Raw genomic sequence first — 113,073 nt, 5'->3', positions numbered from 1 at the left:
CATCGCCACCAGTGACCGCCGGGCCTCGAAACCGCGGGCGGCCGTGCGCATCGCGGATGTCGCCGCGCAGGCTGGGTGGCGGCCGTCGTGGCGGGCGAGGGTCGCCAGGAGGTGGATGCGGTCGGGTGCGTGACGTACCGCCACCTACCAGCACGCCCGCTCGTCGTCGCCGTGCCGGCGATGCCCGCGATGTTGACCATCTCGGCCATGACCTGCGCACACTCCGCGTCCGACAGGGCGCGGTCGCCCTGCGCGTTACGGACCGAGACGTGCCACTCCGGGGTCCCGGCCGCCGACAAGGTGGGGGTCAGTGTTCAGTGTGCTCGTCGTGGCTCCCCGGACCGAAGAGGTATGCCAGCGGACCGGTGGTCGTATCGCCGCCGCGGGTCTCCTTCCGCATCGCGCGCCCGAGCACCTCTCCCGCACCACCGCTTCCAAGGCGTCCTGCAGGACGGCAGCCGCGTCCGCAACAGTGCCCGGGGGTGCGTCCAGGGGGGCGGAATCGGGGTGCACCGCGCCAGGTGTCGTCGCCGATGGAGTAGCAGCCGTGGAAGTAGGTGACGCCGTGGGTGCGGTGGTAGGTCGCCGGGATCCGGTGGGGCCGGTTCCGCGGTGCCCAGCAGGATCCCGCGGTGGGGCGGATGCCGAGCGGTCCGAACTCGTCAAAGGCGAAATCACGGTCGGGTACGTGCTCCAGGACGTGCTCGATGCGGTCCAGTTTGGCGTCTCGTTGCGGGTCGCTGGATTCCTTCCAGGTCTTGGTCCGCTGGAAGGTAACGCCGCGCCGGGCGAGGAGGCAGCGCAGGGCCTCACGGCCGATGCGAATCATCCGACCCTGGACTTTGCGCAGGTAGACGGCGAGTTTGCGGATCGACCAGCGGGTGAAGGGCTGGCCGAGTCTGACCGGGCGGGTGGTGGCCGTCGCGATGACGAAGTCGTCGTCCTCAGCGCTGAGCAGGCGGGGACGGCCTCCCGCCCACTGAGGGTCCCGGCAAGCTAGGCCGATCTCGTTGAAGCAGTGGATGACATCGCGCACGGTGTCCTCGCCGGCCGCCACGAGCTGGGAGATGACGGGCACCCGGTTCCCGCCGGCCGACGCCAGCAGCATCATCGCGCGGCGGTAGCGCACCGGACTGGTGCTACCCCGGCGCACGATGTGCTGCAGTCGTTGACCCTCCTGGTCGGTCAGTCTGCGTACTCGTACCAGTTCCGCCATCGCTTCTCCCCGCAGGACCGATCAGTCACGCTCGAACCCGGCGCGCGACTCGCTTAGCATCTCCTGCCATGAACGATTCGGAGCCCCTTCTCGACTGGCTGCAGAATTGGTACGCGCAGCAGTGCGACGGCGACTGGGAGCACGCGTGGGGCGTGAAGATCGCCACGCTCGACAACCCCGGCTGGACCATCGAGATCGATCTCGAGGACACGGACCTGGAAGAACGCGAATACGCCCTCCAGGACATCGACCGCACCGCGCAGGACTGGGTCCATACGTGGACCGCTGACAAGACCTTCCACGCCGCGTGCGGTCCCGGAAACCTCACCGAGGCCCTCATCCTGTTCCGAACCTGGGCAACAACGACAGCCTCCTGAGCGGATACACGGCCGGAGACACCAAGCCGGTGAACCTATGCGGTCACGGCACTAATGCCTCAAAAATCCTTCCAGACCCCGGACCCGGCACGTGGAAAGCCGTCCCCCGCCCAAGAGAGAGTGGTGCGAGATGAGATTGGTACTGCAGGAATTCCTGTCGCTGGACGGCGTCTGCCAGGGCCCGGGGTCCCCGGAGGAGGACACCACCGACGGGTTCACCCAGGGTGGCTGGTTCGTGCCGCACATGGACGAGGAGTTCGAACGGCGGGTCGGCACTTGGCTCGGAGTGGCGGATGCGTTCCTGTTCGGCCGCCGTACCTACGTCAACTTCGCTCGGGACTGGCCGAAGATGACCGAGCACCCGTTCGCCAACACCATGAACGGCCTGCCGAAGTACGTCGCCTCTCACAGCCTGGTCAGGGCCGAATGGAACCCGACCACGATCCTGTCCGGCGATATCCCTGCCCAGGTCGCCGAACTGAAGCGGCGGCCCGGCCGCGAACTGCAGATCCACGGCAGCGCCCGGCTGGCCCAGTCCCTGCTGGCTGCCGGGCTGATCGACGAACTGCGCCTCGTGATCGCTCCAGTGGTCGTGGGCAAGGGGCGCCGTCTCTTCCCGGACGGCGGCGCCCCGGCCGGCCTGCGACTCCTGAACAACGAGACGACGCCTGGTGGACTGGCGATCCACGTATACGAATCGACAGGACTTCCGGAGTACGGGACGTACGGGGCCGATGCGTAGGCACTCCGGGCCGAACCGATCCCGATGATCCCGTCCCTCGGGGAGCAGGTGACGGGGCGGCAACGGTTCGACCGCTTCGACCGCCGTGTGCCGAGGCGGCCGCGGTGAACCTCGGATTGTCCACCGCCCCGGCGCACAGCGCCTCCCCGGGCTGCGCAGCTCAATCCAGGCGCGGCGTGACAGGTTCCTCGCAAGTCGGCATCGTACGAACACGGGTAGGCCCGCGCCGAGGCGGAGCAGCCTCACCTGCCTCTTCGGCCACGGCTCAGGAGCCTTCGGCGGCGTCGGCCGATGCGTGCGGGGACGAGCACGCACGGGCGGTGTGAGGAGTCGGCGCGGGTGGTCACCTCCCCCAGCCGCACACCCACTCCTGCAAGTATCGAGGTGAGCGGGACAGCTATCCGTCCATGGTGACGACGACGCGGGGCGCGAGTCGCGGCCCGTACGGCCGTCGTTGCAACAACGAGGCGCGAATCCGCGCCCTGGTTGTCCTCCAGGCTCGGTCCGCCACATACCGGGGCGAGGACTGACTCCCCCACTCGGAGCAGCAGCGGACTGCCGTCATGCTGGATGGCCTCGTTCTTGACCATCCCTCGGGACGCGCGGAAGCGGAACCTTCCCGGCACCGTCTTGCCGTCCGCGTCGTGCATGAGGTCGTCCAGTGGAGACCGCGTCCGGCCGACGCACTGCAGGCGCGGTGGGACTCCGGCTCCCACCTCCAGAGCGACAGCACCTGATGAGGGTCCCGAACGTGTCCGTGTCCGCGCCCGGTCAGTACCGGCGGGCACCGCGCTGCCAGAGCCTCTGACAGCTGCGGCATCGGTTTCAGTACGCGATTGTGAAGCGGCTCCGGACGAAGCGGGGGCAGTTCCGCCTCGTCGATGAGCGCAACGGCGGAACCGCGTCCGGTGCGCGAACAGGTGCGGTGCGACCAGATTGAGCAGGGCCCACAGCTCGTCGAGGTGATTCTCGACGGGCGTTCCGGGCAGGGCGATCCGCGCGTCGGCCGCGATGGTGCGCGCGGCCTTCGACACCTGCGTACGGAAAATCTTCAGGACCTGCGCCTCGTCGCAGACCGCAGTGCTCCACTGGATCCCCGCCAGTGCCGGGCTGTTGATGCGCAGCGTGGGGTAGCCGGTGAGCACCACCCGTGGCGCTGTCCACCTCGGGCAGCGGCCCGCCGCGCCAGATCGTGGTCCGCGGTCCGGGTGCGAACCGCGCGATCTCGCCGCGACACCTGTGGCATCGGGGACCGCGTGGGCGGCGGTCGGCAGAGCCGACTCGCCGCCCGCGATCCACGACCGCCAGACCTTCACCGACGGGCCGGGCGGGTCGAGGGTATGGCCACGTGCCGGTCCCGCTCGATGAGCACGCAGCCGACGTCGGACACCTTGAGCCTGCCGAGGTCCGGCGCCGGCACGACCAGGGGAACGGTCTCGGCGTCGCCGACCGGCGGGGCCGCCCCTACGGCGCCGTCGGCCCGGGTCCACAGGGCGAATGTGTGCCGGTCGGGCAGGTAGGTGGCCGGACTGTCCGACAGCGCCTCGGGGAGTTCCTGCCTGGTTCCCAGGGCGTCAGCGGGTGCCCGCGTCGTCGCCCACGCGGGCGGGCCGGGCATCGGCCCCGGCCCGAGGGGCCGCCTCGTCCGTCGTCGGGCCGTCTTCCTGCGCGGGGTCCGGCTCGCCCCCGGCAGCCGCGGGCTTGCGGACCGCGCGCAGGGCCAGCAGTAGTACAGCCGCGCCGAAGAGCGTGATGAGCATGATCCAGATTGCACCGACGTGCATGGCGTGGACGAACGCGTCATCGGCGGCGCGCCCGAGCGCGGGCAGGTGGGACGTGGTGGCGACGTGCCGGGCCTGTTCGGCGGAGACCCGCGCCTGGTCCCGCACCGGTCCGGGGACACCGTCCAGCGAGGGTTCGATCGCGCGCCGGTACACGATCGACATGATCGTGCCGCCGACGGCGATCCCGATCACGCTGCCGGTCTGGCGCACGGTGTTGGTGACGGCCGACCCGGCGCCGGCGCGTTCCAAAGGCAGGGTGCTGATCAGCGCCGCAGTCACCGGGCCGATCACCATGCCGATGGACAGGCCCTGGACCAGCAGCAGGACCTCGATCCAGATGACGGGAGTGCTCAGCCCGAAAAGCCCGTACGCACCCATGGTCAGCGCCGCGACGGTGAGGGCCGGCACGGCGACGAGCCGCAGCGACCAGCGAAGTACCAAGCGCGCGCCCACGGACGCCCCCAGAACCGCGCCGAGCGCGGTCGGGAGGCTGGCCAAACCCGCCTCGATCGGCGAGAAGCCGCGGGCGCCCTGCAGGTAGAACGCGTTGTAGAAGGTGACGGCGGAAATGGCGAACAGAAGCAGTCCGAGGGCTACGTTGCCGCCACCGAACGCGCGCTGGGCGAGAAGGCGGGGGTCGAAGCTCGGCATCTTGCTGCGCAGTTCGACGCGGACGAACACGGCCAGCAGGATCAGTCCGACGACGATCGGCGCCCAGACGTCCGTACGGCCCCAGGCCGCTACCTGCCCCGTGCGGATCAGTCCATAGGCGAGCGCCGCGAGGCCGCTGATCGACAGCAGCATTCCGGCCGGGTCCAGCGGTCGCACGACGGGGCTGCGGAAGTTCGGGACCAACAGGACGATGCCGATCAGCGCGAGGGCCACGACTGGGACGTTGACCAGGAAGACCGAGCCCCACCAGAAGTGGTCGAGCAGCACTCCGGCGAGCACCGGGCCCACGGCCATGCCGACGCCGGCTGAGGTCGAGGAGATGGCGATCGCGGTCGATCGCGCCGGGCCGGTGAATGTCCACATGAGGATGGCCAGGTTGCCGGGCATGATCAGCGCGGCGCCGACGCCCATCGCGGCCCGGGCGGCGATCAGCTGACCCGCGTCGCCCGCGAACGCCGCCCACACCGAGGACGCGGCGAAGACCACCAGGCCTGTTGCGAGCACCGTCCGGTGACCGAAGCGGTCGCCCAGCGCGCCCGCGGTGAACATCAAGGTGGCGAAGGCCAGCGTGTACGAGCCGGTGGCCCACTGCAGCTCGGCCGGGCTGGCGTTCAGCCCACGGACCGGGTCCGCGAGGGTCTCCAGGGTGGTACTCAGGACGGTGTTGTCCAGCCAGATCAGCAGTGAACACACCATGAGAACGGCAAGAATCAACTGCTGCCTGGACTTCGGCAACGAGGATGTAGTCATGAATACCTTCGGATTCGATCTGGAAAACCTGATGAGCGGACCGTAAGCAACCATCAGGCGGGTGTCAATTCCCTGGCGACCGATAACAGTGGGCGATTTTCCGGTGCACCCGAGGGCATACCATTTAGCATTCTGTCAATTCTTGAAGATGTGACCGGGTCGGCGATTTGGTGCGCTCTCGGGGGCATGCCGACAAGTGCTCTGTCAATTTCTGAGCCTGACGTTTGACCTCGCGAGAATTCCGTGCCCCACGTTGCGTTCTGCCCCTGTCCTGCCCCGTGCTCCGTTCCGGGCACAGAGGCGGGACTCAGGAGCGGGCGCCCCGGCGGTGCGCCTGCTCCGGGAGCCTGTCCTGGTGGGAGTCCTGGGGCCTCGGGCGCCGTTGAGCCCCCAGACGGGTACCCCCGTGCGGATGGCCATTTCGCCCTGCCGATTCAGCGGGCCGAACGCCCTTCCCCGCATATCTTCCGTATGGGAGGGTTGAAATTCACCCGGGTCAGCGGAACGGAAGTCGGCGGGGTTTCCATGGAGAGACAGGGGATGACCCTATAGGGCCACTGGCGGAGCGAAAGCGACCATTACGTCTCGGACAATCCCTCGGTGCGCTCATTGGATTCGGACCGTCCGATTCCGCGAGCTGGCGCGGTCAGGTGGTATCAGGTGTCGAACTGAACCGTTCCGCCTTCCTCGAGATATTCCAGACGCTGCATGACAACGGCGTACGGAAGGGGGATGTCGTAGCCGTTCTGGTCACCCACCCGCCGAGCGGTTGGCCACGCTGGCCGATCCGCGGCGCCGACGCGGAAGGCGTCACCCCTTCGTGGCGGTGCTGCTGATCGCCTGCTCGGCCGTGGCGAGTGGAGCGAGTGGGGCGAGGAGCTTCGCAGCGATCAGGGAGCTCCTCGGCAACACCCCCGACGACCAGTAGGAGCGAACCACGCCAGATCTCGTGGCTGGCAACTAACCCTGATCACGTGCGACGACCAAATCGAACAAGCCCACCCCGCGACACCACGGCATCTGGCCTGCAGGCACATAGCGGAGACATGACACACAGCTAAGGCGTCAACCACCCTCCGCATAGCCGAAGCAGGCGTAAACCGGGCGGCAGCGCGAAACCGCCGTGCCGGCACCGTGTGCGGCGTAACCCGGGACGCCTCCCGCGGACAGCACCTCGATGTGGCACAGCCCGGTGCGGGTGGATACCTCCAGCTCACGGGCCAGCGTGCCCGCAGTCAGCCGACCGCGCTGACGCAGCACCACCAGCAAGTCCCACCGGTCGGCGCCCATACGAGAACCTCATCGAAATACACGACTAAGGGTGTCGTGTTTTGTGGCGAGGCTCTTCAACACGACGTCGAAGCTGGCAGCTGCCGAGCCGATGGCCGTGTACGTACTCCCCATGAAATGAACTGAACTGAATGGAGCTGACGTGGCAATGGAACGAACGGCGGTCAACCCGGTGACGTGGTCGGTGGAGATGGGGTTCAACCAGGGGGAGGTCGTCTCCGGCCAGACCCGGACCCTGTACATCTCAGGGCAGACCGCGATGAGCGGCGACGGCAAGCCACAGCATGACGGTGACATGGCGGCGCAGTTGGCGCTGAGCATCGACAACCTGGAGGCCGTGCTTGGCGAGGCCGGCATGTCTCTCGAGAACCTCGTCCGACTCAACGTCTACACGACCGACGTCGATCTGCTTTTCCAGCACTACGGCGAGCTGGCGGGGCGGTTGGGCGCCGCCGGGGTGGCGCCGACCACCACGATGCTCGGGGTGATGCGGCTGGCGATCCCCGGCCAGATGATCGAGCTTGAGGGGACCGCCGTCGCGTGATGCGAAATCACCGCTTGGCTGCTACTCGCGCCGGTCGGCGCGAGTAGCAGCCAAGCGGTGATGTCCGGTGACTATGCGTACCCCTAGCCCAGGTAATACCTGCGAAGCCGCGATCCCACCCCGCCGAAGCGGATAGACAGAACCGACTCCCGTCGCTCGCAAGGTGAGTCCGCTGATCTGCGATTTCCAGCAAGCCGAGACGAGAAATTGTCAAGAGTTGTGGGTCGACTGAGGGCGACTGGCTCTATAGACGACAAGTGACTCCACCCGAAAGGGGGCTTCTGACTCCACTTGGTGTGGGTGGAGTTCGTGTTGGTGAGTTTTGGCTCCAGTAGAGGGCTGGTGGTGGAAGGATCGGGGTGCTAGCGAGCGTGAGGGGACTGCAGTGCCCTGCTCCAAGGTCGCGTTGTATACCGCGATCCGTCGTGATGCGCGGGAGGCGGGTCTGTCGAGTCGCGCTCTGGCGTTGAAGTACTCGGTGGGGCGGCGCACGGTGGCTCTCGCAGTGGAGTCGGCGTTGCCGACGGCTCGTAAGCGGATGCCGCCGCGGGGGTCACGTCTTGATCCGTACAAGCTGGCCATTGACGGGATGCTGCGGGCGGGTCTGGATGCTCCGCGCAAGCAGCGGCACACGCTCACGCGGACTTTCCACCGACTGCTGGACGAGTAGGGGGCGGAAGAAGTTTTCTACGCCTCACCTTCGGCGGCAACATCATCGAGACCGGCACCGACTCCTACCGCGTCGCCCACACCAAGGCCCAGCAGCGGTTCAAGGCCATCTGAACCAGGACCGCCAGCGTCAGCCGTTTGGGGCCTCGAACGTATTCACCGCAGTGCGGAAGGTTCCGTGACCGGGCTGAGCGGGGTTGATCAGCACCACAAAGTCCGGCAGGGCTCCCGGAACAGGCCGTCCCGCCTTGTCCTGGCTGCCAGCCTCAGCCTGCCAGTCGAGCAGGTGGACAACCACGGCACAGTTGCCCTCGGGAACGGGGTACTCAAGCACGCCATCCGAGACGTCAGCACCGACGTTTTCGATGCCACCCACGAGTGCACGACCGCGGGAGACGAAAAGGTAAGGCTGAGAAGCAACCAACTGGTGGGCTGTCTCCCGCCCGGTCAACTTGGCCGGCGCGGCCGCAGTGCCCGCACGGACCAGAACACCGAACGCGCCATCTCCGCCGACGTTGAGCGGAACAAGAGCACCCGCCTGGATATGGCCGGCGATGTCCTCGTCCTCCAGGAGCTCGTCCTCCCAGGTGTCGTAATCGACGACAGCCTGGAACCGCTGCGGATCCCACAAGACGAGCATTCCCGCGTCCGTGGCCACCGTCGCCGAAACCTCATGCAAGGGCTGCTGAGCAGTCACTCGCTCCTCCCGTCATCTCGCTCGCTGCATTCGAATCGGCTGATTCTCCCAGCAAAGAGCCACGACCTACCTGGCGGGGCTGGCTCTGGCGACCCACTCTCGGCCTGTTCCGGAGCCGGAGTCTTCTCCAGCGCCGACTCGGCGAAGGTCGCACGGAGGCATGCGCTGTGGCCGGAGATGCACCGCTCGGCCGCTTCACCGAGGTTGCGCCAGAGGTGGAATCGTCGGCGACCTGGACCGCGGTGGGCGCGCCGATGCTGGCGCCCTCGGCGAAGAACGGGGCGCGGTCGCGGCAGACGACCTCGATGCTCGGGTGCTCGGCCCGCCAGGCCGCGTCAGTGCCTGCCTCGCGATCCGGCAAGCGGTCCACCGGTCTGCGGGTCTCGACGTCGACCAGCACGGTCCCGTAGATACGGCCCTTGCGCATCGCGTATTCGTCGACGCCGACCACACGCGGAACCTGTGGCTTGGGCTCCGGGAGAGCGTCGACCAACCGCAGGACCGTGTTCCGGCTGACCCTCGCCCCGAAGACGTCGGCCAGCCGGGCACCGGCGCCACCGGCCAGGGCGAGGCCGACCTCGGCCAGCGCCGACCGCATTCGTTCGGTCCGCTGGCTGTACCGACGGGTCAGGCCGGAAACCTGCTCGACGAACGTCCGCCGCCCGCAGGTGTGAGGGATTGGCGGACCGATCCGGCGTTCGAGATGTGCCGGGCGCTGGTGGACAGAGCGGAGCTGCTCTACCGCACCGATCCTCGGCGTCACGCCCCCGACGACTACGGCGTCGAGGTGACCGGCTACCCGGCAGGCTGGTCGGTGGCCGCCGCCCGAGCCGCAATCACCGCCGAAGCACCCGTGCTCCTGCCCCTTCTCAACGACTCCGACCCCATCATCCGCATCGACGCCGCCTACGCTCTGGCCACCGCCGCCGACCCCGATCACACCGTCCGAACCGACCTCGCCACCAGGTTCGCCACGGAGCATGACGCCATAGTCCGTGCCGCCCTGCTCCTCGCCGCCTCGGAGACCACCCGGGCCCACGCACACCCGCCGACCGTCTGGTGGCTCCGTGAGCGGTGGCAAGACTGGACAGAGGCCCCCGAAGTCCGCCTAGCTGCGGCGATCGGCTGGCTCTGCCTCACGGACGAACCCGCCCCCAGGACCTCCACCAGACCATCAATACTTTCGCCCCAGACGAACGCGCGCATGCCATGGACGCGCTGCCGTGGATGAACGCCGCCGCCGGATCCGGTGAACCGGGACTGCGGCGCTGTATTCGCTGCATGCTCTACCCCGAAGAGCCCGAACCGTCGGACGACCCCTGGGCCTCCTCGCCTTGAGCGCCCGGCCTCGGCCCCGTTTGTGCATCGAAGTTGTCCACCGGGGCCAGGTACAGTGCTCGGTCACATCGCGCGGGACCTACCAGCAAGGCCCACGGTCACAGGGAGTGGTCACACCACAGAAGTTGGACCAGACCCCGTTCTCATCGACATAGCCATGGCGGGGCCGCGTCACGCCAAAACCAGGACCACTCCAGGTGGCCACCGCCCACCGGATACGGCGCCCACCGGCGCCGCCTCGGACCACCGAGCCCAGGCCGCCTCAAACCGTCACGGCCAACGGAATCCCGGTCTCCCCGCAGTGGCGAGGAGGACAACAAACCCGAGATGCCTTAAATGTCCACTACGGAGTCGCTGACTATCGAGTCATATCTCGCATTCAAAACTTGCTCTGGACGCCCCTGAACGGAGTCAGAACTGACCTACCACTGGAGTCGGTTGTCACTGACGCAGCCAGGCCTCTGGCGGTGGAGCGGAAGCGCTGGTGCCCTACGGGTGCTGCTCCCACTCGGTTCGGGTGAGCTCGTACTCCACCTCGCCGTGCTCGGAGCCCTCGATCGCCTCAGGCCAGTCCCCTGTGAAGGTCCGGATGAACGACAGGCCCGACTTCTCCATCACACGCCGGGATCCCGCGTTGACCGTCATCGTGTTCGCGGTCACCCGCTCCACCCCGAGGTCCGTAAATCCCTTGCGGATCAAGGCCTGTGAGCCCTCCGTTGCATATCCACTCCCCCAGGCGGCCTTGTTCAGCCGGTAACCGAGTTCGACCACGGCGGAGCTGTGTTCGTCCAGGGGGCGGAACTCGAACCAACCCAGGAAGGCCCCGGTGGTTTTCTCCTCCGCCGCCCAGTAGCCGCGGGTCCCGATGCACGGATAGACGTGAAGGAGCCTGGGCAATGTCCGCGCCTGGATCACCTCGCGGCTCGTCGGCCGGCCGCCGTTGATGAAGCGCATAACATCGGGGTCACTGTCCAGCGCGAGCAAGTGGTCGGCGTCGGCCTCGGTGAACGGGCGCAGCACGAGCCGTTCGGTCTCCAGGAAGATATGCATGCCGCGATCTTCACCACCGGCAGCCGGGGCCACCACCGAATATTCGCAGCGGGCGGCTGATAGGGGGGTGGTTCATGCCACTTGGCGCATCAGGCGTTCGACGAAGTGACCTCGTTCGAAGCGGGCTCCGGCCCTCACCAGCGCGGCGCGCTGGGGTGCGTTCACGGGGCGGGGCTCGATCAGGACCATTGGCGCGTCGCGGGACGACCACCCTCGTGATGGCGAACCCCACCCAGCCGACGCGCAAAGGTGCCATGTTCGCGGCCACTCAGTCGAGTCAGAACTCGATACCCTCGACGTCCTGCAATCACGAGGCACGACCCTTGGTCGCCATCGGCAGACAGTAGTCGCAGGCGTACCGCGTCGAGCGCCACGGGCGGGCCCGCCCCTGGCCCGGCGGTGCCGAGTCAGGCCACGTTCGCCCCTTTCGGCGACGGCCCGGAGGCGCCTCACGCCATGGAATCGACCCTGCGGGCAAGGCCCAGGAAGCGCACGTGCACGACGACGAGCCGGTACCAACGTGGCTGAAGGAACCGCGGCGGCATCGCGCTCGGTGATCCACCTCGAAGGTCCGTCGTCTGGCGAAACCGTAACGCCTGATCAAGCAGGTTGCCGCAACCCAGCACTCAGCCCATCACTCAACTGCATCCCGGATCAGGCACCCCTGGACCACGGCACCACGCCTCGACGTGGTCCAGGTCCGGTTGGCCGTCATCGAGGTCTCAGGGGTACACGCACCGCGCTGTCGCATCGTGATCAGTAGTGCTTACGCGGGCGACTCGCTACGAGATCATGGACGCAAGTCTGTCTCGCCCACAGCGCGAAGCGGGCTCTCGTACCTGCAACCACGGGGCGCGTCCGCCCGGCCAAAACAGTTGACTCAATCAGTCATAGACGCGGTCCACATGAGCCTGGAGACTGAGCCGACCCGCAGCCGCAACCGCCTCAACCCTGGAGACGACATGCGCCCCCATCTCGCCACCACTGCCCTCAGCGCCTTCGTGCTGACCACAGGCATGCTGCTGGGCGCTCCTGCGGCCAGCGCCCACACGACCGACTACCCGGTCAGTGAATTCGACGTCACCTTCGGGAACACGTACACGAGGGGCACGCTGACTTGGTTCAACCGGTCGGTCACCGTGGCAGGGGAGCACAAGTCGGTCGACCCGGCGAGTTGCCGTGGGACCTCGGCGTTCACCCTCGATGCGGCCAGCAACCAATTGGGTGTCAACTACAGCGAGGGCGCAGTATGCGGCGCCAGCGGCAAATTCAGTTTCAACGTACCGGCAGATGTTGCCGGCGGAGCTGCGATCGTGCGGGTCTGCCTCGACAACGGTGCCACGACGCTCCCGGTCACGTACCTGCTGTGCAAGCGTTACGGGCGGCCGTAGCCCTCTGTTCCGACGTCGAAGACGTCCACCACCGGGCCCACACCTGCGTGTTCAGCCGTTCTCGGCGGCGCTCTCCCTGGAGCGTAAACTCCTGTCGACTGCGAAGAGTTCGGCCTGCTGCGCGTCCTCGACCGGGATATGGACGGTGTGAGCGACGCGACGCACTCGTCGACGAGATCGCTAACCGCGGCCACGGGAATGTCGCAGTCAGCCATCTCGAGGATCTGGCGGGTCTCCGCTCTGGCCGCCCCGCACAGGCCTCAGACACTCGCAGGAACAGTTCACACGCGGTGTCCACCGAACCTCTGACTCAGGTCACTAGGGAGCGCCTTCCGGCTCTCGCCAGGTGGCGCCGGCCGTGTGGACGTCCAGGGGGATGCTGCCGACACGGTACCCGCGTTCGTCGAGCAGGTGGCCGCTGAGCTTCAACGGCCAGAGGGCCACGGCCCGGTCGGTGATGTCCAGGCCGGGGGCGCGCTGGGCGAGTCGTACCTCGAAGCGCTGGGCGTCGGCGAGGGACTTCACCCAGGCCACGACCAGGACGTTGTTCCGGCCGGTGAGACCGGTGCACAGCCGTACCTCGCGGGCGCCGGTGACGGCGTGGGAGACGCTCTCCAACTCCCGCGCGGGCACCCTCCCCCAAAGGATCACCGTGACCGGCCACTCCGACAGGGGGCGGGCCACTTCGCAACGGGGCTGGAGCATGCCGGCGGCCAAGAGCCGGCCCAGTCGGCGACGGACCGTGTCCGGGCTCGTTCCGCAGGCGTCTGCGAGGGCGCGGTAGGTGGCGCGGCCGTTCATCGAGAGGGCTCCGATGAGGGCGTAGTCCAGATCGGTGAGGGGGAAGACAGGGGTCTCGGAGCGGGGAGCGCCGGCGTCGGCGAGACGGGCGATCTGGGAGCTGTCCAGGGCGCGCAGCCGCCAGCGGCTGCCTTCGGTGTAGACGGTGCTCGCGAGGTGGGTGCGGGTGGCGACGATGCCCTGCATCGCGCCGATGCCGCGAGTCACCCAGTGGGTGAGCGCGGCGAGGTCTGCGGCCATCACCGTGAGCAGGAGGTCGCGGTCTCCACTGACGTGTTCGACGGCGGTGACGTGGGGCAGCTCTGCGAGAGCCCGCGCGACGGCCAGCAGGCTGCCGCTGGCGCAGTCCACCTCGACGACGGCCAGCAGTCCCTGCCCCGCCGAGGCGAGGGCGGGCGACGGGGAGCAGCTGATCCAGGCGGCGCCGGCATCGGTGAGCCGCTGCCAGCGGCGGGCCACGGTGACCGCGTCGAGTCCGAGGACCTCGCCGATCTCGCTCCAGCTGGCACGCGGGGCGATCTGTAGCGCGTGCACCAGCGCCTGGTCGACGTCATCGAGCGCCCGCATCTGCCCGTGGGCGGAATTCCGTACCGACGGGCGCACGGAATGCTGCGTCATTCGCTGCCCCCTGCGCGTTTCCTGCGATCTGGGTCGGCTGGACGGGCCAGGACTTCAGTCTTGCCCCACCGATGGCCGGAACCGTATCAGGAGGTTGACGCAGCATGTCAGTACTGGAACGTGCCAGGGAGCTCCAGCCCGATCTCGTGCGGCTCCGCCGCTCGCTGCACCGCGAGCCGGAGCTCGGACTCCGGTTGCCGCGTACGCAGGAGAAGGTCCTCACCGCCCTCGACGGTCTCCCTCTCGACATCACGCTGGGCCGGGAACTGACCTCGGTCACGGCCGTGCTGCGGGGTGGCCGCCCGGGCGGCGCGGTGCTGTTGCGGGGTGACATGGACGCGCTGCCGGTGGACGAGCTGACGGGGGTGGAATACGCCTCCCGGATGCCGGGCCGTATGCATGGCTGCGGGCACGATCTGCACACCGCCGGGCTCGTCGGCGCGGCGACGCTGCTCGCGGACCGCCGGGAGAGCCTCCAAGGTGATGTGGTGTTCATGTTCCAGCCGGGCGAGGAGGGGCACAACGGGGCGGGCGCGATGATCGACGAGGGCGTCCTGGGCGCGGCGGGCAAGCCGCTCGACGCGGCCTTCGCGCTGCACGTCTCGGCCAATCGGCTGCCAGGTGGATGGGTCGCGTCCCGGCCCGGCACGGTCATGACGGCGTCCGACATCCTGCGGGTGACGGTGCGCGGCGAGGGCGGGCACGGTTCGGCACCGCATACCGCCAAGGACCCGGTGCCGGCCGTCTGCGAGATGGTGACCGCGCTGCAGAACTGGGTAACGCGCACCTTCGACATCTTCGACCCGGTGGTGGTGACCGTCGGGCGGCTGCACGCCGGTACGCAGCACAACGTCATCCCGGACACGGCCGAGTTCGAGGCGACCGTACGCAGTTACTCGGAGGCCAACCACGAGCGGCTGGCCGCAGGGCTGCCGCGCCTGATGCGCGGGATCGCGGCCGCGCACGGCCTGGACGTGGACGTGGCGTACGAGATGCTCTATCCGGTCACCGTCAACGAGCCGGCCGCGACGGCGTTCGCGCTGGACACGGCGCGCGAGCTGTTCGGCGCGGGCGAGGTGTGGGAGGCGCCGCAGCCCGCCAGCGGTTCGGAGGACTTCTCCCTGGTGCTGAACAAGGTGCCCGGCGCGATGCTGCTGGTCGGCGCGGCGCCCGAAGGCGTGGACGTGGAGAAGGCGCCGCAGAACCACTCCCCGCGTGCGGTCTTCGACGACCGGGTGCTCCATCGCCAGGCGGCGCTGCTCAGCGAGCTCGCGGAGCAGCGGCTCGCCGCAGGGGCCTCGGCATGACGGCCCCGCGCGGGCCGGCGGAGGTCGCGGCGCCCCGGGTGACCGCCGTAGTCGGCCTGCTTGTCGTCTTCGAGCTCGTCAGCGGCTTCCTCCAGGGTTCGGCGCCGGCGCTGGTACCTGCCGTTCAGGACTGGCAGTCCATCAGTGCGTCCCAGGCGCAGTGGTACATGGCGGTGCAGTTCCTCGCGGCCGCGGTCGCGGTGCCGGTGTTCGGGCGCCTGGGAGATCTTTACGGGCACCGTCGGCTGACCCGCATCGCGCTGGTCTGCGTCGCGGCAGGCACCATCCTGGTGGCCTTCGCGCCGAATCTGACGGTGCTGCTGGTGGGCCGTGCCCTGATGGGGCCACTGGCGGCGCTGCTGCCGCTGGAGATCGGCCTCGTACGGGACCGGCTCGACCTCGACGGCGGCCGGAGGGCAGTGGGGCTTCTCGTCGGCGCGCTCACCCTCGGCTCGCTCCTGGGCCACGGTCTGGTGGGCCCCCTGCTCGCACTCACCGGTGGCGTCCGGGCCACGCTCTCGGTCCTCGCCGCGCTCGCGTGTGCCTGCGCAGCCCTGTCGTACTGCGCGATCCCGGAGTCACGGACGCGTGCACCGGGCCGGATGGACTGGACCGGGGCGCTGCTGCTCGGCCTCGCGCTGGTGCTGTTCCTCGGCACGACTGCGCGCGGCGCGGCATGGGGCTGGGCCTCTCCGCTCACCCTGGGCGGTCTCGTGCTCTCCCTGACCCTGCTCGCCTGGTGGGTCCGGCTCGAACGGGACCGGCCGCACGCACTGGTCGACGTCCGGGCGGTGGCCCGTCGGCAGTCCGCTACGTACTATGCCTCCGGCTTCCTCTTCGGCGCGGTGATGCTGGGTGGGCAGGCGGTCGGCATCTCGTATCTGGCCGCGTCCACGGCCGACGAGGGCTACGGGTTCGGGCTCACGACCTGGGAGATCAGCGCGTGGGGCGCTGTGCCGCACGTGCTGGCCTTCGGTGGGGCGAGCCTTGTGGCCCGGGTGGCGGCCCGCACCGGCTACCGCCGTGTGCTGCTGCTCTCCTTCGCGCTGATGGCGGCAGGGAACGTGGGGCTGATCGCCACGCACACCTCTCTGCCGCTGTTCGCCCTGGCGTCCGCCGTCGCCGGCTTCGGCATGGGCCTGGCCTTGGGCGGCCTGCCCACTCTGATCGTGGAACGCAGCGCCACGGACCGGACGGCGAGTGCGACCGCCGTCTACAACAACCTGAAGACCCTGGGCGGCAGTGTCGCGGGCGCGGGCTCGGCGGTCGTACTCGGCTCCCTTGTCGTCGCAGGTACGGAGGTCCCGGCGCTCTCCGCGTATCTGACGATCTGGGGGCTGAGCGCGCTGCTGTGCGTGGTCGCTCTGGTTCTCCAGATGCTTACCGGTCGTGAGGTGAATGCTCGGGGTGCGGCGGGGGACCTCGGCTCCGGAGCGGGTACGACGGGCGGCGCGGCCACGCCGGATCCCGCTCGGGCGGCTTGAACGTGACGTTGCGCCGGGTGGCGGCCCGCCGCTGACCCGACGACTACACGCATCGGCTCACCTGTTGTGTGACGAGATGAGGTGGGGATATTCGCGTGGCGAACCGCCCGTACCGCAACTGTCCTTGGCTCACGTGCAGTCCTCAGCCCCACCGCTTCCCCGCCGCCTTCGTCGACGAGCACACATTCCGTGAGGCGTGATGGTGATCGCGAGGCCTGCAAGCGAGGGGCTTGGTCGGGGGCGGCCGAGCTGGTCGGATGCGGCTCCATCCAGATGTGGCTTGTAGGGATCGAGCCGGCTGGGCTGGGGCTGACACCGTGACTTCAGCGCGGGGCGGCACGGCGGGCGGTGTTCGGTGCCATGTGCAGTTCCTCCCCTGGTGGCCTCATGGATGCTGCGCCCTTGGCCTCCTATGGGGCCTGCAGACTACGTTTCGGTCGCGGCTGCTGACTTCGGTCGGCGACAGTTCCTCCGCCGTGCTCGCCGGTGCAGCGGAGGAGGGGCCCGCGGTTCTCGGTGCGTACGACGCCCGCACAGGCTGTTGTTGCAGTATGAGCGCCGTACGATCAACTCCACCAGAACCGCGCTGAAGTGCGGAAACAGCATCGTTACGAGGCCATGGCCGCCCACCTCGATCCCACATGACGCATGCACCATCACCGTGGCCAAACCTCGTAGATCGCCCTCACGGAATGCGTGCCAGAACCCTGTAATCACCTACGAAGCCAATGGTTACGCCGGGTGCACAGAGGTGCCGGACCTCTGGATGAGTGTCGGACAACGACGCGCACCATGGGCCTACGGATCAGAGCAGGAAGTGTGGCGCTCGACTGTGATCTCTCACCTCCACGAGAACAGCTTCGGCTCTTCTCCTCGGCATCGCGACCGCGAGCGCCTCTCCCGCTAGACCCCGGCCGTCGCCTCAACCACCCGGATACGGTACGAAGGCCGGTGTGAACGAACAGATTCAGCCCGCGACCGTTCGCGTGTTCATCGCCCTCGCCCCGCCCGACCACGCGAAAGAAGAACTGGCCCGGGAACTGCGTCCTGCCTATGACACACATCCGCACATGCGGTGGAACCGCATCGAGGACTGGCACATCACCCTGGCATTCCTCGGGGAGCTGCCGGTCGAGACCGTTCCGCTCCTGCGCCGGCCTCTCGCCGGCCTTGCAGCGAAGCACCAACCACCCCGCTTGGCACTGCGCGGCAGCGGAAGCTTCGACGACCGGGTGCTGTGGAGCGGAATCGACGGAGACCTCGATGAGCTGCACATGCTCGCCGCCGATGTGCGTACCGCGGTCAGGAGCTGCGGTGTCGCCTTCGAGGATCGGCCCCTGCGCCCACATCTCACATTGGCCCGTGCCCGCCGAGGGGATCGATCCTCGGCGGCTGAAATCGCCGAAGGCTTTGCCGGATTCACCGGCTGCCGATGGCCTGCCGAACGTCTGCACCTGGTCGGCAGCAACGTCGGCCGTAGCCGTGGACCGATCCACTACCGCGACATCGAGGCCTGGGCCCTCGGCAACGGGAACTGCACTGGATCTTGAACGAACCAAAGCGAACCAACCAGAGCCCTCCGACAGGTAGTACTCGACCCGGCAGGCGAGGTAGTGGCCGAGTGGGGCGACGTCGCCTGCGGGCGGGGTGCGTAGGGCCTCGGTTCAGCTGGGTGACGGCGACGGTCCGGAAGCGACAGCATCGTCGACAACGGCCTGAGGAATCTCAGCGGGCGGCTTCCCCTTCTCAAGCCGGTCGACCACAGGCGCAATAGCCTCGTACATCCGTCGGGACAGCTCCTCGACGGAAGGGTTCGCGTTGAGACCGCCGCTCAGGACTCCTCCAGGGTCTTGAGGTAGTCCACGAGCTGGGCGCCGGTGAGGGTGATCTCGACCAGGCCCCGCTCCTTGGCGGGGCCGCTGAGGCTGCGGGGCTTGGCGCCTTCGTGCGAGTCGGTGGAAAGGTGTCCCGGCTTGGTGCGCCCCCAGAGGTCCTTGGTGCAGGTGATCTTGAAGGAGGCGACGCCGGCGGCCTTCCGGAGACGCTCCGAGTGTCCGGCCGGCGGGTCGTCCGCACAGCCAGTGACGAGAGCGAAAGCGGCCACGGCGGCCAGAACAGCGGAGGTGGCGCGACGGCGGCCGCGGAGCGGGTAGGTGATCACCGGCCGATCAATCGCCTTGGCTCTTCCCGGGGGGCCAGCCCGGCCGGCCCATCACCGCCTGGGCCATGGGCGAACGGCTCCGCAAGCTCGGCATCCGGCTGGCGCAAGCCCGCTCGACCGCCCTGTTCCAGCTCGCCACCCAGCTTCCCGCCGCGGTCCTCGCCCGCACCCTCGGCATCGACATCACCGTCACCGTTAAATGGCAGCGAGCCGCCGCCGGAGACTGGGGCGCCTACGCAGCCGAGATCAGCCGCCGCGCACGAATCCAGGAGCCCACATGACACACCGCGCCGAACAGGCAGCGAATCAGGCCGAGATGTCACGCAAGCGGGCCGACGAGGTGGAGGAGCTCATCGATCGAATCACGCGCTGGGCCGCAAACCGCCAGGACATCGTCGGCCTGCTCCTTGTCGGTTCATACGCCCGCAACACCGCGCGCCCCGACTCCGACATCGACATCGTCCTGCTCTCGACAGACCAGACCCAGTACTTCAACAACACCTGGGCCCACAAGCTCCCACTCGGCAAGTTCCTCCGGACTCAATCGTGGGGCCCCATCACCGAACGACGTTACGCCACGGACTCGGGCTTGGAAGTTGAGATCGGTATCGGGTCTCCGGAGTGGGCACGCACAGCCCCAGTCGACCCCGGAACACTCCGCGTCGTCACCGACGGCGCCCGACTCCTGCACGACCCCGCAGGAGTCCTTGCCTCTCTCATCCAGACATGCTGTCCCTGACGACCCCGCCAGAGGCATTCGTCTCCTGTCTCGTTGCGGAGGCGGCTGGTGCCCGGCCCGCCTATGAGGAGTGCTTGACTTGGTGGATCTGCGGTTTACGGCGCTACGGGAGTACTCGAAGAGCTGGCGGTGATGCGGCACCACGTGCTCAGGAGTTGCGTCAGTTCGGGGTGGATTCGCGGGTGAGTCGTCGGCTCACGAGGTCGATCATTGCGGTGTGGATCATGGCTTCGGAGCGGTGTGAAGGGGCCTCGTAGTCGCGGGCGAGGCGTGTCCCGGCTCCGAGCCGCCGAGCCTGAACGCCAGGGCATCAAGCCCTTGCACCCGAGGGCTCCCGGGCGCCGACCTCCATCCCTACCCTTACGCACATGTCGATCACTTCTCACATACCCGTTCTCCACACCGGCAGGGAAACCGTCGCGCTCGTGGAGAACGATGTGCTGACCGTGCGCCGTCCGTACGAGCAGACGCACATCCCGCTGAAGGCCATCAGCCGTGTACTCGCCGAGGGACAGTCCGTCACAGTCGAGCTGACCGCCGCGGCGAGCACGGATGGGACGCACGTCCACCGGGTCTGGGACGTCGCAGACTCCGCCGCCGTCGCCTTCGCCGACGCCGTGAACGCGGCTCTGCCAGGGCGGAGCGAGAAGACCGAGGCGATCGACGGCGCGGACCTCGTCTGGGGCGAGCGCCTGTACCAGCCGAGCTACCGGAACTGGCTTCGCCGTATGAAGCGCGGCGCACGTCGCGACCCTGGTGGCCATCGCCTCATGCGTGCTCGTGAGCTTCACAGGAAGCCCAGCCGCCATGATCTTCATCATCCCGTTCAGCTTCTTCGGGATACTGATCCTCACGTCCGGCGCGTTCCTCGCCTACGCACCGGTCGAGGAGCGGTACCTGCGGAAGCATGGAATCCGGACGGCCGCCATCCGGCTCCAGGACCAGCCCGGCGAGTACGCGTACACGGATCCGGGCGGCGTGGTCCGCACCGTGCGGCACTCCATCCCGACCTGGAGCATCGAGGCGGCGTACGACCCACGCGACCCCGGCCGCGTGCTGCCGCTGCAGTCGCGGGGCCGGCGGATCCGGGACGCCATCCTGGTTGTTGTCATCCTCGGTATCGGCCTCCTCTTCGTCGGCGGGGCCGTCGCGACGGTGATCGGTGCCTTCCTCGGCAAGTTCGACAGCTGACCCGAGACGCGGCCAGATGAGGCACATCGACCTCAGTCGTGTCCGCAAGGGAACAACGGGCCAGTTAGCCCGTGGCCGCTGTTCTCGGGTCTTTGCCAGGTGGTCAGTCTCACCGAACCTTGACCCCTCGGCTGTTTGTCTCATCGAACTTTGACCGCCGCAGGTCAAGGGCAGATGGCCCCCAGGCCTGGCAGGCGCTGCGTGACCGGACGACGCACTGCCGTCTGCGGTTTCCACCTCGAGAAGGTACGGCTCGCTGCGGCCTTACGCACTTCTCCGCAGGGCCCTACCTTTGCGTCATGGAAACTCGGCGTCCCGCCTCGCTTACGGAAGTTGTATTACCCGTGACAGCCGGATGGCGGCTGATGTTCGTGCGCAGCAGGGGCCACGAGCTGGCTAACGCGCTCGGCGGGAGCATCATGGTCCCGCCGGTGGTCGCAGCCCCGCTTCTGCTGGCCGCTCTGGTGCCCGCCGTCGTCTGGGGGAACGCACTCATCTGGGGCAGTTTCTGGGTCCTACTGACGCTCACGGTCGTCGCGGTGGTCGTGCTCGCCGCAGCCATGCTGTTCGCCACGGTCTCCCTGACCGTGCGGTGGGTCGAGCTCCGCCCCCTGGGGACTCCGGCCCAGTTCGTGATCGCCCGCTTTCTGCGTTCGTCGACCACGGCGATGGCTGATCTGCAGCGAGTCGTCGTCATCGAGCGACTCAGGCTGGGGCAACGACGGTCGATCAAGGTGGTGTTTCACACCCGCAGCGAGAGGGTGGAGTGCGAACCGGGGCCGTCCGCACCGCTCTCCCGGGTCGACGCACAGGAGCTGACCGACTGGTTGAGCGAGCAACTCGGCCAGGTCCAGGTGGCGGTAGAGCGTCAGACGGAGGTGCAGCGAGACTTCCTGCGTCCGGACGAGTGGTGGACCCAGTCCCACACCGCCCAGCTGTGGCGGGTACCCATCGGCGAGGTCGACGGCATAGCCGCCCAACGCGGCGTCGAACTCCATCGGTACACGCCCCGGACGAGCGCGATGTACAGCCCTGGCACTTCGGTCACCGTCTACGACCCCGGCCGGGCCTACGACGTCGCCGAAGAGCTCCGCGCTGAACGAGCCGCCGGCCAGGCCGCCGACAGCACGGCAGCCCCCGGCCCGGCCGAGGACGACGCAACGGATTCCCGCTGACTGGGTCGGGCCGGTCCTGACCTGGCTCGGAGACTGCTCGCCATGAGCGGGCGGATGGCACCGCCTGCGTGGTGACGAAACCCGTCGGAGCCAACCCGAAATCCTCTCCGTGAGGCCGCACCGGCTCGGCGACGGGGTCCGTGCCGCCGTCGACACGGCAACCACGCCGACCGCACGGCTCGCCCTGGCCCTTGCCGCCGTCCACGCCAGCCCGGCCGAAGGCAGTTCGTGAATTCCAGCTCGACGACGTGGACCTGGGCAATCGCCGCCTGACGGTCAAAGTCCGATGAGACAACGCCGGGTGGTCAAGGTTCGGTGAGACTGACCAACCTTCGGGGAGACGGGACACTCTGGTGTTGACCACGGTCAACACGCCTGCCACGACCAGGGCCACGGCGATCGGGCCAGGCAACCTGCTAGACGTGCTCTCGAACCGCCTCGATCAGGGCATTCAGCTCGGTCGTAGAGAGAGCCGAAGCGATCGCCGCCGCTTGGGCTGCTGGCGTCCTCCCGAGCTCCTTCATGAGGACCTGCGCGTACTCCTCAGCCTCGCCGGTGTGCTCTGCCGAGCGACCTTGAGATGGCACGGGTGACTTGGTGGGAGGTTCGGAGACAGCGGTCCCGGAGTTGGCCGATGGCTTGCGCTCGGGTGCCTGCGGGGTACGTGGACAGCCATTCCGGACGTGCCCGCAGGCAGCTCGCCCTCGCCCTGCGCAGCCCGTTCAGGACGCTGAAGCGCGAACGGGTGTCCGCGTACGCTTGAACGTGCTCAACCCCGTACAGGTGAACGTGCTCAGTTGATGATGCGCTGACCAAGGGTCCTCGTCAGCCCGCAAGGACCGTCGACGGCGTCCGGCAACCGGGCACTTCTCATGCCACCTTGATGACGACCTTGCCCGAGGCGTGAGCGTTCTCGACGGCGGCGAGGGCGGCCGGGGCTTCGGAGAGCGGATGGACTGCGGTGATTACGGGTGCGAGCACTCCGTCGAGGGCCAGCCGGGCAGACCGCTCCAGGTTCTCGCGGTCGACGCGACGCTCGACGAAGCGCCCACCGAGATCGGGCACAGACGTATCACCCACAGCAATGACGTTGCGGGGATCCCGGGCCAGCGGAGCGACCGTCCGCAGCGAGGTGCCTCCGACCAGGTCGACGACCCCGTCGAAGCCGCCCGGCACCAGCTCGCGTGCCGCGCCGGCGACGTCCTCGGCGGTGTAGTCGATGAACCGTACCCCCATGCCCTCGGCGTGCTCGCGTTTGGCCGCACTTCCGGTGCCGATCACGCGCAGCTCGCGCCCGATCGCCAGTCGGGCGACGGCGAGGCCGACCCCACCTCCGACCCCGTTGACCAGGACTGTGGCGCCGGCCGGGAGGCCGAGTTGGTCGAGCACGTCCACCGCGGTCGTCCCGGCCACTGGCAGCGTTGCCGCCACGGTCACGGACAGACCCGCCGGGATGCGCGCGGTGTTCGGTGCGGACAGCACCGTCGTCTCGGCGTAGGTGCCACCACCGGTCAGTGCGAAGCCGAAGACGGCGTCGCCCACCTCGAGCCCGTTGACGCCCTCGCCCCGGGCGAGAACGGTTCCGGCTGCCTCCATGCCCAGCACGCGGGGAAACGGACGCCCGCCGTCGAGCCCGTCGACCAGGCCTGAGCGCAGAAGGTGGTCAAGGGGATTCACGCCGGCGACGTCGACCCGGATCAGCACCTCACCGCGACCGGGTACGGGATCGGGACGATCGAAGAACTCCTGCACCTCGGGCCCGCCATACCTGTGAAAACCCCATGCCTGCCCCATCTTCGGCCGCCTCTCGTATGACCAACCCGGTGACTCCGGGCGCTGTCGCCATCCTCACCTCTGACACTGATGTCAGGGGCAACCGGCTGAGATGCAGGTCACAGAATCAGGTCGACTGCGCCACCGATTGCGGGGCCGTGGACAGCTCCGCCCGGTGCCTGCTGTTGGCCCTTATCAGCGTGTCGAGCGCATCCCGGGTCTCGATCAGGTGCGCGATGTCGGCGTCGATCCGGTCGCGTTCGCGCATCATCGCGGTGAACGTCTCCTCGGCGATGCCCAAGTCATCCGGGATGTCCACGCACGGCAGCACAGTCGCGATCACCCGGCTGGACATCCCAGCGTCGAACATTTGTCGAATGAGCGACACGCGCTGGACCGCAGCATCGGAATAGTGACGCTGCCCTGCGTCGGAGCGTGAGCTGGTCAGCAGCCCCTGGTCTTCGTAGTACCGCAGTGAGCGCGGACTCACGCCCGTGCGCTGTGACAACTCGCCTATCCGCATCCTTGAGAGCCTACGTCCGCGGCCTCCAGGTTCAGACCGCCGATGAGTCACGCACGCTTACGGGCACCCCTCCGCAGGGTTGCCGTCCCGGCCCCACGACTGGGCACGTTCGTCTGTACACGCCTGAGTAATTTCCTCAGTACGCCGACAACGGGTGGTCTCCTGCGACTCCGCCCAGCACCTTCGCGTCGGCAGCCCGACAGGGATCCCCAATCCGGTCCCCAGTGACCTGCTGGCCAACGCGTTGCAGCAGACGAAGACCCCGCTCGGGCGTCTGATCCTTGTCCTGGCCGCTGTCCACGCCGTGCCCGTCCACGAACTCCGCACGATCCTGACCTGCGACCTGGACCTCGCACGGGGCACCCTCGTCATCCGTCGCGGTCTTCGGCGGCACACCCTCTACCTGGAGGAACTCACTCATCAGATCGCCGCCGCCTGGCTTGACCACCGACACCGCCGCTGGCCCGCCTCGACCAATCCCCGCCTGCTCGTCAGTCAGAGATCGGCGCTCGACCCCGACCACCCCGCCGTCGGTAAGACCCTGCTCCGTTTCGACGTGCCGCCGGGCCTCACGCTGGTCCGCCTGCGCCAGGACCGCATTCTCAACGAAGCGTCAGAAACAGCGGATCCCCTCCGGCTTATGAGGCTCTTCGGGACCACGGAGAAGACCGCCATGCACTACGTGGGGACCGCCCATCCCGAACGCACGACCAAGCTGCCGAGGTGAGGCTGGCCGTCAGCCTTCCGTGGCATCCGCATGCCACGGGGCGCCTGCTCGGGTAGGGCGCCCGAGTCGCCGGGCGCCGCGGCGGCGAGAACACCAGCGGCCAGCAGAACGACGCCGGAGGCAGCGGCGATCTTCATGTGGCCGTAGCGGTCGACGAGCCAGCCAGTGAGCGGGGAGGGCAGGTACATGGCGCCGATGTGGATGCCGATGACGAGGCCGGAGGCGGCCGTGGAGTGGGCCGTGGTCGTGCATGTGGACCGGCGTCATCGTCATGATCGCGACCATCACGAGCTGAGTGAGGACCATGACCAGCGCACCCAGGACCACGCCTCCGCGGCCCTCGCTGGTGTCGGCGCCATCTGCGGCGGGCGGGTCGGTCGCGGCGTCGGCTTCCTTGGCCTGGGCGACGGCGCGGGCCAGGAGCAGCGGGTCGGGTCGCAGCCAGAGGGCGAGGACGAGCGCGGCCAGCGCGTAGGCAGTACCGGAGATGACGAACAAACCGGCGAGGTGAGGGATGCCGAGGTGTTCGGCGAGGGTGCTGGAGGGGGCGGCGAGGTTCGGTCCGGCGACGCCGCCGAGGGCTATGGCGACCAGGACGGTGGAGACGGCGCGGGCGCGGTGGCCAGATGGGGCGAGGTCGGCTCCGGCATAACGGGCCTGAAGGTTGGTCGCGGAGCCGGCGCCGTAGACGAACAAGGCGATGAACAGCAGGACGGGATTGTCCAGGACAGCGGCGGTAATGACCCCGGCTGATCCGATGGCGCCGGCGAGGTAGCCGGCGGCAAGGCCGGGGCGTCGGCCTCTGGCCTGGGAGATGCGGCCCACGGTGACGGCGGCGAGGGCGGAACCGGCGGTGAACAAGGCGCTGGGCAGCCCGGCCCCACCGGTCACCTCGCCGATCGCATCGGCCGCAAGCCCCTGATCGTCTACGGCATGCTCGTCCAGGCCGTCGGCTTCGTCCTCGCCCTCGTCCTGCAGGAGCGCCCGCTGCTCGCGGGCGTCTTGTCCGCGGTCTTCCTCGGTCTGGGCACGGCCATGGTCTACCCGGCCCTCATCGCGTCCATCTCCGACCACGCCCACCCCGCCTGGCGGGCCAACGCCCTGGGCACCTACCGGTTCTGGCGCGACATCGGCTACGCCGCCGGCACCCTCGTGGCCGGTGTGCTCGCCGCCTGGCTCGGCCTGAACGACACCGTCGTCGCCGCAGCCGTTCTCACCGCCGCCTCCGGCTTGCTTGCCGCCCGCTGGATCACCGAGCACCGGCCCCGACGCCCGCTGAACGGACAGCCTGTCCCGGCCGCCACCGGGGCAGGCTCTCGGCGACCCGGCCTCCGCCCGCAGCCATTGGGTTACGTGCGTGCGCTGTCGACTCGTGGGGCGGGCTGCTTCGGCCCTTCGGGTTCTTTTGCTGCCGATTCAAGCGCGAGAAGAACGAGCCCGGCGCAGATCGGCATGTAGACGAAGGTGTCAGCTGACTGCCACGGCTCGCCCAGAAATGTCAGGGAAATCAGCACCAGCAGCACCGGCTCGACGTAGCTGAGCACCCCGAACAGGGAGAACGGCAGGACGCGGCTGGCGGTCAGGTACAGCGCGAACCCGGCGGCGCTGAGAAGCCCAAGCAGGACAAGGCCGGCGATCAGCTGTGGGCGGTGGGTGACCGTGCCGAGGGACGGCTTGGCCGCCAGGACGAAGACCGAGAAGGGGAGCATCGCGATGAGCTCGAAGAGTTGGGCGGCGGCGGAGTCCAGGGCGAAGGCGCGTCGGCTGATGAAGTAGAGCGGAAGCCCCAGTGCGACGAGCAGGGTCGGCCAGCGCAGCCCGCCGGCGACGACTACGGCCGCCGTGACTCCCGCAGCGGCGCAGAGCACGGCCCCGATCCGCCAGCGGGAGAGCTTCTCGCGGTAGACCGCGACGCTGACCACCACCATGACTAGCGGCAGGATGAGATAGCCCAAAGAGAGATCGAGGCCGTGCCCGCTCTGGGGCGCCCATCCGAAAAGCCACAGTTGCAGCCCCAGAAGAGCGGCGTCCACGACCAGGGCGCCGGCCAGATGCGGTGTTGCGCGCAGACGGCCGACCAGCGCCGCGGCCTGGTCCCACATCCGCGCCGCGCAGAAGAAGGCAGCCAGGAAGGCGACCATCGCGATGATGCGGTATCCCAGGATCTGCTCGGGATCCAGCGGCAGAAGGTGTGGGGGGATCATGAAAATGATCCCGAAGATGACCGACGCTCCGACCGAGGACGAAATCCCGGACACAGGGGCGGAGGGGGTGCGGGCGTTCATGTGAGCGTAAGTGCTTTCCGAGAAGAGACGGGGAGCGTGAGGGGCCGAGCGACGGCGGCGACCTCCAGCGTCCCCCACCTCGCCGGTAAGGTCCAGCGATGAATCATGGAGCTACTTTGATCGGGGCGGGCACGCCACTGCGGGTGACCTCGCCGGTGAAGCCCAACTCCCGAAGCAGAGCGCGGGACGTGTTGCTGTCATAGCCCCGGTCGAGGTTGACGTTCACGACGTCCGGCAGTGGCCCGACCTGGTCCATGGCTGCATGGAGAGTCGGTCCGAGCGGGGGGCGAGTCGTGGCGGTTGGCTCCCGCCGCGACCAGGCCGAGCGGGACGCCGCATGCGTCAGTGGCGACCAAGCGTTTCAGGCCCTGCTTCCCGCGGTCCACCGGGGACCGGCCCCACTCTGGCCGGCACATGGGGCCTTGGTGATGCAACCGTCCACGGATATCTCGGACAGTTCCAGGCCTGCCATCCGGTCGTACGCTTCCAGCGCGAGAACGTGCACCGCTTCGGATATCCCCTGCTCACCCCACTCTTTGACACGTCGACGGATGGTCCGGTCAGAGCATCCGGGGCTGGAGACCCATTCGTAGCCCGAGCCGTTGGCCAAAGCGAGCACCACGTGCTCGAACACCGTCCGGTCGGGGACACGGCGGCGGTGGCAACTAAGCGGTGGCCCGCTGCGAACTCCTCCCGAGCGGGCAGGAGCGCCACGGACTGGTTCCAGAGGGGTTCGAGCAGGCAAGATGGCAGTGCGGGAACAGCTGTCCTTCGTGATCACTGAGCGTAGAGAACTCCATGATCACGTGGGCCCGTGCCCGTTCTGATGCTCATCCATCTCCGGGCATCTGCTGCTGGAACGTCTGAGAAGGAAGCTCAGTCACCCGTTGCCCCGTCGGTCCGCTCTCGCAGGAAATCGGCGTGGCCGTTGTGGCGGGCGTACTCCTGGATCATCAACATGTAGACCCAGCGCAGGCTGAGGGGAACTCCGTAAGAGGACATAAAGGTCTCGTCGAGTTCGTGTCCGGCCGCCGCCGCGTCGCACGCTTTGACCTCGGTCTGGAAGAATCCGAAGTCTCTCTCCGCATTGGCTGCATGTACTCCGTCGATTCCCTCATTGCCATCTGACGGGCCGGTGAAGACGTCTCCGATAGCCTCACCTGCGAAGCTTCGCCGGAACCACCACCGCTCCACTTCCGCCATGTGCCGGACCAAGCCCAGCAGGGTAAGGTCCGACGGCTCTACGGTCGTCCGCGCCAATTGGACCGGCTCGAGCCCAGCGCACTTGGCCTGCAACGTTTCCCGGTGCCAGTTCAGCCAACCCTCCAACATCTGACGCTCAGTTACGGTACCCAGCCCGCCTAGCTGCTGGGTACGCACGACCGATGGCGCTGTCCATGTCATGGATCCACCCTGCACCGCCGCCTGGGAGGGTTCAAGCCGGTGGAGGGACCACCGATCGGTGATCGACGCGATCGCATGGAAGTTCCAGACGGGATCGCAGTGGATCCACCCTCCCCCACAAGTACGGCAACTGGCGAGGCGTCTACAACCGGCTGCACATGTGGGCCATCGACGGCACCTGGGAGCGGGTGTTACCACGCTCGTCGCGCAGGCCGACGCCGACAAAGACCGCAAGTGGGCCGTTTCGGTGGACTCCACAATCGTGCGCGCACACCAGCACGCCTCCGGAGCCCGCATGACGGGCCCCAGCAGGCGAACCGCCAGACCACGCCACCGGCCGGTACCGCGGCGGACTGACCCCAAAGATCCACCTCGCCTCCGCTGCCCACTGCAGGCCATTGGCCTTCGTGCTCGCCGCCGGGCAGGCCGACGACGCACCCGCCTTCGCAGGTCGTGGCTTGCTCAGGTTCTCGCGGATTGCGCGGGAGGAGAACGCTTTGTCGGCCAGTACTACATCCGGTCTGGTCCGGGGCCGTCCTCGGCGTCGCGGAACGTGAAGGCGGAGCGCGGTATCCGGGCGGTCATCCCTGTTCCGGCAGATCAACCTACGGCCACCGCCTGCGGCGCGGAAGCCGAGGCTGCAGGCCACCAGACTTCGACCGCGAGGCATACGTCGAACGGTGCATCAACCGCCTCAAGCGGTGGCGGGACATCGCTACCCGGTGCGAAAAGACCGCGCCCATCTGTCTGGCCGGGCTCCACATCGTGGGCATCTTCCTCTGGCCTGCCCGGTGATCCGAGAGAAGCGGCCTGGCTCACTCGCTCTCTAGTGCCGTGCGCACAGCCTTGGAGTTCGCGCTCTCAGTCTCGACTAGATTGACCGCCTGATCGACAAGCCAGGTGCCGCGTTCGTCACGGACGAGCCGCAGCGCGACATGAACGACCATGTCGCGTCTCACGGAGTCCACAGTCACCCCCAGTCCGATTCCCGCCGGGTGCGGACCGAAGGCCGAGACCTCGACCGCCTCACCGGTGCTCACCCGCGCGTCCCGGTTGTCGCCGGGTTTGGGCGCCGTAGTACCTTCGACGCACTCGGCGATAGTGTCCATCCCCCAACTCCGCCGCAGGCGTTCGGTACGGGCCTCGCAGGCGGCCTCCCAATCATGGTCCAATTGGGCCTGCTGATAGGCCCGAGCGGCCTCGATCGCAGCCGTCGCGCGTTCCTTACTCCCGCCACCGCCCCCGCCCCCGCTCGCCGCGCCATCGGTACCGCCGCAACCGGCCAGTGGCAGGGTCACCGCCATCATGAACATCCCAGCAGCACGTCCCACCCGAGCAGCCACGTTTTGTCCCCCACCTCTCATCGGCCCTTCCCGGAACCGGTAGGGAGGATTACAGCACAGGACCGGAGCAGTACCTGACGGCTCTAATGCAGCAACAACCGCTTCGAATCCGTCGAATGTTGGCCAGACGCGCGATGCACGTCCTGCACGGGGTTCGTGCTCACCGACCGTTCATTCGCCTTCGCCCGCTGGTCACAGGAGTCGATCTTTGCGACCCGGGACAGAGACATCCGGCAGAGCAGCGAGGTGCGGGGTTACTCACGCGCCAACTGGGCTGCATGGTCACGACAGTTGTGAGTGCCTGCCGCAGTTGGCCTGGCTGGCCAGATGCGTATCCAATCGGGTACTACGTCCCGTCTACTGCCCCCGCCGACTACGGCGTAGACGAGTCTGCGTGAGGGGCATCGACATCCAGTGTTGGACCGCCCTGTGGTGGGAGGGAGCCCGTCGCGGTACCTCCGGCGGCTGCCTCAGCGTCCGTGGCGTAGCGCGGTATACCTGAGTGGGTCAGCACGACGTGTGGCACCGCTGAGTGCGCTCGCCGCCCGGGCGGCGAAGATGTTGGTGTGCGGGGCTGACGGAACCGGGTAATGTCTTTGTCATTTACGAGTGAGAGCGTGACGGGCCCCCGCTGACGTCCTTCGACGTCGCCGCCCGTCCCCCACCGATGAATCCGTAGATCACTCCACATCATTACCGGGAGAACCCATGACCGTGAGCAAGAACATCAACAACCCCGTGGGCATGGGCGGCGGCCAGCGCAAGAAGCTGTCCCGCGCCGAACGGCAGAACAACGGCCCGCACCGCAACCTCGACCGCCAGGGTGCGGCCGACCAGAAGGCGGAGCTGGTGCGCAAGATGCGCGAGAAGGCAGGCTCAGCTGAGGGCGCCGGGTCGGCGGGCGACGACACCGCACAGAGCTGACGCACTGCCGCAGCGGCGGCACCGCACGGGGCAGGGCCCGGACCGCGACGCGCGGGCCGGGCCCTGCCGCCGTATCGGCTTTGCTGCCGTGGTGGGCGCGGCCGCCAGCGCGTTCCCCGTGCCCAAGGTCCGTCTCGCCTTTGTCCCGCGCTGACCCCACTCGCCTTCGTTCTGACCGAGGGGCAGGCCGCCGGTAGCCCCCGATCGTCCTGGTCCTGGACCCGATCAAGGTCCGCGGCTCGGTCGACCGTCCGTACACCCGGCCCGACGCGTCGTCGGCGACAAGGCGTATTCCTCCTGCGCCAGCCGTGCCCACCTGCGCAACCGGAACCGCAAGGCAGTCATCCCGGAGAAGGCCGACCAGGCCGCGAACGTACGAAGAGGGACCGCGAGGGGGGGAGAGCCCGTCAGCCACGACGCCGAGCTCTACCGAGATCGCAGCAGCGTTGGACACTGCATCAACAAGATCAAGGCGTAGCGCTGCCTGGCGGCCGGCTACGGCAAGACACCCGAAAGCGACATCGCCGGCCCCCACCTGCGCGGGGCGGTGATCCAGCTTCGCAGCTGACCCTAAAGCGCGAGCTTGAACCCTTCGTGGCTGCGTACGAAGCCCAGCGCGGCATAGAAGCGGTGGGCGTCCTCGCGCTGCTTGCTGCTCGTCAGTTGGACAAGCGCGCAGCCACGCGCACGTGCCCGCGCGACCATGCACTCCATCAAAGTCCGGCCAAGGCCGTCACCACGCCGGTCCGCGCGGATTCGCACCGCCTCGACCAAGGCTCGCTCGGCGCCGCCCTTGCCGAGCCCTGGGATGTACGTCGCCTGCAGACAGCCCACCACCGCGCCGTCGCCCCCCTGGCTGTCGGCGTCTTCGACCAGGACCAGCATTTCGTTGCGCGGGTCCCTGTCAATCGCCGCGAAGGCGCGCTCGTACGCCTCCGTAACCGTAACCGTCGCCGGGTCCACCACCCGCTCCTCGTCGGCAAGCAGGGCGAGCGTCGCGGGCAGGTCGGCTCGGGTCGCGGAGCGCAATGTGAGAGCGGGCACGGGTCCGGAAGCTGCAGACATGGCATAGACCTTAACCGGACGCCCAACGGAAGCTTCAGCCCTGCTCAGCCACATGATCACGACTGGAAACAGGTTCTGGAGCAGGCAGGGTTCGCGATCCGGGTCCACCTGCCCTCCACCCCGAGGCTCAGACAAGCCAACCAGAACGCTTGATGCCTGCGTTCTCTGGTGCAACATCAGTCTGCTCAGCCGCGGGCCTCTACCTCGGCGCTCTGTGGCACCGGGGGTTGAACGCTTGCTCACGAGGCGGCGAGTGCGTTTCGCCAGACGGGGCTGTCGACGTAGTGGTTGTCGTACCGCTCCGAGGACTCCGCGATCTTCTTCGGGTCGGTCTCACCGCGCATCACGCTGCCGAGGAGGCGCAGGTAGTCGAAGCGGCCCATCCCGGGCGTAAAGATGAACAAGACATCTGCCTTGCAGCCCGGGGCCGCCGCGAAGGCGTGCGGAGTGCGCGGAGGCACGGCAAGGAAGTCACCGGCGTTCAGGACGGTGATCTCGTCGCCCACCAAGACCTGGAGGGAGCCGCTGATGACGAAGAAGAGCTCCGTGGCCTTGGTGTGGAAGTGAGCGGGAGCGCCGACGGCCCCTTCGGCGAAGGTGGAGCGGTACGTGGTGAACCCGCCGCCCGGTCCGTCCGTGTCGGCCAGCAGCGTCATCACGCTGCTCGGGTCGGCGCAGGTCTCGGCCTCCGCAGCGCGGGTGAGGAGGGCGGCGAAGTCGGCGTTCTTGCTGTCCATGGTGGTGTCCCCTTCGGTTCCGCAGCGGGCTCGCTGTCGTTGTGATCACCACTGTATGAAGCCGGAAGACCCTGCGTAGAGTGCAATTCAGTGCCGGAAAGAACGGTCAATTTTCGATCCGTCCTGCCCGCCGGAGCGCGTGAGAACGCCCGTGATGCCATCGAAGATCGCTGTCATCATGGAGAAGGTGACAGCGGAGGCGGTCAGCAACGGTTCGTGCTCGGACGGGGGCGAGGCAGGAGCGGAGCCCGATGAGGCGGTGGTCAGGCAGGCTCCTTCTCGCGGTCGATGCGCACGATGCACGTCGGAACTGCCGGAACGCCATACCGTCGCCGGACCTCGGAACGTGCCGTGGCTTTTGCTTCGCGCCGCCCCCGAGGACAACCACCCCCCGCGGCCCGCCGCGCGATCTGCCGGACCGAAGCCGCCGGCTTCCTGACGGCTTCGGCTATCTCGCCGTACGGCATGTGTCGACGGCCTCGCGGAGCGCGAACACCGCCCGCTCCGTCGGCCCGGGCGTTTCCAGTACCGTCAGCATCGCGATCGATACCCTCTCCGTGAGTTCGACGTCCGAGTGGTCGGCTTCGGTCCGCCGCCGCCAGGGCTTCTGCACCACGCCCTCCGCATCGGCTGCCGCCCCGGGCATCTCGTAGGCGACCGTGAACAGCTTGCTGCGATGGGCCACGAACTAGCTCGCGCTCATGCCGGTGCCCCTGCTCCGGGCTCAGGACGCGCGGCCGGCGAAATCTCGCAGGCGGCGGAGAAGCTCTGCGACTCGATCCCGTTCGCCTTGTTGTTCCCGGTCGCTGGCCAGGTCCCGCTTCTGGTTCCGGAAATAGCCGATGCCCCGAGGCACGGCCATGTGCGCGAACGGCTTGAGGCTCGCGTCCGCCACATCCCACTCCCCCACCTTGCCCGAAGACTCCAGGTTGGGCGTGGCGGCCTTGGGGTCGCGTCACACCCACCTCGACAGGCTCGGGGACGGCCCCGCCTTCTGGACGCGTACCGCCGTGATGTCCTCCTTCGATGGCTGTTTGTCGGACATGAAGACACCGCTTGGCCCAACGGGTACGACACCCACCATCGCCGCCGCGAGCGGGGGCTTCCCTCGTCGTCGATCGCGTCCGGGTCCGGGTCCGGGGCCGGGTCCGGTCCGTGGCTGCTGCACCCATCGGGGTTTGACCTGCGCAATCGTGATCAAGCAGCCGTTGACAGCGGCAGTGAGCACTACGCAGGGTGCTTGTTCGGACGACAGGGGTGGGGACGTGGGACAGCAGCAGTACGTGGAGCGGTGCTCAGAGCTCTACGCGGTGGGTGGGTACGCCGCTGTGCGGACGACGGCGGAGGCGGGGCTCGCGGAGTTCGGGCCGGATCCGGTTCTCCTGCGCTGGCTCGGGCAGGCCCATGCCGCGGAGGATGAGGACGACAACGACTCCGAGGCCGAGGCCGCGTATCGCAAGGGCCTCGCGCTCGCACAGGACGATCTCGGGCTCTTGGTGTCGTATCTGGAGTTGTGCCTTCGCGCCGACTCCTTCACCTACCCTGGCCGCGCAGGGCATGCGGTGGGTTTGCGGGAACGGATCGAGGAACTGGCACCGCCCGGGTCACCTGAACGCGAGCGCGTCGATGATGCGATGGGCTGGGCCGGACGCGGTTACTGGGACGACCTGAAGACAGCTGCTCTACAAGGGCAATCTCAGCAGGCTGCAGTCGCGGAGCAAAGTGTGCTGGTCACCGACGCACTGCGACGAGTCGCTCGCGATGGGCCCGGCCAGCCTGCCGACGACGACCTCCAGGCCGCCGAACTCGCGGCAGCGGTCGAGCTCTTGCAGGGGCCCCGAAACGCACCGCTGCGCCTGCTTCTTGCCCATCGGGTCGCAGCGTATGTGCTGACGTTCAGCCTGTCGTTCGGTCTGAACCAGGCGCTGGTGTGGGGCGGAGTGGTGGACTTCAGCCTGTGGGGCTGGTTGTTCTGGATCCCCGTGCTGGCCGCCGAAGCCAAGCTCCGCCAGGCCAAGCGACTGGGACAAGAGCGGGTCGTGGCGCGCATACAGGAGCGCCACCAGGAGATGGATACCGCCTGACTTCCAGCCGCAGGCCAGTGCCTGTGAGTGCTTCAGCCGACGACAGCCGTCGACTGAAGCACCTGCCGACACCCATACGTCGTGAAGGTGGCGTGCCGGCGGCGCATTGGATGCGTTGGCGTGAAGCTGAGTCACGCCCTCCCGTACAGCCGGAATCGCGGCAGGACCTTGTTTCCGTTGCTCGGTTCCACGGTTGTTCCCGATTGCCTCGACTGCGAGTCCGTCACCGGATGGCGCGCTCAGCGCTCGACCCCTGGAAGTGAACGGATGGCTTACGCATCGCTCAGGAGTGCGCACCCCGGCGCGTGCGCCGTGCGTTCGGGTCATTACTCTTTCGACGACTTGCCAGCGGTCAGCGAACTGCAGGACAGGTTCGGACTCACGGCTGCCTCGGACCAGCCGTTCGAACCGGCCGGCTACGACGAGGAGAGCCTCACGGCCACCCGCCGGGCGCTGCTCGAACTTGTCAAAGGCCTCAGTGGAGTGGAGCGCGCCTTCGGTACGCGCGATGCCGTGGACCCGGTACGCCATCTCATCGGCACGGCGGCGGGGTGGGGCGGGCTGCCTGAATCGGAGGTGTTCTACATCACCGTCAACCCGAACTTGCCCGTCGCGGAGTACGAACTGACGGTGCGTGATGTTCCTGTGGATGCCTTCTGGTCGATCTCGCTGTACAACGCGGACGGGTTCTTCGAGGCCAACGACCGTGACGCGTACAGCGTGAACAGCGTCACCGGGGTGCCCAATGACGACGGTTCGATCACCGTACGTTTCGGAGGCTGCACCGGCGGCCGGGCCAACTGCCTGCCCACCATGGAGGGCTGGAACTACTTGGTCCGGCTGTACCGCCCCCACCAGGCGATCCTCGACGGCTCCTGGGCCTTCCCCACCATCGACGCAGGTTCATGACGTTGCCGGCCGGTGCCGGACATCTGCTCGGGTGCCGCGTTCACGGTGAGTGGTCCTGACCCGCTCCTCGTCCGGGCCGGTCACGGTTTCGATCCCCCACCGCAGGGAAACGTCCGGCCAGCTCACTTTCGACCCAGGCCAGGCGGCGGTCCAGTGTCTCCTCGTGAAATGTGCGGCAGTCACGCAAGTGCCGAAGCAGACTTCGCAGACGAAGGAGTACGGATGGTGAGTTCGCCGCGGCGATGATGTCGTCAAGACTGGTGCGCAGGAAAGTCTCCCCGTCTGGCAGCTCCATCAACACTCGCACCACCCCGTCCTGGGCGGTGATCCGCAGCCAAGCCGCAGTCGTCCGTTCCGGCGCAGGCCCCGGCCCGCAGAGCAGGTCCTGGATGCAGTCCAGAGCGTGGACGGCGGTGGCAGGGTCGTGCACCGCCGGCGAAAGCGCCCTCAGCGCGATATCGGTCAGCAGTTGGAAGGCGAGCAGCGGATCCTGGTCGAAGGTCCGCTCCACTCCGGTGACCAGGGTGTCCAGGACGGCCGGCGGTGACAGTCGCCCGCCGTGAACGTCGGCGACCCGCATACCGCGGTGCAATGTGGTGCCAGGCATGGTGTGCAGGACGATGACCGCATTCGCCTCATGTGCGGCTTCCAACAGCCTCTCTCCGTCGACTTGCTGCAGCGAGGCCATGGGCCCGGGCCAGGTGACGGTGGAACGCAGCGGGGGCAGTACGGCCGCCGTTGGGGCTGGGCCTGCCGCGTGGTCCTGGGAGTAGAGCGGTTCAAGAATGGCGCGGCCCCGGGCGGTGACCTGGTGGAGAACCGGCGCGAGCTGGATGGACGCGAAGGCTTGCAGCAGCAGGTTCCGCAGCAGCGTCAGCAAAGCGAGCAGCAGGATTCCGGCGAGCACCGGCACCGACAGGGACACGCTCGGGCGGGTGCCGATGGTGAGTGCGGCGGTGATGCAGAAGGCGGCCAGAGCGATGGCGAAGGCAAAGGTCCGCCAGACGACCGGTTCCTGCCGAAAGAAGGTCAGGCGTGGTGTGAAGGTGGTGTGGGACCACTGCACCACCAGGATGAGCAGCGAGAAGATGAAGCCGCTCACACCCAGGACACCGAAGCCCAGCCCCAGCAGCATGTCCGTGACCTGGCGTGCTGCCAGGTGCGGGCCGATGGAGACCCTCGGCAGTGCCAGGCCCAGCCCCAGTCCGATGAGGGTGAACAGCAGCTGGGTGCGTCCCGCGTGCAGACGGCTCGTGCGCCGCCAGGGGCCTGCGGGCGTCATGAGGCGTGGCGCGATCGAGGATGGGGCGCTGCGAAACCGGGCGCTGGGAAGGGGGCCAGTGCCGCTTCCTGCGCGCCCGACGCAACTGCGGCTGCGGCTGCGGCTGCGATCCGCTCTCTGCCCTCTACGGCCAGCGGAGCCGGGTCCGCGGCGTCGTCAGTCGGCACGATCACGCCGCGGAAGACGAAAGGGGCCTTCTCCCAGACAAGGATGTCGCGCCCCCTGCGGTCATGTCCTTGCCGCCCATTCCCGCCGGTCCCTGGCATGTGGCCGTCGACCACTCTGGTCGCGCCCTTGAAAGCCCCTGGCCGGCCGCCGGCCCAGCGTCGCCGTGCCGGCTCGGCGGCCAGCATGACGACGACCACCATCAGATCCACACCCAGGACGACGAGCAGTGCGAACAACATGCTCTCAAGTGTCCCGCCCTGCCCGTCATACCGCCTGATCAGCAGGTGCAGCCGGTCACCGCGGCATCTCGGTCCGAGATGCGGGCGGGGCCGCCCGCTGGTGCAATTGGAGGCGTGCGCGCAGACGGGAAGACGGGAAGACGGGAAGAACGGCTCGGCTGGTCGACTCGCCCGCGCTCAGCGCTGAGCTACTGGGCCCGACTCGATGAGGAGCCGACGTGAGCAGCGAAACCATGGACACGGGCGAGCCGGGGCCGATCGACTACCTCGTCGTCGAGTTCCCAGAAAGCCGCATGACCGGGGAGGGTCTGCCTCTGCTGGTCGACCTCGTCGACCAGGGCATCATCCGCATCCTGGACTTGCTGTTCGTGCGTAAGGAACAGGACGGATCGGTCGTCGGCGTGGAACTCGCCGACCTGACCGACGACGGCCGGCTCGACCTCACCGTCTTCGACGGCGTCTCCTCAGGGCTGCTCGGTCAGGCTGAGATCGACGATGTGAGCGGCGTCCTGGAGGCAGGAAGTTCCGCGGGCATCCTCGTGTACGAGAACGTGTGGGCCGCGCCCTTCGCCGCCGCACTGCGGCGCGGCGGCGGTCGGCTCATCGCGGGCGGCCGCATCCCCGTACAGGAGATCCTGGCCGCACTCGATGCCACGGAGACCACGGCCTGAGCCTCCGCCCCAGATCCAGTTCAGCCCAGCCCAGCCGAGGAGAACCGTCATGCCAGGCCTGCTCCGCGGAATCGCCCGCACCGCCGTGGTCTCCGGGACCGCCACCGCCGTCTCCAACCGGGTCTCGCGCCGCCAGGCGGGCCGCTGGGCCGCGCAGGAGACACCGACGGCACCACCGCGACAACCGGCCTACCAGGCCCCGCCGCCTCAAGGCGCCCCGGCAGCGACCCCTGCCCACGACATGGGCAGCAAGATCACCCAACTCAAGGACCTCGGCCAGCTCAAAGAGCAGGGGGTCCTGACCGAGGCTGAGTTCGAAGCGCAGAAGGCCCTGATCCTCGGCACCTGATCCTCGGCATTGGATTCCCGGCACCTGAGCAGACTCGCATTGCACCTGAGCAGACTCGCATCACGCCTGGTAGGGCGCCGGCCACCCAGCACCCACCCACCCGCGCCGCCCGCGGCCTTCACGTGGCGTTCTCAGCGCGAGGCGGGTTCCGTCGGTACGGCGCTCACCTGCCCCTTCTTGACCGCTTTCAGCAGTGCCCGGTGGTCTCGCTCGTTCTGGTCCGCGTAGCTCTCGGCAAAGGTGACCAGCGCGTGGTCGAACGATTCGCTGCGGCCCAGATATGCGGCGATGGCGATCCGGTCCCCCGCCCTGGCGTGGGCGCGGGCCAGGGTGTAGCCGCAGAGTTCGCCGAAGACCTTCATCCCCTGCGGCACCATCAGTTCCGGCTCCGCGATGCCTTTCCAGTCGCGCAGCTGACGCACGTAGAAGTCCCGGCGCCGGCCGTCGATGCCGTCCACCTGCTCCCAGCCGAGGAAGATGTCACTCGCGCTCTGCATCAGCCGTTGCCCCGCGACCACCCGCTCGCCCTGGTTGTCGTACTCGCCGGCCCCGAGATAGGGCGCGAGCGCTGAGTGGTCGGCCTCCTTGGCCTGGAGGAACAGGGGATCGTCACCGTCTCTGCCGCGCAGCAGGATGATCCAGCAGCGGGTGCCGACACTGCCGACGCCGACCACCTTGCGGGCCACGTCCACCAGCTGGAAGTCGGCCAGCAGGGCACGCCGGTCCGAGGTGAGCGTGCGGCCGTAGCGCCTGATCAGCAAGCGGAACTGGTCTTCCAGAACACCACGTTCCGTGTCGGGCAGCAGGTCGGTGAGCGGTACGAGCAGGGGCGGGTCGGCTGCGATGCGGACCTGCCCGTCCACGGTCTCGGTGAGTCTTTCGACAGCCTGGAGGCTGTCGCGGGTGCGCGCCTTGGACATGGCCCGGTCCAAGGCGTTGCGGCCACGTTTGGCCAGATGTTCTTCCGCCATATTCTTCAGGCGGTCCGCGTCGGTTCCGGCGTACCAGACGTCGAGGTTGCGCATGCCCGCGAAGCGGATCATTGACTGACGGTAGGAGCGCACGGTCGCGCGCACGATGTCGGCACGTTTCTCGTCATCGAAGTCGTTGGCTCGGCCGGCGATGACGAAGCTGGCGGCAAGGCGTTTGACATCCCACTCCCAGGGGCCGGGCAGCGTTTCGTCGAAGTCGTTGATGTCGAACATCAGGCGCCGCTCGGGTGAGGCGAGCAGCCGGAAGTTCAATAGGTGCGCATCCCCGCACAACTGTGTCCTGATGCCGGAGTTCGGGGTTGTGGCGAGGTCGGCGGCCATGATCGCGGCGGCACCGCGGTAGAAGCGGAACGGGGACTCGCTCATCCGGCCGTAGCGGACGGGGACGAGCTCGGGCAGCCGGGCCGCCGACTGTGCTTCGAGGATGCCCAACGGATCGGGCCGCCTCTCTGATGGTTCGAACTCGCCGTGGCTGGATCGGGGTGTCCGGCGGCGCGCCGCCTTGCCACGCGCCGCCCGCTGCGGGGGCGTCTCACCAGGTAGCGAACGCATCGTCATCGTGGGGTGTTCCGTCATCGCAGACCTCCAGACTCGGCCGCAGCCGCTGAGCCGGTGCAACCTGGCACACGACCCGCCCTTTGTGCGCAACCCGCTTCCCGCGCGGCCCGGACCGTCGCCGGCGGAACCCTCGTCTCTTCCGGCAGGCCATGCGCCTTTGCTTCGGCGTCCGCCGGAGCTCTCCTCTCAAGCATCGCGGGTTCTCGCTCTGACGGCATCACCTCCCTTGCTGGACTGATGACAGACACTGGTGTCCCGGGGGTCAACCAGCGTGTGGCAACGCCGTCGCCGTTCCAGTGTTCCGAGCGGGGCGCCGCTCCCCGCCCGGCACCGCCGCTGTCACGCGGCGGATCGACGTGGCGCCTGGCTGCGCCGGGCTGCGCGGACGTGGGCGCGAACAAGGTGCACATCGTTCCGGCGCCCCGGCCGGGAAGGTGGCGGGACCATCGCTCTAGGATCGGCCGTGTGCGCGCAAACGTCATAGTCGCCGAAGACGACGAGAAGCAGGCCGAACTCGTACGCCGTTACCTCGAACGCGAAGGGCACGCCGTACGGGTGGTGGGCGACGGGCTGGCCGCCCTTGACGAGGTACGCCACCGGGAGCCCGACCTGCTGGTTCTCGACGTGATGATGCCGCGAGCCGACGGCCTGGACGTGGTACGGGTACTGCGGGCCGAGCGCCGCGAGGTGCCCGTACTGATGCTGACGGCCCGGACCACCGAGGACGATCTGCTGCTCGGGCTCGACCTCGGCGCGGACGACTACATGACCAAGCCGTACAGCCCGCGCGAGCTGATGGCACGGGTCCGCACGCTGCTGCGCCGGGCCCGTCAGCCGGGGGCCGCCGGAGCGGCGGTGGACCGGGTGCTGCGGGTGGGGGCACTCGCCGTGGACCCTGAGCGGCACGAGGTGTCTGTCGAGGGTGAGCAGGTGGAGTGCACACCGGGTGAGTTCCGGATTCTGGCTGCGATGGCCGCCCGGCCGGACCAGGTCTTCACCCGGCAGCGGCTGTTGGAGGAGCTGCACGGTTTCGACCGGTACATCAGCAACCGTACGGTCGATGTGCACGTCATGAACCTCCGCAAGAAGATCGAGCGTGCCCCGCGTCGTCCGGTCCGGCTGCTGACGGTCTTCGGTGTCGGATACAAGCTGACCGATCCCGAGCCGGCCGATGCCAAGCGGACTGACACCAAGCGGACCGACACCAAGCTGATCGATGCCAGACAGGGTGATGCCGGGCAGGCCGGTCCCGCGAGGGCGGGCCGGCGTGCCTGAGGAGCGGACAGCCTCGCGGCGGGCCCGGATACCGCTGCGCAAGAGCCTGTTCGGTCGGTTGCTGGCCGTGTCGGCGCTGGTGGCGGCCTGTTCGGTGGCGGCGACCGCCTGGCTCGCCGTCCAGACCACCTCCGGAGCGATCAAGCAGGAGCAGGGGCAGAACCTCACCGCGGATGCCCGGATCTACGACACCCTGCTCGGCTACGCGGCCCGCAACTCCACCTGGAACGGTGCCGGGGCGACCGTACGGGAACTGTCCAGGCAATCCGGGCGCAGGGTCGCCCTGACCACCCAGGACCACCAGCCGCTCGCCGATTCCGCCCTTCCCGGGTCCGCGCCCCCGTTGCCGCCGCAGGCATCCGCCGTCGTCGATCCGATGTCGGTGGACGCGGTCCTGGCCTCGAAGACCGCCGACCGGGCAGGTGCGGCCGGGGACCGGGTCGATCCGCGCGCGGTGGGGCCGTTCCGGTTGCCCGCAGTGGAACGGGCGAGGCTGCGGCAGGCGGCGGAGCGGGCCGTGGAGTGCCTGAGCGGGGTCGGGATCGCCTCGGACGTGGTCGTGGAGCCCAGCGGGCGACCCCGCATACAGGTGGTGGGCAACGACCCCGAGCGGGCGCAGGACACCAGATGCGACACCGGGGCGCTGAACGAGCCGACCCCGACCGAGACGAAGGCGCTGAGCGCGCTCAACCAGTTGACCGACGCATGTCTGGAACGCCAGGGCCGCAGCTCGGTGCGTCTGAACCGGGACCTCTCCTGGGGACAGCGTTCCGTGCCGCAACCGAGGCCGAGCACGGAGGCCGAGCCCGTACCCTCGGCGGAACCGACCGTAATGAGCGGCGAGGGCGACCGTGCCATCGCCTCCTGCATCGGGACGGCACGCCGTGAGCAGCTCAGTTCCTATGTCGCCTCCCCCGCCCTGCTGTTCATCGGTGACCAGGGAGGGAGCACCGTCCCCGGATTCGACCTCTCCCCCGCGAACACCGCGAAGATCACCGGTGTCGCGGCTCTGGTGCTGGCCCTCACCGTGGGCGCTTCGGTGCTCGCGGGCGCCCGGCTGGTCCGGCCTCTGCGGGCGCTGACATGGGCGGCGCAGCGTATGCGGGACGGGGAGATGTCGGCCTCCGTACCGGTCACCACGGACAACGAGATCGGCCGGCTGTCCGCCGCGTTCAACGACATGTCCGAGCACCGGGCTCGTCTGGAGGAGCAGCGCAAGGCGATGGTGAGCGATGTCGCGCACGAGCTGAGGACTCCCCTGAGCAATATCCGGGGCTGGCTGGAGGCCGCGCAGGACGGCCTGGCCGATCCCGGCCCGGCGCTCGTCTCCTCGCTGCTGGAGGAGGCGGTGCAGTTGCAGCACATCATCGACGACCTTCAGGATCTGGCCGCCGCCGATGCGGGCGCGCTGCGCCTGCATCCCGAACAGGTCGACATCCACGGCCTGTTGAACCAGGTCGCCGGTGCGCACCAGGCCCGGGCGGAGGCCGCGGGGGTGACTCTGAGGGTGGACGCCGACGCGGTACGAGGTCCCGCGTTGCGGGCCGACCCGGTCCGGCTTCGGCAGGCGGTGGGAAACCTGGTCTCCAACGCGGTACGTCACACCCCGGCGGGCGGGAGCGTGACCTTGCGTGCGTACGGGGCCGGGGACGGGGGCGGTTCAGGGACGGGGGCCGAGGACGGTTGCCGGGACGGGTGCGGGGACGGTGCCGGGGTGGGGTCCGAGGTAGGGGCCGGAGTGCGTTGTACCGCCCTTTGTGGGGCTCAGGTGGTGGTCGAGGTGGCGGACACCGGCAGTGGTATCCCGGCCGCGGACCTCCCGCACGTCTTCGACCGCTTCTGGCGCGCCGAGAAGTCCCGCAGCCGCCGCACGGGAGGCAGCGGCCTCGGCCTGGCCATCGTCCGCAAGCTCGTCGAGGCCCACGGGGGCACGGTGAGCGCGGCGAGTACCGAAGGGGAGGGTTCGACGTTCGCCCTGAGGCTCCCGGCGAACGCGCCCTGATAGGACGACCACAGCGTTCTGACAGCTTCTTCATAACTTCACGCCAGCCTGGCGGCATGCCCCGTACCCGGTGCACACCGGCATCCGGGCCCGTCACGGGGCCGAGTTGGAATGGAGCCACCTGTATGACCGCTCGTCTCACCCTGCGTACCGCCGTGCTCGCCGCCGTCGCGGCCGGTGCGGTCCTCGTCCCGTCCACCGCGGCTTTCGCCGACGCCTCGCCCCAGCCCTCCACTCCCGGATCCGCCCCCGCCGTCGAGAGCACCCCCTCGCCGGAGCGGGCGGAGGCCGCCCCCGGCACCGAGACGCGGGCGCCCCAGGTCGCACCGCGTGGCGGCGTCGCGGCGGGTGACCGCCCCGCGCCCGCCGTGCCCAGCCAGGCTCCGTCCGTCCAGCCCCGTGGCGGCGTCGCGGCCGGCGAACGCCCGGTCGGCACCAGCGGCGGCGAAAGCACCACCGCTCTCGCCGGGTCCGCCGCCGGAGCGCTCCTGCTCGCGGGCGCGGGCACCTTCGTCGTACGTCGCCGCTCGGCGGCCCACCGCAACGGCTGACCCGCCGTCACCCGGAAATGACCGTGGCGCCGTCCTCCACCGGGCGGCGCCACCATCCGTCGTCCTCGCTCTTTTCTTCCCCTGGAGCCCTCGTGCCCCGTACGACCCCGCGCCCTCGGCGGGCTGCCGGACTGCTGCCCGTCCCAGCGGCCTGCGTCGCCCTGGCGGTCTGCGTCGCTGTGGCCGGCTGCTCGGCCACCACACCCACACCGGCCACGTCCTCACCGGCCGCCACAGGTACCGCCGACACCCGGCCGACGCAGAACGAGTCCGCGCGATCGGGCCGGCCCGCGCAACCACCAGGGACCGCACCGGCCGCCCCCGCCCACCTCTCCATACCCTCCGTCGGCGTGAGCAGTTCCCTGATGCGGCTGGGGCTCAACGCCGACGGCACCGTGGAGGTCCCACCGGCCGAGCAGGGCATGACAGCGGGCTGGTACACCGGCGGCGCCGTCCCGGGCGAGCCCGGAGCGGCGGTGCTGATCGGCCACAACGACACCCGCTTCGGCAGGGCCGTCTTCCACGATCTGCAGGACATCCGCAAGGGTGCGGACATCGTCGTCCGCGACAAGCGCGGAAAGACGGTGCGCTTCACGGTCACCGGCAGCGAAACGGTCAGCAAGAAGGCGTTCCCCACCGACAGGGTCTACAAAGCCACCGGCAGGCCGACGCTGCGGCTCATCACGTGCGACGGCGCGTTCGACGCCGAGGGGCACCCGGTGGACAACCTCATCGTGTACGCCGCCGCACGGCACTGACTCCGCATGCCGGTGGGCTGACGGGAGACCCTCCTCCGTTCGCCTCTCTGCGGTGGTGAGGTCGTAGGAGCAGAGAGAGCATGAGCGCATTGGAGACCCGTCTACCGGATGAGCCTGAGGCGGACGCGGGGTGCCTTCCACGTCCCGGAGTCCGGCCCTCCGTTTGAAGCGCCGGGGTGCCTCATACCGGGGGCAGCGAGAAGGAGCGGTGTGCTGTGACAGACGTAGCAAGCTCAGGGCCGGACCCGGACGACGACCGGCCGGAGCTCACGAACCGGCAGGGTCATGCCGTCTACGACAACCAGAATCAGCGCACGGTGGGGGCCCGGGGGCCGGCCACCCTGGAGAACTACCAGTTCCTGGAGAAGATCAGCCACTTCGACCGGGAGCGCATCCCTGAGCGTGTGGTGCATGCCCGGGGAGTGACGACCTACGGCTACTTCGAGGCATACGGAAAGTGGGGCGACGAGCCCATCTCCCGCTACACCCGCGCCAAACTGTTCCAGGAGGCGGGCAAGCGCACCGACGTCGCGGTCCGCTTCTCCACAGTGATCGGTGGCCGTGACTCGTCGGAGTCGGCGCGCGACCCCCGCGGCTTCGCCGTCAAGTTCTACACCGAGGACGGCAACTGGGATCTCGTGGGAAACAATCTCGGCGTCTTCTTCATCCGGGACGCGATCAAGTTCCCCGACGTCATCCACGCGCTCAAGCCGGACCCGGTCTCCCATGAGCAGAAGCCGGGGCGCATCTTCGACTTCATGTCGCAGACGCCGGAAAGCATGCACATGCTCATGAACCTGTTCAGTCCACGGGGCATCCCGTCCGACTACCGTCATATGCAGGGCTTCGGCGTCAACACGTACAAGTGGGTGAATGCCGAAGGGGACTCCGTGCTGGTCAAGTACCACTGGCTGCCGAAGCAGGGCGTACGCAGCATGACCGCCGAGGACGCGGCCAACGTACAGGCGCGGGAGCTGGGCCACGCGACGAAGGATCTGTACGACGCCATCCAGCGGGGCGACCACCCCGAGTGGGAACTGGTCGTGCAGATGATGTCCGACGACGACCATCCCGAGCTGGACTTCGACCCGCTGGACGACACCAAGACCTGGCCGGAGCAGGACTTCCCGCCGAAGCCGGTGGGCCGGATGGTGTTGAACCGGGTGCCGGACAACTACTTCGCGGAGAACGAGCAGGCGTCCTTCGGCACCGGCGTACTGGTCGACGGGCTGGACTTCTCCGACGACAAGATGCTGGTCGGACGGACCTTCTCCTACAGCGACACACAGCGCTACCGCGTGGGTCCGAACTACCTGCAGCTCCCCGTCAACCGGGCGAAGAACGCACACGTGGCCACCAATCAGCGCGACGGGCTGATGGCGTACGACAACGGCCACCACGGTGAGAACCCCGAGGTGAACTACGAGCCGTCGATCACGGGCGGTCTGCGCGAGGCGCAGTACCCGACGCATGACGAGCAGGGGCCGGAAATCCGTGGCCGCCTCACCCGCAAGCGCATTCCCAGGGCAAACGACTACATGCAGGCGGGACAGCGTTATCTCCTCATGGAGGAGTGGGAGCGGGACGACCTGGTGGCCAACCTCATCGGTCAGCTCTCCGAGTGCGAGCGGGCGGTGCAGGAGCGGATGATCTGGCACTTCCTCCTCGTCGAGAACGATCTCGGCCGCCGGGTCGGCTCCGGGCTGGGCATCACCCCGCAGGACGTGGCGGGACTGAGGCCACTGGCCGGCCAGGATCTGTCGGACGACGACCGCAAGCGTCTCGCCCGGCTCGGTGACAATCCGCCGCGTGACGTCGAGGGCCTGACGATGACGCACTGCGTTCCCGATGAGCGGCACGTCGTCACCCGCTGAAGCGCGGGAGCGGGAGCGAGAATGGGTGAGGTGCGGACCGGGGACTTCGGGTGAGTTGTCTGGTCCGCCCTCGTTGTGCGAGCCCCGGAGTGTGTGACCTGTGCGTCTGCTGCTTACATCCGACACTCATGTGCCCAAGCGGGCCAGGCAACTTCCTCCGCTCCTGCTCGGGGAGATCGAGAGAGCCGATGTCGTCTTTCACGCGGGCGACTGGGTGGACGCGGCGACGCTGGATCTGTTCGAAGCCCGCGCCCAGCGCCTCGTCGCCGTCTTCGGCAACAACGACGGGCCGGAGCTGAGGGCCCGGCTGGCGGAGGTTGCCCGGGTGGAGTGCGGAGGGGTCCGCTTCGGAGTCGTGCACGAGACCGGGGCCGCTCACGGCCGTGAGCGGCGCTGCGCGGAACGCTTCCCCGATGTCGATGTCCTTGTGTTCGGCCACAGCCACATCCCCTGGGACACCACCGCTCCTGGTGGCTTGCGGCTGCTCAACCCGGGGTCACCGACCGACCGGCGGAGACAACCGCACTGCACGTACATGACCGCCGAGGTGTCGGACGCCCGGCTGCTCGACGTACGCCTGCACCGACTGCCTCCACGCTTCTGACGCGGCGGGCGTGTGACTCCGTCCGCGCGGCCGGTGTGGTGGAGCCGGGCCTCGGCCACGGTGAGTTCGGTCGCGGCCGGCGGTCGTAGCAGGCTCCCTCGATGGAGCGGGATCTCACTGATGTGCCCCAGCGGGCGACAGGAGCGCGGGCCAGTCCTGACCGGCGGCCCAGTCGGCGAAGCTGTGCCAGCCGACTTCGGGGTAGTCGCGTCGCAGACCGGCGACATCGACATCGAGACCGACGGTGGTGAAGTACGCGAACATGGCCGCCAAGTCCGTCGACTGGGTGCGGACATGTGCCAGCGAGACCTCTTGGTGGGCGATCGGCCGCTCAGTGACTGCCGCGAGGACCGCGGCGATCTCGCCGGGAGTGCATTCGTCGGAGGCGATCTCGATGCGCCGGCCGGCGAACTCGTCGCGGCGCCGCAGTACCAGCGCAGCGAAAGCGCCGATGTCGACTGCGGGGATGAGCGTGAACGGCCGGTCGGCGGGCATGGGCCAGGCGAACGTGTTCTCACGCAGGCCGTCGAGCGTCCAGCCACCCGCGTAGTTGTCCATGAACGCCGCCGGGGCAATCACGGTCCAGGGCACATCGACTGTGTGGAGGTGCTGCTCGACGAGGTACTTGCTCTCGTAGTGCGGAATCCTCGTACCGCGGTCGGCATGGGAAGCGGACGTGAGGACGATGTGCCCGACACCGGCGACTGCCGCGGCGTCGACCAGGCCCCTGCCCTGCCGGGTTTCGGTGGCGACGTCGGTGCCGAACGGGGTGGTGACCGCGAAGAGGGAGTCCGCCCCGGCGAGGGCGGCACCGAGGGAGACGCGGTCGTCGAAGTCGGCGTGGCGCACCTCGGCTCCCAGACCGCGCAGGACGTCTGCGGCAGGCGAGGCGGGGTGCCGGGTGAGCGCGCGCACGTGGTGGCCCGCGGCCAGCAGGGCGCGGGCGGTGGCTCCGCCCTGGGTTCCGCTGGCTCCGGTGACGGCAACGGTGAGCATGGTTCTCCTGGCAGCTAGTATCGATGCGTCACGCATTAACTGCGTGACGCAGCAGATGCTACGACATGATTGCTGCGCCGCGCAGCGATTTGGAGCGTGATCAAGGTGACGGATGCACGTCGGGCCCAGTTGTACGAGGAGCTGTCGAAGGAATCACGCCGCCACCTGGCGGCGTACGTGCTGTTCAACCAGGCCGTGGCCGACCACCTCGGGCTGCACCCGACCGACGTGCAGTTCCTGAGCCTTCTGACGGCCGAACCCGGACCACGCACCGTGAAGCAGATCGCCGACATGACAGGCCTGACCACGGGCTCGGCCACACGGCTGGTGGACCGGCTGGAACGAGAGGGCTACGTTCGCCGCGCGCCCGACCAGCAGGACCGCCGCCGCGTACTGGTCACCCCCGTGGCCGACCGCGTCGCCCGCGTCACTGGCGTGTGGGACGACCTCGGCCAGGCATGGCAATCGCTCCTCGACACCCATACCGACGACGAACTCGAAGTGATCACACGGCACATGCGGGGCGCCTCCGACCTCAGCCACACCCAGATGCAACACCTGCGGTCCCTGCCGAAGCCGGACTGAGCCGCCCGGACACCAGCCGACTGAGCCGTCGCGGACCCGGGGCCACACCCCACTCGGCGTCAAGCAGCGCAGGACTTCCGCCAGTTGAGCCGCCGACCTCGGGCAGGGCGCACCGAAGGGCCAGGTGTGTCCACCGATCGCGAGATGGCCGGAGCGTTTGACGCAGGCCGTATGCCAGTAGTCAAAAGGACCTTGTACGTTCTATGACATAGAGCATAAGTTACTTCCTGGTAGTTCTCAGGTCCGGTCCTTCGGCCCCCATGCCAGGAAGGCACACCGCCATGTCCGACGGCCCTCGCGGTGCTGATGCTTCCACGTGCCCGGTCAACGGGGTGGCGAGTACGTGAGCCCGCGGAAGAGCGACAGCCGCGAGCGCATGGTGCTCAGCATCGCCGCCCTCCTGCGGGAGTACGGGGCCGGCGCGACCAGCATCGACCGCGTGCTGGCGCACAGCGGCGAGCAGAGCGTCGAACCGCTGGAAGCGACCGCCGCCGAAATCCATGAACTGCTGGTGCACGCCTTGCGTGACCGGCCCAATACGGGTCACCGGCCGTTGCCGTTACCTTGCCCGCTTGACCTGTCCATCTTGAGGGAGCCGCCATGCCTACGCTCGACCGCCAGGACAACATCTTCGTCCTCGACCTCGGAGACGGCGAGAACCGCTTCCACCCCGACTGGCTCGCCTCCGTCGGCGCCGCGCTGGACGAGGTGGAGAAAGCCGAAGGGCCACGGGCGCTGGTGACGGCCGCGACGGGGAAGTTCTTCTCCAACGGCCTCGATCTGGACTGGCTGTTCGCCCACGCCGACCAGCACCAGGACTTCATCGGATCGGTGCAGGAGCTCTTGGCCCGGATGCTGTCCCTGCCCATGGTCACGGTGGCCGCGCTGCAGGGGCACACCTTCGCCGCGGGCGCGATGTTCTCCCTGGCCCACGACTTCCGCGTGATGCGCGCGGACCGGGGCTTCTGGTGCCTGCCCGAGGCCGACATCAACATCCCCTTCACACCGGGCATGTCGGCCCTGATCCAAGGGCGGCTCGCGCCGCAGACCGCACACGAAGCCATGACCACCGCCCGCCGCTACGGCGGCCACGAAGCCGCGGCGGCCGCCATCGTCGACCACGCGGTGGCCGAGGACGCCGTCCGCTCCACCGCGATCGAGATCGCGAGCGCGCAGGTGGGCAAGGCCGGCGACACCCTCGCCACCATCAAATCCCGCATGTACGCACCCGCTCTCGCGGCGCTGCGCGACAAGGGCAGCTCCCTGGGCTGACGCACGCCGACTCGGCACGGCCTGGTGCGGAGACCGTCGATGGTTGTCATGTCGGATCACCTGAGCCGTCCAGGGAGCAAGGAGAAGTCAGTGCAGTTGCGAAACGTCCAGCTCGATGACGTCGATGTATACGTCAGAATGCGGTGCGATCCCGCCATGATGGCCGGCCTCGGCGGACCACTGCCACGCGAAGGTATAGAGGACAAAGTCCGACGCGACGTCCACAGGACAGCGGCAGATCACGACTGGACCAGGATGATCATCCCTGACCCCGCCGCACCTGAAGTCGTGGCGGGAACGGTGACCATGTGGTCTCACGACGCCGAGGACGGGCCCATATCGGAGATCGGATGGATGGTCCTGCCGGAATTCCAGGGACGCGGACTGGCCAAACTGGCGGTCCGCACCCTGCTCGAACAGGCACGGGACGAGGGCCGCTGGGGGCTCGTGCACGCATTTCCGGCAACGAGCAACGGCCCTTCGAACGGCATCTGCCGATCTCTCGGCTTCCAGTTCATCGACGAACGCACTGTGACATTCGCGGACCGGGTTCTCCAAGCCAACCACTGGGCCATCAACACCAGCACTTCCCTCACACGAAGGTGATGTCCAGTCACCTGGCTGCCAGGTGAGGCGCATAGCCCCTACGAACCGCCCCGTTGGGACCACTCCCAGCGGGGCATTTCGTCCTCGTTCGTCGGCATCCTCAGTGCCGCACCCGTCGGCATTCTTCGGAGGCGGACGTGAACGAGAGGGCCTTCAAGAGGAGTCGGTTCAGCGAGACAGGTGCGCGAGCAGGCGGTCCAGCGGCCGTGGTACTTGGGTGAGGTCCAGGTCATCGATGAGCGATCGCGCGTACTGGCTCTTCCGGCCGCTGATGGTGCCCATGAAGCGCCGCAACTGCTGCTCGACGCTCCGTTCCCGCTGGGCGGGCTGTTTCTGGAAGATACGGAATGCCCGCAGGTCGCCCTGGGCGTCCACGACCTGCTGCACGGAGGCGGCACCGCGAGAGCGGATCAGCTCCTCTTCCAGGTCGGCTACGCACACGTAGAAACCGAGCGGCTCCATGTCGGCGCGAGCGAGGTCACAGCCGAGACCCTCTCGTTCCAGGGCGCGGGAGAAGTGGCCCTCCTCACCGGCGTCACACAGGCCCGCCAGCCCGATGTCGAGCCCCTGCGGGCCGAGCAGATTCAGGAATCTGCCGATACTGGTCGCGCCTCCGAGCGGGATGACGGCGATGCCCTCCGCCTCAAGGTCGCGGCCGTGTCGCGCAGCCAGCGCTTCGAGCGCGACCTGGTCGCTGACCCCTTCCACGAGTACGGCCGTGTGCAAGGCGGTGCCGGCGGCCAGTTCGCGTGCGGCCGCGGCGGCTGCCGGAGCCCCCGGGCCGCCGGCCGCCCACTCGATGACCGCCAGACGGAACCGCCTTGTCGCATCCATGGGCCCCAGTCTCTCAGCCGCGGGCGGGCAGGCTGTAACGAGTATTTCGCGCGGCACGTCGCAGAGCTCGTGCCGTCGCAACGGGCTGATCCCGCATCAAGTCCCAACGTTTCCGGTGGAGTTCCCGCTGCGCTCGACCACCCCCCTACGACAAGCGCGGATACGTCTTCCTCGGTACCGTCAGCGCTGCCGCACTCCTCATCCGGCTGCGCTCCTGATGCGGTCCCGTACCTCGGGGCGTCGCTGGAAGCCGGCTGACTCGTAGGTGGCGACGGCGCCTGCGTTGGAGCTCGGGGTGCAGACGATCGCGCTCGATGAACCCAGTTCCTGGAGTGCGGCGGCCGCGGCGACGTTGATCGCCTCGCCGTAGCCGCGACGGCGATGTTGCCGGTGTACGCCCATCGGTTCGAGCAACCCGGGCCTTCCCGCACCGGCCGACCACACCGTCACCGCCGCCACCGCGTCGCCCTGGTCGTCGTACGCGACCAGACCCCGGGCTTCGGCGTACGGCAATCCGGCCGCCATCGCGTGCCAGTGCCTGTCCGTGAACCTCGACCCGTCGAACGCCGCCCGATGTACGGCGGCAAACACGTGCGCCTGCTCCGGCCCGACCACCTGGATCCTCAGGCCCGGGTCGTTCACCGGCTCCGTGAGGTCGCGGCGCAGCGGCGTCCACGGCTCGTCGGTGTTCCAGCCGTCCTCGGACAGCAGGTCCTGGACCAGTGCGTTCATCGGCGCCTCGATGTTCGCCTTCCCTTCGGGCAGCACACCGCGCTCCGGCCGGGTCACGTCCACGGTCAACTGCTGCGCCAGCTCCTCGTCCCGCTGAGCGTCTGGTGCGATCGTCAGCCGCAACAGCCCGGGACCGTCCAGCAGCCCGACGGCGAGAATCCGTCCGTCCCGGCTCCACGTCCTGACCGCCGCGGCGGTCGCTTGCGCACCTGACCGCCAGAACCAGCCCAGGTCCCCCGGATGCAGTTGCATCGGCGCCCCCTCGTACTGCCACTCCCGCAGCACGCCCACAGCCTCGCTCAGCCCGTCGATCCCCGGCCTGCCCAACACAATCGCCATGTCCCCGATCACACACCATCGCCCCGGCAGCCCGCACCCGGTTTCCTACGGCCGGCGTGCTGCCGGTCGCCTGCGGTGAGTACGCCCCGGCCCGGAGGCTCACCGCGGCGGCGAGGCGGTGGCGTCCGCTGGTCGCGCGCGAAGTCGTGCCCGGGTCATCGCAGCAAGGCGTCCAGGCCCGCGGCCAGTTCCTCGGGGCCGCCCCGCTCGGCGATGCCGACGGCCGTCGCTCGCAGGCGGGGCAGTTCCTGCGCGGGCATCCTGTGCAGGCCCAGCCGGAAGGCGGGGTCGGGCTCGTCCGGCTGGTCGTCCATCGCCCGCAGGTCCACCAGCAGGAAGCCCAGCAGCCAGGCGGTGAAGGTCCGGTGGACGCGCACCGCGTCGGCGTCGTCGAAACCGGCGTCGTGGAGCAGCGCCAGGACGCGTTCGTCGCTTCGCAGCACGGACAGGGGCCGGCGGGCCATCGGTGTGGACAGCAGGCGCGTCGCCAGGAGCGGTACCACCTGGGGGTGGCGGTGGGCCACGCCGAGGGTGGTCTGCGCGATGTGGTGAAGGTGCCCGCGCCAGTCCGGGGCGGGTGACTTCGCGGGCTGTCGCGCCGGCGCGGGAGCCCGTTCCAGATCCCGTTCCAGTTCGAGGCAGAACTCCTCGACGAGCCCGTCGAGCAGCGCGTCCTTGCTGGGTGCGTAGCGGTAGAGGGCCATCGCCTCCACGCCCAGTTCCGCGCCGAGCTTTCGCATGCTGAGGCCGGACAGGCCGTCGCGGTCGACCACGTCCAGGGCGGAAGCCAGTACGCGTTCTCGGCTGAGCCTGCCGTAGCGCCCTTTGTCGCCGGCCCGTCGCCCTGGACCCTGTTCGGCGTTCCTCACCATGTCCAGTTCCTCACCATGTCCGCCTCCGATTGACATAGGGGAAGAATAGTCCCAAAATCGTACATATACGACGTAAACATACAGCGTCAGCGTACGACGTCAGCGACTCAGGAGCGTTCGATCATGACGCACAGTGAGCTGGAATCCGGAGATCTCCTCCAGATGGAGCAGCACCTGGCGCGGATATCGGACGGGAACGTCATACGGATCAGCGATGAGGGCCCCACCTTCGAGCACCCCTACCAGGCCCGCGCGGTCCGGCGGACGACTTTCGTCCCGGTGCTTCCGAGGCGGGACCGGGCGGCGCTGTGGGCGATCGCCGTGGGCTGGGTGGTGTCCTTCCTGTGGTTCTGGTCGTGGTGGTTGCAGCCGGAGCACCGGGCAGGCTGGGCCGGGCTCATCGTCAACAGCCTTCTCCTGCTGTACCTCACCGGAATCCCCTGCTACTTCTTCGTCACCGCCCTGCGGTTGCGCCGGGTCGATCCCACGCTGCCCATCCGGTCGATGGCGGTCGCCTTCGTGGTGACCCGTGCGCCCTCCGAGCCGTGGCCCACCGTCCGCCGCACCCTGGAGGCGATGCTGGCCCAGGACTATCCGCACGCCTACGACGTCTGGCTGTGCGACGAGGACCCCACCGAAGCGGTCGAGCAGTGGTGCCGCGAGCACCGCGTCCATATGTCGTGCCGACGCGGCGTCGTTCCGTACCACCGGGCGGGCTGGCCCCGGCGCACTCGGTGCAAGGAAGGCAACCTCGCCTACTTCTACGATCACTGGGGTTACCGGCGCTATGCCGTGGTCGCCCAGCTGGACTGCGACCACGTGCCCGCCCCGACGTATCTCGCCGAGATGGTCCGCCCGTTCGACGACCCCGCGATCGGTTACGTCGCGGCGCCCAGCATGTGCGATGCCACCGACGCCGCGTCCTGGTCGGCGCGTGGACGGCTGCACCGCGAGGCGATCTGGCACGGTGCCGTGCAACTGGGCCACAGCGACGGGCTCGCTCCGATGTGCATCGGCTCCCACTACGCGGTGCGCACCCGGGCGCTGCGGGACATCGGCGGTCTGGGTCCCGAACTCGCCGAGGACTTCTCCACCACGTTCCTGCTCAACTCGGCAGGCTGGCACGGTGCCTTCGCCATCGATGCCGAGGCGCACGGAGACGGACCGCTGACCTTCGCCGACATGGCCACGCAGGAGTACCAGTGGTCGCGGAGCCTCACCACGATGCTGCTGGGCCTGCTGCCGCGTCACCTGCGGCGGCTGCCGGTGATGCTGCGTCTGCGCTTCGGATACGCGCTCGCGTACTACCCGCTCCTGGGGCTGATGATCGTGTCGGGGCTGATCCTTCCGCCGGTGGCGGTGATCACAGGGCTGCCGTGGATGAACGTCAACTACTTCGACTTCCTGGTGCACTTCTGGTCGATGCCCGTGTGGCTTCTCCTGACGCTCGGTCTGCTACGGCGCCGGCAGCTGATGCGCCCGCGCACCGCTCCCCTGATGAGCTGGGAGACCTGGCTGTTCGCGGTCACCCGATGGCCCTTCGTCGTCTGGGGCCTGCTGGGCGCGGTGCACCAGAAGCTGTGGCACACACCGGTGACCTTCAAGGTCACCCCCAAGGACACGGGCGGGCCCCGGCCTCTGCTCGCCCGGCTGACCGCACCATTCGCGGGACTCGCCGTGATGCTGTCCTCGGTCGCCCTGTACGGGGAGCTGACCGGTCCGGCGGCCGGATACGTCTTCCTCTGTCTCATCGGGGCGACGGCCTACGCGACGGTGGCGCTCGCCGTGCCCGTACTTCACGTGCGGGAGGCGGCCAGGGCGTCGGGGACGCGCTTCGTCTCCGCGCTGCGGACCGCGCGGCTGTCCCTGGCCCTCGGCCTTCTGTCGTCGCTGCCCGTCGCCGCGGCGATCCTCTTCTATCCGGCCTACGCGGCCGCTGTTCTGGGCTGGTGAATGTGGTGACCACGAACGCACACGCGCACGCGCGCAAAGGAACCGGGCACATGAGCTCGCCCTCGACGATCCTCGTCACCGGCGGGGCCGGCTTCATCGGCTCGCACGCCTGCGTCGAGCTTCTCGACCACGGCTACGAACTGATCGTGATCGACAACTACTCCAACAGCAATCCGCAGGTCTTCGCCCGCGTGGAGCGGATCGCCGGCCGATTCGTCGGCTCCGTGTACGAGCTGGACATCCGTGATCGACACTCCCTTTCGGCAGTCTTCGACCGCCACTCCGTGGACGCCGTCGTACACTTCGCCGCTCTGAAGGCCGTCGGTGAGTCGACACGGATGCCCATCGACTACTACGACGTCAACGTCGGTGGGACGACCTCTCTGCTGCGGGCGATGCACGAACACGGAGTGCACCGGCTGGTGTTCTCCTCGTCCTGTTCGGTGTACGGCGACGCCGGGCGCGGACCGCTCTCCGAGACGGCCCCCGCCCGGCCGACCAACCCGTACGCCGCCTCGAAGTGGGCGTGCGAACAGGTCCTCGCCGACGTGTGCCGGCGTGTCCCTGAGTTCACCGTCCTGTCCCTGCGGTACTTCAACCCGGTCGGCGCCCATCCCAGCGGGCTGGTCGGGGAGGACCCCTCCGGGACTCCGGACAATCTCATGCCCTACCTGGCACAGGTGGCCGTCGGCCGACGCGAGCGCCTCCCCGTGTTCGGAGACGACTACCCGACCCCCGACGGAACCGCCGTCCGCGACTACCTGCACGTCATGGACACGGTGGAAGCGCACCGCATCGCCCTGGACCATCTCGAGGAGGGCGCCGGGATGCGGGTGTACAACCTCGGGGTCGGCCGGGGCCGCTCGGTCCTCGAAGTCGTCGCCGCCTTCCGTGAGGCGAGCGGCAGGCCCATCCCGTACGACGTAGTGCCGCGCCGCCCCGGAGACGTGACCGAACTCGTCGCCGACGCGGCCTCCGTGGCGCGTGCCTGGGGGTGGCGGCCCACCCGGGACCTGGCCGCCATGTGCCGGGACGCGTGGCGGTTCCAGCAGCTCAATCCCTGTGGCTATGCCGGCTCCACCCGGCTGGGAATCCGTGAAGGAGTGACGTCATGCGAATGACAGTGATCGGAACAGGATACGTGGGGACGGTGCACGCCGCATGCATGGCCGACATCGGCCACGAGGTCCTCGGCATCGACATCGACGCCGAACGGATCGCGTCCCTGGCAGCGGGCCGCGCCCCCATCCACGAGCCCGGCCTGGACGAACTCCTCGCCCGTACCGTCGCGTCGGGCAGGCTGCGCTTCTCCACGTCCCTCGCCGAGGGCGCGGCCTTCGCGCGGACGCACTTCGTGTGCGTCGGCACTCCGCAGCGCCCCGACAGCGAGGCTGCCGACCTGCGTCATGTGGACGCCGTGGTGGACGAGCTGGCGCGGCATCTGCGGCCGGGAAGTCTGGTCGTGGGCAAGTCCACCGTGCCGGTCGGCACGGCCGCGGCACTCGGCAGGCGGATCGCGGCGCGCACCCGGGACTGCGAAGTGGCCTGGAACCCCGAGTTCCTGCGTGAGGGCTCCGCGGTGCAGGACACCATGCGACCCGAACGGATCGTGGTGGGCGTGTCCTCACCGCACGCGGAATCGGCCCTGCGGGCGCTGTACGCGCCGCTGGTACGGGCGGGCGCGGAGTTCTTCAGCACGGACACGGCCACGGCCGAGCTGGTCAAGGTGGCGGCGAACTCCTTCCTCGCGACGAAGATCTCCTTCATCAACGCGATGGCCGAGGTGTGTGACGCGGCCGGCGCCGACGTGACGGTGCTGGCCCGCGCGGTCGGCGCCGACTCCCGGATCGGCCACCGCTTCCTGGAGCCGGGGCTCGGCTTCGGCGGGAGTTGCTTCCCCAAGGACATTCGCGCGTTCGCGGCCCGTGCCGAGGAGATCGGCGCCGGTGAGGCGGTGGCGTTCCTGCACGAGGTCGACCGCACGAACCTCCGCCAGCGGCGGCGCACGGTCACTCGGGCGCGGCAGCTTGTCGGCGGGTCCTTCGCCGGCCGCCGGGTCGCCGTCCTGGGCGCCTCGTTCAAGCCGGGCAGTGACGACGTGCGCGACTCGCCCGCGCTGGCCGTCGCCACCGCCGTGCGTCAGCAGGGGGCCGCCGTGCGCGTACACGACCCACAGGCCCTGGACAACGCGCGCACGGCCGTCCCCGACCTGACGTACGCCCTGGACATCCCCAAGGCGTGCGAGGACGCGGATGTGGTCCTGCACCTCACGCCGTGGGCGGAGTACCGGCAGATCGACCCCGTGGCCCTGGCCCCGGTGGTTCGCACCCCGGTGCTCCTGGACGCACGCAACAGTCTCGACGCACAACCCTGGCGCGCGGCCGGCTGGTCGATGCACGCGCTGGGACGCCCGATGGGAGGCACGTCATGAAGGTCCTCGTCACAGGCGGTGGCGGTTTTCTGGGATCCCATCTGTGCGAGGCGCTGCTGCGCAGAGGCGACACGGTGTGGTGCCTGGACAACTTCTGCACGGGCGAACCGCGGAACGTCGCCCATCTGCGCGCGAACCCGCGCTTCCGGCTCCTGCGCGGTGACGTCACGGCGGCGTTCGAGATCCCGGTTCCTGTGCACGCCGTCGCCCACCTCGCCAGTCCCGCTTCTCCCCCGGACTACCACCGGCTGCCGCTGGAAACCCTCTCGGCCGGCGGCCGGGGCACGGAGAACGCCCTGCGCGTGGCCCTGCGGAGCGGCGCCCGGTTCGTCCTGGCCTCGACCAGCGAGGTGTACGGCGACCCCGAGACCCACCCGCAGCCCGAGGACTACTGGGGCAACGTCAACCCGGTCGGCCCGCGCAGCGTCTACGACGAGGCCAAGCGGTACGCGGAGGCCATGTCCATGGCGTACCGGCGCAGCCTGGGCGTCGACGTGGGCATCATACGGATCTTCAACACCTACGGGCCCCGGATGCGTCCGCACGACGGCCGCGTGGTGTCGACGTTCCTGCGCCAGGCGCTGGCAGGCGGGCCGCTGAGCGTCTACGGCGACGGAAGCCAGACCCGGAGCTTCTGTTACGTCGACGATCTCGTACGCGGCATCGTGGCCATGATCGACCGGCGCGGTCTGAGCGGCCCGGTCAATCTGGGCAATCCGGCCGAGCACACCGTGCGGGAGCTCGCGGACCTCGTCCTCGGCATCACCGGATCGCGGTCACGGATCGAGTACGCCCCGCTGCCCATCGACGACCCGGGCCGCCGCCGACCCGTCATCGCCCGGGCCCGCCGGGAGCTCGGCTGGGTTCCCCGGGTGCCGGTGGACGACGGCCTGCGGCGTACCGCCGCGTGGTTCACCGACCGCTCGCGTCCGTCACCGGAGAATGGGCCGATGCAGCCCGTCCGGGGGCCCGACCCCGGACATCCTGAGCCCGTGGAGGCTTGATCCCCATGCGTCGGACAGCCGCGATGACCACTCTGACCGCCGCGATCCTCCTGGTCGCCGGCAGCGGTTGCGCCGGCACACCCCACTACGCGCCGTCGTCCGCCACGTACTACGTCAGCCCCGGCGGGAGCGACCGGAACTCCGGTACGTCGCCGGGCGAGGCGTGGCGGTCCCTCGCCCGCGCCGAACGCACGGCCCTCGAAGCCGGCGACAAGCTGCTGCTGGAGGGCGGCGCCCGGTTCGCCGGAACGCTCACCGTGGGTGAGGGAGAGGCGGGCGACGCGGACCGGCCCGTGGCCATCGGGTCGTACGGCACGGGGCGGGCGACGGTCGCCGCGACGGACAGCCCCGGCATCTCCGTCCACAACACCGCGGGCGTCGAGATCCGGGAACTGAAGGTGACCGGGAAGAAGGGCTCGTATCTCCACGAGGGCGGCATCAACGTGTACAGCGACCTGCCTGGTGGCAAGAGGCTGGACCATGTCGCGATCTCGGGTGTCGAGGTCTCCGGGTTCCGCGCGGGCATCGCGATCGGGGGCGCGGACGGCGGGGGCGGATTCGAGAACGTGACCGTCAGCCGGTCCCGCCTGCACGGCAACAAGGACGTGGGTCTGCTCACCTACGGCCCCGACTTCGACGCCGGTCACCCGTCCTACGCCCACCGCGGCGTCCGCATCGAGGAGGTCGAGGCACACCACAACACCGGAGACCCCGAATCGACCAGGACCCACTCCGGCAACGGCATCGTCCTGGGTGGCGTACGCGACGCGACGGTCCGCGACTCCAGCGCCCACGACAACGGGACCCGCGCCTCCACCGAGGCGCCGGCCGGACCGGTGGGCATCTGGGCGTACGACGCGACGGAAGTCCTGCTGGAGCACAACACCTCGTACCGCAACCACACCGGTTCCCACGTCGACGGCGCCGGCTTCGGCCTCGACTCGAACGTCTCGGGCTCCACGGTCCAGTACAACCTGGCGTTCCACAACGACGGTCCGGGCTACTACGCCTACGCGAACAAGAAGAACGGCGCGCACCGGGACAACACCATCCGCTACAACATCGCCACCGACAACGGGCGCAAGCTGCCCGTCAACGGCGCTCTGGCCGTCCACGGCGAGGACATCCGTGGCCTGGACATCTATCAGAACACCTTGGTCATGCCGGACGCGCCCACCGGTCAGGGACCCGCGATGCGGCTGCGGGAAGGGCTGTTGGACGTCACCGTGCGCAACAACATCCTCGTGACGGACGGAGCCCCACTGATCACCGCCGAGAAGGGCCTCGCGCCGCGCAACGTCGTGCTGCAGGGCAACGCGTACGCAACGGCCTCCGGCTCCTGGAGCATCGACTGGGCGGGCCGCTCCTACCCGGACCTGGGCTCCTGGCGCACGGCGACCGGGCAGGAGCGCGCGGGCGGAAAGCCTTCCGGCCTGAACACCGGCCCCTGCTTCGCCGGCGGCGAGCTGCCGCGTATCCGCTCCGCCGCCGACGCGCCCCTGGTCATCCCCGACTGCCCCGCCCTGGCGGGCATGGGCCTCGATCTGCGCGCGCTCTTCGGCACCGACCCGGGCGCCGTCGACTACTTCGGCAAGGCCGTCGGCACGCCGCCTCCGGTCGGAGCGGCGGTCCCCTCGGTGAAGAACTGAGCTCGCGGGCACGCCCCCGCGCCGAGAAGGTGCACGCCGCCCTGGCAGTACCTACGATCAGAGGGGAGGCGCATGCCAGTGACGCGGACACGGAGACTGATGACCGTCTACCTCGTCCTCGTCGTGGGCCTCACGAGCGCCTACTTGACCCTGCCCCGAGCGCTCACCCCGCTGTGGGCGATGATCGGTCTTCTCAGCGTGACCGCCGTGCTCGTGGGTGTCGGTGTCAACCGGCCCGCGCACCGCTGGCCTTGGTGGGTGCTCGCCGCGGCGCTGCTCGCGTTCGCCGCGGGCGACACGTATTACAACGTCCTCGAGGGGTACTTCTCGGCGGCCAATCCGTTCCCCTCACCCGCGGACGCGTGTTACCTGGCGACGTATCCGCTCTTCACGATCGGGCTTCTGGGCCTGGTGCGGAACCGCGTGACGGGCCGTGACCTGCCGGGGCTCCTGGACGCCCTGATCTTCACCGCCGGACTCGCTCTGCCCGTCTGGGTGTTCCTGGTACAGCCGCTCACTCAGGTCGCCGACCTGACGTGGGTGCAGCGTGCCATCAGCATCGCCTACCCGCTCGGTGACGTCCTGGTGCTGGCGCTGCTGGTCCGACTGCTCACGCTCGGGTCCGCAGCGAGCCGCAACCGGGCCGTGCAGCTCCTCGTCCTCGGCACTCTGACGCTGCTCTGCTTCGACGTCGCGTACGGGATACTGCAGCTCAACGGAACGTGGCAGGCGGGCTCCGGGCTGGACAGCGGCTGGATCGTCTTCTACACGGCCTGGGGGCTGGCCGCCCTGCATCCTTCGATGACCGAGCTGACCGCTCGTGACGTCCAGCCCCAGTCGATGCTCCCGCAGCCCCGCCGGCTCGTGCTGCTGTCCGGCGCCGTCCTGATCCCGCCCGCCATCCTGTTCTACGAGGGGCTGAGCGGCAACGCCCAGGACGCGCCCGTCATCGCCGTCTTCTCCGGGGTCCTGATCCTGCTGGTGATCCTGCGTCTGACCGGCATGGTCGTGGCGCACCGCAAGGCGGTGGCCCGTGAAGTGGCTCTGCGTACGGCCGCCGCCTCACTGGTGGCGGCCATGAGACCGCAGGACATCGCCCGGGCCTGCGACTGCGCGGTGGCGACACTCTTCGGACCTGCCGTGCCGCACGCGAGCATGCTCCTCTCGGCCCCGGGCGCCGAGGACCCGGGGACGGAGGCCGAGCCGCCGTCCCCGGGAGCCGGGCCCTGGCGCAATGCCCGTACGGGCGAAGCCCTTCCCGGACCGCAGGCCCCTCTCTTCAACCACCGGGCCCATCTGACTCCGGCCGACCGGCTGGGGCCGGTCATCGCCGCCCGGCTGGGGCATCTCGACAGCGTTCTGGTCTGTCCGGTGACGGAGCCCGACCGGCCGGCGGGGGCCGAACCGCCGGGCGTCCTGCTGGCCGCGGGGCCCGAGAGGCAGTTGAGCGAGATGCGCAGCTCCCTGGAGATCCTGGCCTCGCACGCGGGACTGGCGATGCAACGGCTCATACTCCGCCAGGAGATCATCCGGCGCGAGAGCGAGGCGTACTTCCGCACGCTGGTGCACAATGCCGCGGACGTCATTCTCATCGTCGGCTCCGACGACATCGTCCGCTACGCGAGCCCTTCGGCGCGCCATGTGTTCGGCGGCGTACGGCTCGTCGGCGCATCGCTGCCGGCACTGGTGGACGAACGGGACCGGCGCAGAGCGGGCCGGGCACTGACCGCGATGCGGAACGGGGACCGGGGCGAGGCCCAAGACCTGTGGTGCATACAGAACGGCACCCGCGAGATCGAGGTCCAGGTGCGCTTCCGCGACCTGCGGCACGACCGCACCGTCCGCGGGCTCGTCGTCACGCTGAGAGATGTCACCGAACAGCGGCAGCTGGAACACGAGCTCACCCAGCGGGCGTTCCACGATTCGCTGACGGGCCTGCCCAACCGGACGCTGCTGCTGGAGCGGATCGAGCGGGCGCTCCTGCGCGGCCACCGCCAGTCGACCGTCACCGGCGTTCTGTTCATCGACCTCGACGACTTCAAGATCGTCAACGACAGCATGGGGCACATCGTCGGCGACCAGCTCCTGGCCGCCGTGGGCGGCCGGCTCTCGCAGACCCTGCGCCGTACCGACACGGCGGCGCGTCTGGGCGGCGACGAGTTCGCCGTACTGATGGAGGACGCGAAGGGACCCGTCGATGCCGAGCTCCTGGCAGCGCAGGTCGTGCAGACTCTGAGCCGCCCCTTCCGACTGCCCGACGGTTCGGTCAGCGTCTCCGCCAGTGTGGGTGTGGCGACGACCATGGACAGCGCCGACAGCGGGGAACTGCTCAGCCATGCCGACCTGGCCCTGTACGCCGCCAAGGTCGCCGGCAAACGCCAGTGGCGCCGATTCCAGGCCCGCCTCCGGGACCGCATGATGGAGCGCCACGACCTGCGGGCGAGCCTGGACGCGGCGCTCAGCCGGGAGGAGTTCGCGCTGTGCTACCAGCCCGTGGTGGACATCGCCGAGGGTGAGGTCGTGGGGTTCGAGGCGCTGGCCCGCTGGCCGCATGCCGGGCGCGGCCCCGTGCCGCCGCAGCAGTTCATCGCCATCGCCGAGGAGACCGGACACATCATGCCGCTGGGAGCATGGGTCCTGGGGAACGCCACCACGGACATCGTGTCCCTGCAACGGGCCACGCCGGCCAAGCCGCCGTACGTCAGCGTCAACGTGTCGGCCCGGCAGTTCCGGGACACGGACTTCCTGGACGAGGTGTGCAAGGTCCTCGCCACTCCCGGCCTCGCTCCGGGGTCGCTGCAGCTGGAGCTCACCGAGACGGTCCTCATGCGCCGGGACAGCCAGATCGAGGGGGTGATGCGGGCGCTCAAGGATCTGGACGTACGCATCGCCGTCGACGACTTCGGCACCGGGTTCTCCTCGCTGCGCTACCTCCGGGAGTTCCCCATCGACGTGTTGAAAATCGACAAGTCGTTCATCGACGACATCACCACGGACGCTCAGCAGGTCGCCCTTGTCGAGGGAATCGTCAATATCGCCGACACGCTCGGCCTTCAGGTCATCGCCGAAGGCATCGAGGGCGCGGGACAGCGCGATCTCCTCGCCCGCATGGGCTGCCGGTTCGGTCAGGGCTTCTTCTACGCCCGTCCGATGACGGTCGAACAGGGCGATTCCCTCCTGCGCCATCCCGAAGACCACTGGCGTCCGCGGCCCAACGGGCACCGGCGCAAGAGCGCGGGGTCCGCGCGAAACGGGCGGACCGTCGCCGAGAGGGAGAACTGATGCCGGAAACAACCGTCGGGGGCGTGGAGGTACGGCGCGCTGCGCGCTGGGGTGATCTCGAACATCTGAGGCGGACGAGCCCGATGACGGACGCGGTGCTCGACGAGGTGCGGGGCAGACACATCCGCTGCGGAGACCACTGGCTGATCGATTTCGCCTCCTGCAACTATCTGGGCTTCGACTGCGACCCCGACATCGTCGCCGCGATCGAGCCGGCCGTACGGCGCTGGGGGACTCACCCGAGCTGGTCGCGGCTGCTCGGCAGCCCGCGGATCTACCCCGAGATCGAGGAGCGGCTCACCACGCTGCTGGAAGCCCCGGACACGCTGCTGCTCCCCACGGCCACCCTGATCCACGCCTCCGTGATCCCGGTCCTGGCGGACGCGGGGCATGTGTTCGTCGAGGCCACGGCGCACCGGACGGTGTACGACGGATGTGTGGGCGCGCGGGGGCAGGGCGCCACTCTGCAGCGGTTCCGCGGCGACCGCCCCGAGCAGCTCGACCTTCTGCTGCGGGCCGTGCCGCCACGATCAGCGCGTCTGGTCTGCCTGGACGGCGTGAACAGCATGAGCGGCAACATCCCCTGCCTGCGTGAACTGGCCGCGGTCTGCCGGCGCCACGGCGCCACCCTCTACATCGACGACACCCATGGTTTCGGCGTCATCGGCGAACGGCGGCCGGGCGAGCTGTGCCCGTACGGATCACGGGGCAACAGCGTGGTCCGGCACACGGGCGAGTCGTACGACGACATCGTGCTGGTCGGTGGCTTCTCCAAGGCCTACTCGTCGCTGCTGGCCTTTCTCGCCCTGCCCACCTCGCTCAAGAACCTGCTCAAGGTCGCGGCCGCCCCGTACCTGTACTCCGGGCCCTCGCCGACCGCGTCCCTGGCCACCACCCTTGCCGGTCTTGAGGTCAACGACCTCCGCGGCGACGCCATCCGCGCCGACGTCCACCGCAAGACGGCCACGGTGCTCGGTCATGTCCGCGGCCTGGGCCTGGACACGCCCAACACGGACGGGCTGCCGATCGTGGAGATCCCGATCGCCGACCCCGCGGACCTGGACGCCGTCGCCGGTTTCCTCTGGGAGAGCGGCATCTACGTGACGCTGGCCGCCTATCCCCTCGTACCACGCGACCGTGTCGGCTTCCGCGTCCAGATCACGGCGCTGAACTCCGACGACGACATCGCACGGCTGTGCGGCGCGCTGACGCAGCTCAGTGAGCGCTTCGCCCTGCAGCGGCGGGAAGGCTGAGGCCGGCATGAGCAGGCCACCTACGCGCAACGACGACGTGGACTGGGACAGCTGGCCCGTCCAGGACTACCTCGCGGAGAACTACCGCGAACTCCACCCCTCCGATGCCGCCGTCATCGCACACCACAGCGCTTTCTACCGGCGTGCCGCGTCGGACGGTGCCGCCCGCTCGGTCGAGTTCGGTGCAGGGCCCAACCTCTATCCGCTCATGCTGGCCGCCGCCGCGAGCCGGCGTGTCGACGCGGTCGAGGCGAGTGCCGCGGGCGTCGCCTACCTGGCCCGGCAGCTCGAGCGGGGCGCCGATGCCAGCTGGGAGCCCTTCTACTCGCTGTGCCGGGAGCTGAACCCGCGGTTGCCGCCGACGCTGGCCGAAGCGCTCTCGGTGGTGCGCGTGGTCCATGCCGACGTACGGAACCTGACACCCGGTACCTATGACATCGCGTCGATGAACTTCGTCGCGGAGGGAGTCACCGAGGACTTCACGGAACTCAGGGAGTTCTGCGGGCGCTTCGTACGCTCCGTGCGGCCCGGCGGACGTCTTGTGGCCGCCTTCATGGAGAACATGCCCACGTACCGTATCGGCCCGGCATCGCGGTGGCCGGGCTGTCCGGTGAACCCCGCGATCGTCACCGAGGTCTTCGCGCCCCTGACGGATCAGCTCACCGTCACCCGCATCGACGCGGACCCCAGCCTGCCGGACTACGGCGACTCCGGGATGGTCCTCCTGACCGCGCTCAGGCCCCCGCGGCCGGTGTGACCCCGGCCCGCTGGAGGGCGAACGCCGTCTCCACCAGAGCGATGTGGCTGAAGGCCTGCGGGGCGTTTCCCAGTTGGCGACGCTCCCGCGGGTCCCACTGCTCCGCGAGCAGACCGACGTCGTTGCGGACGCCCAGGACCCGTTCGAACGTCTCGCGTGCCTGTTCCAGGTGGCCGGTTGCGGCCAGGGCCTCGGCGTACCAGAGCGAGCACGCCACGAACGTGCCTTCCGAACCGGTCATCCCGTCCACGCTGTGCACGCCGCTCCCATTCGGTGCGTAGCGCCTCACGAAGCCCTGGTCGTCGAGGCCGCGCATCGCCTCGACGGTGCCCCGTACCCGTTCGTCGCCCGGCGGAAGGAAACCGAGTCTGGGGATCAGCAGCGCTGACGCGTCGAGGGACGAGGACCCGTAGGACTGCACGAACGAGCCCTGCTCCTGGTCCCATCCCTCGCGGCACACCTCCTCGTGCACGGCGTCGCGCATGGCCCGCCAGCGTCCCGAGGATCCGTTTCTGCCGAGGAGAGCCCCCATGCGCAGGGCACGGTCGGCGGCGACCCACGACATGACCTTGGAATGGACGAAGTGCCGCCGCGGGCCCCGGACCTCCCACAGCCCCCGGTCGGGGTCACGCCAGTGCTCCTGGAGATGGCGCATCAGCGCGTTCACCAGGCTCCACATGTGACGCTGCATGGGTATGCCCGCGCGGAGCGACCGGTAGAGCGTGTCGAGCACTTCCCCGTACACATCGAGCTGGAGCTGCCCGACGGCGGCGTTCCCGAACCGCACAGGCCGCGCGCCCTCGTATCCGGGCAGCCAGGGCGCTTCCGTCTCCGGCAGCCTGCGTTGTCCTTCGAGGCCGTACACCGTCTGCAGGTCCGCGGGTTCGCCCGCGATGGTGCGCAGCAGCCAGGCCAGCCAGGCGGTCGCCTCTTCGCGGTAGCCGCTGCGCAGGAGGCAGGACAGGGTGAGGGTCGAGTCGCGCAGCCAGCAGAACCGGTAGTCCCAGTTGCGTTCCCCTCCGATGCACTCGGGGAGGGAGGTGGTCGGCGCGGCGACGATGCCGCCCGTGGGCGCGTACGTGAGTGCTTTCAGCGTGATCAGTGAACGCACCACCGCCTCGCGCCAGGGCCCCTGATAGCGGCACTTGGCCGTCCAGGCGCGCCAGAAGTCGCCGGTCTCCTTCAAGGCGGTCTCCGCCGGCACGAACAGTTCGGCGGGCGGGTCGCCGAGGTGCGAGGGGGCCCAGGCCAGCATCAGGGTCAGGCGCCGCCCAGCCGGGACGGCGAACTCGACGACCGTGGAGCCGTCCCTGTCCTCGAACCGCACCGGGCCGTCGGCGCTGTGCCACAGGGCATCAGGCCCGGCGACGGCGACCGTACAAGCGCCTGAGGCCCGCACCCAGGGCACCACCCGCCCCTGATGGAAGCGTGGTCTCAGTTCACTGCGCATGGTGACGCGGCCGGCCATGCCTTCCACCGTGCGCACGATGCAGGGCGATGTGCCGCGTGGGGGCATGAAATCGGTGACGCGTACCACTCCGGTGCCGGTCTCCCACCAGGAGTCCTGGATCAGCGTGTCCTCGCGGTACTCCCTGTGGGAGCACTGCTGTCCTCCCACAGGCGCGATCCGCCAGAAGCCGTTGTTCCCCGTACCGAGCAACGCCGCGAAGCAGGCCGGCGAGTCGAAGCGCGGGAAGCACAGCCAGTCGATCGACCCGTCGTCGCCGAGCATGCCTGCGGTCTCAAGGTCGCTGATGAGGGCGTAATTCTCGATTGGATTGCTCATGATCGGAATACGCCGTCGTACACAAAGCCGCTACCTCCAGGCTACGCCGCATCCCCCGGCTGTGCGGTGCCCCGCGTCTCCCTGTGGGCCGACGCCGCTCAGGGGTGCATGCGCGCGCCCTTGAGGACCTTGTCCACCGCGTTGCGCGGCCCGTACACGGCCATGCCGACCAGATCGAGATGGTCCGTGGAGACGGCCCGGACAGCCGCCCGGTTGTCCCGGTCGTTGCCCGTGCTGAACAGGTCCGACGTGAACAGGGCCCTCGGCAGCGAGCGGGACAGCGCACGGGCGTGGGCGGCGGTCAGGGTCTCCTTCCTCCCCTCGAAGATCAGCACCGGCTGGCGGAACATCGGCAGGTACGCGGTGCCGTCGGCGTCCGCGTAGGGCTCGCCGATCACCTCCGGGGCCACTGTGCCGAATCCGCTGACCAGGAACGCGGTCACGTTCAGTCGCTGCCAGGGCTGAAGGTCGTCGCGCAGCAGGACAGCGATCTTCGTGTCGAATCGGACGGGCACGTTCACGTTCTCTTCCTCGGTTCTCATGCTCTGAGACTCCGGGATGACCGCCCCCTCCGTCTTGTACGTTCTTTGCATGGTGCCCCGGCCTGAGATCTCCGCCTGGCGCCCGCCGGTCGCGGGTGTCGTGGAGGTCTTCCACGCCCACTTCACCGAGCACGCGTATCCCATGCACGTCCACGACGCGTGGACCCTGCTGATCGTCGACGACGGCGAGGTCCGCTACGACCTGGAACGCCACGAGCGCGCCACCCCGGACGACACGGTGAGCCTGCTCCCGCCGCAGGTCCCGCACAACGGCTCACCCGCCTCCCCTCACGGCTTCCGCAAGCGCGTGCTCTACCTCGACATGACGCACCTGGACGAGAGCTTCATCGCGCCGGCCGTGGACGGCCCGGACCTCACCGATCCCCTCATCCGCAGACGCGTCGGACAGTTGCACACGGCCCTCGCGGAACGGGGCGACGAGTTCGAGGCGGAGAGCCGTCTGGCCCTCATCGGCGAACGGCTGCGCGAGCACCTGCGCCCCAGGCTCCGCGGCAGGGCGTGGCCCGACCACGGAGTCGCCCGGACCCTGCGTGAGCTCCTCGACGAGCGACTGCTCGAAGGCATCACGCTGAGCGAGGCCGCGCGCCTGGTCCACGCACACCCCACGCATCTCGTACGCGCCTTCAGCGGCGCTTTCGGGATCGCTCCGCACCAGTACGTGATGTCCCGCCGCGTCGACCTGGCCCGCCGTCTGCTCCTCGACGGGCAGCCACCGGGCGAGGTGGCGACGGCCGCCGGGTTCTACGACCAGTCGCACCTCACCCGGCACTTCAAGCGGGTGATCGGCACCACGCCGGGCCGGTACGCCCGTACCGGCCCGGCATAGCGCCGGCCACCCGGAGAAACGCTCACGCACCGGTCTTCTCGGCCGCCGGAACCGCCGAGGCGCCGGAGGCGATGCCGAAGGCGGGATCGGGCACGGCTTCGGGGCTGATGAGGACGGAGGAGCGGCCGTCGACACCGACCGGGATGTCGCCGTCGATGGTGACGCGGCGGAGCTTGCGCTCGTGCGCGTCGGAGTCGTCCACGCCGTAGTGCTGGGTGGCGCGGTTGTCCCAGATGGCGACGTCGCCGGTCTGCCACTGCCAGCGCACGGTGTTCTCGGGGCGCTCGATGTGCGCCTGGAACAGGTCGAGCAGGGCACGGGAGTCGCGGCCGGTCAGTTTGCTGATGCGCTGGACGAAGTTGCCGAGGAGCAGGGTGCGTTCGCCGGTCTCGGGGTGGACGCGCACCACCGGGTGCTCAGTGAGGAACTTCGTCGAGGTGAACACCTTCTGGTACTGGGCGAGTGCCTCCGGCCGCGCCTCGGGACGCAGCGCCACGTAGTCGTAGTCGTTGGAGTGGACCGCGCGCAGGCTGTCGGCGAGTACACGCAGCGGCTCCGGGAGTCCGGCATACGCCGCCGCGGTGTTCGCCCACAGGGTGTCGCCGCCGTACGGCGGGATGACGACGGCGCGCAGGATCGAGAAGGCCGGGTAGGCGGGCACGAAGGTGACGTCGGTGTGCCACTGGTTGGCCCGGCCGCCGTGGTCGGAGTCGATGCCGAGCGAGTAGCGGCCGTCGGCGGACGGGACGGTGGGGTGGGCGACCGGTGCGCCGAGCAGACGGCCGAAGGCCTCGTGGCTGTCCTCGTCCAGGTGGTCCTGGCCGCGGAAGAAGACGACCTTGTTCGCCAGTAGGGCGGCCCGGACGGCTGCGACGGTCCCCGGGTCGAGGTCGCCGCCGAGGCGCACGCCGGAGATGACGGCGCCGATGCGGCCGCCGACCTTATGGACGGTGACGGTGGAGGCGGGTGCGGTGGCTGTCGATGTCGACACGACGGGTCCTTTCGGAGGTCAGACTCGTTGGCGTTGATTAATCTTGGAGAGGAAGTAATGAGGCCGAGCGGGTGCCAGGCGCAAAAGCGTGAGGTGCGGGGCGCCGCGGACACGTAGGAGAAGGGGCTGCCGGTGGGTACGGGGCCGTGGGCCGGACGGAACGTCAGGCGGCGGTACAGCGGACCGGACACGCCGGTGGCGTTGCGGGGCGGCCGGCGCGGGCGGGCCGCGCATCGGTGAGGGCCGTCGCGAACATGTCCCGGAGACTCGCAGCGCTCCGTGGCGTACGTCAAGCACGCGACCACTCCCCCGGCGCTGCCCAGCAGTGCTTCAATCGGCGCCTGCGCAACGTCCGCACCCCGGGCGCAGATGCCTCCTCAAACTGCCTCTGACCAGTGGTTTTACCGCCGCTCCTGGGCAGGGTGAGCACCCTGCCCTGGAGTCGTGCCTGAGCCTCTGCTTGATTTCATGCCGCCGTAATGTTGCGACCGCCGCGTGTCGCAGGACCGAAGGAACACTTCATGCCAGGTGCCCCGCAGATCTCCCGGACGACCGGTGACGGCCGGCGCGAGGCCAACGCCGCGACGGTGCTGCGCGCCGTGCTCGATCACGGGCCCGTCGCCCGCAGGTCGATCGCGCAACTGTCCGGTCTGAGCCCGGCCGCCGTGTCACGTCAGTGCACCGACCTCGTGCGCCTGGGCCTGGTGCGGGAGTTGCCCGAGCTGGTGGAGAGCACCGGCGTGGGCAGACCCCAGATCCCGGTCGACCTGCACACCGGGGACAGCGGGGACACCGGAGGTCCGGTGGCAGGCGGCGTCCACATCGGCGTGCCCGGATCGACGTTCGGCCTGCTCGACCTGCGTGGCCGGCTGCTGGCCCGCCGTGCGCTCCCGCACGAGGGCATCGCCCCCGACGAGTTGTCGCGGCATATCGTCCAGGGACTGCGCACTTTTCTGGCCGACGCCGGTCGGGGCCGCCGTCTGCTGGGGGTGGGCGCGGCACTCGGCGGCTGGGTGGACCCCGGTACGGGCGTGGCTGTGCGCCACGACGCACTGGGCTGGCACCATCGGCCGCTCGCCTCCGAACTCGCCCGTGGACTGGGCGGACTTGAGGTGCGGATCGACAACCACGCCCGGGCCATCGCGCAGTCCGAGATCCTCTTCGGCAGACCCGCCGCGCGCCGCAGCCTGGTCCATCTCTTCGTCGGCAACGTGGTCGACGCCGCGCTGGGCATCGCCGGGGTGGTCCACCAGGGGCCGGGGTCCGGTGCGGGGGACGTGGCACATCTGCCCGTTCCCGACTCCACGGTCCCCTGCCCCTGCGGGCGGTCCGGCTGCCTGGAGGCGACCGCCTCCAACACGGCCGTCGGGCTGACCGCCCTCCGGCGCGGGATCGTGCCGGAGCCCGATGTGTTCCTGGTGGTGGACGCGGCGGCGGCCGGGGACCGTCGTGCAGACCGGCTCCTGCGGGAGCGGGCCCGCGCGGTGGGCCGGGCGGCAGCCCTGCTGCTCGACGTCCTCAATCCCGATCTGGTCGTGGTCACCGAGTACTCCAGCCTGGTCAACCCGGAGTACCTGGACGAGATCCGGGGCGCCGCGGTCGATCTGTCACACGTCTGCGGAGACCCCGACCGGATCGTCAGTCCACATGCCGGAACGGCTGCGTTGCCCGTTGCCGCCGGCACGATTGCACTGAACCCGCTGTTCAGGAGCCCTTTGGCGACCTTCGACCGGTAGTCGCGGGGCACGGGCGAGCCGATGCTTCGTACCAGCATCCGGGCAGTCCGGGTTGACCGCCCGACGAAGCCGCTGTCATATTGCTTCCGTGAACCCGGACTTGCGCCTCATCTCCCGCAGGCATGTCGACCTCTGTCGACAGGCCAGCGCGGTCTGTGCCGTCCACAACTGATCCGGACCGCCTCCGCCACGGCCCCGGCCGGGTGCCCTCAGCGCCTCGCTGACACCGCATCCGTGGAGCGATGTGTCCTTCCGGGCCGTTGCCCGGGTTTCCCGCACCGCGTTCGGGCCTGATCCGCGGACCCGGTTCCTTTTCCGTTCCCTGGTGGTTCCCGTAGCGGGCCGCTGCGCTGATTCCGTACGTCCAGAGCCGCGCGTCCTGCTCCTTCAATTCGTTCCGCAGCGACATCAATGCGCGAAGGCGCCTCTTCGCACCCTTCGCCTCACTCGTCCCTCACCGTCACAGGCAGGCTTCCGATGACCGAGCTGCACCCTTCCACGTCCACCGGACCCACCCGGCGCTCGACGTTGCGCGCCGCGGGCGGCGGCGCCCTGCTTCTCGGACTGGGGCTGGCGGGCTGCCGTTCGGCGGTCTCGGAGACCTCGTCCGAGCCGAGGGCCGGCGACGCCCCCAAGCGCGGCGGCGTTCTCAGCGTCGCCGTCAACAGCGACTTCACCCCCGGCCTGCTGTTCGCACAGAGCGGGCAGTCCTACCAGCACCGGCTGATCTTCAACACCCTGACCCGCTACGACGACCGGCTCAGCCCGAAGCCCGAGCTGGCCACCTCCTGGACGTACGCGAAGGACGGGCGCAGCATCACGCTCCGCCTGCGCGACGACGTCACCTTCCACAACGGCCGCCCGTTCACCGCTGACGACGTCATCTTCGCGGTGAAGAACCTCCAGAACCCGGTGCGCTCGGCCCAGTTGCGCAGCACGGCCGCCACGATCACCGGATTCGAGAAGCGCGGTGACCACGAGCTGGTCCTCGCACTGGCACATCCGGTGAACAACCTCTTCGACCTCTTCGAATTCATGATCATCACTGATCCGGAGTCGGTTGAGGACGCCGTCACCGGAAGGAGGCTCATCGGCACCGGTCCGTTCAGGCTCAAGAAGTGGAGTCCCGGCTCCGGTCTGAGCCTGAGGAGGCACGACGGCTACTGGCAGCCCGGCCGCCCCTACCTCGACGGGGTGGAACTGCGGGTCATACCCCAGGCCGACGCGCTGATCTCGTCCCTGCGCTCCGGCCAGTCCCAGCTGTCCTTCAACGTGCCGGGCAAGAGCCTGGGCACGGTCAAGAGTGACCCCCGGCTCACCATCACCGACTACGACACCGGCTCCGGTGCCGTCTACATCGGCGTCAACACCACCGTCGCGCCGCTCGACGACCGGACCGTCCGTCAGGCCATCGCCTGGGCCGTCGACCGTGAGCGCATCCTCGCGCAGGCCCTCGGGGGCTACGGTCTGGCCTCCGCCGCCCCCTGGCCCAAGTCCTCCCCCGCCTTCGCCGAGGCCCACCGCACCCACTACACCCACGACGCGGGCAAGGCCCGGGAACTACTGAAGTCCGCCGGACACAACAAGCTCGAACTTCCGCTCCTTCACATCGCGTTGCCCGGTGACACCGCCATCGCCGAAGCCCTCCAGTACGACCTGAAGCAGGTGGGAATCCACGTCACGCTCCAGCCCACCGACCCGGCCACCGCTCAGAAGAAGCTGATTTCCCAGGACATGCCTGCCCTGTGGACCATGGGACACGGCTTCTCCCAGGTGCAGCCCTCCACGCTCGCCGTGAGCGCCTATCCGTTCAACGAGGCGAAGAACACCTCCAAGTACCGCTCCGCCGGCTACACCGAGGTCGTGCAGGAGGCCTGGACGACGCCCGAGTCGAGCGCCGCGCAGGCCAACGCCCTGCACGAGAAGATCTCCGGCATCCTGCTCGACGAGGCGTTCATCATCGACCTCGTCGTCCGGGGGCAGGTCCAGGTCGCCGCGGACCGGCTGCACGGCGTCGTGCTGAACAAGTTCTCGTATCTGAACCTCGACAACGCATACCTGGTGTGACATGCGCGGCTACCTGCTCCGACGGCTGCCGTCCGCCGTCCTCGTCCTGCTCGGGGCCTCGTTCCTGATCTTCGCCATCCTGCGGCTCGTGCCCGGCGACCCCGCCACCTCGCTCGCCGGCCCCGACGCGGACGCGGTGACCGTCGCCGCGATCCGCGACCGGCTCGGCCTCGACGCGCCCCTGCTCTCCCAGTACGCGCACTGGCTCGGCTCCCTGCTGACGGGCGACCTCGGGCCCTCGTACGCGATCGGCGGCCAGGCCGCCGACCTGATCGGGGACGGACTCGGCGCCACCACGGAACTGACCCTGGCCGCCCTGCTGTTCGTGATCGTGCTCGGTACGGTCTTCGGCATACTCGGGGCCACCTCCCGCAAGCGCTGGGTCCGGACCTCGATCCGGGTGATCACGACCGCCGCGCTGGCCGTGCCGCCCTTCGTCAGCGGCGTGCTCCTGGTCCTGCTGTTCGCCGTCGTCCTGGGTGTGCTGCCACCGGGCGGCCGGGTCGCCTTCCTGGCCGCCCCCGACCTCGCGGCGCAGTACCTGCTGCTGCCCGCGCTCTGCCTGGCGCTGCCCAGCGCCGCCGTACTCGGCCGCTATCTCAAGGACGGGATCGAGCGCGCGCTGGCCGAGGACTACATCCGCACCGCCACCGCCGCCGGAGTGACACCGCGCCGGCTGCTGTGGCGGCACGCCCTGCCGAACGCCCTCCCGCCCGTCGTCACCCTGCTCGGCATGCAGACCGGGCATCTGCTCGGCGGCGCCGTACTCGTCGAGGCGATCTTCGCCTGGCCGGGACTGGGCCAGCTCGCCGAACAGGGCCTCACCCGCAGGGACTACCCGGTCGTCCAGGACCTCCTGCTGCTCCTGGTCGCCGTCTTCGTCCTCGTCCAGCTGCTCACGGACCTCGTGTACGCCTGGCTCGACCCCCGGATCAGGTGGGAGTAACCGCCATGACCTCGACCACCGGCCTCATCACCGGCCCGCCCCCGCCCACCACCGCCCGCACACCACGCCCGGCCCGCAACCGCCACCCCTACCGCGGTGCGCTGTCCACCGCACGCGGCCGCACCGGTCTCGTCCTGGTCGGCGCGGTGGTCCTCGCCGGCCTGCTCGCACCCCTCCTGGCCGGGCACGGGCCGACCGGGCAGAGCGGTCAGAGCCTCGCGGCCCCCGGCACGCCCGGGCATCCGCTCGGTACCGACGATCTCGGGCGGGACCTGCTCAGCCGGTTCCTGTACGGCATACGCGCCGACCTCGGCATCATCGCGCTCGCCGTCCCCGTCGGCGCGGCTCTCGGCTGCCTGTTCGCCCTCGTCGCCGCCACGCACCCGGTCGCCGACACCGTCGTCCAACGGATCTTCGATCTCCTTCTCGCCTTTCCTGGCCTGATTCTGGCGCTCGCCGTCACCGCGATCCTCGGCCCCGGCCGCCTCCCCGTCGTCCTCGTCATCGCGCTCGCCGAAATCCCGGTCTTCGGGCGGCTGCTGCGCGGCGGAATCCTCGTCCAGCGGGAACGCGAGTACGTCACCGCCGCGCGGGTCGGAGGCAGTTCGGGACCCCGGGTGCTGGTCCGGCACATCCTGCCCAACGCCGCCGATCCGCTGATCGTCCAGATCGCCGTATCGCTGACCGTCGCCGTGTTCATCGAGGGTGCCATGAGCTTCCTCGGCGTGGGCGTACGGCCGCCGGAGCCCACGCTCGGAGCCGTGCTGAGCCAGTCCATGCCCTATCTCTCCCAGGCCCCCCACTTCGCGGCGGGGCCCCTGATCACCGTGACAGCGCTCGTCCTCGGCCTGTCGCTCATCGCCGATGCGCTCAACAGGGAGATACGCCGATGACCGACCAGGAGCTGCTGCAGGTCCGTGACCTCGGCGTCGAGTTCACCGCCCCGGACGGCTCGGCCCTGCGCGCCGTGCGCGGGGTCTCGTTCGGCCTGCGCCGGGGCGAGACGCTGGCCGTCGTCGGGGAGTCCGGCTCCGGCAAGTCCACCACCGCCCTCGCCCTGACCCGGATGCTGCCGGGGACCGGCCGTATCACCTCCGGCTCGGTCCGCCTGGACGGGCAGGACCTGGCCGCCGCCACCGAGGAGGAGCTGCGCGCGGTGCGCGGCGCCCGCATCGGGATGATCTTCCAGGACCCTATGACGGCTCTGAACCCCGTCCTGACGGCCGGCCGGCACCTCGACGAGGTGCTCCGCGCCCACGGGAACCACGACCGGGCAGCGCGCCGGACACGTGTCGTCCAACTCCTCGACCGGGTCGGCATCCCCGACCCGCACCGTCGCGCGGACGACTATCCGCACCAGTTCTCCGGCGGCCAGCGCCAGCGCGTCCTCATCGCCATGGCCCTGGCGGGCGAGCCCGACATCCTGCTCGCCGACGAACCGACGACCGCGCTCGACGCCACGGTCCAGGACCAGATCCTCACCCTGCTCGCCGACCTCAACCGGGAGACCGGCACCGCCCTGGTCCTCATCACGCACAACATGGGCGTCGTCGCCCGTGCCTGCGAACGCGTCCTGGTCATGTACGGCGGTACGGTCGTCGAGGACGGGCCCACCGCCGAGGTGCTCGCCCGCCCACGCCACCCGTACACCGCCGGTCTGCTCGCGGCGGTGCCGCGGCTGTCCAGCCCGTCCGGCACGCGGCTCACCGGCATTCCCGGCAGCCCGCCCGACCTCACCCTGCTCGGGGACGGCTGCGCCTTCGCCGACCGCTGCGCACTCGTCGAGGACCGCTGCCGTACGGGAACACCACCGCTCACGCAGGTGGCGGAGGGCGTGCGGGCGGCCTGCCTGCCCGCCGCCGGGCGTACCGAACCGCTGCCGGCGCCCGCTCCGCCCGGCCGCGTCGAACGCCCCGCGCCCGGGGCCGTGGTCCTGGAGGCCGACGAGCTCCGCAAGACGTACAGGGGGCGCGGTGCCCGTGGCCGCGGCTTCACGGCCCTCGACGGGGTGTCCCTGACCCTCGCCGCCGGTGAGACCCTCGGGATCGTCGGGGAGTCCGGCTCGGGGAAGTCCACGCTGGCCCGGGTCCTGGCCCACGCCCATCCCGCGGACGGCGGCACGATGCGGCTGCGTGGCGAGGACGTCACCCGGCCCTCGCGCCGCGAACTGCACGCGGTGCGGCGTCAGGTGCAGATGGTGTTCCAGGACCCGTACGCCTCGCTCAACCCGCGGATGACGGTGGGCGAGATCGTCGCCGAACCGCTGATCGCGTTCGGTCTGGGCGACCGGGCCGAGCGGGAGGAGCGGGTGGCGGAGCTGCTGCGCCTGGCGGGTCTCGATCCGGCCGTCGCCGGCCGGCACCCGCGCTCCTTCTCCGGCGGACAGCGTCAGCGCATCGGCATCGCGCGGGCACTCGCCCCCCGCCCGTCCGTCCTCATCTGCGACGAGCCCGTCTCCGCGCTCGACGTGTCCGTCCAGGCACAGATCGTCGGGCTCCTCACGGACCTCCAGCGCGACCTCGGCCTCGCCCTGGTCTTCATCGCGCACGACCTCGCGGTGGTCCGGCAGGTCAGCCACCGTATCGCCGTGATGCACCGGGGGCGGATCGTGGAGAGCGGCAGCGCCGACGAGGTGTGCGAGCACCCCCGGGACCCTTACACCCGCGCCCTGCTGGCCGCCGCGCCCGAACCCGTGCCCCGGGCCGCCCGTCCGCCGCGCGCCGTGAAGACGGGGGTGCTCGCGTGAACGCGTGCTGCGCTCCCGGGCGCGCCTGTACGGGCGGGACGGGTACGGCACTGCTGCCCCTTCCGGCCGTGCGCCGCACCGCCGGACCGCCGGCCGTGACGCACCGGGCGATGGCCGAACTGCCGGGCGGCGTCTTCCGGATGGGCGACGCCTTCGGCGAGGGGTACCTCGCCGACCGGGAGGGGCCCGTGCGCGAGGTGACCGTGGCGCCGTTCGCCATCGACACGACCGCCGTCAGCAACTCCGACTGGGCGGCCTTCGCCGAAGCCACCGGCTACCGCACCGACGCCGAGCGCTACGGCAGTTCCTACGTGTTCCACCAGCTCGTCCACCCGGCGGCCGCACCCCACATCCTCGGGCGGGTCCCTGCTGCCCCCTGGTGGCTGGGGGTCGCGGGAGCGTCCTGGGAGGCACCCGAGGGTCCGGGCTCGGGGGTCGCGGACCGGGCCGGCCACCCGGTCGTCCATGTGTCGCACGACGACGCGCTGGCCTACTGCGACTGGGCAGGGGTCCGGCTGCCGACCGAAGCCGAATGGGAGTACGCGGCCCGTGGCGGGATGGACGGCGCCCGCTATCCGTGGGGCGACGACCTGGCCCCCGGCGGCCGCGAGATGTGCAACACCTGGCGGGGCCGGTTCCCGCACCGCTCGGACCGGCCGGGCGGCCGCACGGGCACGGTACCCGTCACCGCGTACGAACCCAACGGCTACGGCCTGTTCAACACGTCCGGGAACGTCTGGGAGTGGTGCTCCGATGCCTTCGGCCCCGGTGAGCGCGTCATCCGGGGCGGTTCATACCTGTGCCACGCCTCGTACTGCAACCGCTACCGGGTCGCCGCCCGCTCGCACAACACCCCGGACTCCTCGACCGGCCACGGCGGTTTCCGCTGCGCCCGCGATCTGACACCACTGCCCGCTCCGGAAGGACGTACCACCTCGTGAAGGCCGTCATGGTGATGTTCGACAGCCTCAACAGGCATCTGCTGCCGCCGTACGGGGCCGTCTGGACCCATGCCCCGAACTTCCGGCGGCTGGCCGACCGTACGGTCACCTACGACACCTGCTACGCGGGCTCGATGCCGTGCATGCCGGCCCGTCGCGAACTGCACACCGGGCGCCACAACTTCCTCCACCGGGGCTGGGGGCCGCTGGAGCCGTTCGACGACTCGATGCCCGAGATCCTGAAGCAGCACGGCTTCTACACCCACCTCGTCAGCGACCACCAGCACTACTGGGAGGACGGCGGCGCCACCTTTCACGGCCGCTACAACTCCTGGGAGTTCTTCCGGGGGCAGGAGGGCGACGCGTGGAAGGGCCAGGTCGCCGATCCGGAGGTCCCCGACGACCTGCGCGCCACCCGCAACGACCTGTGGCGGCAGGACTGGGTGAACCGGCAGTACCTGGACACCGAGGCGAAGCAGCCGCAGACCCTCACGTTCGACGCCGGGCTCGAGTTCCTGCGGACCAATCACGCCGAGGACAACTGGTTCGTCCAGATCGAGACGTTCGATCCGCACGAACCGTTCTTCACCCAGGACCACTACAAGGACCTCTACCCGCACGACTACGAAGGACCGCACTTCGACTGGCCCGACTACAACCGGGTCACCGAGACGAGGGACCAGGAGACGCACGTCCGGTACGAGTACGCGGCGCTGCTCTCGATGTGCGACCACTCACTGGGCCGGGTCCTCGACGCGATGGACGCGCACGGCCTGTGGGACGACACGATGCTCATCGTCTGCACGGACCACGGCTATCTGCTGGGCGAGAAGGGCTGGTGGGCGAAGGTCGTCCAGCCCTGGTACAACGAGCTGGTCCACACCCCGCTGTTCGTCCACGACCCGCGCCGCCCGGACAGGGCCGGCAGCCGGGACGACACGCTCGTCCAGACCATCGATCTCGCGCCGACCCTCCTCGACTTCTTCGGAGCCGAGCGCACCGCGGACATGCAGGGACGCCCGCTCGGGGAGGCCGAACCGGCCCGGGAGTCCGCCCTGTTCGGGATGTTCGGCGGCCATGTGAACGTCACCGATGGACGGTACGTCTACATGCGGTCCTGTCACGACGACCGCAACCAGCCGCTGTACGAGCACACCCTGATGCCGACCCGTATCCGGGGCCGGTTCACCCCCGCGGAACTCTCCGGCCTGACCTTGGCGGAACCGTTCGGCTTCACCAAGGGCGTACGCACCCTCAAGATCGCCGCCCATCCCTCCCCGCTGCTGGGACCGCAGCGGTTCGGCACTCTCCTCTTCGACCTGGAGACCGACCCGCGGCAGGAGAAGCCGCTCGTCGACGACGCCGTCGAACTGCGGATGATCAGACTCCTGGTGGAGCGGCTGCGGGCGAGTGAGGCACCCGTGGACCAGTACGAGCGGCTCGGTCTGCCCTCCGATCCGGACGAGGTGGGCGAGGCCCATCTGCTGGCCGCGGCCCAGCGCGAAGCCGGCGAGGCGGCCCGTGAACCGGCTCCGCGTTCGGACGAGTTCGCCGAGGGCGCACTGAACCTCCGTACCCCGTTGGCGCTCCTGCTGGCCGAACCCGCCGCCACCGAGGCGATCCGCCGGATCGTGCCGGGGCTCCTCGACACGGAGCTTCTGACCGTCCGCGGCGGCGGCACTCTCCTCCAGATCGCGGGCTTCGCCGGGCACCCGGGGCGGGCGCAGCTCACCGCCCTCGCCGACGAACTCGCCCGCCTCTTCCCTCTTCCCCGGACCGACGACGGAGACCCACGCCGATGACCACCAACGCCCGACGCGATCCGTACGACGGCTTCCCGGGCCGGATCGGCCGCACCTTCGCCGAGTCCGAGCCGGCCTGGGCTGGGCGCACCGCCCCGCCGCACAAGGCCCCGAACATCGTCGTCGTCCTCGTCGACGACATGGGCTACAGCGACATCGGCCCGTTCGGCTCCGAGATCCCCACCCCCACCCTCGCGTCACTGGCCGAGGAGGGAGTGCGGCTCAGCAACTACCACACCATGCCGCTGTGTTCACCAGCCCGTGCGGCGCTGCTCACCGGCCTCAACCCGCACCGCGTGGGCTACGCCATGGTCGCCAACTCCGACCCGGGCTTCCCCGGTTACGGCATGGAGATCGCCGACGACATCCCCACCCTCGCCGAACTGCTCCACGACTCGGGCTATGCCACGTACGCGGTCGGCAAGTGGCACCTGGTCCGCGACTCCGCCTCCAACGCGGCCGACGACCGGGACAACTGGCCGCTGCGCAAGGGCTTCGACCAGTACTACGGCGTGCTGGAGGGACTGACCAGCCTCTTCCACCCGCACCAGCTGGTGCGTGACAACAGCCCGCTGGACATCGATGAGTTCCCCGACGACTACTACTACACCGACGACCTCACCGACCAGGCGATCTCCATGGTGAAGTCGCTGCGCGCCCACGACCCGGACAAGCCGTTCTTCCTCTACCTCGCACACAACGCCGTGCACGGCCCCCTCCAGGCCAAGGAGGCGGACATCGCCCGCCACCGGGGCCGCTACGACGAGGGCTGGGACGTGCTGCGCGAGCGGCGCTTCGCCGCCCAGCTCGCCGACGGGCTGTTCCCGCCCGGTACCGAACTCCCCCCGCGCAACAGCGAGGCCGGACTCGATGTCCCGGCCTGGGCGGACCTCACCGAGGAGCAGCGGAAGCTCTACGCCCGGTACATGGAGGTATACGCGGCGCTCGTCGACAACATCGACCAGAACCTGGGCAGGCTCACCGAGACGCTCGAAGCCCTCGGGGAGCTCGACAACACCATCATCGTCTTCACCTCCGACAACGGCGGCACGGGCGAGGGCGGCGCGGAGGGCACCCGCTCGTACTTCAGCCGCTTCGTCCACCACCCCGCGCTCCCCGGCGACTGGACCCCGGACGTCGACCGCGACCCCGGTCTCATCGGCGGCCCGCGCAGCCTGGTCCACTACCCGCGCGGCTGGGGCATGGCCTCCAACACGCCGTTCCGCCTCTACAAGGGGCACACCTACGCCGGCGGCGTCCGCGTTCCCTTCCTCCTCTCCTGGCCGAAGGGGACCCGCGAGGGGCGGCTCACGCCCGGACTGCGGACGCAGTACCAGTACGTCACCGACATCACCCCCACCCTGTTGCGGCTGGCCGGTATCGAACGGCCGGCCGAGCGGCGCGGCACCGTGCTCCAGGAGCTGGACGGGGCCGATTTCACGCCCGTGCTCGCCGACGCGGAACACCACTCCACCCACACCGAGCAGTACTGCGAGATGACCGGCAACCGCAGCTACTACCGGGACGGGCACAAGCTCGTCACCCTCCACCGGCCCGGCGCGCCCTACGACGACTCCGAGTGGGCGCTGTACGACGTCCGGGCCGACCCGACCGAGATCCGCGACCTCGCCACCGAACAGCCGCGCCTGGTCGCGGAGTTGTCGGCGGCCTGGGAGGAGGCTGCCTGGCGCAACGGGGTCTTCCCGCTGCCCGACGGCAGCGGCGCGCTCGCCCGCCGCAATCCGGCCGAGCGGCGGCTGGCACGCCCGCTGACCCTGCTGCCCGGCACCCCGGAACTGGAGCGCTACCGCTCCTCCCGGTTGATCTCACTGCGCTCCTTCGAGATCTCCGTCGTCCTCGACGAGGCGGGAGAGGGGGTCCTGGTCTCCCACGGCGACCAGGGCGGCGGCTACAGCCTGTACGTGGAGGACGGCCGGCTCCACTTCGCCTACAACGAGTACGGCGTGCTCCACGAGACGGACGCCGGGCCACTGGCGCGGGGAGAACACGTCGTCGTACTCACCGCCACGGCCGAGCAGGGGCTGCGGTGGGCGTTCACGGTGAGCGTCGACGGTGAGGCCCGGGCCTCCCCTCCGAGCGTGCACCAGCTCATCGGGATGGCCCCGTTCCAGGGCATCAGCGTCGGGGTCGACCGCAAGTCACCGGTCTCCTGGCCGCTGTACGAGCGGCACCGCTCGTTCCGGCACCGCGGCCGGCTGAGGTCGGTGACCTATCTCCCGGGGGAGCCGGGACCGGACTCCCCGGAGGCGGTGGCTGCCGCGCTCAGGGAGGCGGCGGCCGCGTTCGAGTGAGGGAGGTGGGGTGGGGTTGTCGGGTTGGAAGTGCTGGGGCCCCGCCCGGCAGTTCTGTGGCATCGGGCCGTCCTCCCGGACTCCTCGGAGTCACGGGAGGATGGAGTCCACGTACCCGCCGTCCACCCGGACCGCGCCCCCTGTGGTGGCGGACGCGAAGGTGGAACTGAGGTAGACGACCATGTTGGCGATCTCCTCGGGCTCGATCAGCCGCTGGATCAGCGACTGAGGACGGTGCTCGCGCATGAACGCGCGTTGAGCCTCTTCCCAGGGCAGCTCCCGGTCCACCAGCTCGTAGACGAAATCTTCGACGCCTCCGGTGTGCGTGGGACCCGCGATCACCGAGTTGACCGTGACTCCCGTTCCCGCCGATTGCTTCGCGAATCCGCGGGAGACCGCGAGCAGCGCCGTTTTCGACATCCCGTAGTGGATCATCTCGGCGGGGATGACGACGGCGGAGTCACTGGCGATGTTCTGGATACGCCCCCAGCCGCGTTCCGTCATGCCCGGCAGGTAGCTGCGGATCATGCGGACCGCGGACAGTACGTTGACGTCGAAGTACCGTCGCCACTCGTCATCGCTGATGTCGAGCGCATCCTTGGCACCGAAGATGCCGAGGTTGTTGATGAGGATGTCCGCTTGCGGCAGGGCGTCGACCACCCGCCCGGCGCCTTCGTCCGTGGAGATGTCGCCCGGCGCCGCCAGGAACTCCGCGCCGGGGAGCTGCTCGCTCAGCCGCGCCACGGCCTCGCCGACGGACCCCTCCGTACGGCCGTTGACGGCGACGCGCGCCCCGGCCCGGGCGAGCCCCGTCGCGATGGCTGCTCCGATGCCCTGGGTCGATCCGGTGACCAGGGCGGTTTTCCCGGTGAGGTCGATCAGCACCGTGACGGTCCTTCCTGCGAAGCGCGGGGGTGAGGAGGTGCGGCTGTCCGGCACGTCGCGCCGGATACGGCGAACACGGGCCGGGGGCAGCATCTTCGCAATTTCCGCGCCGACACTGTTGGACGCCGGATGCCGAGGGTGTCGGTGCCCCGGGAGGAGGGAGACGGCGGCGGGTACTCGGCGTGGCACCACGCCGCCGTCAGACCGGCCCCCTCGGGGGCCGGGCCGCCGTCGGCGCCCTCCGCGCCGGCGACGGGGTCCGGAGAGCCCTCAGGCAGGCAGGCTCCACTTCTGGTTGGCGCCGGTGTGGCAGGTCCACAGGTGCAGTTTGGTGCCGTCGGCCGAGGAGACACCCGACGCGTCGAGACACTTGCCCGACTGCGGGTTCTTCAGCGTCCCGTCGGCCTGCGGCACCCACCTCTGAGCACCGCTGCCGTTGCACGTCCACAACTGCACCTTGGTGCCATCAGCCGTACCACCCCCGCTGATGTCCATGCACTTCCCCAGGGCACGCAACGTGTCGTCACCGGGAACCGACCACTTCTGCGCGGCCACACCCGCACACCCCCACAACTGGATCTGCGTACCGTCGGCGGACGCGCCCCCGGCCACATCCACACACTTGCCGCCGATCCCCCTGATCTCACCGACGGGTGTGCCCGTACCGCCGCCCAGTTCCTTGATGCGGACGTTGCGGAAGGAGACATCGTCGCCGGTGCCGTGGTTCTGGAGGCCGATGTGCCCCTGCTGGAGGCTGCGGGCGGGGTCGGTGTTGGTGAAGTCGTTGATCCTGCGCCCGTTGAGGAACAGTTGCAGGCGCTCCCCTTCGACCCGCAGTTCGTAGGTGTTCCACTCCCCCGGCGGGTTCAGGGCCGCGTCGCGCACGGCCAGGTCGGCGGACGCGAAGCCGTAGACCGCACCGGTCGTACGGTCGGCGGCGTCGGTCGCGTCGATCTGGATCTCGTACCCGTTGTTCACGGCCGACCAGGGGTCGTCGGAGGCGGGGAAGCCGATGAAGACCCCGGAGTTGTCGTCGCCGGCCATCCGCCAGTCCAGTTTGAGGGAGTACGCCTTGTACTCCCGCGCCTGGTACCAGTACAGGCCGAGACCGCCCTGGCTGGTGAGCGTGGCGTCGGTGTTGGTGAAGGAGCCCGGCCCGGCCTGCTTCCAGCCGGCGGTGCTGCCCGTGTTCCCGAAGAGGGTGGTGTATCCGGTCTCGGGGCGGCAGTCCGCCTCGGTCGTTCCGGCCGCCCACCGGATGCCGCCGAGCAGATGACGGCGGAATCCGGTCTCGGTGTACGAGCCCTCGGTGTGACCGCCGCCGGTGTAGAAGGCGCGGCCGCCCCGGTAGTCCTTGCACCAGGCGATGGGGTGGTCACCCGCCATGGTGCCGCCGCTGTAGCTGCTCTCGTCGAGCGAGGCGAGCACATGGGCGTCGGCGCGGGGGTTGGTGCGGTAGTTGTACCACTCGTCGGTGCGCTGCCAGGCGGTCGGCAGATGAGCGGTGGCGTCGTGGGCCCGGTCCTCGACCTTGACCGTGGCCTGCTGGATCTGGGGGTGCGAGTGGAACAGCGCGCCGGCGAGTCCCCCGTACCAGGCCCAGTCGTACTCGGTGTCCGCCGCCGCGTGGATGCCGACGTACCCGCCGCCGTTCTGGATGTAGCCCTCGAAGGCGGTCTGCTGGGTGGCGTCGAGGACGTCGCCCGTGGTGGAGAGGAAGACGACGGCCTCGTAGGGCGCGAGGCCCGCGGGGGTGAAGGCGGCCGCGTCCTCGGTGGCGGTCACGGTGAAGTTGTGGGCGGCGCCCAGCTCGCGCAGGGCGGTCACCCCCTCGTCGATGGAGGAGTGCCGGAAGCCTGCCGTCTTCGAGAAGACGAGGATGTCGTAGGCGGGGTCCGCGGCCTCCGCGACCGCGCGCGACGCGGACTCCGGCTCGGCGGCGGACGACGCGGTGGCGGGGAGCGCGGCGGCGCAGAGGAGGCCGCCGACGGTCCAGGTCAGGGCTCTGCTGAGCCTGGTGGCGCGAGCAGTGGTCATGGCAGGGTCCACTTCTGGTTGGCGCCGGTGTGGCAGGTCCACAGATGGAGTTTGGTGCCGTCGGCCGAGGAGACACCCGACGCGTCGAGACACTTGCCCGACTGCGGGTTCTTCAGCGTCCCGTCGGCCTGCGGCACCCACCTCTGAGCACCGCTGCCGTTGCACGTCCACAACTGCACCTTGGTGCCATCAGCCGTACCACCCCCGCTGATGTCCATGCACTTCCCCAGGGCACGCAACGTGTCGTCACCGGGAACCGTCCACCTCTGCGCGGCCACACCCGCACACCCCCACAACTGGATCTGCGTACCGTCGGCGGACGCGCCCCCGGCCACATCCACACACTTCCCGTCGATCCCCCTGATCTCACCGGTCCGTGTGGCGGCACCGGATGTCGTGAAGGAGAACTCGTCGACGTCGAACAGTGACCCGGTCCCGCCCTTGAACACCAGGTGCAGGGTGGTGGTGGCCGAGGGACGGCTGGTCAGATCGGCGCTCACGTCCTGGAACGTCTCCCAGCCGCCGGTGACGGGGACGGGCGTCGAGCCGAGCAGGGTGCCGGTCGGGGAGCCTGCCCGTACTTCCAGGGTGCCGCCCACGCCGGCGGAGGAGATCCGGGCGGTCAGCTTGGTGGCGTTGTCGAGCAGGTACGGCTTGAAGGAGATCCAGTCGCCGTTCTCGATGTGCCCGACGGTCTTGCCGCCGTGGGCCGCCGTATGGTCGACGACCTGTACACCGCTCGACCCGCCGTAGTGCTCGGCCTGGCGGTGGCTCGGCTGGCTGATGTGCTGGTCGTGGGTGGTCAGCGCGGGCTGGCCGTTCGCGCCGTTGTCGGTGTACTCCGCGTCCCAGACCCCGAAGATGTTGGCGTTGGGGTCGTGCTCGCCGTCCGCGATGGTCTGTACGGTGCCGGAGCAGCCGGTCGCGGAGGTCTGCGGGTGACCGTGGCTGTCGTGGCCGACGACGAAGGTGACCTTGACCTTCGCACAGTCGATCGCACCGTCCTCGGGGTCGGTCACCGTGACCTTGAAGGGCACCGCGGCCCCGGGGTCGATGATCCGGCCGTCGGCGGGCAGATCCAGTCTGACGGTCGGCGCGGTGTTGCCGACGGTGATGGTCACCGACGCCGTGCCCGACTTGCCCGTGCCGTCGGAGACGGTGACTTCGGCGGTGTAGCGGCCGTTGGCCGTGTAGGTGTGCGACGGGTTGGCGGCGGTCGAGGTGGAGCCGTCGCCGAACTTCCAGGCGTAGCCGAGCGGATCGCCGTCGGGGTCGGAGCTGCCGGCCGAGGAGAACTGCACGGCGAGAGGGGCTTTGCCGGACGTGCGGTCGGCGGCGGCCTGGGCGAGGGGGGCACGGCCCCCGGTGACGGCCTCGATGCGGTAGAGCGCGCTGTTGGCGTCACCGCTGAAGTAGCCGGTGCCGTAGTCCAGGACGTAGAGGGCGCCGTCGGGGCCGAACGCCATGTCCATCACCTGGGTGCCCTGCCAGGGAAAGGCGTTGATGGACTGCACCGCACCGTCGGTGCCCTGCGCGATCCGTTTGATCCACTTGCGGCCGAACTCGCCCGCGAAGAAGTTCCCGTCGTAGCTCTGGGGGAACTTCACGGTCGAGGTGGACGAGGCGCTGTAGCGGTAGACGGGGCCGCCCATGGGCGATTCGGAACCACTGCCGAACTCGGGCACGGACCCGCCGTCGTAGGGTATCCAGGCCGGCTGGGCCGGCGGCAGATCGGTGAGGCCGGTGTTGCGGGGCGAGGTGTTCTTCGGTGCGGCGCAGTTGAAGGCGGCACCGGATGCCTTGGTGGCGAAGTCGTAGTCGATGTAGGCGTCGTTCTTGCCGGTGCAGTAGGGCCAGCCGTAGTTCCCGGCTTTGGTGATCCGGTTGAACTCCACCTGCCCCGCGGGGCCGCGCGTGGCGCTCGCGGTGCCCGCGTCGGGGCCGTAGTCGCCGAGGTAGACGATGCCGGTGGGCTTGTCGACGCTCATCCGGTAGGGGTTACGGAAGCCCATGGCGTAGATCTCGGGGCGGGTCTTCGCGGTGCCGGGGGCGAACAGGTTTCCCGAGGGTATGGAGTAGCCGCCGTCCGCGTCGACCTTGATCCGCAGTACCTTGCCGCGCAGGTCGTTGGTGTTGGCGGAGGACCGCTGGGCGTCGTACGCGGGGTTGCGGTTCGGACGCTCGTCGATGGGCGTGTAGTTGTCGGAGGCGAACGGGTTGGTGTCGTCGCCGGTGGAGAGGTACAGGTTTCCCGCCGCGTCGAAGTCGATGTCGCCGCCGACGTGGCAGCACAGGCCGCGACTCGCGGGGACGTCGAGGACCTTCTTCTCGGTGGCGGTGTCCAGGGTGCCGTCGGTCCTGAGGACGAACCGGGACAGCCGGTTCACTCCGTCGTACGGGGTGAAGTCGGCCGCCGTTCCCTCGGCGGGGGCGTCGCCGCCGGGGGTGGTGAGCTTGGGCGCGTAGTAGAGGTAGACGAAGCGGTTGGAGCTGAAGCCGGGATCGACCGCGATGCCCTGCAACCCCTCCTCGTCATGGCTGTAGACGTCCAGCTTGCCGGAGACCTTGGTCGTGCCCGCCGCGTCGGTGAGGCGCAGGGTGCCGTCGCGCGAGGTGTGCAGGACGGACCGGTCGGGCAGGACCGCGAGCGTCATCGGTTCGCCGGTCTCGGCCACTCCCTTGGCGAGGGTGACCTGCTGGAACTCCTCGGCGGCCGCGGCCGCGGCCGGTCTCTGCTGTGCGGTGAGGGCGCCCGCGGCGGCGAGCAGGGTGCAGGTGAGCGCCGCGAGGGGCCGGGTGATTCTCCTGTGCACGCGCATCCTCCGTATGAGTACGGGGTGGGGGGTCTGGCACAGGCGCGCGCCGTCGCGCCGGTGGACGTCACGCCCCGGGGAGGAGGGACGGGGCGGTCGGTCCGTGTTGTCCGGTACAGGTCAGGAAGGTAATGGCTTTTCCATCCGACAGAAAGCCCTTTGACACGAGAGACGTCAACTTTCTCCAGTGATCGGACAAAGCCGCCCCGCCGGACCCCCAGGCCCCGCCGGACACCAGGGACTCTTCTCCGTCCGACCGCAGCACGGCTCGTGACGTCGAGTCAGGTGTGCCGCTCACGCGACGGGGTTCGCGGTGCGGCGGGCCGAGAGCCCGCAGGACGGCCAGGCACCTTCAGGACGACTCGCGGACCACCAGCTCGGTGGGCAACAGGACGCACCGCCGGGGCATCCCGGGAGTGGCGATCTCTTCGAGCAGTATCTGAGCGATCGTGCTGCCGATCTGCTCGACCGGCTGGCGGACGCTGGTGAGAGGGGGGTTGGTGTGCCGCGCGATCAGCGAATCGTCGAAGCCGACCACCGCGATGTCGTCCGGCACCCGCTTCCCCCGGGCGCGGAGCTCCAGCAGCACGCCTGCCGCCATCACGTCCGATGCCACGAACACCGCGTCCAGGTCCGGGACCCGGGCCAGCAGTTCGCCCATGGCCCGCCGGCCGCCCTCCTCGGTGAAGTCGGCCACCGCCACGAGTTCTTCGCCCGATGGGCGCCCCGCCCCGGTCAGCGCCTCGCGCCATCCCTGGAGGCGGACGCGGCCGACCTCCATGTCGAGCGGCCCGGTGATCGTCGCGATCCGTTCCCGGCCTCGATCGATCAAGTGCCGGACTGCCGCCCCCGCCCCTCCGAGATTGTCGGAGTGCGCGTGGCTGAGCGGTTCGGCGTCGGATCGCCGGCCCGCCAGCACGGTGGGCAGGCCGAGGGCCTCCAGCAGATCCGGCAGCGGATCGTCCCGGTGGACCGAGACCAGGAGCACTCCGTCGACCCGGCGGGCGGTCACGGTCTCGGTCAGATGGTCGAGCTCACTCTTGTCCCTGACCAGCACGAGTTGCAACTGCGTCTGGGTCGCGGCCAGTCCGGTGCTCACCCCCCGGATCACGGCGGAGAAGTACGGCTCCGCGCCGAGCCGGCTCTCCGACTCCGGGATCACCAGGGCGATCGAGTTGGTCCGGCGGGTGACCAGCCCACGCGCCACCGAACTGGGCACGAAGTTGAGATCGGCGATGGCCGCTTCGACGGCTGCCCTCGCCTTGTCGCTCACCAGGGGCGAGCCGTTGAGGACCCGGGACACCGTCGTACGCCCCACCCCCGCCCGTGCGGCGACGGTCTTGATGGTCGGCGGCCGACCGGTGCTCATGTGCCCCTCCCGCTGCCCCGCGCCACCGGCGCGTTCGTTCCGCACCTTCCGGCACGTGCAGGGCGCCCGGACCGGCGCTCGCCAGCGCATTCTGCCAGACCGCGCCGCAGTCCCGTAGACGCATCAGTTGAACACACAGGTGCTCATGACGACAGATTCGATTCAACTTCTTGACACAGCGCAGGGAGTTGGCCAGTCTTCACGGCACGTCGGTGGGATCGATCCCACCACGATTGGAATCGTTCCCACTTCACGTTTCGAGCCGCAGCGTGGACCGGACGAACGGGTATCGCCGTGCGCCGGAGCCGCCGCTGGGAGGAATCCTCATGCGCACATCCCGAACGCTGTCACGGTCGAAAGCCACCGTCGCGGTCTCGGTCCTCGCCGTCCTCGGCCTGGTGACAAGCTGCTCGGAGGGCAGTACGTCGTCCACCGGAGGCGGGAAGAAGGACGGCAAGGTCACCATCACGATGGGTCTCTTCGGCGTCATGGGCTTCAAGGAGACCGGGCTCCTCGAACAGTACGAGCGCGAGAACCCCGGGGTGACGATCAAGGCGGAGGTCGCCGGCGACGAGCAGACGTACTACACCGCGCTCCAGACCCACCTCGCGGGCGGCAGCGGCCTCAAGGACATCCAGGGCATAGAGGTGGGCCGCGCCAAGGAGATCGTGGACACCCAGGCCGACAAGTTCGCGGACTTCGCCGGCGTCGACGGCACCGGCCACTTCCAGCCGTGGAAGCTCAACCAGGTCACCACCCCCGACGGCAAGGTCCTCGGACTCGGCACGGACATCGGGCCGATGGCGGTCTGCTACCGCAGGGACATGTTCGAGCAGGCCGGGCTCCCGACGGACCGGGAGAAGGTCGCCGAGCTGTGGGCGGGCGACTGGAGCAAGTACGTCGAGACGGGGAAGCGGTTCGAGGCCGGCTCGAAGAACAGCGAGCTCGCCTTCATGGACAGCTCCACCGGACTGTTCAACGCCATGATCTACGGCTCCTCCGAGCAGTTCTACGACAAGGACGGGGAACTCATCTACGCCAAGAACCCCGTGGTGAAGGAGGCGTGGGACCTGGCCGCGGAGGCGGGAAGCTCCGGCATGACGGCCAAACTGCGCCAGTTCCAGCCCGGCTGGGACCCCGGCCTGGCCAACTCCACCTTCGCCACCACGGTGTGCCCGGCCTGGATGCTCGCTCACATCAGCGAGAAGGCCGGCCCTGCCAACAAGGGCAAGTGGGATGTCGCGAAGGCGCCGAAGGGCGCCAACTGGGGCGGCTCGTTCCTCGGCGTCATGGAGAAGAGTCCCGTCAAGGCCGAGGCGCAGAAGCTCGTCGCGTGGCTGACCGCGCCCGCCCAGCAGGCCGCCCTGTTCAAGGAGATCGGCAACTTCCCCTCCTCGAAGGAGGCGCTGGCGCAGACCGAGGTCTCGGGAGCGAAGTCCCCGTACTTCAACGAGGCCCCGATCGGTGAGATCTTCGGCGCAGCCGCCAACGAGATCCCCGCGGAGCAGGTACTCGGCCGCAAGGACGGCACGATCAAGGACACCTTCTCGCAGGGTCTGCACCTGATCGAGTCCAAGGGCAGGAAGCCGGCCGAGGCCTGGGACACGACGGACGAGCGCATTCGCAAGGCCGTCGGCTGACGGTCGTCTCCGCCCGGCCCGGGCATCCCGACCCTCCCGGGCCGGGCCGGGCACCCGATCCCGCGCCATCCGGCCGCCCCGCAGGGGGCCGGAGTACGGGCCGGGCAGAACGGTCCGCCCCCGCGCGCCGCGGCGTTCGCACCACTCGCCGGTCCAGTGCCTCCCCTCCCCCGGAGCACGGCGCGCCCCCTGTCCCCTCTCAGCTCTCCCTCAGGAAGGAGGCCACGGTGGCCACCTCCATCTCCACCCCGGCCCCCGGCCCCGGCGGGCCGGACGTCGGCGCCCCGCCCGGCCCCGGCCTCACGTCCGGTGGCAAGGACCGCCCCCGGCAGCGCCGACGCAACCTGCTGCACCGGCTCGATCTCCGGGGCGCGCCCTACGGTTTCGTCGCCCCGTTCTTCCTCGTCTTCGGCGCGTTCAGTTTCTACCCGCTGATCTACACGTCGTGGATCTCACTGCACAAGGTCGAACTGGCCACCATGGACGTCATGGAGTGGCGCGGGTTCGGCAACTACACCGCCCTGTGGGCGGATGACCGCTTCTGGAACGCACTCGCCAACACCATCACCATCGGTGTCATCTCCACGGTGCCCCAGTTGCTCATGGCGCTCGGGATCGCGCACCTGCTCAACTACTCGCTGCGCGGCTCGACTTTCTTCCGCGTCGCGGCCCTGACGCCGTACGCCACGTCCGTCGGCGCGGCCGCGCTGGTGTTCACCATGCTGTTCGAGCGCGATTTCGGGATGATCAACTGGTTCCTCGGGATGTTCGGTGTGGAGAACGTCGACTGGGAGGGCGACAAGTGGCCCGCCCAGATCGCGATCTCCACGATCGTCATCTGGCGTTGGACCGGTTACAACGCCCTCCTCTACCTGGCGGCGATGCAGGCCATCCCGCGCGACCGCTACGAGGCGGCGGCGATCGACGGGGCCTCCCGCTGGCAGCAGTTCCTCACGGTGACCGTGCCCGGGATACGGGCCACGATCGTGTTCACCATCGTGCTGTCGACGATCGGCGCCACCCAGCTCTTCGGTGAGCCCTTGATCTTCGGACAGGGGCCCAACGGTATCTCGGGCGGAGCCGACAACCAGTACCAGACCCTCGGGCTGCTGATGTACGAGGAGGGCTGGAAGAACTACCAGATGGGGCGGGCCTCGACCATCGCCTGGGCCATGTTCCTGCTGCTCGTCCTGGCCTTCGTCCTCCAGCGCCTCATCCAGCGCGCGACCAGCCGGTCCCGTGTCTCACAGGGAACCAGGAGCGGAAAGCGATGACCACCGACAGCCTGCGGAGCGCCCCTCCGCACACCCCGAAGGGCAAGCCGTCCGTCGCGCCGTTCCGCAGCGGCTCCCGGCTCCCGTCCCTGAGGATGAGGGCGGGCAGGCAGCACCACGCGGGCCCGGTGGCGTACGTCCTGCTCGGCCTGGTCGCGCTGATGTCCCTCTTCCCGCTGTACTGGACGATGGTCGCGGCCTCGACCGACAACACCCGGGTGACGCAGACACCACCGCCGTTCCTGCCGGGCCCGAACCTGTTCACCAACCTGAGCCGTGCGTGGACGGAGGCGGCTCTCGGCAAGGCGATGGTCAACAGCCTGATCGTGGCCGGAAGCATCGCCGTGGCCACGGTGCTCTTCGCGACCCTGGCCGGGTTCGCCTTCGCCAAACTCCGCTTCACGGGCCGCAACGCGCTGCTGACCCTGGTCATCGGCACGATGATGATCCCGCCGCAGCTCGGTGTGGTCCCGCTCTTCATGATGATGAGCGACCTGGGCTGGGGGCAGCGGCTGCCCGCCGTCATCTTCCCCACCCTGGTCAGCGCCGTCGGCGTGTTCTTCATGCGGCAGTACCTCATGGAGGCGATGCCCGACGAGCTGATCGAGGCCGCGCGGGTGGACGGCGCGCACTCCCTGCGGATCTTCTGGAGCATCGTGCTCCCGGTGGCCCGGCCTGCCATGGCCGTCCTCTTCATGATCACTTTCGTCCACGCGTGGAACGACTTCTTCTGGCCGTTCATCGCGTTGAACATGGACAACCCGACCGTGCCGGTCGCCCTCACCCAGCTCAGCGCCGGTTACGTGCGCGACCAGTCGCTCATCATGGCGGGCGCGCTGCTGGGCACCCTGCCGCTGCTCGTGATGTTCGTCGTGTTCGGCCGCCAGATCGTGGGCGGCATCATGCAGGGCGCCGTCAAGGGCTGAGTCGCCCCGCTTCCCCTCTCCCCCTCCCCTTTTCCGCACCGTAAGGACTCACGTGGCCACCGCAACCTCGCACACCACCCACGCCGCTTCCCGGCCCGTCGCCCCTTCCCTCCTCTTCCCGCCGGACTTCCTGTGGGGCACGGCGACCGCCGCGTACCAGATCGAGGGGGCCGCCGACGTCGACGGCCGGACGCCGTCCATCTGGGACACCTACTCCCGTACACCCGGCAAGGTCCGCAACGGAGACACCGGGGACATCGCGACGGACCACTACCACCGCTGGCCCGAGGACGTGCAGATCATGTCCGATCTGGGCGTGGGCGCCTACCGGTTCTCCGTCTCGTGGCCCCGCGTACAGCCCACCGGGCGCGGGCCCGCGGTCCAGAAGGGGCTCGACTTCTACCGCCGCCTGACGGACGGTCTGCTGGAGAAGAACATCGAGCCCGTCGCGACCCTCTACCACTGGGACCTGCCGCAGGAGCTGGAGGACGCCGGCGGCTGGCCCGAGCGCGCCACGGCGGAGCGGTTCGCGGAGTACGCGGGCATCGTCGCCGAGGCGCTCGGCGACCGCGTGAAGACCTGGACGACGCTCAACGAGCCATGGTGCAGCGCGTTCCTCGGTTACGGCTCCGGGGTGCACGCCCCGGGGCGAACCGATCCGGTCGCGGCTCTGCGCGCGGCCCATCACCTCAATCTCGGTCACGGCCGCGCTGTGCGGGCGATGCGGGCCGTCCTGCCCGCCGCTGCACGGATGTCCGTCACCCTCAACATCCATCAGGTGCGGTCCCTGACCGACAGCCCCGAGGACGTCGACGCGGCCCGCCGCATCGACGGGGTCGCCAACCGGGTCTTCACCGGTCCGATGCTCCACGGCGCCTATCCGGCCGACGTACTGGCCGACACCGCGCACCTCACGGACTGGTCGTTCGTCCGGGACGGCGACACGGAGGAGATCCGGCAGCGGCTGGACTTCCTCGGCGTCAACTACTACACACCGACCCTGGTCTCCGCCGCGACGGGGGACGGCGCCCACCACTCCGACGGTCACGGCGTCAGCGAGCACAGCCCGTGGCCCGGTGCCGACCAGGTGGCTTTCCATCGCCCGCCGGGCAGCACCACGGCGATGGGATGGGCGGTCGACGCGAGCGGCCTGTACGACCTGCTCCGCGACCTGAAGCGCGAGTTCCCCGCCCTGCCGCTGATCATCACCGAGAACGGTGCCGCGTTCGACGACTACGTCGACCCGTCGGGCGCGGTCCACGACCCGGACCGCATCGCCTATCTGCGCGGCCACCTCGCCGCGGTCCACCGGGCGATCGCCGACGGAGTGGACGTCCGAGGCTACTTCCTGTGGTCGCTGCTCGACAATTTCGAGTGGGGCTACGGCTACAGCAAGCGCTTCGGCGCGGTGTACGTGGACTACCCGACCGGCCGCCGTACACCCAAGTCCAGCGCCCACTGGTACGCCGAGGTCGCCCGCACCGGCGCGGTCCCCTTGACCGGCTGAGCCCCCGGACATCACCGGCCACCTGCGGGACACATGTGTGAAACGGGCTGGGCGAGGAAGGCGCCCAGAACAGGCCCCATGAGGGCGCACCACGTCACACACCCAAGGAGCCATGTGAGTCAGACGACCACGCAGCGTAAGAACATATTCGTGCTCGGCCTGGACGAGGCGAATCTGCCAACCCTGCGCGCCGTGCCCGACGCCCATGCGTACGTGTTCCACCCGCTGCTCACGATCGAGGAGCTCCAGGTCGGCGAGGTGTCGGTGGCGGAGCTGTTCGAGAAGGCCAAGGGCGTGCTCGACGGCTTCGACGGCAGCATCGACGCGATCGTCGGTTACTGGGATTTCCCCGTGAGCACGCTGGTGCCGATGCTGAGCGAGCTCTACGGAACACGCAGCACCGGGCTGGAGTCCGTCGTCAAGTGCGAGCACAAGTACTGGAGCCGGCTGGAGCAGCAGAAGGTCGTCGATGAGCACCCCCGGTTCGGGCGGGTCGACATGGAGGCGGACGAGCCCCGGCCGCCCGAGGGGGTGCGCTTCCCGATGTGGCTGAAGCCGGCCCTGTCGTACTCGTCCGAGCTCGCCTTCGGCGTCAAGGACCAGCAGGAGTTCCGTGAAGCGGTCGAGGAGATCCGCAAGGGAGTGGCCCGGGTGGGCCGGCCCTTCGAGTACATCCTCGACCGGCTCGATCTGCCCGAGGAGATGGCCGGTGTCGGGGGGCAGGTCTGTCTCGCCGAAGAGGCCCTCTCGGGTATCCAGGTCGCGGTGGAGGGGTACGTCCACGACGGTGAGGTCACCGTCTACGGCGTCCTGGACTCGATCAACTATCCCGACTCCTCCAGCTTTCTGCGGCACCAGTACCCCTCGGCCCTGCCCGAGCCGGTGCAGCGCAGGCTGCACGACGTCTCCGCCCGGGTGATGCGGCAGATCGGCATGGACTCGGCGACCTTCAGCATCGAGTACTTCTACGACCCGGGGACCGACGCGATCAATCTGCTGGAGATCAACCCCCGGCATTCGCAGTCGCACGCGGAGCTGTTCGAGTACGTCGACGGCGTCCCGAACCACCACTGCATGATCAGCCTCGCCCTCGGCAAGGACCCCTCGCTGCCGCACCGGGCGGGCCCGTACGCGGTGGCCGCCAAGTGGTACCACCGGTGGTTCGCCGACGGTGTGGCGCACCGCGTTCCCTCGCGCGAGGACATCGAGCGGATCGAACGCGAGATTCCCGGTGTGCGTGTCGACGTCGTGCCCGAGGAAGGGCAGCGCCTCTCGGACACGCCGCAGCAGGACAGCTACAGCTACGAGGTCGCGCACATCTTCACCGGCGGGGACAGTGAGAAGGACCTGCGGGCGAAGTACGACCGCTGTGTGGCGGCCCTGGGGCTGGCCTTCGACGAGACCACGCCGGGCGGGCGCGACCAGAAGAACATCTGAGGATCTCAGGGAGAGGAGCGGTTCCGCCGTATGCGTTTTGTGAGCAATCTGCCGCACGCGACGAAGGAAGAAGAGCACGTCGTCGTCCCCATGTCCGACGGCACACACCTGTCCGCGCGCGTCTGGCGTCCGGTGTCCTCGGACGAGGAGCCGGTGCCCGCGGTGCTGGAGTACATCCCGTACCGCAAGCGCGATCTGACCGCCGAGCGCGACTCGATCCACCATCCGTACATCGCGGGTCACGGCTACGCCTGCGTGCGCGTCGACGTGCGCGGCACCGGTGACTCCGAGGGTGTGCTGGCCGACGAGTACCTGGAGCTCGAACAGGCCGATGCCGAGGAGGTGCTCGCGTGGCTGGCCGAGCAGCCCTGGTGCGACGGCTCCACGGGAATGATGGGCATCTCCTGGGGCGCCTTCGCCGCGCTCCAGACGGCTGCCCGGCAGCCGCCGAGTCTGCGCGCCGTGGTCGTCGCGTCGTTCACCGACGACCGGTACGCCGACGACATGCACTACATGGGCGGCACGATGCTGTCGGACAACCTGGCGGAGGCGGGGACGATGTTCGCCTACGCGACGTGTCCCCCGGACCCTGCCGTCGTCGGTGACCGGTGGCGCGAGATGTGGCACGAACGGATGGAGCACACCAAGCCCTGGGTCCTGGAGTGGCTGCGCCACCAGCGCCGCGACGACTACTGGCGGCACGCCTCGGTCTGCGAGGACTACACGGCCGTACGCTGCCCGGTGCTCGCGTCCAGCGGCTGGGCGGACGGCTACTCCAATGCCGTGACGCGCCTGCTGGGACACCTGGACGTGCCGCGCAAGGGGCTGGTGGGGCCCTGGTCCCACAAGTTCCCGCACCTCGGTGAGCCCGGCCCGGCGATCGGCTATCTCCAGGAGGTCGTGCGGTGGTGGGACCACTGGCTCAAGGGCGCGGACAACGGAGTGATGGACGGCCCCATGCTCCAGACCTGGATGCAGGAGAGCGTGCCGCCCTCGACGTCGTACGAGGAGCGCCCCGGCCGCTGGGTCGGTGAGCCGAGCTGGCCGTCGCCACACATCGAGGCGGTCGCGCACCCGCTGCTGCGGCACCGCATCGTCATGCCGGACGAGGTGAGGTCCGCTGACGACGGCGATCGTGCGGGCGGCCCGATGACGGTGCAGTCGCCTTTGTCCGTGGGCCAGTTCGCGGGCAAGTGGGCGTCGTACAACGCCCCGCCGGACCTGCCGTACGACCAGCGCGAGGAGGACGGCGGCTCGCTCGTCTTCGACACCGGACCGCTGGAGGAGCCGGTGGAGATCCTGGGTTCGCCGACGGTCGAGCTCGACCTGTCCGTGAGTGAACCGGTGGCCACGGTCGCCGCCCGCCTCTCCGACGTCGCGCCCGACGGCCGGGCCACGCGTGTGACGTACGGCCTGCTCAACCTGACCCACCGTGACGCGACGGGCGAGCCCGAAGCGCTGGAGCCGGGACGCCGCTACCGGGCCACCGTCCAGCTGAACGGTGTGGCGCAGGTCTTTCCGCCCGGCCATCGCATCCGGCTGTCCCTCTCGACGTCGTACTGGCCCCTCGCCTGGCCGCCGCCGCGGCCCGTCCTGCTGAGCGTGCACGAGGGGTCCAGCACCCTGACGCTGCCGGTGCGCCCGGTGGACGAGCCCGACGAGCTGCCGCAGCGGCCCTTCGGTGAGCCCGAGGGGGCGCCGCCGATCTCCACCACCCGGCTGTCCGCGCCCGAGCAGCGCTGGGAGGTCAGGCGGGATCTGATCGGGTACGAGTCGGCGCTGGAGATCGTCAAGGACCGGGGCACCGTGCGCATCGACGACATCGGGATGGACGTGGGCTGTCGTGCGTACGAGCGCTACACCGCGACCGCCGACGACTTCACGTCCGTCGGGGGCGAATCGGCGTGGACGATGCGGTTCCGGCGGGACGACTGGGACGTTCGGGTGGAGACGCGCACCGAACTCCGGTGCAGTGAGACGGAGTTCTTCGTGGATGCCACCCTCGACGGTTACGAGGGCGAGCGGCGCGTCTTCTCCCGTACCTGGAACGAGACACTGCCCCGGGACCTGCTGTGAGAGCTCAGGCGGGGAAGGCCAGGCCCCTGGCGATGCCGTTGCGCTGGATCTCGGAGGTTCCGGTGAGGATGCGGAACATGCGGATCTTCCGGAACAGGAACTCGATCTCGTTGCCCTGGGTGAGGCCTTCCTTGCCGTGGATCTGCACGGCCTCGTCGAGGATGCGGAAGGCGGATTCCGCGACGAAGAGCTTGCACATGAACGCCTCGGTGCGGACGTCGGCTCCCTGGTCGAGTGCGGCGAGCGCCGCGTAGGTCATGGAGCGGGCGGCGTAGAGCTCGGTGGCCATGTCGGCGACCTTGTGCTGGATGGCCTGGAGCATCAACAGGGGCTGTCCTCCCGCGACCTTGCGGTGCCGGGTGCGCTCCAGGGTGAGGTCGAGGGCCCTGCGGGTCACGCCGATGACCGTGGGGCAGTGCAGGAGCCGGTTGGTGGTGACCCGGCCCAGCGCGATGCGCATGCCCTTGCCCTCCTCGCCCAGGAGGTTGGCTGCCGGGACGAAGCAGTCCTCCAGGACGATGTCGCTCTCGATGTGCTCGCCCGACATCGGTGTGGCGCCGGCCTCGACCCGGCAGCCGGGGCTGTCCAGGTCGACGAGGAACGCGGAGAAGGAGGGCTTGTCCCCCTCCGCCTCGCCGCTGCCTGCCATGCGCGCGACGACGATGGCGAAGTCGGCGAAGGGGCCGGCGGAGCTGAAGACCTTGTGTCCGGTGAGCCGGTATCCCTCGCCGTCACGCACGGCGGTGGTGCGCATGGAGCGGACGTCGGAGCCCGCGTCGGTCTCGGTCAGGGAGAAGCAGCAGGCACGCTCCCCCCGGATGAGCGGCAGCAGGTACTTCCGCAGTTGCTCGTCGGTGGCGTACTGGAGGATGTCGCCGGCGCGCAGGGGGCCGCCCATGTCACCGAGGACGCTGTGGCCCAGCACGCGTCCGCTCGCGCCGATCTCCTCCTTGAGTGCGGCGAGTGCGGTGAAGGAAAGGTTCTGGCCGCCGTGTTCCTCGGGCAGGTGAATGCCGTAGAAGCCCAGTTCGCGGCTGCGGTGCCAGACGGGTTCGAGGTCGGCACGGGTGAGGCGGCTTTCGTGGGTGAGGCCGCGCTCGCTCTCGTAGTCGGCGAGTTCGCCTTCGAGGTAGTCGCGCAGCCTGCCGACGAGGTCGGCCAGGTGGGGGTCGGCGTAGGCGGGGCGGAGGGAGAAGCTCATGGCGGGTGGTTCCTCGTTCCGGTTCGGTTGTTCAGTTCACGCGGCGGGCGGCGTTGGCCCAGAACGGCTCGCGTACGGCCTTGCGGTCGAGCTTTCCGTTGCGGTTGTGGGGCAGTTCGGCGACGAAGTCCACCGAGCGCGGCTTCTTGAAGCTGTCGAGTCGCCCGGCACAGAACCCGGCGATCTCCTCGGCGGTGACGTCGCTGCCGGGGCGGGGCACGATCACGGCCTTGACCGCCTCACCCCATGTGTCGTCGGGGATGCCGACGACACAGACCTCCTGGACCGCGGGGTGCTCGTAGAGGGCGGACTCGACCTCGGTGCAGTAGATGTTGAATCCACCCGAGATGATCATGTCCTTCTTGCGGTCGACGAGGAACAGATAGCCGTCCTCACGCATCCACGCCAGGTCGCCGGTGTGCACCCAGCCGTCGCGGAAGGTCTCCGCCGACAGTTCGGGCTCCTGCCAGTACGCGCGCACGCAGTCGGGTCCCCGCACGATGACCTCACCGACCCCCCGCGGCGGCAGGACGCGGCCCTCCTCGTCGACCACGCGGATCTCGGTGTCGTACATCGCCCGGCCGCAGGACTGCAGCAGCTCCCCGTCCGAAGCGGCGGCCCGGGCGACTTCCGCGCTGCTGAGACCCGCGACGACACTCGTCGTCTCGCCGAGTCCGTACCCCTGCGCCACGACGGGGCCGAAGAACTCCACGGCGTCCTTGAGGCGTTGGGGTGAGATGGGGGCGCCGCCGACCCGCACGCTGGTCAGGCTGGACAGGTCCCGATCGGCCGCTCCGGGATGCGCGAGCACCATGTTGACCATGGCCGGCACGAGGAATGTCGCGGTGATGCGTTCCTTCTCGACCGTCTCCAGGAACGCCTCCACGTCCCAGGTGGGCAGCACATACGTGGTCGAGCCGCCGAAGACGCCGGCGAGCAGCCCCATGCCGGTGGCGTGCGTGATCGGGCCGCACGCCAGGTAGCGGGTCCCGGGACGCGGGCGGGACTCGTCGCTCATCAGCAGCTTGCGCATGTTCGCGAGCCGGTTGCCGACGCTCTGCACCGCCGCCTTCAGGGCTCCCGTCGAACCCGAGGTGAAGTTCAGGACGCACGGCGCGTCCTCGTCGACGTCCACCTCCACCGGGGCCTCGTCTCCTTCGCCGAGCAGGGCCTCGTAGGTGAGGAGTTCGCCGTCCTCCGTGTCGTGATCGCCGAGCAGGACGGGCAAGCAGTCCGTTCCCGTGGCGGCGATGGCGGCGAGCGCGTCCTCACGGTGCGCCGCGTCGAAGACGAGGACGCGCACGCGGGCGTACCTCAGAATGTGCTCGATCTCGCCACGTCCGAGGCGGGCGTTGACCGGCGCGCGCACGAGACCGGCCTTGTACAGGGCGAACTCCACTTCCACGAGTTCGCCCCGGTTCCACGCCAGGGACGCGACCGCGTCGCCCGGGCGCACTCCCCGGGCCAGGAGCGCCGATGCCAGGCGACTGGTTCCGGCGTCGAGCTGGGAGTAGGTCCAGGAGCGGTCGCCGCAGACGAGCGCGGTTTCGTCGGGCCAGTACCGGGCGCTTCGGGTGAGGTAGGTGCCGAGGTTCATCAACACTCCAGAGGTAGGGCCGGTCAGCATGCACGTAGAACTACATGTCGATCAATTCCGAACAGGTTGTTCGTTATCTTCTGGGCTGTCAAGAGCCCTAGACTGTCGCCGACAACCAGACGCCGACGTGAGGAGGGGCCGTGATGGCCGAGGACAGACGCATCAGACGCACACGGCGGGCCCTGGGGGCGGCTCTCGTCCAGCTGGTACTGGAACGGGGTTTCACCGCCCTCACCGTGGAGGACATCACCGAGCGCGCCGATGTCGCCCGGGCCACCTTCTACGCCCACTTCCGGGACAAGGAGGACCTGTTCGCCCGCGTGACCGCGGACCTCCTGGAGGAGCTCGGCGAGAGGCTGCGTCCGACGATCGCGGACAGCACGGTGGGATTCACCGGTAAGCCGCTGCTGGAGATGCTGCGGCACGCGCGGGACGAGCGGGATCTGTACCGGATCGTGCTGCGCGGCGAGGGGGACGGCAAGCCGCTGCAGATGTTCGTGGACACCTGCGCCGAGGCCACGGAGGGCGAGTTCACGGCGCGCGCCGAGCGCAACGACGTGACGCCGCGCATCGACTCGGAGCTCCTCGCCCGCGTCTGGGTCGGCGAGCAGGTCGCCGTCCTGCGGTGGTGGGCGGAGCAGGAGACGCCGCCGATGCCGGCCGAGGAAGTGGTGCGCATGCTCCTCGACCTGGCCCTGCACGGCCGCTACTGGGCCAGCGGATTCAGCGCGGCGGTCCCTACCCCGTAAACCCGCCACGGCGACCGGAGCCGAGGGCAGGAGCGCACTCCCCCGGCCCTCGCTCCCGGCACCTAAGCGGGCACCTTCGCGTCGGCCGGGGACCGGCCTCCGAGGCCGATACCGAGCCGCCGCGCGTCCCGTTCCGGATGAATGCACAGCAGGGCCACCAGTCCGGCCGCCAGCATGACCGCCGCGGCGATGAGGAAGGAGCTGGTGTAACCGGCGCTCCTCGAAGCGGCGTTGTCGAGGAGATGTCCGGTGAGGTACGGCGCCACCAGGCCCGGCAAGGTCCCCGTCGCGGCCACGATGCCGAAGAGCGCTCCCCGCTGAGCAGTCGGGACGACCACCGCGGCCGTCATGTAGTGCAGGGGGAACGCGATGGCGTGGGCACCGAAGGCCACGCCGATGAGCACGAAGCGAGGCGCTGTCGCGTCCACGAAGGGGATTGCGGCCATGGCCACAGCGGCGACGGCGACGGCCATGCCCTGCGGTGCCCCGCTCGACCAGCGCAGGGACACGCCCCGCCTCGTCAGTGCGTCGACCAGCGGCGATATGGCCAGCAACAGGACAAGGCTGAAGGCCGAGACCCCGCTGATGAGCGTCGCCGCGGACGCCGGGCTCATATCGAGTTCCGTCCTGAGATAGGGCGGCAGCCAGGCATGGCTCAGGCCCACCGCCCATGAGGCGCCGAACGCGCTGGCCATGCTCCCCAGCACCGTGCCGTTCAGCAGCAGCTTGCGATAGGGCAGCCTGCCACCGGGGCGCTCCACCGCCTCTCCCCCGGCGCCGGGCGTCCGGCCGTACGGGCCGTCATGCCCGACCTTCCACCAGACGGCGCTCCACACCAGACTGGCCCCCGCCAGAGCGACGAACGCCGAGCGCCACCCGAAATCCGTGATCAGCCAGGTGACCACCGGCGCCGCGATCAGGGTGCCGAGCGCGGCGCCGCTGATCTGCAGGGCCGAGGGAAGGCCACGCCGGTCGGCCGGGAACCACTTGTAGAGGGCGTGCATCGACATCGACGTCGCCGGGCCCTCGGCGGCCCCGAGCAGCACCCGCCCCGCGATCAGCGCCGGAACCGCCGCGAAGACCAGCACCGGCAGCTGGGCCACCGCCCAGACGAGACACATCGTGAACAGGAGGACCCGGCTGGAGATACGGGACGAGAAGAAGCCGACGACCAGTCCCGACACGCTGAACAGGACGGAGAACGAACTCGAGATCAAGCCGTACGTGCTGTTGCTGATGCCGAGCTCTTCCATGATCGGGACCGCCGCAAGCCCGAGAACGGACTTGTCCGCGAAGTTGATGATCATGAACACGACGATCATGGCCGTGATCAGCCAGGCGCGGCGGCGGTCGAAGACCGGCTCCGGAGGATCACCGCCGAGATCGGCAGCGAGGGACGAGGAAGGCTGCGAGGCCATGGAGAACTCCTGCGGTTCGGAGAGGAGCAGGGGGCCGGGCGTCCTGCGGGCCGCGGGAGCAGGGCCCCGACGGCGCGGCGCGGCCACACCCCCTGACGGGCGGGCCGGGCGCTCACACCTCAGCGGCCACAGAACAATTGAACAATGCGTCCATTAACGCGCTGTTCGTTCGGCAACGTATCCGGGCGCAACCTTGCGGTCAATGGTTCCGACCATGCGATCCGCGCCCAGCACGCACGGCCAGGCAACCGCCACGGGCGGCACAGGCGCGGCGGGCCGCACTCTGGCTGAATACTCAGACAACATGTACGTTAACGATCTACCCGGCCATCACACATTCGGGAGTCACGCATGGCTGAGACAGCCCCTCTGAGCGATCTGAACTGGACCCGCGGCTTCACTGATCCCGCGTGGGTGCGCCGCTACACCACCTCGGGCCGGGAGCTGTCGCCCAGCCGGCGCGTGTGGCGGGGCACCTCCGCTTCCCGTGAACTGCCCACCAGGACAAGTGATCTGGACAGCATCCGGATCTCCGCACGCGACGGGCGCACACTGACGCTGCCGGACCTGTTCGCGGCCGCCGAGACCGACGCGTTCCTCGTGATGCACCGCGGTGCCCTCGTGTACGAGAAGTACCTGCACGGGACGCGGCCCCACACGGCGCACTTCCACGCCTCCGCGGCCAAGTCCTACCTCGGCCTCGTGGCAGCGGTGCTGGACCATCAGGGACTGCTCGACCGCAGCGCCACAACGTCCACCTACGTTCCCGAACTGTCAGGAACCGCGTTCGGCGACGCCCAGGTCAACCATCTGCTTCACATGGGCACCCAGGTCAGCTACGCCGGTCGCCCCTTCGACAAGCCCATCGAAGCCCAGCGCTACCACGCCGTCATCGCGCCCCCACTGCGTCCCTACGGCTACTCCGGCCCGACCAGCATCCGCGAGCACCTGTCGACGGCACGCGCGACCGGTGCTCCCGGCACCGAATTCCGCTACGAGAACGGCAACGCCGAGGCACTCGCCGAAGTCCTTCGCCGCGTCACCGGAACCAGCACGTCCGCGTTGCTCAGCGAGCTCGTGTGGTCCCACCTGGGGGCCGAGGAAGACGCGTACTACATACTCGACGGCGAAGGCACCGAGGCCGCGTGCGGCGGATTCAGCTCCACGGCGCGGGACCTGGCGCGGCTGGGCGAGATGCTGCGCTGCGGCGGCGCCGTCGGCGACCGGCAGATCGTGCCGCAGGCCGTAGCGGCGGGCATCGTCAGCGGCGTTCCCGACGGCTGGCCCCGACGTGTGCGCTTTCCCTCGGCGCCGGCCGGCGCGCCCGCCAACCTCTCGTACCACGACTTCTGGTGGGTCCTCAACGACCCGTACGACTCCTTCATGGCCAGCGGGCTCCATGGCCAGCGGCTGTTCGTCTCGCCCCGGCTCGACCTCGTGATCGTGCACTTCGGCTCACAGGTCATGTCACCCGCGGTTCCTCCGGCCCCGCTCGTCCCGGCGTTCCTCCAGATCGGGGCACACCTGAACACCGCTGCCTGAACCGGTCCACGGGGTGCCCGGGGAGCCGGGGCCCACCACACGCCGATCGCCCCGCCCCGCCCCATCGAGGGGGGCGGGGCGGGGCGGAAGGCGATCGGCGTACGGAGGCGGGCGGCGGGCCCTCCCCCCTCTTCTCAGATCCGTCCGCGCGCGAACCGGGTGAGCGGTCCGACCGGCGGCTTCGCCGTCGAGCGGCCGATGGCGAAGGCGGCCCCGGCCACACCGGCGACGCCCGCGGCCGCTCCGGTCACGATCGCCTTCCTCTGCTTGACGACCGTCCAGGCGGTGGTGGCCACGGTGGCGGCCTTCGCCGCGTTCGCCGTCACGGCGTGCTGCCCGCTCTGAAGGCCGTTCGCCGCCGCACGGCCGACCCGCTTGGTGGCCTCACCGGCGGAGCGCACACCCTCCGACGCTGACTTCTCCGCGTCCCGTGCCGCGTGTTCCGCCCCGTTCGCCGCCGCCTTGGCCTTCGTGTCGGCCCCCTTGGCCGTGGTCGACGCGCGCTTGGCCGCCGTCCTGGCCGTCGTCTTCTTGGCGTTCGTGGCGCTGGAATTCCTGGCGTTTCCGCTTTCAGCAGTCATGGTTTCCTCCTTGCCCATCCCTCTCGGGTGAAACAGCGTGTGTCGTACCAAATCCCGTCCGGTGACGGTTCCGTCAGTCGCGGGGAAGCAGGGACCCCAACGGCCCCAGATCCAGATTCAGGTCGTCCATCGAAAGGCCGTACCTCCGGCACAGCTCTTCCATGCGTTCGTGAAGGATCATCAGCGTCATGCCGATGCGTTCTTCCTCGTCCTCACTCAGGTCGCCCTGGTCGACCCGGTGAACGGCGGTGCGTTCCATCAGCTGACGCAACAACTCGACGATGGTGAGGACGAGTTTCATCAGGTCGCGTTCCACCGTCTCGGGGTCCGTGGCCAGCCTTCGGGCAACAGAGCCGCTCGCCGTGATCCGCTCGTCGAGAGCGCCTGTACCTGCGGGGGCCGACTCCTTCATCGTGGGAACCTCTCTGCGGTGGGCTCTGCGGGCGTCTTCGCCCAGGGCGCGGGCTCGTCCCCGGTGATCGACCGGATGACCGCGCGCAGATTGATGTGGACGAGGTCGACGTCCGCGATGGACAGGACCACGTCCCCGGTCAGGACCGCTCCCCCGGTCAGGAGGCGGTCCAGCAGGTCGATGAGAGCGACCGGCGGCCCGGGCACACGGTCCGGCTCGTGGAAGCCGTCGTCCGTGAAGGGTGTGCTCATGCCGGCGTGCCCTCGTCCCCGCCCGTCTCCGGGGCCGCGAAGGAGTAGGGAGCCCACGGGCCGGTCACCGCGATGTGCACCCCCGGGACGCCCCGCGCCACAGCGCCGACGTGTTCGCGGAACCGGTCCACATCCCCTGCGGGCACCAGGTAGGCCTGGTTGGTGAGGTTCACCCCGGGCCGATCGGCCAGCTCGCCCTGCTGGGGGCGGTGCGTGACCTCGGCGCGCGCGAATCCGCGGGCCACCTTCGTCGCATCGACGGCGATGTCACCGGCGGCCCTGTACAGGTCCTCGGTGCTCCGCCTCCGCTGCCTGCGCTGCTGCAGGTAGGCCCGGCCCGGGCTCGACGCGGAGGCCGGGGCCGCCGACTCCCGCGGGGCCGCGGCCGGTGCCGCCGCCCTCGCGTCCGGGTCGGCGTAGACCTTCACTCCCAGCTCCACGTGCCCGTCGAGCCACGCCAGCGACTCCGCGAAGCGCGAGTGGTGTTCGGCCAGCATGGCCGCCACCCGGCTCTCGTCGAGGTAGACCGTCGCCAGCCGCAGAGGAAGCACGACCGCCTCGGCGAACGCGGCGTCGACCACGGCGTGGTGGGCGCGGGCGATCGTTTCGAGCCTGGTCAGGTCCTCCAGTTGGGCGCGCAGCGCGGTCTCGTCGAAGACGTCGGACGGTACGGGCGACACCAGTGCGACGAGACCGTCGGCACCGACCAGCCGCACGCGGTGGCCGTCCACCCCGCTCAAGGTGTTCACGAAACGGCGCAGGGCCGCGTCGTCCCGGCCGACGGCGTACACGTACGCCCTGCGCGCCGCGGCAGGAGCCTCCGCCGGGGCGGCCGTCTCCGGTCGCGGATCACCGGTGTCCACCGCATCGCGTGCGCGGTCTCGCGTACTCACCTGTCGTCCTCCTTCCGCTCACCGCCGGCAGGGGCCGGGTCCGGCGTGTCCCCGTCCGCTCCGGCTGCCGACCGCAGGCGGGTGAGCTCGCCGCGCAGACGCTCGTTCTCCTCGGCCAGGAGTTCCTCCCGGCCGGCAGCGGGCGCGTGGCCCTCGACCTGCTGGGACGGGCGCGCCCTGGAGGAGAGCGACGGATCGTGCTCCCACCAGTCGATGCCCATCTCCTTCGCCTTGTCGACCGAGGCGACCAGCAGGCGGAGCTTGATGGTCAGCAGCTCGATGTCGAGGAGATTGATCTTGATGTCGCCGGCGATCACGATGCCGTTGTCGAGCACCCGTTCCAGGATGTCCGCGAGGTTCGCGGACGATCCCTGCTGGGCGTGCGGCAGCGTGGTTCGTGGTGATGCCGGCAAGCGACCTGCGAGTGAATCGGACACGGTGGCGCCCCTGTTCTGTGTGCTTGCTCGTGCGCTCGGTCAGCCGCCGGACGTGCTTCGGCGCCGGGAGCGGCGGGCGGGCTCGCGCGGCTCCTCCTCCATCTCATCGGAGTCCCGTGCGTCGTCGACGGGCTCGTCGTCCGCCTCGTCAACGGGTTCGCCGTCCGGTTCTTCCCCCGACGGGTCGTCCACTTCCTCGTCGTCCACCTCTTCGATGAGGTCCTCGGGCGGCTCTTCCTCGTCCTCGGCGTACTCGCCGTCGAACTCGCCCTCGTACTCGTCCTCGGGAAGGTCCTCCTCGGCGTACTCGCCCGGAAGGGCGCGACCTCGCGTACGGCGGACCAGGGAGTCGGCGAGGGCGGCCGCGCGCTCGGTGAGTGCGTGCGTCGCGGCCGCCTTCGCGGCTTCCACCAGTTCCCTGAGCAGCTGGTCGCTCAGGGAACCGGACTCCGGCGCGGCGGACGTCAACTGCCCGATCCGCCGCGGGTCGAGGTCAAGCCTGCGGCCGACGAAGAACACGCCCACGCAGATGGCCACCTTGGCGTTCCTGGTCCGTCCCAGCAGATAGCCCCCGGCCAGCGCGGCGGCCGTCGCGGCGTTCCTCGACATCACCGGTGCACCTCGTTCTCCCTCGATCGGTCGTGGTGTGTGGTCATGAACCGTTGTCCAGTCGCTGCCGGTACGCCTCGATCTCGTCGAGACGGTCCAGCAGCGCGTCCTCCCGCCGGTCGAACTCCTCCGCGTCCACGCGGCCGTTCGCCAGATCGTCCACGAGCGCCGCCAGCTCCCTGTGTACGGGCTCGGGGTCGTAGTGCTCCCGTTCCGCGGCGAGCAGCACCTGGTCGAGAACCCAGGCCGTGCCGTGGAGCGGGGCCATCGGGAGGGTCAGAATGCCGGTGATGAGCCCCATGGCCGTACCTCCCTCGCCGCCGGGTCACACGAAGCTGTACGGCGGCAGAGGCCCCGTCAGGGTGAAGGTGTAGGCATCGCCCTGCCGGTCCGCCTCTTCCTGCACGGCGCGCACGAAGGCATCCGCGGACCGCGCGGGGACGAGGAACGACACGTTGAGGAAGTGGCTCGCGCCTGGTTCGCTGCGGGAGACGCGCGCGGCGGCGGGAAGCAGCCGGCCCATGGTCTCCTCGGCCTGCTCGCCACTGCGTTCGGCCACGCTGCGGGAGACCAGTTCACCCAGCGCGATCAGCTCGTCATGGGCCTGCGGGCTCGTCCGCGTGCGCTCGTTCAGCTTCCTGACTTCCTCGGACCGCGCCATGATCTCGCGCAACAGGTCCTGTTCGTCGCGGGCTGCCTTGAGGTTGTACTCGACGTGTCCGTCGAGTTCGGCCAGGCGCGTACGGTACGCGTCGCTCTCGCGCTCCAGCGCCTCTGCCACCCCGGCGTCGTCCGGGCCGAGCAGGCCGAAACGCATCGGCAGCGTCGCCCCGTCCGCCATCAACGCTTCGAGGACGCCTTCGTGGGCCGTCACGTCGCGGCGCTTGGCCCGCAGGCCGTCGGGTGCGTCGCTGACGACCGCGGCGACGCCGTCGCTCGTGACCGTCCGCAGGGGCGCCGGGGGTTCCCCCACTCCGTGGAGGCCGTCAAGGCGCAGGGGGTGTTCGGCGGCGGTGATCGCGTATATGTAGGTCGACACCTGTTACTCCTCGCGTCGCTGGGCGGACGAGCGGCTGGTCGTGGACTTGCGCGCGGGTCGCTTCCGGGGCTCTTCCCCGGATTCCTCCCGCTTGCTCTGCAGGGAATCCGTGAAAGCCTCCACGGCCCCCGTCAGTGCGCCTTTCGACTTTCCTTTGGCGCCGCTTTCGGTCATGTCGCCGACGATGTCGGTGAGCTGGGTCGGCGCCTTACGGCCCGATTCCAGATCGAGTCGGTTGCACGCCTCGGCGAAGCGCAGATAGGTGTCCACACTGGCGACCACCACACGGACATCGATCTTGAGTATTTCGATCCCGACGAGGGAGACGCGCACGAACGCGTCGATCACGAGACCCCGGTCGAGAATGAGTTCCAGTACGTCGTAGAGATTGCCTGAACCGCTTCCGCCGTTCGTCGCACTGCTCTGCTGGACGAGTGCCATGGTGAAACTCCTTCCGGTGATGCATCCGTTGATGCATGCGCGTGGCTTTCCCGGCGCGGGAAGGCCGACGCCGGCACAGACTTCAGCGACGGTCGATCTGACCTCGGGCGTAGCGCCGCGTCCGTTCGTAGGCGAGGAGCCGGCCCTCACTGTCGAGAGCGACGTGGTACGAGGCCATCACGCTCATCGTGTCCGGAATCTTCTCCATCTCGACGACTTCCACGTCGGCCGACCAGCCGTCGTCGGAAGCCTTCACCGCCGAAACGGATCCCGGTTCGCACCGCAGAAGCTCCGAGAGCTGAGCGGAAGCCCGGCGCATTGCCGTGGCTATGTCGATCCGCTTGCCGGATTCCTTACCCTGTTCGTCGTCAGTCGCGTTCATGTTCCCGCCTGTAGGCCTGGAGATCGGTCCGGAGTTGTACTCCGGCCGCCGTCTGTGGCTGACGTTCGCGTGCCCGGCAGTTCCGAACGTATGCGTGACTGTCGCCGAATCGACGTCTCTCCTGGCCGCTTTCGCGGGCGCGGCCCCTATCAGGGGCGCCCGTCCAGGCGCATCGGGCCGCTTATCCCCGGTTGCACGACGGGCACAGCCCGCGATAGGTGACGTCGGCCTTGGAGACCGTGAAACCGAACCGTTCCTCGGCCGGGAGGCCGGCCAGCGGATCGCCGGTCGGGTGGACGTCTCGGATGAGACCGCAGCCGGAACACACCAAGTGCTGGTGCGACTGGTGCGCGTTGGGGTCGTAGCGCCTGGCGCGGCCGTCGGTGGTGAACTCGACGACCTCGCCGAGGGCGACCAGCTCGCCCAGTGCGTTGTAGACGGTCGCCCGGGAGATCTCCGGCAGCAGCCGCACGGCACGGGCGTGCACCTCGTCGGCCGTGAGATGCACGTGGTCGCCGTCGAGGACCTCCGCAACGACACGCCGCTGAGAGGTCATCCGCCAGCCACGTCCCCGCAGTCGCTCCAGCAGGCCGCTCATATCGGTTCACCTATTCGGGTTCGACGGGATACGCCCGCGTCAACAGGCGTACATCCGCACAGCCGGCTTCCGAGGGGAAAGGCTTGGTTCGCTTCTTGACTTGGACTCTGTCCATCGTAGGATCGGTTACGGCGATAGCCAAGGGACAGGAAGACTCCAGCTCGACAGCGTGGCCCCTCTCCTTCCTTCCTGAGCAATGTGATCCGCCCCGTCCGGAAGGATTCCCATGTCTGAGAACCACGATGCAATCGTCACCGACGCGAAAACGGAGGGCGAGGGCGGCTGCCCGGTCGCGCACGGGCGTGCCCCGCACCCGACGCAGGGCGGCGGAAACCGTCAGTGGTGGCCGGAGCGGCTCAACCTGAAGATCCTTGCCAAGAACCCCGCCGTGGCCAACCCCCTGGGTGAGGACTTCGACTACGCCGAGGCGTTCACGTCCCTCGACCTCCCGGCCGTGAAGCGGGACATCGCGGAGGTGCTGACGACCTCGCAGGACTGGTGGCCCGCCGACTTCGGTCACTACGGTCCGCTCATGATCCGGATGGCGTGGCACAGCGCGGGCACGTACCGCATCAGCGACGGCCGCGGTGGGGCCGGGGCCGGACAGCAGCGCTTCGCGCCGCTCAACAGCTGGCCGGACAACGGGAATCTGGACAAGGCCCGCCGTCTGCTGTGGCCGGTCAAGAAGAAGTACGGCAAGAACATCTCGTGGGCCGACCTCATGATCCTCACCGGCAACGTGGCCCTGGAGTCGATGGGCTTCGAGACGTTCGGCTTCGCCGGTGGCCGCGCCGACGTGTGGGAGCCCGACGAGGACGTGTACTGGGGCCCCGAGACCACCTGGCTCGGCGACGAGCGCTACTCGGGCGACCGTGAGCTGGAGAACCCCCTCGGCGCGGTCCAGATGGGCCTCATCTACGTCAACCCGGAAGGCCCGAACGGTAACCCGGACCCGCTGGCCGCGGCCCGCGACATCCGTGAGACGTTCCGCCGGATGGCGATGAACGACGAGGAGACGGTCGCCCTCATCGCGGGCGGTCACACCTTCGGCAAGACGCACGGCGCCGGCCCGGCGGAGAGCGTCGGCGACGACCCCGAGGCCGCCCCGCTCGAGGAGCAGGGCCTGGGCTGGAAGAACTCCTTCGGCACCGGCAAGGGCGGTGACGCGATCACCAGCGGTCTCGAGGGTATCTGGACGAACACCCCGACCGCCTGGGACAACAGCTTCTTCGAGATCCTGTTCGGCTACGACTGGGAGCTCTACAAGAGCCCTGCCGGCGCGCACCAGTGGCGGCCGAAGGACGGCGGCGGAGCGGGTACCGTTCCCGACGCCCACGACGCCTCCAAGAGCCACGTCCCGACGATGCTGACGACCGACCTCTCGCTCCGGTTCGACCCGGCGTACGCGGAGATCTCGCGCCGCTTCCTGGAGAACCCGGAGGCGTTCGCGGACGCGTTCGCGCGGGCGTGGTTCAAGCTGACCCACCGCGACATGGGACCGGTCGTGCGCTACCTCGGCCCGGAGGTCCCGAGCGAGACGCTGCTGTGGCAGGACCCCCTCCCCGCGGTGACGCACGAGCTCGTCGGCGCCGAGGACATCGCCTCCCTCAAGGGCCAGATCCTCGCCTCGGACCTGTCGGTGTCGCAGCTGGTGTCGACCGCCTGGGCGTCGGCCTCGTCCTTCCGGGGCAGCGACAAGCGCGGCGGCGCCAACGGTGCGCGCATCCGCCTCCAGCCGCAGAGCGGGTGGGAGGTCAACAACCCCGACCAGCTGGCGACGGTGCTGCGCACCCTGGAGGGAATCCAGGAAGCCTTCAACGGTGCCCGGACCGACGGCAAGCAGATCTCGCTCGCCGACCTGATCGTGCTCGGCGGTGTCGCGGCTGTCGAGAAGGCCGCCAAGGACGCCGGCTTCGACGTCGAGGTCCCGTTCACGCCGGGCCGCGTGGACGCGTCCCAGGAGCAGACCGACGTGGAGTCGTTCGCCGCGCTCGAACCGACCGCCGACGGGTTCCGCAACTACCTCGGCAAGGGCAACCGCCTCCCGGCCGAGTACCTCCTCGTCGACAAGGCGAACCTGCTCGACCTGAGCGCCCCCGAACTGACGGTCCTCGTCGGTGGCCTCCGTGTCCTGGGCGCGAACTACGGTGACTCGCCGCTCGGTGTCCTCACCACGACCCCCGGGTCCCTGACCAACGACTTCTTCGTCAACCTGCTCGACCTGGGTACGACGTGGAAGGCGACGTCCGAGGACGCGAACACGTTCGAGGCGCGCGACGCCGCCACGGGCGAGGTCAAGTGGACCGGCAGCCGCGCCGACCTCGTCTTCGGATCGAACTCGGAGCTGCGGGCCGTCGCGGAGGTCTACGCGAGCGACGACGCCAAGGAGAAGTTCGTGAAGGACTTCGTGGCCGCGTGGGACAAGGTGATGAACCTCGACCGGTTCGACCTCCGCTGACCGTGGGGCCCGGGGGGGGGGGGAAGGGGGGGGGGGGGGGGCCCCGACACGGCCGGCACTGGGGGTGAAGTCCACACGAATGGGTGACGGGGTTGGTGTAGCGCCACCCCATTTCTCGTCGACCAAG

General features: G+C 69.4%; 101 protein-coding genes and 8 pseudogenes. 58 read left to right on the top strand and 51 right to left on the bottom strand.

Features of this window, described 5'->3' with window-relative positions:
• Nucleotides 1-496: 496 nt before the first annotated feature.
• A pseudogene (locus AC07FA_RS17530) lies at nt 497-1,216 on the bottom strand (helix-turn-helix domain-containing protein); the annotation flags it as partial.
• 68 nt (nt 1,217-1,284) lie between these two features.
• Here AC07FA_RS17530 and AC07FA_RS17525 point away from each other — a divergent pair.
• Both AC07FA_RS17525 and AC07FA_RS17520 read left to right on the top strand, forming a co-directional pair.
• Nucleotides 1,285-1,593, top strand: a complete 309-nt coding sequence (locus AC07FA_RS17525) for an immunity 53 family protein (protein WP_479076403.1) — start codon at nt 1,285-1,287, stop codon at nt 1,591-1,593.
• Nucleotides 1,594-1,723: 130 nt separating this feature from the next.
• Complete coding sequence (locus AC07FA_RS17520) at nt 1,724-2,335, top strand: dihydrofolate reductase family protein (protein ID WP_479076401.1); 612 nt, start codon at nt 1,724-1,726, stop codon at nt 2,333-2,335.
• Nucleotides 2,336-2,577: 242 nt separating this feature from the next.
• Here the strand turns inward: AC07FA_RS17520 and AC07FA_RS17515 are convergent, their stop codons facing one another.
• The 3 genes from AC07FA_RS17515 to AC07FA_RS17505 all read right to left on the bottom strand — a co-directional run bounded on the left by AC07FA_RS17515 (nt 2,578) and on the right by AC07FA_RS17505 (nt 5,541).
• Nucleotides 2,578-3,480: an SNF2-related protein gene (locus AC07FA_RS17515; RefSeq protein WP_479076607.1), complete on the bottom strand. Its 903-nt coding sequence runs from the start codon at nt 3,478-3,480 to the stop codon at nt 2,578-2,580.
• A gap of 167 nt (nt 3,481-3,647) precedes the next feature.
• Complete coding sequence (locus AC07FA_RS17510) at nt 3,648-3,953, bottom strand: hypothetical protein (protein WP_479076400.1); 306 nt, start codon at nt 3,951-3,953, stop codon at nt 3,648-3,650.
• On the bottom strand, nt 3,910-5,541 hold the full coding sequence (locus tag AC07FA_RS17505) for an MFS transporter (protein WP_479076398.1): 1,632 nt from the start codon (nt 5,539-5,541) through the stop codon (nt 3,910-3,912). The genes AC07FA_RS17510 and AC07FA_RS17505 overlap by 44 nt, the downstream gene beginning before the upstream one ends.
• A gap of 769 nt (nt 5,542-6,310) precedes the next feature.
• Between AC07FA_RS17505 and AC07FA_RS17500 the strand changes: the two genes are divergently transcribed.
• Nucleotides 6,311-6,469, top strand: coding sequence for a transposase family protein (locus AC07FA_RS17500; RefSeq protein ID WP_479076397.1), 159 nt, complete (start codon nt 6,311-6,313; stop codon nt 6,467-6,469).
• 165 nt (nt 6,470-6,634) lie between these two features.
• Here AC07FA_RS17500 and AC07FA_RS17495 read toward each other — a convergent pair.
• A pseudogene (locus AC07FA_RS17495) lies at nt 6,635-6,831 on the bottom strand (HTH domain-containing protein); the annotation flags it as partial.
• Nucleotides 6,832-6,979: 148 nt separating this feature from the next.
• Here AC07FA_RS17495 and AC07FA_RS17490 point away from each other — a divergent pair.
• Nucleotides 6,980-7,375: a RidA family protein gene (locus tag AC07FA_RS17490; protein ID WP_479076396.1), complete on the top strand. Its 396-nt coding sequence runs from the start codon at nt 6,980-6,982 to the stop codon at nt 7,373-7,375.
• A gap of 690 nt (nt 7,376-8,065) precedes the next feature.
• Nucleotides 8,066-8,158 (top strand): annotated as a pseudogene (locus AC07FA_RS17485) (IS21-like element helper ATPase IstB); the annotation flags it as partial.
• 16 nt (nt 8,159-8,174) lie between these two features.
• Here AC07FA_RS17485 and AC07FA_RS17480 read toward each other — a convergent pair.
• Both AC07FA_RS17480 and AC07FA_RS17475 read right to left on the bottom strand, forming a co-directional pair.
• Nucleotides 8,175-8,741, bottom strand: coding sequence for a hypothetical protein (locus tag AC07FA_RS17480; RefSeq protein WP_479076395.1), 567 nt, complete (start codon nt 8,739-8,741; stop codon nt 8,175-8,177).
• A complete protein-coding gene (locus AC07FA_RS17475) occupies nt 8,716-9,168 on the bottom strand; it encodes a hypothetical protein (protein ID WP_479076606.1) in 453 nt (150 codons plus the stop codon). The genes AC07FA_RS17480 and AC07FA_RS17475 overlap by 26 nt, the downstream gene beginning before the upstream one ends.
• Nucleotides 9,169-9,459: 291 nt before the next feature.
• Between AC07FA_RS17475 and AC07FA_RS17470 the strand changes: the two genes are divergently transcribed.
• Nucleotides 9,460-9,972, top strand: coding sequence for a hypothetical protein (locus AC07FA_RS17470; RefSeq protein WP_479076394.1), 513 nt, complete (start codon nt 9,460-9,462; stop codon nt 9,970-9,972).
• 596 nt (nt 9,973-10,568) lie between these two features.
• Here AC07FA_RS17470 and AC07FA_RS17465 read toward each other — a convergent pair.
• The gene (locus AC07FA_RS17465) at nt 10,569-11,129 is read right to left on the bottom strand and encodes a GNAT family N-acetyltransferase (protein ID WP_479076392.1); all 561 of its coding nucleotides are present in this window, start codon (nt 11,127-11,129) and stop codon (nt 10,569-10,571) included.
• Between the two features lie 905 nt (nt 11,130-12,034).
• Between AC07FA_RS17465 and AC07FA_RS17460 the strand changes: the two genes are divergently transcribed.
• Entirely contained in the window at nt 12,035-12,520 is a 486-nt protein-coding gene (locus AC07FA_RS17460) for a hypothetical protein (RefSeq protein WP_479076390.1), read from the top strand.
• 318 nt (nt 12,521-12,838) lie between these two features.
• Here AC07FA_RS17460 and AC07FA_RS17455 read toward each other — a convergent pair whose 3' ends face one another.
• Nucleotides 12,839-13,939 carry an Lrp/AsnC family transcriptional regulator gene (locus tag AC07FA_RS17455; protein ID WP_479076389.1) on the bottom strand — a complete coding sequence of 367 codons (1,101 nt, stop codon included), beginning with the start codon at nt 13,937-13,939 and terminating at the stop codon, nt 12,839-12,841.
• 104 nt (nt 13,940-14,043) lie between these two features.
• On the opposite strand from AC07FA_RS17455, the gene AC07FA_RS17450 reads away from it, so the two are divergent.
• The 3 genes from AC07FA_RS17450 to thpR all read left to right on the top strand — a co-directional run bounded on the left by AC07FA_RS17450 (nt 14,044) and on the right by thpR (nt 18,280).
• Entirely contained in the window at nt 14,044-15,246 is a 1,203-nt protein-coding gene (locus AC07FA_RS17450) for a M20 metallopeptidase family protein (RefSeq protein WP_479076388.1), read from the top strand.
• Nucleotides 15,243-16,730: an MFS transporter gene (locus AC07FA_RS17445; RefSeq protein WP_479076386.1), complete on the top strand. Its 1,488-nt coding sequence runs from the start codon at nt 15,243-15,245 to the stop codon at nt 16,728-16,730. The genes AC07FA_RS17450 and AC07FA_RS17445 overlap by 4 nt, the downstream gene beginning before the upstream one ends.
• Nucleotides 16,731-17,683: 953 nt before the next feature.
• On the top strand, nt 17,684-18,280 hold the full coding sequence (thpR, locus tag AC07FA_RS17440) for an RNA 2',3'-cyclic phosphodiesterase (RefSeq protein ID WP_479076384.1): 597 nt from the start codon (nt 17,684-17,686) through the stop codon (nt 18,278-18,280).
• A gap of 281 nt (nt 18,281-18,561) precedes the next feature.
• Here thpR and AC07FA_RS17435 read toward each other — a convergent pair whose 3' ends face one another.
• Nucleotides 18,562-18,891: a hypothetical protein gene (locus AC07FA_RS17435; RefSeq protein WP_479076383.1), complete on the bottom strand. Its 330-nt coding sequence runs from the start codon at nt 18,889-18,891 to the stop codon at nt 18,562-18,564.
• Between the two features lie 65 nt (nt 18,892-18,956).
• Here AC07FA_RS17435 and AC07FA_RS17430 point away from each other — a divergent pair, with 65 nt between their 5' ends.
• Both AC07FA_RS17430 and AC07FA_RS17425 read left to right on the top strand, forming a co-directional pair.
• On the top strand, nt 18,957-19,172 hold the full coding sequence (locus AC07FA_RS17430) for a hypothetical protein (protein WP_479076382.1): 216 nt from the start codon (nt 18,957-18,959) through the stop codon (nt 19,170-19,172).
• Nucleotides 19,169-19,630, top strand: a complete 462-nt coding sequence (locus tag AC07FA_RS17425; RefSeq protein WP_479076381.1) for a nucleotidyltransferase domain-containing protein — start codon at nt 19,169-19,171, stop codon at nt 19,628-19,630. Before AC07FA_RS17430 ends, AC07FA_RS17425 begins: the two co-directional genes overlap by 4 nt.
• Before the next feature lie 160 nt (nt 19,631-19,790).
• Here the strand turns inward: AC07FA_RS17425 and AC07FA_RS17420 are convergent.
• Nucleotides 19,791-19,901 (bottom strand): annotated as a pseudogene (locus AC07FA_RS17420) (IS5 family transposase); the annotation flags it as partial.
• Between the two features lie 536 nt (nt 19,902-20,437).
• Between AC07FA_RS17420 and AC07FA_RS17415 the strand changes: the two are divergent.
• The 3 genes from AC07FA_RS17415 to AC07FA_RS17405 all read left to right on the top strand — a co-directional run bounded on the left by AC07FA_RS17415 (nt 20,438) and on the right by AC07FA_RS17405 (nt 22,228).
• Nucleotides 20,438-20,821 carry a hypothetical protein gene (locus AC07FA_RS17415; RefSeq protein WP_479076380.1) on the top strand — a complete coding sequence of 128 codons (384 nt, stop codon included), beginning with the start codon at nt 20,438-20,440 and terminating at the stop codon, nt 20,819-20,821.
• 344 nt (nt 20,822-21,165) lie between these two features.
• Nucleotides 21,166-21,996, top strand: a complete 831-nt coding sequence (locus AC07FA_RS17410; protein WP_479076379.1) for a hypothetical protein — start codon at nt 21,166-21,168, stop codon at nt 21,994-21,996.
• A gap of 109 nt (nt 21,997-22,105) precedes the next feature.
• On the top strand, nt 22,106-22,228 hold the full coding sequence (locus AC07FA_RS17405) for a hypothetical protein (RefSeq protein WP_479076377.1): 123 nt from the start codon (nt 22,106-22,108) through the stop codon (nt 22,226-22,228).
• A 638-nt stretch (nt 22,229-22,866) separates the two neighbouring features.
• On the opposite strand, the gene AC07FA_RS17400 is transcribed toward AC07FA_RS17405, so the two are convergent.
• Together AC07FA_RS17400 and AC07FA_RS17395 are read right to left on the bottom strand one after the other, a co-directional pair.
• Complete coding sequence (locus AC07FA_RS17400) at nt 22,867-23,748, bottom strand: NADP-dependent oxidoreductase (protein WP_479076375.1); 882 nt, start codon at nt 23,746-23,748, stop codon at nt 22,867-22,869.
• A gap of 148 nt (nt 23,749-23,896) precedes the next feature.
• The gene (locus AC07FA_RS17395) at nt 23,897-24,292 is read right to left on the bottom strand and encodes a MerR family transcriptional regulator (RefSeq protein WP_479076374.1); all 396 of its coding nucleotides are present in this window, start codon (nt 24,290-24,292) and stop codon (nt 23,897-23,899) included.
• A 154-nt stretch (nt 24,293-24,446) separates the two neighbouring features.
• Between AC07FA_RS17395 and AC07FA_RS17390 the strand changes: the two genes are divergently transcribed.
• Nucleotides 24,447-25,019 (top strand): hypothetical protein, encoded by a 573-nt coding sequence (locus AC07FA_RS17390; protein WP_479076372.1) that lies wholly within the window; start codon nt 24,447-24,449, stop codon nt 25,017-25,019.
• A 53-nt stretch (nt 25,020-25,072) separates the two neighbouring features.
• On the opposite strand, the pseudogene AC07FA_RS17385 reads toward AC07FA_RS17390, so the two are convergent.
• Nucleotides 25,073-25,934 (bottom strand): annotated as a pseudogene (locus AC07FA_RS17385) (MFS transporter); the annotation flags it as partial.
• A gap of 18 nt (nt 25,935-25,952) precedes the next feature.
• Here AC07FA_RS17385 and AC07FA_RS17380 point away from each other — a divergent pair.
• Nucleotides 25,953-26,477: an MFS transporter gene (locus AC07FA_RS17380; RefSeq protein WP_479076371.1), complete on the top strand. Its 525-nt coding sequence runs from the start codon at nt 25,953-25,955 to the stop codon at nt 26,475-26,477.
• On the opposite strand, the gene rarD is transcribed toward AC07FA_RS17380, so the two are convergent.
• From rarD to AC07FA_RS17355, 5 genes and pseudogenes are all read right to left on the bottom strand, one after another.
• Nucleotides 26,369-27,304 carry an EamA family transporter RarD gene (gene rarD, locus AC07FA_RS17375; RefSeq protein ID WP_479076370.1) on the bottom strand — a complete coding sequence of 312 codons (936 nt, stop codon included), beginning with the start codon at nt 27,302-27,304 and terminating at the stop codon, nt 26,369-26,371. The genes AC07FA_RS17380 and rarD overlap by 109 nt on opposite strands.
• Nucleotides 27,305-27,419: 115 nt before the next feature.
• Nucleotides 27,420-28,057 (bottom strand): annotated as a pseudogene (locus tag AC07FA_RS17370) (transposase); the annotation flags it as partial.
• A 123-nt stretch (nt 28,058-28,180) separates the two neighbouring features.
• Nucleotides 28,181-28,708 carry a DinB family protein gene (locus AC07FA_RS17365; RefSeq protein WP_479076368.1) on the bottom strand — a complete coding sequence of 176 codons (528 nt, stop codon included), beginning with the start codon at nt 28,706-28,708 and terminating at the stop codon, nt 28,181-28,183.
• Between the two features lie 463 nt (nt 28,709-29,171).
• A pseudogene (locus AC07FA_RS17360) lies at nt 29,172-29,267 on the bottom strand (IS5/IS1182 family transposase); the annotation flags it as partial.
• Nucleotides 29,268-29,523: 256 nt separating this feature from the next.
• A complete protein-coding gene (locus AC07FA_RS17355) occupies nt 29,524-30,021 on the bottom strand; it encodes a hypothetical protein (protein ID WP_479076367.1) in 498 nt (165 codons plus the stop codon).
• Nucleotides 30,022-30,759: 738 nt separating this feature from the next.
• Here AC07FA_RS17355 and AC07FA_RS17350 point away from each other — a divergent pair.
• Nucleotides 30,760-30,975 carry a DUF6243 family protein gene (locus AC07FA_RS17350; protein WP_479076365.1) on the top strand — a complete coding sequence of 72 codons (216 nt, stop codon included), beginning with the start codon at nt 30,760-30,762 and terminating at the stop codon, nt 30,973-30,975.
• Between the two features lie 570 nt (nt 30,976-31,545).
• Here the strand turns inward: AC07FA_RS17350 and AC07FA_RS17345 are convergent.
• The 4 genes and pseudogenes from AC07FA_RS17345 to AC07FA_RS17330 all read right to left on the bottom strand — a co-directional run bounded on the left by AC07FA_RS17345 (nt 31,546) and on the right by AC07FA_RS17330 (nt 33,672).
• Nucleotides 31,546-32,040 (bottom strand): N-acetyltransferase family protein, encoded by a 495-nt coding sequence (locus AC07FA_RS17345; RefSeq protein WP_479076604.1) that lies wholly within the window; start codon nt 32,038-32,040, stop codon nt 31,546-31,548.
• Nucleotides 32,041-32,279: 239 nt separating this feature from the next.
• Complete coding sequence (locus AC07FA_RS17340) at nt 32,280-32,777, bottom strand: cupin domain-containing protein (RefSeq protein WP_479076364.1); 498 nt, start codon at nt 32,775-32,777, stop codon at nt 32,280-32,282.
• Between the two features lie 338 nt (nt 32,778-33,115).
• Nucleotides 33,116-33,423 (bottom strand): annotated as a pseudogene (locus AC07FA_RS17335) (hypothetical protein); the annotation flags it as partial.
• Nucleotides 33,424-33,501: 78 nt separating this feature from the next.
• The gene (locus AC07FA_RS17330; RefSeq protein ID WP_479076362.1) at nt 33,502-33,672 is read right to left on the bottom strand and encodes a hypothetical protein; all 171 of its coding nucleotides are present in this window, start codon (nt 33,670-33,672) and stop codon (nt 33,502-33,504) included.
• Between the two features lie 370 nt (nt 33,673-34,042).
• Here AC07FA_RS17330 and AC07FA_RS17325 point away from each other — a divergent pair, with 370 nt between their 5' ends.
• Nucleotides 34,043-34,861: a hypothetical protein gene (locus AC07FA_RS17325; RefSeq protein ID WP_479076361.1), complete on the top strand. Its 819-nt coding sequence runs from the start codon at nt 34,043-34,045 to the stop codon at nt 34,859-34,861.
• Between the two features lie 342 nt (nt 34,862-35,203).
• Complete coding sequence (locus tag AC07FA_RS17320) at nt 35,204-35,770, top strand: DUF1214 domain-containing protein (protein ID WP_479076359.1); 567 nt, start codon at nt 35,204-35,206, stop codon at nt 35,768-35,770.
• A gap of 40 nt (nt 35,771-35,810) precedes the next feature.
• On the opposite strand, the gene AC07FA_RS17315 is transcribed toward AC07FA_RS17320, so the two are convergent.
• Nucleotides 35,811-37,052 carry a DUF2254 family protein gene (locus tag AC07FA_RS17315; RefSeq protein WP_479076358.1) on the bottom strand — a complete coding sequence of 414 codons (1,242 nt, stop codon included), beginning with the start codon at nt 37,050-37,052 and terminating at the stop codon, nt 35,811-35,813.
• Nucleotides 37,049-37,459: a hypothetical protein gene (locus tag AC07FA_RS17310; RefSeq protein WP_479076357.1), complete on the bottom strand. Its 411-nt coding sequence runs from the start codon at nt 37,457-37,459 to the stop codon at nt 37,049-37,051. Before AC07FA_RS17310 ends, AC07FA_RS17315 begins: the two co-directional genes overlap by 4 nt.
• Nucleotides 37,460-37,692: 233 nt before the next feature.
• Between AC07FA_RS17310 and AC07FA_RS17305 the strand changes: the two genes are divergently transcribed.
• Both AC07FA_RS17305 and AC07FA_RS17300 read left to right on the top strand, forming a co-directional pair.
• Entirely contained in the window at nt 37,693-38,130 is a 438-nt protein-coding gene (locus AC07FA_RS17305) for a DUF6325 family protein (protein ID WP_479076603.1), read from the top strand.
• 49 nt (nt 38,131-38,179) lie between these two features.
• Nucleotides 38,180-38,479, top strand: coding sequence for an SHOCT domain-containing protein (locus AC07FA_RS17300; RefSeq protein ID WP_479076356.1), 300 nt, complete (start codon nt 38,180-38,182; stop codon nt 38,477-38,479).
• 131 nt (nt 38,480-38,610) lie between these two features.
• Here the strand turns inward: AC07FA_RS17300 and AC07FA_RS17295 are convergent, their stop codons facing one another.
• On the bottom strand, nt 38,611-40,047 hold the full coding sequence (locus AC07FA_RS17295; RefSeq protein WP_479076355.1) for a DUF2252 domain-containing protein: 1,437 nt from the start codon (nt 40,045-40,047) through the stop codon (nt 38,611-38,613).
• Nucleotides 40,048-40,509: 462 nt separating this feature from the next.
• On the opposite strand from AC07FA_RS17295, the gene AC07FA_RS17290 reads away from it, so the two are divergent.
• The 6 genes from AC07FA_RS17290 to AC07FA_RS17265 all read left to right on the top strand — a co-directional run bounded on the left by AC07FA_RS17290 (nt 40,510) and on the right by AC07FA_RS17265 (nt 47,093).
• Nucleotides 40,510-41,304, top strand: a complete 795-nt coding sequence (locus AC07FA_RS17290) for a response regulator transcription factor (protein ID WP_479076602.1) — start codon at nt 40,510-40,512, stop codon at nt 41,302-41,304.
• On the top strand, nt 41,261-43,306 hold the full coding sequence (locus tag AC07FA_RS17285) for an ATP-binding protein (RefSeq protein ID WP_479076600.1): 2,046 nt from the start codon (nt 41,261-41,263) through the stop codon (nt 43,304-43,306). The genes AC07FA_RS17290 and AC07FA_RS17285 overlap by 44 nt, the downstream gene beginning before the upstream one ends.
• Nucleotides 43,307-43,431: 125 nt before the next feature.
• Nucleotides 43,432-43,857 carry a hypothetical protein gene (locus tag AC07FA_RS17280; protein WP_479076353.1) on the top strand — a complete coding sequence of 142 codons (426 nt, stop codon included), beginning with the start codon at nt 43,432-43,434 and terminating at the stop codon, nt 43,855-43,857.
• 92 nt (nt 43,858-43,949) lie between these two features.
• Nucleotides 43,950-44,615, top strand: coding sequence for a class F sortase (locus AC07FA_RS17275; RefSeq protein WP_479076352.1), 666 nt, complete (start codon nt 43,950-43,952; stop codon nt 44,613-44,615).
• 215 nt (nt 44,616-44,830) lie between these two features.
• A complete protein-coding gene (locus AC07FA_RS17270; protein ID WP_479076351.1) occupies nt 44,831-46,489 on the top strand; it encodes a catalase in 1,659 nt (552 codons plus the stop codon).
• A 100-nt stretch (nt 46,490-46,589) separates the two neighbouring features.
• Nucleotides 46,590-47,093: a metallophosphoesterase family protein gene (locus tag AC07FA_RS17265; protein WP_479076350.1), complete on the top strand. Its 504-nt coding sequence runs from the start codon at nt 46,590-46,592 to the stop codon at nt 47,091-47,093.
• 114 nt (nt 47,094-47,207) lie between these two features.
• Here the strand turns inward: AC07FA_RS17265 and AC07FA_RS17260 are convergent, their stop codons facing one another.
• Nucleotides 47,208-48,089 carry an NmrA/HSCARG family protein gene (locus AC07FA_RS17260; protein WP_479076349.1) on the bottom strand — a complete coding sequence of 294 codons (882 nt, stop codon included), beginning with the start codon at nt 48,087-48,089 and terminating at the stop codon, nt 47,208-47,210.
• A 96-nt stretch (nt 48,090-48,185) separates the two neighbouring features.
• On the opposite strand from AC07FA_RS17260, the gene AC07FA_RS17255 reads away from it, so the two are divergent.
• The 3 genes from AC07FA_RS17255 to AC07FA_RS17245 all read left to right on the top strand — a co-directional run bounded on the left by AC07FA_RS17255 (nt 48,186) and on the right by AC07FA_RS17245 (nt 50,552).
• Nucleotides 48,186-48,674, top strand: coding sequence for a MarR family winged helix-turn-helix transcriptional regulator (locus tag AC07FA_RS17255; protein ID WP_479076599.1), 489 nt, complete (start codon nt 48,186-48,188; stop codon nt 48,672-48,674).
• A gap of 600 nt (nt 48,675-49,274) precedes the next feature.
• Nucleotides 49,275-49,946 carry an enoyl-CoA hydratase-related protein gene (locus AC07FA_RS17250; protein WP_479076348.1) on the top strand — a complete coding sequence of 224 codons (672 nt, stop codon included), beginning with the start codon at nt 49,275-49,277 and terminating at the stop codon, nt 49,944-49,946.
• Nucleotides 49,947-50,036: 90 nt separating this feature from the next.
• The gene (locus AC07FA_RS17245; protein ID WP_479076347.1) at nt 50,037-50,552 is read left to right on the top strand and encodes a GNAT family N-acetyltransferase; all 516 of its coding nucleotides are present in this window, start codon (nt 50,037-50,039) and stop codon (nt 50,550-50,552) included.
• 168 nt (nt 50,553-50,720) lie between these two features.
• On the opposite strand, the gene AC07FA_RS17240 is transcribed toward AC07FA_RS17245, so the two are convergent.
• The 3 genes from AC07FA_RS17240 to AC07FA_RS17230 all read right to left on the bottom strand — a co-directional run bounded on the left by AC07FA_RS17240 (nt 50,721) and on the right by AC07FA_RS17230 (nt 53,329).
• A complete protein-coding gene (locus AC07FA_RS17240) occupies nt 50,721-51,386 on the bottom strand; it encodes a TOPRIM nucleotidyl transferase/hydrolase domain-containing protein (RefSeq protein ID WP_479076346.1) in 666 nt (221 codons plus the stop codon).
• A gap of 198 nt (nt 51,387-51,584) precedes the next feature.
• On the bottom strand, nt 51,585-52,457 hold the full coding sequence (locus AC07FA_RS17235) for a GNAT family N-acetyltransferase (protein WP_479076345.1): 873 nt from the start codon (nt 52,455-52,457) through the stop codon (nt 51,585-51,587).
• 155 nt (nt 52,458-52,612) lie between these two features.
• On the bottom strand, nt 52,613-53,329 hold the full coding sequence (locus AC07FA_RS17230) for a TetR/AcrR family transcriptional regulator (RefSeq protein ID WP_479076343.1): 717 nt from the start codon (nt 53,327-53,329) through the stop codon (nt 52,613-52,615).
• 123 nt (nt 53,330-53,452) lie between these two features.
• Between AC07FA_RS17230 and AC07FA_RS17225 the strand changes: the two genes are divergently transcribed.
• From AC07FA_RS17225 to AC07FA_RS17190, 8 genes are all read left to right on the top strand, one after another.
• Nucleotides 53,453-55,282, top strand: a complete 1,830-nt coding sequence (locus tag AC07FA_RS17225; protein WP_479076342.1) for a glycosyltransferase — start codon at nt 53,453-53,455, stop codon at nt 55,280-55,282.
• A 50-nt stretch (nt 55,283-55,332) separates the two neighbouring features.
• On the top strand, nt 55,333-56,403 hold the full coding sequence (gene galE / locus AC07FA_RS17220; RefSeq protein WP_479076340.1) for a UDP-glucose 4-epimerase GalE: 1,071 nt from the start codon (nt 55,333-55,335) through the stop codon (nt 56,401-56,403).
• Nucleotides 56,394-57,713 carry a UDP-glucose dehydrogenase family protein gene (locus AC07FA_RS17215; protein ID WP_479076339.1) on the top strand — a complete coding sequence of 440 codons (1,320 nt, stop codon included), beginning with the start codon at nt 56,394-56,396 and terminating at the stop codon, nt 57,711-57,713. Before galE ends, AC07FA_RS17215 begins: the two co-directional genes overlap by 10 nt.
• Nucleotides 57,710-58,717, top strand: coding sequence for a UDP-glucuronic acid decarboxylase family protein (locus AC07FA_RS17210; protein ID WP_479076338.1), 1,008 nt, complete (start codon nt 57,710-57,712; stop codon nt 58,715-58,717). Before AC07FA_RS17215 ends, AC07FA_RS17210 begins: the two co-directional genes overlap by 4 nt.
• A gap of 23 nt (nt 58,718-58,740) precedes the next feature.
• The gene (locus AC07FA_RS17205) at nt 58,741-60,366 is read left to right on the top strand and encodes a right-handed parallel beta-helix repeat-containing protein (protein WP_479076337.1); all 1,626 of its coding nucleotides are present in this window, start codon (nt 58,741-58,743) and stop codon (nt 60,364-60,366) included.
• A 99-nt stretch (nt 60,367-60,465) separates the two neighbouring features.
• Nucleotides 60,466-63,648, top strand: coding sequence for a putative bifunctional diguanylate cyclase/phosphodiesterase (locus AC07FA_RS17200; protein WP_479076336.1), 3,183 nt, complete (start codon nt 60,466-60,468; stop codon nt 63,646-63,648).
• A complete protein-coding gene (locus AC07FA_RS17195) occupies nt 63,648-64,901 on the top strand; it encodes an aminotransferase class I/II-fold pyridoxal phosphate-dependent enzyme (protein ID WP_479076335.1) in 1,254 nt (417 codons plus the stop codon). The genes AC07FA_RS17200 and AC07FA_RS17195 overlap by 1 nt, the downstream gene beginning before the upstream one ends.
• A gap of 7 nt (nt 64,902-64,908) precedes the next feature.
• Nucleotides 64,909-65,658: a class I SAM-dependent methyltransferase gene (locus AC07FA_RS17190; RefSeq protein WP_479076334.1), complete on the top strand. Its 750-nt coding sequence runs from the start codon at nt 64,909-64,911 to the stop codon at nt 65,656-65,658.
• On the opposite strand, the gene AC07FA_RS17185 is transcribed toward AC07FA_RS17190, so the two are convergent.
• Nucleotides 65,636-67,444, bottom strand: a complete 1,809-nt coding sequence (locus AC07FA_RS17185; protein ID WP_479076332.1) for a glycoside hydrolase family 15 protein — start codon at nt 67,442-67,444, stop codon at nt 65,636-65,638. The genes AC07FA_RS17190 and AC07FA_RS17185 overlap by 23 nt on opposite strands.
• Nucleotides 67,445-67,542: 98 nt before the next feature.
• On the bottom strand, nt 67,543-67,986 hold the full coding sequence (locus AC07FA_RS17180; protein WP_479076330.1) for a DUF2000 family protein: 444 nt from the start codon (nt 67,984-67,986) through the stop codon (nt 67,543-67,545).
• A gap of 49 nt (nt 67,987-68,035) precedes the next feature.
• Between AC07FA_RS17180 and AC07FA_RS17175 the strand changes: the two genes are divergently transcribed.
• Entirely contained in the window at nt 68,036-68,833 is a 798-nt protein-coding gene (locus tag AC07FA_RS17175; protein ID WP_479076329.1) for a helix-turn-helix transcriptional regulator, read from the top strand.
• Nucleotides 68,834-68,855: 22 nt separating this feature from the next.
• Here the strand turns inward: AC07FA_RS17175 and AC07FA_RS17170 are convergent, their stop codons facing one another.
• A complete protein-coding gene (locus AC07FA_RS17170; RefSeq protein ID WP_479076327.1) occupies nt 68,856-69,824 on the bottom strand; it encodes a TauD/TfdA dioxygenase family protein in 969 nt (322 codons plus the stop codon).
• Between the two features lie 521 nt (nt 69,825-70,345).
• Here AC07FA_RS17170 and AC07FA_RS17165 point away from each other — a divergent pair.
• The 9 genes from AC07FA_RS17165 to AC07FA_RS17125 all read left to right on the top strand — a co-directional run bounded on the left by AC07FA_RS17165 (nt 70,346) and on the right by AC07FA_RS17125 (nt 82,374).
• Entirely contained in the window at nt 70,346-71,560 is a 1,215-nt protein-coding gene (locus AC07FA_RS17165) for an ROK family protein (protein WP_479076325.1), read from the top strand.
• 88 nt (nt 71,561-71,648) lie between these two features.
• Nucleotides 71,649-71,732, top strand: coding sequence for a putative leader peptide (locus AC07FA_RS17160; protein ID WP_479076597.1), 84 nt, complete (start codon nt 71,649-71,651; stop codon nt 71,730-71,732).
• A 305-nt stretch (nt 71,733-72,037) separates the two neighbouring features.
• Nucleotides 72,038-73,627, top strand: a complete 1,590-nt coding sequence (locus AC07FA_RS17155; protein WP_479076323.1) for an ABC transporter substrate-binding protein — start codon at nt 72,038-72,040, stop codon at nt 73,625-73,627.
• 1 nt (nt 73,628) lies between these two features.
• Nucleotides 73,629-74,573: an ABC transporter permease gene (locus tag AC07FA_RS17150; protein ID WP_479076321.1), complete on the top strand. Its 945-nt coding sequence runs from the start codon at nt 73,629-73,631 to the stop codon at nt 74,571-74,573.
• A gap of 5 nt (nt 74,574-74,578) precedes the next feature.
• Entirely contained in the window at nt 74,579-75,466 is an 888-nt protein-coding gene (locus AC07FA_RS17145) for an ABC transporter permease (RefSeq protein WP_479076319.1), read from the top strand.
• Nucleotides 75,463-77,319, top strand: a complete 1,857-nt coding sequence (locus tag AC07FA_RS17140; RefSeq protein WP_479076318.1) for an ABC transporter ATP-binding protein — start codon at nt 75,463-75,465, stop codon at nt 77,317-77,319. The genes AC07FA_RS17145 and AC07FA_RS17140 overlap by 4 nt, the downstream gene beginning before the upstream one ends.
• Nucleotides 77,320-77,429: 110 nt before the next feature.
• Entirely contained in the window at nt 77,430-78,260 is an 831-nt protein-coding gene (locus AC07FA_RS17135) for a formylglycine-generating enzyme family protein (RefSeq protein WP_479076595.1), read from the top strand.
• Nucleotides 78,257-80,062, top strand: coding sequence for a sulfatase family protein (locus AC07FA_RS17130; RefSeq protein WP_479076316.1), 1,806 nt, complete (start codon nt 78,257-78,259; stop codon nt 80,060-80,062). The genes AC07FA_RS17135 and AC07FA_RS17130 overlap by 4 nt, the downstream gene beginning before the upstream one ends.
• Nucleotides 80,059-82,374 (top strand): sulfatase-like hydrolase/transferase, encoded by a 2,316-nt coding sequence (locus AC07FA_RS17125; RefSeq protein ID WP_479076314.1) that lies wholly within the window; start codon nt 80,059-80,061, stop codon nt 82,372-82,374. The genes AC07FA_RS17130 and AC07FA_RS17125 overlap by 4 nt, the downstream gene beginning before the upstream one ends.
• A 90-nt stretch (nt 82,375-82,464) precedes the next feature.
• Here AC07FA_RS17125 and AC07FA_RS17120 read toward each other — a convergent pair whose 3' ends face one another.
• The 4 genes from AC07FA_RS17120 to AC07FA_RS17105 form a co-directional block, all read right to left on the bottom strand.
• Nucleotides 82,465-83,259, bottom strand: coding sequence for an SDR family NAD(P)-dependent oxidoreductase (locus AC07FA_RS17120; RefSeq protein WP_479076312.1), 795 nt, complete (start codon nt 83,257-83,259; stop codon nt 82,465-82,467).
• Nucleotides 83,260-83,529: 270 nt separating this feature from the next.
• A complete protein-coding gene (locus AC07FA_RS17115; RefSeq protein WP_479076310.1) occupies nt 83,530-85,296 on the bottom strand; it encodes a ThuA domain-containing protein in 1,767 nt (588 codons plus the stop codon).
• Nucleotides 85,293-88,109 carry a PQQ-dependent sugar dehydrogenase gene (locus tag AC07FA_RS17110; RefSeq protein WP_479076309.1) on the bottom strand — a complete coding sequence of 939 codons (2,817 nt, stop codon included), beginning with the start codon at nt 88,107-88,109 and terminating at the stop codon, nt 85,293-85,295. The genes AC07FA_RS17115 and AC07FA_RS17110 overlap by 4 nt, the downstream gene beginning before the upstream one ends.
• Nucleotides 88,110-88,461: 352 nt before the next feature.
• Nucleotides 88,462-89,478: a LacI family DNA-binding transcriptional regulator gene (locus AC07FA_RS17105; RefSeq protein ID WP_479076307.1), complete on the bottom strand. Its 1,017-nt coding sequence runs from the start codon at nt 89,476-89,478 to the stop codon at nt 88,462-88,464.
• A 326-nt stretch (nt 89,479-89,804) separates the two neighbouring features.
• Here AC07FA_RS17105 and AC07FA_RS17100 point away from each other — a divergent pair, with 326 nt between their 5' ends.
• The 6 genes from AC07FA_RS17100 to AC07FA_RS17075 all read left to right on the top strand — a co-directional run bounded on the left by AC07FA_RS17100 (nt 89,805) and on the right by AC07FA_RS17075 (nt 98,338).
• Nucleotides 89,805-91,118 (top strand): ABC transporter substrate-binding protein, encoded by a 1,314-nt coding sequence (locus AC07FA_RS17100; RefSeq protein WP_479076305.1) that lies wholly within the window; start codon nt 89,805-89,807, stop codon nt 91,116-91,118.
• 227 nt (nt 91,119-91,345) lie between these two features.
• Entirely contained in the window at nt 91,346-92,392 is a 1,047-nt protein-coding gene (locus AC07FA_RS17095) for a carbohydrate ABC transporter permease (RefSeq protein ID WP_479076303.1), read from the top strand.
• Nucleotides 92,389-93,318 carry a carbohydrate ABC transporter permease gene (locus AC07FA_RS17090; RefSeq protein ID WP_479076302.1) on the top strand — a complete coding sequence of 310 codons (930 nt, stop codon included), beginning with the start codon at nt 92,389-92,391 and terminating at the stop codon, nt 93,316-93,318. The genes AC07FA_RS17095 and AC07FA_RS17090 overlap by 4 nt, the downstream gene beginning before the upstream one ends.
• Before the next feature lie 52 nt (nt 93,319-93,370).
• Complete coding sequence (locus AC07FA_RS17085; protein ID WP_479076300.1) at nt 93,371-94,825, top strand: GH1 family beta-glucosidase; 1,455 nt, start codon at nt 93,371-93,373, stop codon at nt 94,823-94,825.
• Between the two features lie 78 nt (nt 94,826-94,903).
• The gene (locus tag AC07FA_RS17080; protein ID WP_479076298.1) at nt 94,904-96,262 is read left to right on the top strand and encodes an ATP-grasp domain-containing protein; all 1,359 of its coding nucleotides are present in this window, start codon (nt 94,904-94,906) and stop codon (nt 96,260-96,262) included.
• Between the two features lie 30 nt (nt 96,263-96,292).
• Nucleotides 96,293-98,338, top strand: a complete 2,046-nt coding sequence (locus AC07FA_RS17075) for a CocE/NonD family hydrolase (RefSeq protein ID WP_479076297.1) — start codon at nt 96,293-96,295, stop codon at nt 98,336-98,338.
• A 4-nt stretch (nt 98,339-98,342) separates the two neighbouring features.
• Here the strand turns inward: AC07FA_RS17075 and AC07FA_RS17070 are convergent, their stop codons facing one another.
• The gene (locus AC07FA_RS17070) at nt 98,343-99,539 is read right to left on the bottom strand and encodes an acyl-CoA dehydrogenase family protein (protein ID WP_479076295.1); all 1,197 of its coding nucleotides are present in this window, start codon (nt 99,537-99,539) and stop codon (nt 98,343-98,345) included.
• Between the two features lie 31 nt (nt 99,540-99,570).
• Nucleotides 99,571-101,136 (bottom strand): AMP-binding protein, encoded by a 1,566-nt coding sequence (locus AC07FA_RS17065; RefSeq protein WP_479076294.1) that lies wholly within the window; start codon nt 101,134-101,136, stop codon nt 99,571-99,573.
• Nucleotides 101,137-101,279: 143 nt separating this feature from the next.
• Between AC07FA_RS17065 and AC07FA_RS17060 the strand changes: the two genes are divergently transcribed.
• A complete protein-coding gene (locus AC07FA_RS17060) occupies nt 101,280-101,885 on the top strand; it encodes a TetR/AcrR family transcriptional regulator (protein ID WP_479076293.1) in 606 nt (201 codons plus the stop codon).
• A 62-nt stretch (nt 101,886-101,947) separates the two neighbouring features.
• Here AC07FA_RS17060 and AC07FA_RS17055 read toward each other — a convergent pair whose 3' ends face one another.
• Nucleotides 101,948-103,303, bottom strand: coding sequence for an MFS transporter (locus tag AC07FA_RS17055; protein ID WP_479076291.1), 1,356 nt, complete (start codon nt 103,301-103,303; stop codon nt 101,948-101,950).
• Between the two features lie 351 nt (nt 103,304-103,654).
• Between AC07FA_RS17055 and AC07FA_RS17050 the strand changes: the two genes are divergently transcribed.
• Nucleotides 103,655-104,845, top strand: coding sequence for a serine hydrolase domain-containing protein (locus tag AC07FA_RS17050; RefSeq protein ID WP_479076289.1), 1,191 nt, complete (start codon nt 103,655-103,657; stop codon nt 104,843-104,845).
• Nucleotides 104,846-104,979: 134 nt separating this feature from the next.
• On the opposite strand, the gene AC07FA_RS17045 is transcribed toward AC07FA_RS17050, so the two are convergent.
• From AC07FA_RS17045 to AC07FA_RS16995, 11 genes are all read right to left on the bottom strand, one after another.
• Nucleotides 104,980-105,426, bottom strand: coding sequence for a hypothetical protein (locus AC07FA_RS17045; protein ID WP_479076287.1), 447 nt, complete (start codon nt 105,424-105,426; stop codon nt 104,980-104,982).
• Nucleotides 105,427-105,499: 73 nt separating this feature from the next.
• Nucleotides 105,500-105,838 (bottom strand): gas vesicle protein K, encoded by a 339-nt coding sequence (locus tag AC07FA_RS17040; protein WP_479076286.1) that lies wholly within the window; start codon nt 105,836-105,838, stop codon nt 105,500-105,502.
• Nucleotides 105,835-106,089 (bottom strand): gas vesicle protein, encoded by a 255-nt coding sequence (locus AC07FA_RS17035; RefSeq protein ID WP_479076285.1) that lies wholly within the window; start codon nt 106,087-106,089, stop codon nt 105,835-105,837. Before AC07FA_RS17035 ends, AC07FA_RS17040 begins: the two co-directional genes overlap by 4 nt.
• Entirely contained in the window at nt 106,086-106,982 is an 897-nt protein-coding gene (locus tag AC07FA_RS17030) for a GvpL/GvpF family gas vesicle protein (RefSeq protein WP_479076284.1), read from the bottom strand. Before AC07FA_RS17030 ends, AC07FA_RS17035 begins: the two co-directional genes overlap by 4 nt.
• Nucleotides 106,979-107,419 (bottom strand): gas vesicle protein, encoded by a 441-nt coding sequence (locus AC07FA_RS17025; protein ID WP_479076282.1) that lies wholly within the window; start codon nt 107,417-107,419, stop codon nt 106,979-106,981. The genes AC07FA_RS17030 and AC07FA_RS17025 overlap by 4 nt, the downstream gene beginning before the upstream one ends.
• Nucleotides 107,420-107,458: 39 nt before the next feature.
• A complete protein-coding gene (locus AC07FA_RS17020; RefSeq protein WP_479076281.1) occupies nt 107,459-108,028 on the bottom strand; it encodes a hypothetical protein in 570 nt (189 codons plus the stop codon).
• Between the two features lie 43 nt (nt 108,029-108,071).
• Nucleotides 108,072-108,329, bottom strand: a complete 258-nt coding sequence (locus AC07FA_RS17015; protein WP_479076280.1) for a gas vesicle protein GvpG — start codon at nt 108,327-108,329, stop codon at nt 108,072-108,074.
• Nucleotides 108,330-108,353: 24 nt separating this feature from the next.
• Nucleotides 108,354-109,067 carry a GvpL/GvpF family gas vesicle protein gene (locus AC07FA_RS17010; RefSeq protein ID WP_479076279.1) on the bottom strand — a complete coding sequence of 238 codons (714 nt, stop codon included), beginning with the start codon at nt 109,065-109,067 and terminating at the stop codon, nt 108,354-108,356.
• Nucleotides 109,068-109,070: 3 nt separating this feature from the next.
• Nucleotides 109,071-109,508: a gas vesicle structural protein GvpA gene (locus AC07FA_RS17005; protein ID WP_479076278.1), complete on the bottom strand. Its 438-nt coding sequence runs from the start codon at nt 109,506-109,508 to the stop codon at nt 109,071-109,073.
• An 82-nt stretch (nt 109,509-109,590) separates the two neighbouring features.
• Nucleotides 109,591-109,890: a gas vesicle protein GvpO gene (locus AC07FA_RS17000; RefSeq protein ID WP_479076276.1), complete on the bottom strand. Its 300-nt coding sequence runs from the start codon at nt 109,888-109,890 to the stop codon at nt 109,591-109,593.
• 181 nt (nt 109,891-110,071) lie between these two features.
• Complete coding sequence (locus AC07FA_RS16995) at nt 110,072-110,488, bottom strand: Fur family transcriptional regulator (protein WP_479076275.1); 417 nt, start codon at nt 110,486-110,488, stop codon at nt 110,072-110,074.
• 226 nt (nt 110,489-110,714) lie between these two features.
• Between AC07FA_RS16995 and katG the strand changes: the two genes are divergently transcribed.
• Entirely contained in the window at nt 110,715-112,946 is a 2,232-nt protein-coding gene (gene katG / locus AC07FA_RS16990; RefSeq protein WP_479076273.1) for a catalase/peroxidase HPI, read from the top strand.
• Nucleotides 112,947-113,073: the final 127 nt, after the last annotated feature.

The sequence above is a fragment of the Streptomyces sp. NPDC045968 genome, from assembly GCF_056430475.1.
Note: the sequence above shows the minus strand (reverse complement) of the source record. Positions and strands in the feature narration are given on the sequence as shown.

Coding starts and splice junctions, on each gene's coding strand:
- AC07FA_RS17525 (WP_479076403.1), top strand. CDS start 1,285: ATGAACGATTCGGAGCCCCTTCTCGACTGGCTGCAGAATTGGTACGCG.
- AC07FA_RS17520 (WP_479076401.1), top strand. CDS start 1,724: ATGAGATTGGTACTGCAGGAATTCCTGTCGCTGGACGGCGTCTGCCAG.
- AC07FA_RS17510 (WP_479076400.1), bottom strand. CDS start 3,953: ATGCCCGGCCCGCCCGCGTGGGCGACGACGCGGGCACCCGCTGACGCC.
- AC07FA_RS17505 (WP_479076398.1), bottom strand. CDS start 5,541: ATGACTACATCCTCGTTGCCGAAGTCCAGGCAGCAGTTGATTCTTGCC.
- AC07FA_RS17490 (WP_479076396.1), top strand. CDS start 6,980: ATGGAACGAACGGCGGTCAACCCGGTGACGTGGTCGGTGGAGATGGGG.
- AC07FA_RS17475 (WP_479076606.1), bottom strand. CDS start 9,168: ATGCGCAAGGGCCGTATCTACGGGACCGTGCTGGTCGACGTCGAGACC.
- AC07FA_RS17465 (WP_479076392.1), bottom strand. CDS start 11,129: ATGCATATCTTCCTGGAGACCGAACGGCTCGTGCTGCGCCCGTTCACC.
- AC07FA_RS17460 (WP_479076390.1), top strand. CDS start 12,035: ATGAGCCTGGAGACTGAGCCGACCCGCAGCCGCAACCGCCTCAACCCT.
- AC07FA_RS17455 (WP_479076389.1), bottom strand. CDS start 13,939: ATGACGCAGCATTCCGTGCGCCCGTCGGTACGGAATTCCGCCCACGGG.
- AC07FA_RS17450 (WP_479076388.1), top strand. CDS start 14,044: ATGTCAGTACTGGAACGTGCCAGGGAGCTCCAGCCCGATCTCGTGCGG.
- AC07FA_RS17445 (WP_479076386.1), top strand. CDS start 15,243: ATGACGGCCCCGCGCGGGCCGGCGGAGGTCGCGGCGCCCCGGGTGACC.
- AC07FA_RS17430 (WP_479076382.1), top strand. CDS start 18,957: ATGGGCGAACGGCTCCGCAAGCTCGGCATCCGGCTGGCGCAAGCCCGC.
- AC07FA_RS17425 (WP_479076381.1), top strand. CDS start 19,169: ATGACACACCGCGCCGAACAGGCAGCGAATCAGGCCGAGATGTCACGC.
- AC07FA_RS17415 (WP_479076380.1), top strand. CDS start 20,438: ATGATCTTCATCATCCCGTTCAGCTTCTTCGGGATACTGATCCTCACG.
- AC07FA_RS17395 (WP_479076374.1), bottom strand. CDS start 24,292: ATGCGGATAGGCGAGTTGTCACAGCGCACGGGCGTGAGTCCGCGCTCA.
- AC07FA_RS17380 (WP_479076371.1), top strand. CDS start 25,953: ATGCTCGTCCAGGCCGTCGGCTTCGTCCTCGCCCTCGTCCTGCAGGAG.
- rarD (WP_479076370.1), bottom strand. CDS start 27,304: ATGAACGCCCGCACCCCCTCCGCCCCTGTGTCCGGGATTTCGTCCTCG.
- AC07FA_RS17365 (WP_479076368.1), bottom strand. CDS start 28,708: ATGACATGGACAGCGCCATCGGTCGTGCGTACCCAGCAGCTAGGCGGG.
- AC07FA_RS17355 (WP_479076367.1), bottom strand. CDS start 30,021: ATGTTCATGATGGCGGTGACCCTGCCACTGGCCGGTTGCGGCGGTACC.
- AC07FA_RS17350 (WP_479076365.1), top strand. CDS start 30,760: ATGACCGTGAGCAAGAACATCAACAACCCCGTGGGCATGGGCGGCGGC.
- AC07FA_RS17345 (WP_479076604.1), bottom strand. CDS start 32,040: ATGTCTGCAGCTTCCGGACCCGTGCCCGCTCTCACATTGCGCTCCGCG.
- AC07FA_RS17340 (WP_479076364.1), bottom strand. CDS start 32,777: ATGGACAGCAAGAACGCCGACTTCGCCGCCCTCCTCACCCGCGCTGCG.
- AC07FA_RS17315 (WP_479076358.1), bottom strand. CDS start 37,052: ATGACGCCCGCAGGCCCCTGGCGGCGCACGAGCCGTCTGCACGCGGGA.
- AC07FA_RS17310 (WP_479076357.1), bottom strand. CDS start 37,459: ATGTTGTTCGCACTGCTCGTCGTCCTGGGTGTGGATCTGATGGTGGTC.
- AC07FA_RS17305 (WP_479076603.1), top strand. CDS start 37,693: ATGGACACGGGCGAGCCGGGGCCGATCGACTACCTCGTCGTCGAGTTC.
- AC07FA_RS17300 (WP_479076356.1), top strand. CDS start 38,180: ATGCCAGGCCTGCTCCGCGGAATCGCCCGCACCGCCGTGGTCTCCGGG.
- AC07FA_RS17295 (WP_479076355.1), bottom strand. CDS start 40,047: ATGACGGAACACCCCACGATGACGATGCGTTCGCTACCTGGTGAGACG.
- AC07FA_RS17285 (WP_479076600.1), top strand. CDS start 41,261: ATGCCGGGCAGGCCGGTCCCGCGAGGGCGGGCCGGCGTGCCTGAGGAG.
- AC07FA_RS17280 (WP_479076353.1), top strand. CDS start 43,432: ATGACCGCTCGTCTCACCCTGCGTACCGCCGTGCTCGCCGCCGTCGCG.
- AC07FA_RS17260 (WP_479076349.1), bottom strand. CDS start 48,089: ATGCTCACCGTTGCCGTCACCGGAGCCAGCGGAACCCAGGGCGGAGCC.
- AC07FA_RS17250 (WP_479076348.1), top strand. CDS start 49,275: ATGCCTACGCTCGACCGCCAGGACAACATCTTCGTCCTCGACCTCGGA.
- AC07FA_RS17240 (WP_479076346.1), bottom strand. CDS start 51,386: ATGGATGCGACAAGGCGGTTCCGTCTGGCGGTCATCGAGTGGGCGGCC.
- AC07FA_RS17235 (WP_479076345.1), bottom strand. CDS start 52,457: ATGGCGATTGTGTTGGGCAGGCCGGGGATCGACGGGCTGAGCGAGGCT.
- AC07FA_RS17230 (WP_479076343.1), bottom strand. CDS start 53,329: ATGGTGAGGAACGCCGAACAGGGTCCAGGGCGACGGGCCGGCGACAAA.
- AC07FA_RS17225 (WP_479076342.1), top strand. CDS start 53,453: ATGACGCACAGTGAGCTGGAATCCGGAGATCTCCTCCAGATGGAGCAG.
- galE (WP_479076340.1), top strand. CDS start 55,333: ATGAGCTCGCCCTCGACGATCCTCGTCACCGGCGGGGCCGGCTTCATC.
- AC07FA_RS17215 (WP_479076339.1), top strand. CDS start 56,394: ATGCGAATGACAGTGATCGGAACAGGATACGTGGGGACGGTGCACGCC.
- AC07FA_RS17210 (WP_479076338.1), top strand. CDS start 57,710: ATGAAGGTCCTCGTCACAGGCGGTGGCGGTTTTCTGGGATCCCATCTG.
- AC07FA_RS17205 (WP_479076337.1), top strand. CDS start 58,741: ATGACCACTCTGACCGCCGCGATCCTCCTGGTCGCCGGCAGCGGTTGC.
- AC07FA_RS17200 (WP_479076336.1), top strand. CDS start 60,466: ATGACCGTCTACCTCGTCCTCGTCGTGGGCCTCACGAGCGCCTACTTG.
- AC07FA_RS17195 (WP_479076335.1), top strand. CDS start 63,648: ATGCCGGAAACAACCGTCGGGGGCGTGGAGGTACGGCGCGCTGCGCGC.
- AC07FA_RS17190 (WP_479076334.1), top strand. CDS start 64,909: ATGAGCAGGCCACCTACGCGCAACGACGACGTGGACTGGGACAGCTGG.
- AC07FA_RS17185 (WP_479076332.1), bottom strand. CDS start 67,444: ATGAGCAATCCAATCGAGAATTACGCCCTCATCAGCGACCTTGAGACC.
- AC07FA_RS17180 (WP_479076330.1), bottom strand. CDS start 67,986: ATGAGAACCGAGGAAGAGAACGTGAACGTGCCCGTCCGATTCGACACG.
- AC07FA_RS17175 (WP_479076329.1), top strand. CDS start 68,036: ATGGTGCCCCGGCCTGAGATCTCCGCCTGGCGCCCGCCGGTCGCGGGT.
- AC07FA_RS17165 (WP_479076325.1), top strand. CDS start 70,346: ATGCCAGGTGCCCCGCAGATCTCCCGGACGACCGGTGACGGCCGGCGC.
- AC07FA_RS17155 (WP_479076323.1), top strand. CDS start 72,038: ATGACCGAGCTGCACCCTTCCACGTCCACCGGACCCACCCGGCGCTCG.
- AC07FA_RS17150 (WP_479076321.1), top strand. CDS start 73,629: ATGCGCGGCTACCTGCTCCGACGGCTGCCGTCCGCCGTCCTCGTCCTG.
- AC07FA_RS17145 (WP_479076319.1), top strand. CDS start 74,579: ATGACCTCGACCACCGGCCTCATCACCGGCCCGCCCCCGCCCACCACC.
- AC07FA_RS17140 (WP_479076318.1), top strand. CDS start 75,463: ATGACCGACCAGGAGCTGCTGCAGGTCCGTGACCTCGGCGTCGAGTTC.
- AC07FA_RS17135 (WP_479076595.1), top strand. CDS start 77,430: ATGGCCGAACTGCCGGGCGGCGTCTTCCGGATGGGCGACGCCTTCGGC.
- AC07FA_RS17125 (WP_479076314.1), top strand. CDS start 80,059: ATGACCACCAACGCCCGACGCGATCCGTACGACGGCTTCCCGGGCCGG.
- AC07FA_RS17115 (WP_479076310.1), bottom strand. CDS start 85,296: ATGACCACTGCTCGCGCCACCAGGCTCAGCAGAGCCCTGACCTGGACC.
- AC07FA_RS17105 (WP_479076307.1), bottom strand. CDS start 89,478: ATGAGCACCGGTCGGCCGCCGACCATCAAGACCGTCGCCGCACGGGCG.
- AC07FA_RS17100 (WP_479076305.1), top strand. CDS start 89,805: ATGCGCACATCCCGAACGCTGTCACGGTCGAAAGCCACCGTCGCGGTC.
- AC07FA_RS17090 (WP_479076302.1), top strand. CDS start 92,389: ATGACCACCGACAGCCTGCGGAGCGCCCCTCCGCACACCCCGAAGGGC.
- AC07FA_RS17080 (WP_479076298.1), top strand. CDS start 94,904: ATGAGGGCGCACCACGTCACACACCCAAGGAGCCATGTGAGTCAGACG.
- AC07FA_RS17075 (WP_479076297.1), top strand. CDS start 96,293: ATGCGTTTTGTGAGCAATCTGCCGCACGCGACGAAGGAAGAAGAGCAC.
- AC07FA_RS17070 (WP_479076295.1), bottom strand. CDS start 99,539: ATGAGCTTCTCCCTCCGCCCCGCCTACGCCGACCCCCACCTGGCCGAC.
- AC07FA_RS17065 (WP_479076294.1), bottom strand. CDS start 101,136: ATGAACCTCGGCACCTACCTCACCCGAAGCGCCCGGTACTGGCCCGAC.
- AC07FA_RS17060 (WP_479076293.1), top strand. CDS start 101,280: ATGGCCGAGGACAGACGCATCAGACGCACACGGCGGGCCCTGGGGGCG.
- AC07FA_RS17055 (WP_479076291.1), bottom strand. CDS start 103,303: ATGGCCTCGCAGCCTTCCTCGTCCCTCGCTGCCGATCTCGGCGGTGAT.
- AC07FA_RS17050 (WP_479076289.1), top strand. CDS start 103,655: ATGGCTGAGACAGCCCCTCTGAGCGATCTGAACTGGACCCGCGGCTTC.
- AC07FA_RS17045 (WP_479076287.1), bottom strand. CDS start 105,426: ATGACTGCTGAAAGCGGAAACGCCAGGAATTCCAGCGCCACGAACGCC.
- AC07FA_RS17040 (WP_479076286.1), bottom strand. CDS start 105,838: ATGAAGGAGTCGGCCCCCGCAGGTACAGGCGCTCTCGACGAGCGGATC.
- AC07FA_RS17035 (WP_479076285.1), bottom strand. CDS start 106,089: ATGAGCACACCCTTCACGGACGACGGCTTCCACGAGCCGGACCGTGTG.
- AC07FA_RS17020 (WP_479076281.1), bottom strand. CDS start 108,028: ATGTCGAGGAACGCCGCGACGGCCGCCGCGCTGGCCGGGGGCTATCTG.
- AC07FA_RS17015 (WP_479076280.1), bottom strand. CDS start 108,329: ATGGGGCTCATCACCGGCATTCTGACCCTCCCGATGGCCCCGCTCCAC.
- AC07FA_RS17005 (WP_479076278.1), bottom strand. CDS start 109,508: ATGGCACTCGTCCAGCAGAGCAGTGCGACGAACGGCGGAAGCGGTTCA.
- AC07FA_RS17000 (WP_479076276.1), bottom strand. CDS start 109,890: ATGAACGCGACTGACGACGAACAGGGTAAGGAATCCGGCAAGCGGATC.
- AC07FA_RS16995 (WP_479076275.1), bottom strand. CDS start 110,488: ATGAGCGGCCTGCTGGAGCGACTGCGGGGACGTGGCTGGCGGATGACC.
- katG (WP_479076273.1), top strand. CDS start 110,715: ATGTCTGAGAACCACGATGCAATCGTCACCGACGCGAAAACGGAGGGC.